At 42.2% G+C, this 115,343-nt stretch carries 105 protein-coding genes and 1 tRNA gene (1 of these 106 running past the window's edge); 58 read left to right on the forward strand and 48 right to left on the reverse strand.

Annotated features, from left to right (window positions below):
- The 3 genes from QWZ17_RS14545 to QWZ17_RS29665 all read left to right on the forward strand — a co-directional run.
- Window positions 1-797: ComEC/Rec2 family competence protein (locus QWZ17_RS14545; RefSeq protein ID WP_290305975.1), on the forward strand; the 797-nt coding region annotated here is incomplete at its 5' end.
- Window positions 794-1,837: a hypothetical protein gene (locus QWZ17_RS14550; RefSeq protein ID WP_290305976.1), complete on the forward strand. Its 1,044-nt coding sequence runs from the start codon at window positions 794-796 to the stop codon at window positions 1,835-1,837. The genes QWZ17_RS14545 and QWZ17_RS14550, both read left to right, overlap by 4 nt.
- Before the next feature lie 251 nt (window positions 1,838-2,088).
- Window positions 2,089-2,385, forward strand: a complete 297-nt coding sequence (locus QWZ17_RS29665; RefSeq protein WP_353959496.1) for an aminotransferase class I/II-fold pyridoxal phosphate-dependent enzyme — start codon at window positions 2,089-2,091, stop codon at window positions 2,383-2,385.
- 158 nt (window positions 2,386-2,543) lie between these two features.
- Here the strand turns inward: QWZ17_RS29665 and QWZ17_RS14555 are convergent, their stop codons facing one another.
- The 4 genes from QWZ17_RS14555 to QWZ17_RS14570 all read right to left on the reverse strand — a co-directional run bounded on the left by QWZ17_RS14555 (window position 2,544) and on the right by QWZ17_RS14570 (window position 7,646).
- Window positions 2,544-4,448: a DUF3606 domain-containing protein gene (locus QWZ17_RS14555; protein ID WP_290305977.1), complete on the reverse strand. Its 1,905-nt coding sequence runs from the start codon at window positions 4,446-4,448 to the stop codon at window positions 2,544-2,546.
- Between the two features lie 2 nt (window positions 4,449-4,450).
- Window positions 4,451-5,242 (reverse strand): caspase family protein, encoded by a 792-nt coding sequence (locus QWZ17_RS14560; RefSeq protein ID WP_290305979.1) that lies wholly within the window; start codon window positions 5,240-5,242, stop codon window positions 4,451-4,453.
- A 2-nt stretch (window positions 5,243-5,244) separates the two neighbouring features.
- Window positions 5,245-6,696 (reverse strand): lipase family protein, encoded by a 1,452-nt coding sequence (locus QWZ17_RS14565; protein ID WP_290305980.1) that lies wholly within the window; start codon window positions 6,694-6,696, stop codon window positions 5,245-5,247.
- Between the two features lie 299 nt (window positions 6,697-6,995).
- On the reverse strand, window positions 6,996-7,646 hold the full coding sequence (locus QWZ17_RS14570) for a hypothetical protein (protein ID WP_290305981.1): 651 nt from the start codon (window positions 7,644-7,646) through the stop codon (window positions 6,996-6,998).
- 264 nt (window positions 7,647-7,910) lie between these two features.
- Here QWZ17_RS14570 and QWZ17_RS14575 point away from each other — a divergent pair, with 264 nt between their 5' ends.
- The 6 genes from QWZ17_RS14575 to QWZ17_RS14600 all read left to right on the forward strand — a co-directional run bounded on the left by QWZ17_RS14575 (window position 7,911) and on the right by QWZ17_RS14600 (window position 11,367).
- Complete coding sequence (locus tag QWZ17_RS14575; RefSeq protein WP_290305982.1) at window positions 7,911-9,209, forward strand: hypothetical protein; 1,299 nt, start codon at window positions 7,911-7,913, stop codon at window positions 9,207-9,209.
- Window positions 9,206-9,928 (forward strand): hypothetical protein, encoded by a 723-nt coding sequence (locus QWZ17_RS14580; RefSeq protein ID WP_290305983.1) that lies wholly within the window; start codon window positions 9,206-9,208, stop codon window positions 9,926-9,928. Before QWZ17_RS14575 ends, QWZ17_RS14580 begins: the two co-directional genes overlap by 4 nt.
- 1 nt (window position 9,929) lies before the next feature.
- Window positions 9,930-10,184 carry a hypothetical protein gene (locus tag QWZ17_RS14585; RefSeq protein WP_290305984.1) on the forward strand — a complete coding sequence of 85 codons (255 nt, stop codon included), beginning with the start codon at window positions 9,930-9,932 and terminating at the stop codon, window positions 10,182-10,184.
- 1 nt (window position 10,185) lies between these two features.
- Entirely contained in the window at window positions 10,186-10,758 is a 573-nt protein-coding gene (locus QWZ17_RS14590) for a hypothetical protein (RefSeq protein ID WP_290305985.1), read from the forward strand.
- 137 nt (window positions 10,759-10,895) lie between these two features.
- Window positions 10,896-11,189, forward strand: coding sequence for a hypothetical protein (locus QWZ17_RS14595; RefSeq protein WP_290305986.1), 294 nt, complete (start codon window positions 10,896-10,898; stop codon window positions 11,187-11,189).
- Between the two features lie 55 nt (window positions 11,190-11,244).
- A complete protein-coding gene (locus tag QWZ17_RS14600; protein WP_290305987.1) occupies window positions 11,245-11,367 on the forward strand; it encodes a hypothetical protein in 123 nt (40 codons plus the stop codon).
- Window positions 11,368-11,396: 29 nt separating this feature from the next.
- Here the strand turns inward: QWZ17_RS14600 and QWZ17_RS14605 are convergent, their stop codons facing one another.
- Entirely contained in the window at window positions 11,397-11,942 is a 546-nt protein-coding gene (locus tag QWZ17_RS14605) for an ImmA/IrrE family metallo-endopeptidase (RefSeq protein ID WP_290305988.1), read from the reverse strand.
- On the reverse strand, window positions 11,939-12,310 hold the full coding sequence (locus QWZ17_RS14610) for a helix-turn-helix domain-containing protein (RefSeq protein ID WP_290305989.1): 372 nt from the start codon (window positions 12,308-12,310) through the stop codon (window positions 11,939-11,941). Before QWZ17_RS14610 ends, QWZ17_RS14605 begins: the two co-directional genes overlap by 4 nt.
- A 454-nt stretch (window positions 12,311-12,764) precedes the next feature.
- Here QWZ17_RS14610 and QWZ17_RS14615 point away from each other — a divergent pair, with 454 nt between their 5' ends.
- From QWZ17_RS14615 to QWZ17_RS14635, 5 genes are all read left to right on the forward strand, one after another.
- A complete protein-coding gene (locus QWZ17_RS14615) occupies window positions 12,765-13,907 on the forward strand; it encodes a multiubiquitin domain-containing protein (protein WP_290305990.1) in 1,143 nt (380 codons plus the stop codon).
- 4 nt (window positions 13,908-13,911) lie between these two features.
- Window positions 13,912-15,309 carry a HesA/MoeB/ThiF family protein gene (locus QWZ17_RS14620; protein WP_290305991.1) on the forward strand — a complete coding sequence of 466 codons (1,398 nt, stop codon included), beginning with the start codon at window positions 13,912-13,914 and terminating at the stop codon, window positions 15,307-15,309.
- A complete protein-coding gene (locus QWZ17_RS14625) occupies window positions 15,290-15,613 on the forward strand; it encodes a ubiquitination-like system serine protease family protein (protein WP_290305992.1) in 324 nt (107 codons plus the stop codon). The genes QWZ17_RS14620 and QWZ17_RS14625 overlap by 20 nt, the downstream gene beginning before the upstream one ends.
- Before the next feature lie 190 nt (window positions 15,614-15,803).
- Window positions 15,804-15,980 (forward strand): hypothetical protein, encoded by a 177-nt coding sequence (locus tag QWZ17_RS14630; protein WP_290305993.1) that lies wholly within the window; start codon window positions 15,804-15,806, stop codon window positions 15,978-15,980.
- An 8-nt stretch (window positions 15,981-15,988) separates the two neighbouring features.
- A complete protein-coding gene (locus tag QWZ17_RS14635; RefSeq protein ID WP_290305994.1) occupies window positions 15,989-17,530 on the forward strand; it encodes a hypothetical protein in 1,542 nt (513 codons plus the stop codon).
- Between the two features lie 37 nt (window positions 17,531-17,567).
- Here QWZ17_RS14635 and QWZ17_RS14640 read toward each other — a convergent pair whose 3' ends face one another.
- A complete protein-coding gene (locus QWZ17_RS14640; protein WP_290305995.1) occupies window positions 17,568-17,921 on the reverse strand; it encodes a winged helix-turn-helix transcriptional regulator in 354 nt (117 codons plus the stop codon).
- A gap of 90 nt (window positions 17,922-18,011) precedes the next feature.
- Here QWZ17_RS14640 and QWZ17_RS14645 point away from each other — a divergent pair, with 90 nt between their 5' ends.
- On the forward strand, window positions 18,012-18,980 hold the full coding sequence (locus QWZ17_RS14645) for an aldo/keto reductase (RefSeq protein WP_290305996.1): 969 nt from the start codon (window positions 18,012-18,014) through the stop codon (window positions 18,978-18,980).
- 74 nt (window positions 18,981-19,054) lie between these two features.
- Here QWZ17_RS14645 and QWZ17_RS14650 read toward each other — a convergent pair whose 3' ends face one another.
- Entirely contained in the window at window positions 19,055-20,197 is a 1,143-nt protein-coding gene (locus QWZ17_RS14650; protein ID WP_290305997.1) for a hypothetical protein, read from the reverse strand.
- A 119-nt stretch (window positions 20,198-20,316) separates the two neighbouring features.
- Here QWZ17_RS14650 and QWZ17_RS14655 point away from each other — a divergent pair, with 119 nt between their 5' ends.
- Window positions 20,317-22,185, forward strand: a complete 1,869-nt coding sequence (locus tag QWZ17_RS14655) for a DUF4365 domain-containing protein (RefSeq protein WP_290305998.1) — start codon at window positions 20,317-20,319, stop codon at window positions 22,183-22,185.
- A gap of 6 nt (window positions 22,186-22,191) precedes the next feature.
- Here the strand turns inward: QWZ17_RS14655 and QWZ17_RS14660 are convergent, their stop codons facing one another.
- Entirely contained in the window at window positions 22,192-23,688 is a 1,497-nt protein-coding gene (locus QWZ17_RS14660; RefSeq protein WP_290305999.1) for a caspase family protein, read from the reverse strand.
- Window positions 23,689-23,808: 120 nt separating this feature from the next.
- On the opposite strand from QWZ17_RS14660, the gene QWZ17_RS14665 reads away from it, so the two are divergent.
- A complete protein-coding gene (locus tag QWZ17_RS14665) occupies window positions 23,809-24,813 on the forward strand; it encodes an SMEK domain-containing protein (RefSeq protein ID WP_290306001.1) in 1,005 nt (334 codons plus the stop codon).
- Window positions 24,814-24,968: 155 nt separating this feature from the next.
- Here the strand turns inward: QWZ17_RS14665 and QWZ17_RS14670 are convergent, their stop codons facing one another.
- Window positions 24,969-25,430, reverse strand: coding sequence for a hypothetical protein (locus QWZ17_RS14670; protein ID WP_290306002.1), 462 nt, complete (start codon window positions 25,428-25,430; stop codon window positions 24,969-24,971).
- Window positions 25,431-26,024: 594 nt separating this feature from the next.
- Here QWZ17_RS14670 and QWZ17_RS14675 point away from each other — a divergent pair.
- The 3 genes from QWZ17_RS14675 (at window position 26,025) to QWZ17_RS14685 (ending at window position 28,572) form a co-directional block, all read left to right on the forward strand.
- Entirely contained in the window at window positions 26,025-26,849 is an 825-nt protein-coding gene (locus QWZ17_RS14675) for a hypothetical protein (protein WP_290306003.1), read from the forward strand.
- Window positions 26,846-27,610 (forward strand): methylamine utilization protein MauJ, encoded by a 765-nt coding sequence (locus QWZ17_RS14680; protein ID WP_290306004.1) that lies wholly within the window; start codon window positions 26,846-26,848, stop codon window positions 27,608-27,610. The genes QWZ17_RS14675 and QWZ17_RS14680 overlap by 4 nt, the downstream gene beginning before the upstream one ends.
- A 638-nt stretch (window positions 27,611-28,248) precedes the next feature.
- The gene (locus QWZ17_RS14685) at window positions 28,249-28,572 is read left to right on the forward strand and encodes a helix-turn-helix domain-containing protein (protein ID WP_290306005.1); all 324 of its coding nucleotides are present in this window, start codon (window positions 28,249-28,251) and stop codon (window positions 28,570-28,572) included.
- A 46-nt stretch (window positions 28,573-28,618) separates the two neighbouring features.
- Here QWZ17_RS14685 and QWZ17_RS14690 read toward each other — a convergent pair whose 3' ends face one another.
- The 5 genes from QWZ17_RS14690 to QWZ17_RS14710 all read right to left on the reverse strand — a co-directional run bounded on the left by QWZ17_RS14690 (window position 28,619) and on the right by QWZ17_RS14710 (window position 33,135).
- Window positions 28,619-29,725 carry a ComEA family DNA-binding protein gene (locus tag QWZ17_RS14690; protein WP_290306006.1) on the reverse strand — a complete coding sequence of 369 codons (1,107 nt, stop codon included), beginning with the start codon at window positions 29,723-29,725 and terminating at the stop codon, window positions 28,619-28,621.
- Complete coding sequence (locus tag QWZ17_RS14695) at window positions 29,703-31,757, reverse strand: ATP-binding protein (RefSeq protein WP_290306007.1); 2,055 nt, start codon at window positions 31,755-31,757, stop codon at window positions 29,703-29,705. The genes QWZ17_RS14690 and QWZ17_RS14695 overlap by 23 nt, the downstream gene beginning before the upstream one ends.
- Window positions 31,758-31,852: 95 nt before the next feature.
- Window positions 31,853-32,158, reverse strand: coding sequence for a hypothetical protein (locus QWZ17_RS14700; protein WP_290306008.1), 306 nt, complete (start codon window positions 32,156-32,158; stop codon window positions 31,853-31,855).
- Window positions 32,137-32,445 (reverse strand): DUF6597 domain-containing transcriptional factor, encoded by a 309-nt coding sequence (locus QWZ17_RS14705; protein WP_290306009.1) that lies wholly within the window; start codon window positions 32,443-32,445, stop codon window positions 32,137-32,139. The genes QWZ17_RS14700 and QWZ17_RS14705 overlap by 22 nt, the downstream gene beginning before the upstream one ends.
- Before the next feature lie 78 nt (window positions 32,446-32,523).
- Complete coding sequence (locus QWZ17_RS14710) at window positions 32,524-33,135, reverse strand: phosphatase PAP2 family protein (RefSeq protein WP_290306010.1); 612 nt, start codon at window positions 33,133-33,135, stop codon at window positions 32,524-32,526.
- A gap of 320 nt (window positions 33,136-33,455) precedes the next feature.
- Here QWZ17_RS14710 and QWZ17_RS14715 point away from each other — a divergent pair, with 320 nt between their 5' ends.
- Entirely contained in the window at window positions 33,456-34,667 is a 1,212-nt protein-coding gene (locus tag QWZ17_RS14715) for a BamA/TamA family outer membrane protein (protein ID WP_290306011.1), read from the forward strand.
- A gap of 22 nt (window positions 34,668-34,689) precedes the next feature.
- Here QWZ17_RS14715 and QWZ17_RS14720 read toward each other — a convergent pair whose 3' ends face one another.
- Complete coding sequence (locus QWZ17_RS14720; RefSeq protein ID WP_290306012.1) at window positions 34,690-38,982, reverse strand: hybrid sensor histidine kinase/response regulator; 4,293 nt, start codon at window positions 38,980-38,982, stop codon at window positions 34,690-34,692.
- Window positions 38,983-39,587: 605 nt separating this feature from the next.
- On the opposite strand from QWZ17_RS14720, the gene QWZ17_RS14725 reads away from it, so the two are divergent.
- Together QWZ17_RS14725 and QWZ17_RS14730 are read left to right on the forward strand one after the other, a co-directional pair.
- A complete protein-coding gene (locus tag QWZ17_RS14725; RefSeq protein ID WP_290306013.1) occupies window positions 39,588-41,525 on the forward strand; it encodes a M1 family metallopeptidase in 1,938 nt (645 codons plus the stop codon).
- 504 nt (window positions 41,526-42,029) lie between these two features.
- Window positions 42,030-46,259: a hybrid sensor histidine kinase/response regulator gene (locus QWZ17_RS14730; protein ID WP_290306014.1), complete on the forward strand. Its 4,230-nt coding sequence runs from the start codon at window positions 42,030-42,032 to the stop codon at window positions 46,257-46,259.
- A 236-nt stretch (window positions 46,260-46,495) separates the two neighbouring features.
- Here the strand turns inward: QWZ17_RS14730 and QWZ17_RS14735 are convergent, their stop codons facing one another.
- The 4 genes from QWZ17_RS14735 to QWZ17_RS14750 form a co-directional block, all read right to left on the reverse strand.
- Window positions 46,496-46,849 (reverse strand): TfoX/Sxy family protein, encoded by a 354-nt coding sequence (locus QWZ17_RS14735; protein ID WP_290306015.1) that lies wholly within the window; start codon window positions 46,847-46,849, stop codon window positions 46,496-46,498.
- A gap of 37 nt (window positions 46,850-46,886) precedes the next feature.
- Window positions 46,887-48,113 (reverse strand): RNA polymerase sigma factor, encoded by a 1,227-nt coding sequence (locus QWZ17_RS14740; protein ID WP_290306016.1) that lies wholly within the window; start codon window positions 48,111-48,113, stop codon window positions 46,887-46,889.
- Window positions 48,114-48,159: 46 nt separating this feature from the next.
- Window positions 48,160-48,504, reverse strand: coding sequence for a YciI family protein (locus QWZ17_RS14745; protein WP_290306017.1), 345 nt, complete (start codon window positions 48,502-48,504; stop codon window positions 48,160-48,162).
- Between the two features lie 85 nt (window positions 48,505-48,589).
- Entirely contained in the window at window positions 48,590-49,111 is a 522-nt protein-coding gene (locus QWZ17_RS14750) for a hypothetical protein (RefSeq protein ID WP_290306018.1), read from the reverse strand.
- A gap of 204 nt (window positions 49,112-49,315) precedes the next feature.
- Between QWZ17_RS14750 and QWZ17_RS14755 the strand changes: the two genes are divergently transcribed.
- The 5 genes from QWZ17_RS14755 (at window position 49,316) to QWZ17_RS14775 (ending at window position 52,607) form a co-directional block, all read left to right on the forward strand.
- Window positions 49,316-49,792, forward strand: a complete 477-nt coding sequence (locus QWZ17_RS14755) for an RNA polymerase sigma factor (RefSeq protein ID WP_290306019.1) — start codon at window positions 49,316-49,318, stop codon at window positions 49,790-49,792.
- Complete coding sequence (locus QWZ17_RS14760; RefSeq protein WP_290306020.1) at window positions 49,776-50,384, forward strand: hypothetical protein; 609 nt, start codon at window positions 49,776-49,778, stop codon at window positions 50,382-50,384. Before QWZ17_RS14755 ends, QWZ17_RS14760 begins: the two co-directional genes overlap by 17 nt.
- 57 nt (window positions 50,385-50,441) lie before the next feature.
- Entirely contained in the window at window positions 50,442-50,897 is a 456-nt protein-coding gene (locus QWZ17_RS14765) for a nuclear transport factor 2 family protein (protein ID WP_290306022.1), read from the forward strand.
- Window positions 50,898-50,925: 28 nt separating this feature from the next.
- Complete coding sequence (locus QWZ17_RS14770; RefSeq protein ID WP_290306023.1) at window positions 50,926-51,396, forward strand: OsmC family protein; 471 nt, start codon at window positions 50,926-50,928, stop codon at window positions 51,394-51,396.
- Between the two features lie 65 nt (window positions 51,397-51,461).
- Complete coding sequence (locus QWZ17_RS14775) at window positions 51,462-52,607, forward strand: Fic family protein (RefSeq protein ID WP_290306024.1); 1,146 nt, start codon at window positions 51,462-51,464, stop codon at window positions 52,605-52,607.
- A gap of 73 nt (window positions 52,608-52,680) precedes the next feature.
- Here QWZ17_RS14775 and QWZ17_RS14780 read toward each other — a convergent pair whose 3' ends face one another.
- The 6 genes from QWZ17_RS14780 to susR form a co-directional block, all read right to left on the reverse strand.
- The gene (locus tag QWZ17_RS14780; RefSeq protein ID WP_290306025.1) at window positions 52,681-54,084 is read right to left on the reverse strand and encodes an alpha-amylase family glycosyl hydrolase; all 1,404 of its coding nucleotides are present in this window, start codon (window positions 54,082-54,084) and stop codon (window positions 52,681-52,683) included.
- Window positions 54,085-54,097: 13 nt separating this feature from the next.
- A complete protein-coding gene (locus QWZ17_RS14785) occupies window positions 54,098-56,551 on the reverse strand; it encodes a glycoside hydrolase family 31 protein (RefSeq protein ID WP_290306026.1) in 2,454 nt (817 codons plus the stop codon).
- An 81-nt stretch (window positions 56,552-56,632) separates the two neighbouring features.
- Window positions 56,633-57,721, reverse strand: coding sequence for a SusE domain-containing protein (locus QWZ17_RS14790; RefSeq protein ID WP_290306027.1), 1,089 nt, complete (start codon window positions 57,719-57,721; stop codon window positions 56,633-56,635).
- 8 nt (window positions 57,722-57,729) lie between these two features.
- Window positions 57,730-59,217 (reverse strand): RagB/SusD family nutrient uptake outer membrane protein, encoded by a 1,488-nt coding sequence (locus QWZ17_RS14795; RefSeq protein WP_290306028.1) that lies wholly within the window; start codon window positions 59,215-59,217, stop codon window positions 57,730-57,732.
- 8 nt (window positions 59,218-59,225) lie between these two features.
- Complete coding sequence (locus tag QWZ17_RS14800) at window positions 59,226-62,186, reverse strand: SusC/RagA family TonB-linked outer membrane protein (RefSeq protein WP_290306029.1); 2,961 nt, start codon at window positions 62,184-62,186, stop codon at window positions 59,226-59,228.
- 526 nt (window positions 62,187-62,712) lie between these two features.
- Window positions 62,713-64,353, reverse strand: coding sequence for a SusR family glycan utilization regulator (gene susR / locus QWZ17_RS14805; RefSeq protein ID WP_290306030.1), 1,641 nt, complete (start codon window positions 64,351-64,353; stop codon window positions 62,713-62,715).
- 274 nt (window positions 64,354-64,627) lie between these two features.
- Here susR and QWZ17_RS14810 point away from each other — a divergent pair, with 274 nt between their 5' ends.
- From QWZ17_RS14810 to QWZ17_RS14820, 3 genes are all read left to right on the forward strand, one after another.
- Window positions 64,628-65,479 (forward strand): helix-turn-helix domain-containing protein, encoded by an 852-nt coding sequence (locus QWZ17_RS14810; RefSeq protein WP_290306031.1) that lies wholly within the window; start codon window positions 64,628-64,630, stop codon window positions 65,477-65,479.
- Between the two features lie 77 nt (window positions 65,480-65,556).
- The gene (locus QWZ17_RS14815) at window positions 65,557-66,267 is read left to right on the forward strand and encodes a siderophore-interacting protein (RefSeq protein ID WP_290306032.1); all 711 of its coding nucleotides are present in this window, start codon (window positions 65,557-65,559) and stop codon (window positions 66,265-66,267) included.
- An 87-nt stretch (window positions 66,268-66,354) separates the two neighbouring features.
- Entirely contained in the window at window positions 66,355-66,900 is a 546-nt protein-coding gene (locus tag QWZ17_RS14820) for a pyridoxamine 5'-phosphate oxidase family protein (RefSeq protein ID WP_290306033.1), read from the forward strand.
- 46 nt (window positions 66,901-66,946) lie between these two features.
- Here QWZ17_RS14820 and pdxR read toward each other — a convergent pair whose 3' ends face one another.
- Window positions 66,947-68,428 carry a MocR-like pyridoxine biosynthesis transcription factor PdxR gene (pdxR, locus tag QWZ17_RS14825; RefSeq protein WP_290306034.1) on the reverse strand — a complete coding sequence of 494 codons (1,482 nt, stop codon included), beginning with the start codon at window positions 68,426-68,428 and terminating at the stop codon, window positions 66,947-66,949.
- Between the two features lie 83 nt (window positions 68,429-68,511).
- Here pdxR and QWZ17_RS14830 point away from each other — a divergent pair, with 83 nt between their 5' ends.
- Window positions 68,512-68,958 carry a DoxX family protein gene (locus QWZ17_RS14830; RefSeq protein ID WP_290306035.1) on the forward strand — a complete coding sequence of 149 codons (447 nt, stop codon included), beginning with the start codon at window positions 68,512-68,514 and terminating at the stop codon, window positions 68,956-68,958.
- A gap of 7 nt (window positions 68,959-68,965) precedes the next feature.
- Window positions 68,966-69,964 (forward strand): EamA family transporter, encoded by a 999-nt coding sequence (locus QWZ17_RS14835; RefSeq protein WP_290306036.1) that lies wholly within the window; start codon window positions 68,966-68,968, stop codon window positions 69,962-69,964.
- 39 nt (window positions 69,965-70,003) lie between these two features.
- On the opposite strand, the gene QWZ17_RS14840 is transcribed toward QWZ17_RS14835, so the two are convergent.
- On the reverse strand, window positions 70,004-70,351 hold the full coding sequence (locus QWZ17_RS14840; RefSeq protein WP_290306037.1) for a hypothetical protein: 348 nt from the start codon (window positions 70,349-70,351) through the stop codon (window positions 70,004-70,006).
- A 186-nt stretch (window positions 70,352-70,537) separates the two neighbouring features.
- Between QWZ17_RS14840 and QWZ17_RS14845 the strand changes: the two genes are divergently transcribed.
- The 3 genes from QWZ17_RS14845 to QWZ17_RS14855 all read left to right on the forward strand — a co-directional run bounded on the left by QWZ17_RS14845 (window position 70,538) and on the right by QWZ17_RS14855 (window position 73,252).
- On the forward strand, window positions 70,538-70,957 hold the full coding sequence (locus QWZ17_RS14845) for a pentapeptide repeat-containing protein (protein ID WP_290306038.1): 420 nt from the start codon (window positions 70,538-70,540) through the stop codon (window positions 70,955-70,957).
- Window positions 70,958-71,046: 89 nt separating this feature from the next.
- Window positions 71,047-71,412 (forward strand): hypothetical protein, encoded by a 366-nt coding sequence (locus tag QWZ17_RS14850; RefSeq protein WP_290306039.1) that lies wholly within the window; start codon window positions 71,047-71,049, stop codon window positions 71,410-71,412.
- 379 nt (window positions 71,413-71,791) lie between these two features.
- Window positions 71,792-73,252: a glycoside hydrolase family 30 protein gene (locus QWZ17_RS14855; protein WP_290306040.1), complete on the forward strand. Its 1,461-nt coding sequence runs from the start codon at window positions 71,792-71,794 to the stop codon at window positions 73,250-73,252.
- A 326-nt stretch (window positions 73,253-73,578) separates the two neighbouring features.
- Here the strand turns inward: QWZ17_RS14855 and purU are convergent, their stop codons facing one another.
- The gene (gene purU / locus QWZ17_RS14860) at window positions 73,579-74,409 is read right to left on the reverse strand and encodes a formyltetrahydrofolate deformylase (RefSeq protein ID WP_290306041.1); all 831 of its coding nucleotides are present in this window, start codon (window positions 74,407-74,409) and stop codon (window positions 73,579-73,581) included.
- A gap of 119 nt (window positions 74,410-74,528) precedes the next feature.
- Here purU and QWZ17_RS14865 point away from each other — a divergent pair, with 119 nt between their 5' ends.
- The gene (locus tag QWZ17_RS14865) at window positions 74,529-74,945 is read left to right on the forward strand and encodes a hypothetical protein (protein WP_290306042.1); all 417 of its coding nucleotides are present in this window, start codon (window positions 74,529-74,531) and stop codon (window positions 74,943-74,945) included.
- A gap of 132 nt (window positions 74,946-75,077) precedes the next feature.
- Here QWZ17_RS14865 and QWZ17_RS14870 read toward each other — a convergent pair whose 3' ends face one another.
- Window positions 75,078-75,557 (reverse strand): cupin domain-containing protein, encoded by a 480-nt coding sequence (locus tag QWZ17_RS14870; RefSeq protein WP_290306043.1) that lies wholly within the window; start codon window positions 75,555-75,557, stop codon window positions 75,078-75,080.
- Window positions 75,558-75,565: 8 nt separating this feature from the next.
- Here QWZ17_RS14870 and QWZ17_RS14875 point away from each other — a divergent pair, with 8 nt between their 5' ends.
- Together QWZ17_RS14875 and QWZ17_RS14880 are read left to right on the forward strand one after the other, a co-directional pair.
- The gene (locus tag QWZ17_RS14875) at window positions 75,566-76,060 is read left to right on the forward strand and encodes a TspO/MBR family protein (RefSeq protein ID WP_290306044.1); all 495 of its coding nucleotides are present in this window, start codon (window positions 75,566-75,568) and stop codon (window positions 76,058-76,060) included.
- A gap of 51 nt (window positions 76,061-76,111) precedes the next feature.
- Window positions 76,112-76,645 (forward strand): hypothetical protein, encoded by a 534-nt coding sequence (locus QWZ17_RS14880; protein ID WP_290306046.1) that lies wholly within the window; start codon window positions 76,112-76,114, stop codon window positions 76,643-76,645.
- A 235-nt stretch (window positions 76,646-76,880) separates the two neighbouring features.
- Here QWZ17_RS14880 and tamL read toward each other — a convergent pair whose 3' ends face one another.
- On the reverse strand, window positions 76,881-79,244 hold the full coding sequence (tamL, locus tag QWZ17_RS14885; RefSeq protein WP_290306047.1) for a translocation and assembly module lipoprotein TamL: 2,364 nt from the start codon (window positions 79,242-79,244) through the stop codon (window positions 76,881-76,883).
- On the opposite strand from tamL, the gene QWZ17_RS14890 reads away from it, so the two are divergent.
- From QWZ17_RS14890 to QWZ17_RS14900, 3 genes are all read left to right on the forward strand, one after another.
- Window positions 79,235-79,984 (forward strand): TrmH family RNA methyltransferase, encoded by a 750-nt coding sequence (locus tag QWZ17_RS14890; RefSeq protein ID WP_290306048.1) that lies wholly within the window; start codon window positions 79,235-79,237, stop codon window positions 79,982-79,984. The genes tamL and QWZ17_RS14890 overlap by 10 nt on opposite strands.
- A gap of 51 nt (window positions 79,985-80,035) precedes the next feature.
- Window positions 80,036-80,106: transfer RNA gene (locus QWZ17_RS14895), tRNA-Cys, on the forward strand.
- 32 nt (window positions 80,107-80,138) lie between these two features.
- Entirely contained in the window at window positions 80,139-80,315 is a 177-nt protein-coding gene (locus QWZ17_RS14900; RefSeq protein ID WP_290306049.1) for a spore protein, read from the forward strand.
- A gap of 386 nt (window positions 80,316-80,701) precedes the next feature.
- On the opposite strand, the gene QWZ17_RS14905 is transcribed toward QWZ17_RS14900, so the two are convergent.
- A complete protein-coding gene (locus QWZ17_RS14905) occupies window positions 80,702-81,757 on the reverse strand; it encodes a quinone-dependent dihydroorotate dehydrogenase (RefSeq protein WP_290306050.1) in 1,056 nt (351 codons plus the stop codon).
- A gap of 174 nt (window positions 81,758-81,931) precedes the next feature.
- Between QWZ17_RS14905 and QWZ17_RS14910 the strand changes: the two genes are divergently transcribed.
- The 6 genes from QWZ17_RS14910 to galB all read left to right on the forward strand — a co-directional run bounded on the left by QWZ17_RS14910 (window position 81,932) and on the right by galB (window position 89,769).
- On the forward strand, window positions 81,932-82,747 hold the full coding sequence (locus QWZ17_RS14910; protein WP_290306051.1) for an SGNH/GDSL hydrolase family protein: 816 nt from the start codon (window positions 81,932-81,934) through the stop codon (window positions 82,745-82,747).
- 160 nt (window positions 82,748-82,907) lie between these two features.
- On the forward strand, window positions 82,908-84,830 hold the full coding sequence (gene abc-f, locus QWZ17_RS14915; RefSeq protein WP_290306052.1) for a ribosomal protection-like ABC-F family protein: 1,923 nt from the start codon (window positions 82,908-82,910) through the stop codon (window positions 84,828-84,830).
- Window positions 84,831-84,971: 141 nt separating this feature from the next.
- On the forward strand, window positions 84,972-85,400 hold the full coding sequence (locus QWZ17_RS14920) for a hypothetical protein (protein ID WP_290306053.1): 429 nt from the start codon (window positions 84,972-84,974) through the stop codon (window positions 85,398-85,400).
- A gap of 12 nt (window positions 85,401-85,412) precedes the next feature.
- Complete coding sequence (locus QWZ17_RS14925; RefSeq protein WP_290306054.1) at window positions 85,413-86,663, forward strand: type IX secretion system plug protein; 1,251 nt, start codon at window positions 85,413-85,415, stop codon at window positions 86,661-86,663.
- Window positions 86,664-86,733: 70 nt separating this feature from the next.
- Window positions 86,734-87,225: a hypothetical protein gene (locus QWZ17_RS14930; protein ID WP_290306055.1), complete on the forward strand. Its 492-nt coding sequence runs from the start codon at window positions 86,734-86,736 to the stop codon at window positions 87,223-87,225.
- Between the two features lie 108 nt (window positions 87,226-87,333).
- Window positions 87,334-89,769, forward strand: a complete 2,436-nt coding sequence (galB, locus tag QWZ17_RS14935; protein ID WP_290306056.1) for a beta-galactosidase GalB — start codon at window positions 87,334-87,336, stop codon at window positions 89,767-89,769.
- A 23-nt stretch (window positions 89,770-89,792) separates the two neighbouring features.
- On the opposite strand, the gene QWZ17_RS14940 is transcribed toward galB, so the two are convergent.
- Both QWZ17_RS14940 and QWZ17_RS14945 read right to left on the reverse strand, forming a co-directional pair.
- Complete coding sequence (locus QWZ17_RS14940) at window positions 89,793-90,365, reverse strand: Crp/Fnr family transcriptional regulator (RefSeq protein WP_290306057.1); 573 nt, start codon at window positions 90,363-90,365, stop codon at window positions 89,793-89,795.
- A 79-nt stretch (window positions 90,366-90,444) separates the two neighbouring features.
- Window positions 90,445-90,804 (reverse strand): nuclear transport factor 2 family protein, encoded by a 360-nt coding sequence (locus QWZ17_RS14945; RefSeq protein WP_290306058.1) that lies wholly within the window; start codon window positions 90,802-90,804, stop codon window positions 90,445-90,447.
- A 179-nt stretch (window positions 90,805-90,983) separates the two neighbouring features.
- Here QWZ17_RS14945 and QWZ17_RS14950 point away from each other — a divergent pair, with 179 nt between their 5' ends.
- Entirely contained in the window at window positions 90,984-91,526 is a 543-nt protein-coding gene (locus QWZ17_RS14950; protein WP_290306059.1) for a M15 family metallopeptidase, read from the forward strand.
- 160 nt (window positions 91,527-91,686) lie between these two features.
- Here QWZ17_RS14950 and QWZ17_RS14955 read toward each other — a convergent pair whose 3' ends face one another.
- Entirely contained in the window at window positions 91,687-92,259 is a 573-nt protein-coding gene (locus tag QWZ17_RS14955; protein ID WP_290306060.1) for a 5' nucleotidase, NT5C type, read from the reverse strand.
- Window positions 92,260-92,348: 89 nt separating this feature from the next.
- On the opposite strand from QWZ17_RS14955, the gene QWZ17_RS14960 reads away from it, so the two are divergent.
- The 4 genes from QWZ17_RS14960 to QWZ17_RS14975 all read left to right on the forward strand — a co-directional run bounded on the left by QWZ17_RS14960 (window position 92,349) and on the right by QWZ17_RS14975 (window position 95,987).
- Window positions 92,349-93,098, forward strand: coding sequence for a DeoR/GlpR family DNA-binding transcription regulator (locus QWZ17_RS14960; RefSeq protein WP_290306061.1), 750 nt, complete (start codon window positions 92,349-92,351; stop codon window positions 93,096-93,098).
- A 6-nt stretch (window positions 93,099-93,104) separates the two neighbouring features.
- Window positions 93,105-94,271, forward strand: a complete 1,167-nt coding sequence (locus tag QWZ17_RS14965) for an MFS transporter (protein WP_290306062.1) — start codon at window positions 93,105-93,107, stop codon at window positions 94,269-94,271.
- A 286-nt stretch (window positions 94,272-94,557) separates the two neighbouring features.
- Complete coding sequence (locus QWZ17_RS14970; RefSeq protein ID WP_290306063.1) at window positions 94,558-94,857, forward strand: ArsR/SmtB family transcription factor; 300 nt, start codon at window positions 94,558-94,560, stop codon at window positions 94,855-94,857.
- Window positions 94,858-94,883: 26 nt separating this feature from the next.
- Window positions 94,884-95,987: an NADH:flavin oxidoreductase gene (locus QWZ17_RS14975; protein WP_290306064.1), complete on the forward strand. Its 1,104-nt coding sequence runs from the start codon at window positions 94,884-94,886 to the stop codon at window positions 95,985-95,987.
- A gap of 66 nt (window positions 95,988-96,053) precedes the next feature.
- Here QWZ17_RS14975 and QWZ17_RS14980 read toward each other — a convergent pair whose 3' ends face one another.
- Window positions 96,054-96,605: a hypothetical protein gene (locus tag QWZ17_RS14980; RefSeq protein ID WP_290306065.1), complete on the reverse strand. Its 552-nt coding sequence runs from the start codon at window positions 96,603-96,605 to the stop codon at window positions 96,054-96,056.
- A 286-nt stretch (window positions 96,606-96,891) separates the two neighbouring features.
- Window positions 96,892-99,273 (reverse strand): ABC transporter permease, encoded by a 2,382-nt coding sequence (locus tag QWZ17_RS14985; protein WP_290306066.1) that lies wholly within the window; start codon window positions 99,271-99,273, stop codon window positions 96,892-96,894.
- Window positions 99,274-99,598: 325 nt separating this feature from the next.
- Between QWZ17_RS14985 and QWZ17_RS14990 the strand changes: the two genes are divergently transcribed.
- Together QWZ17_RS14990 and QWZ17_RS14995 are read left to right on the forward strand one after the other, a co-directional pair.
- On the forward strand, window positions 99,599-100,372 hold the full coding sequence (locus QWZ17_RS14990; RefSeq protein ID WP_290306067.1) for a putative periplasmic lipoprotein: 774 nt from the start codon (window positions 99,599-99,601) through the stop codon (window positions 100,370-100,372).
- A gap of 115 nt (window positions 100,373-100,487) precedes the next feature.
- Complete coding sequence (locus QWZ17_RS14995; protein ID WP_290306068.1) at window positions 100,488-101,267, forward strand: hypothetical protein; 780 nt, start codon at window positions 100,488-100,490, stop codon at window positions 101,265-101,267.
- Between the two features lie 91 nt (window positions 101,268-101,358).
- Here QWZ17_RS14995 and QWZ17_RS15000 read toward each other — a convergent pair whose 3' ends face one another.
- From QWZ17_RS15000 to QWZ17_RS15020, 5 genes are all read right to left on the reverse strand, one after another.
- Window positions 101,359-101,832 (reverse strand): SRPBCC family protein, encoded by a 474-nt coding sequence (locus tag QWZ17_RS15000; RefSeq protein ID WP_290306069.1) that lies wholly within the window; start codon window positions 101,830-101,832, stop codon window positions 101,359-101,361.
- 152 nt (window positions 101,833-101,984) lie between these two features.
- The gene (locus QWZ17_RS15005; RefSeq protein ID WP_290306070.1) at window positions 101,985-102,821 is read right to left on the reverse strand and encodes a sulfurtransferase; all 837 of its coding nucleotides are present in this window, start codon (window positions 102,819-102,821) and stop codon (window positions 101,985-101,987) included.
- Between the two features lie 60 nt (window positions 102,822-102,881).
- The gene (locus QWZ17_RS15010) at window positions 102,882-103,355 is read right to left on the reverse strand and encodes a ribonuclease H-like YkuK family protein (RefSeq protein WP_290306071.1); all 474 of its coding nucleotides are present in this window, start codon (window positions 103,353-103,355) and stop codon (window positions 102,882-102,884) included.
- Between the two features lie 463 nt (window positions 103,356-103,818).
- Window positions 103,819-104,553 carry a lysophospholipid acyltransferase family protein gene (locus tag QWZ17_RS15015; protein ID WP_290306072.1) on the reverse strand — a complete coding sequence of 245 codons (735 nt, stop codon included), beginning with the start codon at window positions 104,551-104,553 and terminating at the stop codon, window positions 103,819-103,821.
- A gap of 37 nt (window positions 104,554-104,590) precedes the next feature.
- The gene (locus tag QWZ17_RS15020) at window positions 104,591-105,151 is read right to left on the reverse strand and encodes an NUDIX domain-containing protein (protein ID WP_290306073.1); all 561 of its coding nucleotides are present in this window, start codon (window positions 105,149-105,151) and stop codon (window positions 104,591-104,593) included.
- Window positions 105,152-105,717: 566 nt separating this feature from the next.
- On the opposite strand from QWZ17_RS15020, the gene QWZ17_RS15025 reads away from it, so the two are divergent.
- Window positions 105,718-107,157, forward strand: coding sequence for a glycoside hydrolase family 125 protein (locus tag QWZ17_RS15025; protein ID WP_290306074.1), 1,440 nt, complete (start codon window positions 105,718-105,720; stop codon window positions 107,155-107,157).
- A 98-nt stretch (window positions 107,158-107,255) separates the two neighbouring features.
- Here the strand turns inward: QWZ17_RS15025 and QWZ17_RS15030 are convergent, their stop codons facing one another.
- From QWZ17_RS15030 to QWZ17_RS15045, 4 genes are all read right to left on the reverse strand, one after another.
- Window positions 107,256-107,627: a hypothetical protein gene (locus QWZ17_RS15030; protein WP_290306075.1), complete on the reverse strand. Its 372-nt coding sequence runs from the start codon at window positions 107,625-107,627 to the stop codon at window positions 107,256-107,258.
- Between the two features lie 290 nt (window positions 107,628-107,917).
- Window positions 107,918-108,682: a hypothetical protein gene (locus QWZ17_RS15035; RefSeq protein WP_290306076.1), complete on the reverse strand. Its 765-nt coding sequence runs from the start codon at window positions 108,680-108,682 to the stop codon at window positions 107,918-107,920.
- Window positions 108,679-109,095 carry an ABA4-like family protein gene (locus tag QWZ17_RS15040; protein WP_290306077.1) on the reverse strand — a complete coding sequence of 139 codons (417 nt, stop codon included), beginning with the start codon at window positions 109,093-109,095 and terminating at the stop codon, window positions 108,679-108,681. Before QWZ17_RS15040 ends, QWZ17_RS15035 begins: the two co-directional genes overlap by 4 nt.
- Window positions 109,096-109,216: 121 nt before the next feature.
- Window positions 109,217-109,801 (reverse strand): Crp/Fnr family transcriptional regulator, encoded by a 585-nt coding sequence (locus tag QWZ17_RS15045; protein WP_290306078.1) that lies wholly within the window; start codon window positions 109,799-109,801, stop codon window positions 109,217-109,219.
- A 378-nt stretch (window positions 109,802-110,179) separates the two neighbouring features.
- Between QWZ17_RS15045 and QWZ17_RS15050 the strand changes: the two genes are divergently transcribed.
- Window positions 110,180-111,355 (forward strand): hypothetical protein, encoded by a 1,176-nt coding sequence (locus QWZ17_RS15050; protein WP_290306079.1) that lies wholly within the window; start codon window positions 110,180-110,182, stop codon window positions 111,353-111,355.
- Between the two features lie 516 nt (window positions 111,356-111,871).
- Window positions 111,872-112,051, forward strand: coding sequence for a BF3379 family histone-like protein (locus tag QWZ17_RS15055; protein ID WP_091145245.1), 180 nt, complete (start codon window positions 111,872-111,874; stop codon window positions 112,049-112,051).
- An 84-nt stretch (window positions 112,052-112,135) separates the two neighbouring features.
- On the opposite strand, the gene dapA is transcribed toward QWZ17_RS15055, so the two are convergent.
- Window positions 112,136-113,014 carry a 4-hydroxy-tetrahydrodipicolinate synthase gene (gene dapA, locus QWZ17_RS15060; protein WP_290306080.1) on the reverse strand — a complete coding sequence of 293 codons (879 nt, stop codon included), beginning with the start codon at window positions 113,012-113,014 and terminating at the stop codon, window positions 112,136-112,138.
- Window positions 113,015-113,196: 182 nt separating this feature from the next.
- Window positions 113,197-115,343: the 3' portion of a DUF5686 and carboxypeptidase regulatory-like domain-containing protein gene (locus tag QWZ17_RS15065; protein WP_290306081.1), read on the reverse strand. The gene runs 304 nt beyond the window's last position; only the last 2,147 of its 2,451 coding nucleotides appear in the window; its start codon lies off the right edge, out of view; it ends in the stop codon at window positions 113,197-113,199.

Here is a 115,343-nt window from a genome sequence, read left to right on the forward strand (position 1 = left end):
CATTTGCTGCAACTCAAAAGTCAGCTAACCCAGTGGTCAATTTGGCCCGGAACAGGGTGGTCAACATCTCCATAATATACAATGATACAAAGGTTTTAAACAAGCTTATACGTAATTTCAAAAGATTGCGTATTTCGGGGCATATAGGATTTATAGATATTCTTGTGAAAGGGACCAGTGTCAGGATGGGGAACACAGCTTCGCTCAGTTGTTTAGCGCCAACTCATGATGAGATCGGAGAGTACCAGCGCCTTGTGAAACTGGAGCCTGATGAAAATGTAAAAGAAGCAAGCAAAGCAGCTAATTATCTTTCTACCATTTTCCGTCTTACTATTGGAACCTCAAACTTCCTTTTCACGTCAGATGCGGAGGTTTTTGCGTTCAAAACTTTAATGAGCCGTGGCGAGTATAATTTCAGTGAGGGTGATTATTTATTATGCCAGTTACCGCATCATGGTTCAGAAAATAATCATTTTCCGGACTTCTGGGCAAATGTCAGGTACACAAAAAAAGTATCTCATGCCGCGATTTCAGCCGGCCAGCACAAAAGTTATGAACATCCTTCATTTACGGTAGTTAAGCATTTTAATGATTTGGGCTACAGGGTAAACTGCACAAATATTGTAAACGGCATGGAGCAATTTACACGTGCATTGTCTGTACAAACTAAAAATAACAGAATACTGGATGGTATTAGCATTCTTGCACCAGAATACCGCAAAGCAAATGACCGGGTTTATCAGCTAAAAGATGATATACTTATCCTGCTTTCACAAAAACAAATAGAGCTGTTATGAAACCTGAAGTGATATTTTACAGCTGGCAGTCTGATCTCAATCCGGATTATAATAATTACTTCATTCGCGACTGTGCCAAAGCAGCGCTAAAAGCCCTTAAAAAAGAATTGAAGATCGAACTCAGCCTCGATAAGGACACACAGAAAACCCCCGGTTCACCAGACATCGTTGAGACTATCCTGAAGAAAATACAAATGGCCGATATTTTCATCTGTGACGTGACAATAATTAATAATACGCTGGTAAATAAACTTACGAAGGCCAGAAAAACACCTAACCCAAACGTACTTGTTGAATTGGGATACGCCATTAAAACTTTGGCATGGGAACGAATTATCTGTGTCGCGAACACTAATTATTGTTATGTGGATGATTTGCCATTTGACATTAGGAAAAACAGGATTTTAACATATAATTGTAAAGGAAAAGCAGACTTGGCAAAGGCGACAGAACTGCTTACCAATACCCTAAAACAGGCATTCCGGCAAATTATAGATAACTATGAAGCTATATTGCAAGAAGCTGAAAAGAATGACGTATTGCTCCACGATCGGGTGCTGTTCGAAAAATTCAATGCAATTGTGTCACAACAGTCATTGGAAGAAAGTCTTGAGTTCCTGGTTAATAATGTTCGCACCAATCGTTATTATTATAAGCTGTGGGATACGGTAAAACAGTTTGCCTCTTTACATGGGAATCGTTTCCTGAATCAGGAAATTCAGTCTTCAATGGATGTGTTGGCGGCGCTGGTACAGGAAACCAGTTTATATGTTGCCGGGAAACTCCATTCAATCGCCACACCAGGACAAAAATACGAGTCCGATTATAAAGATGCCGGTGAGGAAATAACGCCGGAAATTCAGTTTGATATCGACTATTCTCAGGCATTTGCGTATTCGCAGGAACCCCGAGACGGTGATTGGCCGGCATTTGATAAGAGGCGGCATGAAGTAATAATTAAATTTGGCGATTACGACCGAAAAATTGTTGCCGCATATAAAGATTTCCGGACCACAGTAAAAAAACATTTACTAATTTAAATACTACCTTATTTTCTATAGAGGAATGTCGTTCGCGGCGTTTTTACAGTATATTTTTCGGCACTTTAAATTTGAAGTTAGGCCACATCCACATAATGCAGGCACCTTTATTGTTTCGTCCCTTTCGTTAATCAATTTTCTAAAATTTCACTCAGGGCAGCAAGTGTTTTCTTCCATGTCTAAAGCCGCAACTGCCGGCTTAGTTAAAGCTTTGGATCTTATTTGACGAAGAGCCGCGCTGGAGATACCAGTTGGCTGAGAACGTAGACTATTTTAAAAAAGGATTAAGTGACCTGAAACTTGATATTTGTAACACGGAATCGCCAATTATCTCTGTAAAAATAGGCGACTCGCTACTGACCAGAGCTGCCGGCAGATTATTGTATGAAGCTGGTATTTATGCTAACACAATTGTATATCCTTGTGTTGCGCAAAAAAATGGAAGGATTAGGACGAGCCTTATGGCGACACATACCAAAGAACATTTGGACAAGGCTTTAAATGCGTTTGAATATGTAAATCAGAAATTGCATATTTCTCGGGTATAGGCCAGGAAAGAAAGGCAAAAAGGACTTGTACAGCGATCAGGATAATAAGGATTGATCTAAAGTTAGGTGCAGATTTTTACGACAAAATAGTTCAGAGCACTGATCATAAATAGAAGTGCCAGACCTACAGATAAGCACTTATATCAATTCTAAATGATCTATGATGTTTGATCTTTTAAATATCCTTCTACATTCAAGGATGATTGACCAACTACTTTTATAGCATTTACGATTTCATCAGCACTGACATTTAACCGGTCTGCCCAATAATCAACTTCATACTTCGCTTCGGGGTTGATCGATTTTAATTCTTCCTGAGCGTCGACTTTCGAAGTATCAATATGTAGTTCTTTGAATATCCTTAAAACAGTGTTTAGCGGAAGATTCAAACTTTCTGCAATGTCTTTCGGCTTCAGGTCTGAATTTTCCAGCAATGCAGAGGCAATATAACTGGATAATGGGCTACCGGTATCATCGTTAAGTGCAGCATTGAATAGTTGATATCGGCCTTCGTTTCCTCCAAAGAACTTAATGGGCTCATAATCCATCGAAGATATAAAGTGCCTATTCCGCTGACGGTCTAAAGAGCTCTTTAAAGCTCTCGGGTTAGTTGGTTCAAAGCTGGTATTAAATAATTTGTTGCTCTCCGAATCATTAAAATGAACCTCGACATCCAAGCCGTTTATGGACATTTTAATGGAGTTTGATGATTCAAGCAAGGTCCTTTTTTTAGAGGCCGCTGGTTTTTTACCAAAATTGGGAATTTGAATTGATGAAGGATCGAGTAATTCTGAAACCCAAAATGTCTGGAAAGGCTTATAAGTATTAAAGGGTGAATCGAAGCACTGATATTCAGCAATATGATCGTTAAGGCTATTTTCAGGAACCAACCATGGGTAAATTACCGCAGCTTCTTTGATCGAATCATAGGCAATTCGTAACATAGGCGTACCTTTTATGGTAGTTTGCCGATCCAATGCTACCGTTTTTTTAAAATGCTGGTAACTCAACAAATTTAAAGCCCAGATGTCCGGAGAAGTTTTGCTGTTTTTGATGATCTTGGTTTGCAGGTTTCTGACAATAATATCAAACAATCCATCATCTTCGGTTTCCTTGCTAAACAAATAGATGTAAGCGCCAAGTAAACCAAGCATGGGTGAATCAAACTTGTTATACGCGATCCTTTGAATCAATTGCTCATCGAGTGTAAAATCGCCGTTCTGAATTTTATTTAAGCAATAATCGATATATAAATGATTTTTGTCATTGGGGTCAAAGGCCCGTCTCTTTGATAAAAATATTCTTAATGTTCCAAATAATGGCTGTTCTGCCATGGTTAAAAATACCTGGGTATACCAATCATTATAAACCGAAACAGGAATTACACGAGCATCTGAACCTCCGTAATTTAAAAAATAAAGTCCGGGAGCTAAATAGCCACTAAAAGCAATGTAACCCGAATATGGACGAATATTATAACCTGTAGGATCGCCATCTCCTTTCCACCCCTCCGGAAATTGAGCGAGTATTTTCCCGGCTTCATTGGTCAGGCTGAAATTATTCCAGTTTGGTTTTTCCTTTGACGTTTCGGTAAAATAATCTGCATTTGGGAATCTGAGGAATATAAATAGCCCCGATGTCTTGTGCTTCAACCGGTTATTTTTGTAAGTTTCTAATTTACTGATCGCAACTGCTGGTTGTGTATAGTAGTCGAAGCTGGTACCATATGATAAATTCCCACCAATCGGCGCAGATGAATATAATTCGGGAGCATTGAGCTTTTCCCCGATTTCAAACTTACCTACACCAAATGATTTATCCTCGTACAATGCCACCTGGTTATCCGCTATCATGCCATTCAGGATCAAGCGTACAATGTATTCACCTTCGGGCAAAGAATAACTTCTCAGTTCTCCGGATTGCATTTCAAGCCCTTCAACAAGCTTCTTTCGCTTCGTGAAGATCTGGATCTCCAGTGCGAAAGCATAAGTGTCATCCAATATCAACCTTAAATTATGATTCTTTTGGGCTGATTCCTGGTCTGGGGTAATTAAAAGCACCATAATTAAAATATGATTGGGTTATACTTATTACCGGTGTGATGGGCATCCGGGGTTTGTGTCAATTTAAGCTCTTTAGCTCTAATGGGTACCCTGTATATAATGTAATCACGTAGGTCATCTCCCGATACCGGTCCGGCGTGATCATTCGCTGCCCCGTTCAATCCTTCGAGAAGTACTTCAGTAAAAATTCCACGAGGTTCAATATCATCGGTTTCATAAGCCTGATTATTAAATTGAGTGGCATGGCCAATAAAATAAACGACATCTGTATTTGGCCCGAGCTGCCCGTTAACCTGGCCAGCACCTTGGGGAGTAGTCAGCGCAATAGGATTTCTACAACAATCCAGCCATATAATAATCTGTTTGAATAAACCTTCGCTGATAAATTTTTCCCGGTAATCGATTGACGAGATTGTAGCATTACTTTTAAAGAGCTGTGACCAATCTGCCATGCACATACCATTTTCTGAAACTTTGGTTCCAAGCCCAATTCCGTGCCCTGCAAAATAGAAGTAAAATTTGCCACCCTCTATTTTATTGTCCACCATTTCTGTGATAATCTCTAAGATTGCTTTATCTATAGTATCCTTGATAGGCGTATAATCCTTTAATGGCTTATCCGGGACAGCAGAGGAGACAATAAATTTACAATCGTCCTTTTCAACCTCTCCCTTGGTAGTTAACCATTCATAAATAAGCTCCGCATCCTTAATGGCGCCCTTAAGTGTTCTTAATCCGCGCTTTGCGGGTGGGATGTAGTCATTTATACCGACGACAATTGCATAATTCTTCATATTTACGATGCCAATATATGCGTGATACTTTTTAGTGTTGCTACATCATCATCAAAATCACCATGTTTTTGTGCCGCAGTTTCCAACCCTACGGTAGTACCGTTATAAATCGAATAGGAAACCCTGTTTAAACCATTTAAATACAGGTAATCATGGCAGGGTTGTAATTGATTAATATTATAAGGAAGTTGGTATCGTATATGGCGTTCAAGTCCCAAGATATATGCATCTGAAGATTCACCCTCGTCCTCCAATGCGCCAGAAATAAGATAAAGTAACGAATGTGTGTATATGAAAGGAAGCATGATATCACGGCATTCGTATTCATCACTCATAGTAAATATTCGAATATCTTTAAAGTCATCTGAGCGGCTGAGAACTTCTGCCGCGAATAAATCAATACGACAGGCAGGGGCCATTAAAATGATATGATTGTACTTAAAAGCTTGGCGTAATCCTGAGGTATGTTTTAATAAATGACATATAACGATGGAGCCTGCACTATGTCCGATCAGATTAATCTCAGTGTCCTGAAACTTTTCTTTATATGCTGCCAGTTTATCCAGAAAATAACGGGCTGCGTATTGGTCCAAGCCCTGCCTGCCGGTATTATCTGACCACATATCGTTAGCCTTATCTTTCATCATTTTCCAAACCCAGGCACCTAATTCAGAAATGTACAACTCCCTTAATATTTCTTCCATGACCGTTGGATATAGATTATGGTCACGCTTATTAATAAATCGGGTTATTATACGATAGGCGATTTTGACAATATGGCTGAGGAGATTATAGGATGTTAAAATGCCGCGACTTTGTGCACTATCGTTATTTGAAACACTTAAACCACTTGTTTCTGCAAGCAATTCTAATTCCGGATCTTTGATAAGCTCGGAGGCCAACTCTTCATTTAATTGATTTTCTAAATCATATACCTGTGCTAAATACTCGATATTGACAGCAGTACGCGCTCCTGGATGATCTCCGATTTGGTTATATTCAGCAAATGGAACGGGCTTGGCAAGTTCTGATTCAATCTCCCCATCAGTGAGTCCTGGTCCGGCCGCCCCACGTCCGAGAACCGTATCAAACCCCAGCTTTTCTGTAACCTTTCTAAGCAAAAGTTTCAATAGCTTATGGAACAGCTTTGTTTCCGAGATTTTGGAAAGATTTGTACCTATGGTTTCAAATAATCCGGTTTCCCATACGAAACATACAGGCTGGCAATCTGCGCTTAAAATAGGTACGCTGATATTGCGTGCCGACGCCAATCCGGATGTTTCATTTACCAAGCCACCATGAAAGTATAGCGCGATTTTACGAATGTTCTCCCGTTCAAATCGTTCAAACATTTGATCAATATCTTCCGGAATGGTTTGGTAATTTCCAGATGGACGGAATGTGCCCTGCGGGCCAACATTTACGATGAAATCTTTATCTACGAGGTTCTGCATATAAGGTGTTGTAGGTGCAATAAAGTTATAAAACAGGTTTGATATAAATTAGCCTATTTTAATATTCATGTATAACCAATAATAAATTCACAAAGGAAAGGTAATGACCGCCTTTAGGTTGAATTGGAAAGTATTTTCAAACTAGGTATTGAACGATCCATCAAAATGCAGCACCTGCTATTTAATACTCATACACGTTTACTCGCCATGCAATTGATGAATTTTTTGGAATGTGGGTAAATAACACCAAACGATTATACCCGCAAAAGCCGATTCTTATCGAACTTAATTATACCCAACTACAGCAACTTCAGCTGATCGCCTGGTAGATTTTCCTCAAAGCTTTCATGTAGTGGCAATTCAGCCACCGTAACCGGCTCCTTAAATTTATAATTCATCAGGGTTAATAAAGTAACCAGGAAGGTGACCATGTGAATACCTATGGACAAAGCAAAAAGGTATTTAACAGCGTCAATCGAATGAAAGCGGAACCAGAGGAAACCGCCTAATCCTAAGTATATGGCTATAGCACCTTCCCCAAGTAAGTTGATAAAAAACAGCCCATTTTTATCGTTGCTTTCCTTCATTTCCTTCCCCGCGCCATAAATCACCCCGATATTTAATAACATGGTGGCCATTTCAATCAAGCCAAGTAGTAAGAATACAAAAATCTTTACAATCCAGGAGGCATCAATGCCAACAGCACAGAATAGGATCAGCATGCCCAAATTGATGCCAATCTGAAAATAAAATAGGGATTTAGTCAGAAAGAAACGATTATGTGCCTCTTTTGTAAAAAAGGCCAGGATAAACAACCCCAAAACACAGCCTGAACCGCAACCAACAGATATGGCGTATCCATTATCAGGAAAGAAATATTTACCGATGGTATAGCCGAGCATGCTGCCAAGGGTATTGGTAATAAAAGTTTCCCGGATCTTGCCTTTCATAACTGTTTAATTTTAAATATAAATTTAATGAAATGCCCTATTATTTATGAGGCAAAATGTATTTTCCATGTGGCTATTTCATATATAAATCAGGTGAACGCAAGTCGCAATTTCGTCCGCATGGTAAATGTCAGGCACCCATAAAGCTGCATACTAACAGGCATTTAAAAAATGTGACTAATACGCATATATTATAACCTATAATTAAGAAAAATAATATCAAAAATTGTTGACAATCAGTAGTTTATGATTATTTTTATAGTGATGAAAGGCACCGCCGCCATCACCTTAACTTATCACGAAATGAGAAAGCTGTTAATTGCGCTTTTTATATTCCAGTGCTCCCTTGCACTTGGTCAGTCTGTCCAGAAAGACGAATTTGATGCCGGTCCTTATGACCTGGTTTACTTCGGGCCAACCGTACAGACCATTGTGGTTGATCCTCAACTAAATTCGGCATTGGCCCCGCTGCCTTTCGACCGCTTTTTTTATCTCAGGGTTTACGTTAAGGCTTCCGAACCACCACTGTTGGGTGCTGGCTTCTTTGATGACGATAATATCCTGGTGAAACTATACGCCCAAAAAATCCCGACGCCAAATACTTCTCCGGATTACAAGGCGGGTTATACATTATACCAAATTACTGTAACACCGTTAGACCCGAAACGGGAGTATGATTTTTTTACGTTTACTGCAATCGGAAGCGATGAAATTACGAAGGTGGTAGATGCTTTAAATACACTTAGGAGTGATATGGCAAATGGTGATCCGGACACAAAAGCCAAGTTGCCTAATTACTATAGTAAAATGCTGGCGCTTAATGCAGCCCGAATTGCTGGTGACCCCTATAGCCTTAATGCGGATGCAGTCAGGATATATTATGAAGAAAAGGTAAAACCATTATTGGATGGGGTAAGTGATGCAGGTCAGATCAATCAAATTATGGTCAACGTCTTGCAGAAAGATATTTACGTAAATGCGCGGTTAAAAAAGAAAAGCGAACGTAAATCTAATCCTCCTTCTATGAAGGATGATACCGTTGCAAGTACAAAATACCCGTTGTTCCTGGCCTCACACGAATACTTTAATTCAGGATTTAAGCAATTCAGTGCGGACGCGCGCGCTTCATCCGTAATTACGGTAGATGCGGGATATGTTGGTTATGGCTTACAAAATAATTTCGTCGGCAGTACAACCTATATCGGCCTTGATTTTTACCTGCGGCCATTCGACCCGAATATTCCCTTTCGTTTCGTCCGGCACTATAATGGACTAAGCATATTGGATCGTACTTCGTTAACGCTTGGGATCACGCTCAATTCGGTTGCAAAAACCAATTACCGTGCTGATCTTTTCGGAACCAAGAACAACCTGATGGGCGGCATCGGTTTCCGTTTGAATAACTTATTTAAAGTAAATGCCGGTGGGCTAGTATATTATAAGTTAGATCCCAATTTTCTAACTGGTCAGAAACACCTTGCAGTGACGCCTTATGTAGGGATGTCCGTGGATATCCGGCTTGGAACCATATTCAGCAGCTTCGCTAAATTATTTTCATTATGAAACACAGGATCGCCTATTTTGCCGCTCTTTCCCTTTTACTATGGGGTTGTTATAAGGAATCGCAGCCAGCGGCTACGGATATCATCGTAAATCTGTACAGCAGTACGCTAACCTGGCCCGCCGACGGCGCTACACAGGTTCCGATTACCGCAGATCTTCCGGGTAAGACAACGGCCGGTAATTATAATTTGATTTTTACCACAACCAAGGGGTTGTTTTATGATAGTCAAAAAAGTACGACGACGATCACCAGCCAGCGGCCCGTTCCTGATTCTGCGTACCGTGCCGCCACCGCCTTGCTGGTGGCGCCGGCCGATACTGGCCAGGCTTTAGTTACGGTAAATGCCCAGGATATCGGCAGATCCATCAAGATCCATTTTGTACAGGCCTTACCCCAGACCGTAAAGATCAGTACGAGCAGCCAGTTTGTTACGAATGCCGTTAATTCGGAGGCGACTATTACCCTCGCATTGCAGCGGGTTCCTGGAATACCTACCGCCGGACAAAATGTACAGGTTACCGCGACTGATCAAAACGGTAACCCGATAGGGAACTTTCGGAACGGCGCTTTAAGCCCCAGCGATAAGAACGGCAATGCTACTTTCTATTTTTCAGCAAATCAGTCCACTTATCTTGGCGTGGTAAAGATCAAAGCGGCACTCGCCGCTAATACCAAACTTGCAGACAGCATTTTAGTAAACATTGTAAAAGGAAATTGATATGAGCAAATTACATTTTTCAAAAGAACATTCAGTGCGGCTATTTGATGATATAGCTCCCGTATTACTCAAACACGGACTTGCTAAGGAAGGCAAACCATGGTCGGTAAAAGCAGAGGGTGTAACCCTGGCATCAGATGGAGGAGGATGTGACGCACCCTGTTTTTGGGAGATCATACAAGACGAAGATGAGGACGGAAACCCGATTTTAAAACGGGTATGTACCTGTCCCGGCGATGAAAACAACGATCAGTAAAATGAAAAAGCTATTATTTATCCTACCTGTTTTTTTGGGGTTATTACAAGCTGGCAGAGCCGGTGCGCAGCAATTGCCTTTGCCGGATGTCAGCGGCTTTGTGTCTAAGCTTACCGTTAGTTGCAGTACAAAAAGCACTGCGCTGGAAACAGTTCTCGATACGCTAACGGCCCGCGGCTATGCCAACTCATCGGATGTAAAAACTGACGATAATGAGGTTATTTATGAAAATGCTGTAGATACGGTAAGAAAACAGGTTGTCAGCATAAAATCTGATGATCAGGGGAACGGTTCCTTTAAATATACCATTACCGCAAGCACGCACGACATTGCGGAATATAATGCCTGGCTGAATATCGTCCGGCATGATCCCTATTTCCTGGATCAATCGGACGCCTCTGTAAAGGATCAAAGATCTAACCGCGATTTTAAAAGTATTCCCGGCGCCAAAGAAAAACAGGAATATCTTTTTTCCTCTAAGGCTTCAACCAATGATAAAACCAAGAAAAGAGAATACCTGTTTATAGTCGTTTACTCCAGGGTTTATAAACCTGAACCACCAAAAGCCAAGTAAAGGCGGTAATTCTACAAAAAAGCTATACGCAATATTATTTTGGCATCCGGGCGGGCTATACGCTGTATCTGCTACGCAGGATGCCGCTCCTATCCCTGATGCTTTCCACCCGCTAATCCATTGCATTAAAAAAGGGGTTGTCCGCCGGACAACCCCTTTTTCGTTATTTACATTTATGCTGGCAAAAGCTGAAAAGTTTCCGGCAAAAGTACTCGGTTGGTGCAGCCAAAGCTGCTTCAGAGCCAAGACCGGAAACCGAGAATGAGGATACCCGATTAATGCAGGAACTCATCAGAAACGGGCATCGTTACACCGTGGCTGAAATTGGGACTATGCTGGATAAGGAACAAAAGGGAATGAAACGCCCCGGCATCCTGATCCTTCTGCAGGAATTGTATAAATCCCTCGTGACCGAGGGAATCGAACCATAATAGATAGACCTCTTATATGTCGATTTACAAGCCGTTTTATTTATTTTTTATCGCTATGGACGTACCAGTTAAGCCCATATTATGGATTTACCGAGAGGTTTTAGAGAACGAACACAATTATGTGATTGGTGAACACGAAGTAATTAACATATCAACCGGTGACTATTTGGGGCAGTAACATCTCATATTACCAACATCGATAGGGAATCAAAATTGAAATAATCCAGAGTTAAGTATCCTGTAATACATCGCCTGAGAGGAAACATCAAAGATTTTTGCCAGGTTCTTTATATCATCTTCACTACCTAAATCAAAATCAATCTTATCGATCTCTCTTTTTAGTAAAATATCCGGCATTAATATAAAAGCAGCAAATGTATTGGCTTCCTTTTCTAAAAGTTGGGTATCTTCAGTAATTCCCGATTGTTTACTCCGGAACATCGCATGAAATCCTTTGTCCATAAATACTGCAGACTTTTCCCGGTGGAGGCAGTAATGCCCATATTCATGGGCAATAGTAAACCGGCGTCTTACTCTTGATTCACTTTGATTATATCCGATAGTTCCTTCACCTTTTTCTATAACAAGAACTCCAGATATGTCATCATCGAATGCATATGGTGTTACTCTAACACCTGTTTTTTTGGCTATATCCTCAATTTTAACAGGCAGACTGGCTATGTTATAGCGACTGATAATCGCTTCAGTTTCCTTTTTAATCTCAATTATACGAGCACGATTTCGAAAACTCATTTGCCTTTTGAAATATCTGTTAAAAATTGATTCATCGAGTTTTTTACCCGGTCATTTAGATCTACGTTCGAGCTTGCAATTACTGAACTGTAATCCAAATCGATAACCTGGCTTTCCTGCGCCGGCAGCCTTTCAATATTAAGATCGAAAGGAACGAGATCTATATAATCAACCTTTAAAATATTAGCGATCCTGATAAGCTGAAAAATAGACGGCCGCTGTCTGCCTTTTTCCATATTAACAACAGATGCACGAGTTAAGTTTAGTAATTCCGCAAACATTTCTTGACCAATATTAGCACTCAACCGATAATTTCTTATCCGAGTACCTATCTCTTCATAGAACTGATCCTCTGTTTGATTAATCATAAGTGATTGATTTGTAAATCGCTATGCAAAGATGAGTATAATTTAGAAATAATCCAAATGATTTTGTAAAAATATACACAAGAAAAGTTTTGTTAAATTTTGCATTTAACATTTTTTGATTACCTTTACACCGTGTTGTAAAAGTACAGCGCATAAAAAAAGCCAAGAGCAAGGCTCCCAGCTTTATAATTTTTAGAGTAATCAACAGGATTTGTCATCCTTGCTAAAAACTTACTAATGTTTGTCGTGATTCAAAAGTAGGGATTTCTTTTCAGATTATCAAGCAAATAGGCAATTATCTCTATATAGGGAGCCTTCTTTTTGGTAAATTATTGATCATTAAATCTAAAAGCAGACAAATACCATATTTCAGCCTCCGAAAATGCCAGTAAACTGGTACGCCCAAATTTTGGGCATGGTTTTACAATTGTTTTTAAAATTTAATATCAATAACATGTCATTACAAAAAGAAGGGCACGAAAAGCCCCGCGTATTTATAGCTACAGTAGATAATATAGAAATCGCTGTACACAATCCTTTAATTACAGGCGCTCAATTACTGAGAGAAGCCGGTTTCGAACACATCCAATGTCATACTTTATATCAAAAACTAAAAGGTTGTGATTTTGAAAAGGTGGGCATGGAAGATGTGATCGATCTCGCTAATGAAGGCATCGAACATTTTATCACCAAGGGACCAGATGTTTTTAACTATGAAGTTAACGGGGAGCCGGAAACTACCGATAAAAAAGCGCTGACACCTATTCAGATTATGGAGCTAAAAGGTGTGCATCCATCTAATCATTACTTAATTCAGGTAATGAAAGACGGCAAGCACATCAACTATGCTTATTGCCCTGATGAACCGATTCAAATGGTTTGTACCGGAATGAAATTCATTACCGAAAAATGGCTGGATACGGTGGTGATCGAGGATTACGGCAAAAAATGTACTCCGGTACCGCCTGCCAGGACATATATTATCAAAATTGATAAAAACAATCATCCTTGGCATCATCCAACAATTACCAGGAATGAACTGATTAAACTGGAATCAGCAGTTGATCCGGCAACTGTAGAAGTTTACAAATTTCTAAACACCAGCCCAAAGCCGGTAAAAGTGGAAAATGGGATTGTTGACCTGACCGAAAAGTGCCTGGTTAGGTTCGTCATTCAACCGAAAGATCAGCAGGATGGCCGAACAAACCGCCGTGCTTTTATACTGCCTGAAGAAGATACCGAATTTTTAGATCAGCTTGGCCTCCCTTGGGAGGCCATTGCCGGTCCTCAGGGCATGTGGGTAATCATTTACGATTATCCTATCCCAGCAGGTTACAACGTACAAACGGCTGAGGTAGCTATGATGATAGCACCAAGTTATCCTGCTGTACAAATTGATATGGCCTGTTTCTATCCTCATCTTTCGAAGTTGTCTGGCACCGGTATACCAAACATTTTACAGCAGCCAGTTGATAATAAAACCTACCAGTGCTGGTCAAGGCACCGCAAAGGCGGAGAATGGAAACCGGGAGTTGATAATATCTCTACTCACTTGTGCTTAGTAGATAATTGGTTACTTAAAGATTTGGGGAGGTAAGCAGATGAACAAGGTAAGAATTGCAGGACATCATTATCACCAGCTTAAGCATCACCTTTTACCAGGTGATGGCTTAGAAGCTGTAGCAATTGCACTTTGCGGACGAAGTACCCACGAAAACAACCATACATTATTGGTACAGGAATTATTATTGGTTCCATATAATGTATGTTATGAGCGGAAAGGTGATTATGTACACTGGCCAACAGACGTAATTAATCCTTTTTTAGAAAAGGCGGCAAAGAAGAATTTAGCTATTATTAAGTTTCATTGTCATCCCGGGCCGGGTGTGTATGAGCAATTTTCTGATTTGGATAATGATTCCGATCATAAACTTTTCAAAAGTATACACGCTTGGGTAAATGATGACCTACCGCATGCCAGCTGTATCATGTTGCCTGACGGCCGGCTTTTCGGTAGGATATTTTCACATGATCTGTCCATTGAGCCTGTACACCAGGTCTTGGTGGCAGGTAGTGATATCCAGGTTTGGAATTATGGCCTGGAAAACCATTTGATGCTGGAAGATCTTCAAGTGCGAAATATGCAGGCCTTTGGCAAAAAGACAGTTAAGCTTATGAACCAGTTAAAGATCGGAGTTGTCGGTTGCTCGGGCACCGGAAGCCCGGTCATAGAGCAGTTAAAAAGGCTTGGGGCAGGCACGCTTGTATTTGTCGATCCGGATTTCACGGATACCGTTAATATAAACCGTATCATTTGCTCTACCCGGAAAGATGCTGAACAGCAAATTTTTAAGGTGGAGGTTATGAAAAGGGGGGTAGAGGAAGTAGGCATGGGTACTAAAGTGATCACATTTGCGAAACATATTTCTAACCGTGATGTGGTTAAAGAATTAGCTGATTGTGATCTTTTGATTAGTTGCGTAGATGGCTCTGAGGGCCGGCATATTCTTAATCTAATATCCTCCTATTATTTACTCCCTTTTATAGATATGGGTGTAAAATTAGATGCGGATGGGCATGGGGGCATTAATAATATCTTTGGTACGGTACATTTTGTGCAGCCTGGAGGATCAAGCCTGCTTAGCCGGGGACAGTATAATCTTGATAAGCTTGCGGCTGAGGGAATCAAGCGTACTAACGAAGAGGAATATGCGCGTAACCAATATCTTGCGAATGTTAATGAATCACACCCGGCTGTAATCAGCATAAATATGCAGGTTGCTGCAATCGCGGTCAATGAATTGCTGGCAAGGATACACCCTTATCGGAACATATCGAATGCTGATGTAGATATGGTGAAAGTGTTTTTTACGGACGCCACCTCATATCCCGAAGCGTTTGCTGATCCCTGTCCTTTCTTTAGTAAACTGACAGGAAAGGGAGATATTGAACCATTGTTGAATAATCCAGAGTTAAGTGATGTTTCGGCAGCTGCTTAATTGGATTATAAAGCTTTTCAGGAAAGAAGAGCTTTATAACTACCAGTATGTAGATGATGTACCCGACCAGCTAAGGTCGGGTACCGTTTACCTGGTTGGCAATGCCGGTTACTACTGGCAAACTGTAATGCTGTGCCCTTGCGGTTGTAGTAAGGTACTTTATATGAATCTAATGGATGATTATAATCCTTATTGGAAATATAAAATCGTCGGTAAAACTATCTCGTTAAGCCCATCAATCGACAGGACTGTTGGCTGTCGCAGCCATTTCTTTTTAACCTACGGTAAAATCGTTTGGTGCTGAGGCAAACCATCATTAAGGTTTAAATAACTTTCTTAACAATTATGGGATTATAAACAATCTGAAAAACAATTTTCAGATTGTTTGCTTTTATCATAACAGATAATTAGTTTTAGTAAGTATTTTAATTTAAACCTTATTTGTACCTTTGCAGTCCCAAAAATAGTTGATAATGACTATTTAAATTAATGTTATGGAAAAACTTCAAATATCACAATTTTTAGTACCAGGTGCTGAAATTAAAGCAGTAAAGCTTAGGCAATCTGCTGCCGTAAGACAGGCGATAGAAGAAACCATTCAACAACAGGCTGAAATACTTAAATTAAAAAACGTTGACCAGGAAACTCTTAAATTAGTTGTTCAATTATAATTTAAGTAGTGGATATTCTCGCCTATTCTGAGGAAAACTTAGCCTTAGCTCTTTCTAATAAATATACTTCGCCGGAATTAGTAAAAGTCAAAAAACACTTTAGCTATTTCAAAAAGTATTTAGGTAGCCCTGAGTTGGATGCCAAGACAATCTTAATTGAAGAAAATTACATCAGCCGTGATTATCTTCATGATTATGCGTCTTATTACGCTCTTTGCTTTGAAAAATATGAAAAAGTGTGCCGTCGGGTGCACTTTTTTGATATTGCCATAACCGAAAAAGATTTCGCCAAAACCTTATTACAGCCAAAAGAAGAAACTGAGGAGTTTTGGAAACATTATATTGGGTTTATCGTAATTAAACCTATCCCCTTGAAAATGATAGGCTATACTGTGCTGAAAACCTATTCCAACAGCCAGGAGCTAAATGACAGAAATTTTTGGGGGTTACGAAACTATATTATTCACCTGTACGGCAATAAGATCAAATTAAGATCGCTGGCATTCCAGGAACAAGACTCTGTTTTAGCAGCGTGTGCGACAACAGCGATCTGGTCAATGCTTAACAAGGCTGCTGCTGATTTTCACACCATTTTAAAGTCTCCAAGCCAGATTACCAGTGATGCCGACAAGGTGTCGCCTGACGGCAGCCGTTTGTTTCCCAATAAGGGATTAAGTATTTTACAAATATCACAAGCTATTCTTAATTCAGGCTTGGTATCTGAGATTAAGGAGGGGGATCTTAGGCCTCATAATTATCCTTATAAAGTAGCCAGCATTCATTACCTGAAAAAAATACTAAATGCTTATTCTTGCATCGGTATACCTATTATTTTGGTGGTAAGAGTGCCGAGCGGTGGCGATCATGGGCTTCATGCCATCACGGTATCTGGGTTTAAGACAAATACGCCGCAACCTATTCCCCCGCAAAAAACCATCAGCTATATGTCGGATAATATAGACCGTATATATGTACATGATGATCAATGGGGGCCTTTTGCCAGGGTTAATTTGTACAATGATTCAGATTTGGAGACTCCCTGGACTGAAAATGATTCAGCTAATCCAAAACGCCCTACCGTTGTTACCAATATAGTTGTCCCTGTTTATCCCAAAATAAGAATCTCTTATCAGGATTTGGAGGTGATTGTTGTTGGCTTAGATCGCATCCTGACATTTTTCTTTGATACACAAATTGTTGCTGACCTGGTTTGGGACATCAAAATAAATTATAGTGAAAACTATAAAGATGCGATTAAAAATTCTGCACTTGATGACGACGAAAAAGTTGGTATTTTAACAAAAAGTCTTCCTAAATACATATGGATCGCAAATTGTCACGTTGGCGTTCATAAGCTATTCTCTTTTACATTTGATGCCACAAATATCAATAATGCCATGATTGGGTTGAACGTTGTTTCCTTCCTGCCTGATTCAGTAAAAACTACCCTAATTCAATTTTTGAAGAAAAACAAGCAAACTTTGCAATTCTTGTTTGCACATATGGCCAGTGAACGATACTATGAATTTTTAATAGAAAAGTTGAAGTAAAATCGCCACTCAACTAAAGTATTAAAAAAGTCAAACATTAATCCTTTTTCTGGAATAAAGGTTCTAATACGCTGCGGTGAGATTCGCCCCATTGGGCGGTAACCTCTATCACAGGGATCAAGGTTAGCCCCAGCACTGTAAGATCGTACTCTACCTTTGAAGGACGTTGATCGAATATTGTTTTAGTAACGATACCAAGATTTGTGAGTTGCATCAATTGAGTATCCAACAATCGCCGAGAAGCTTTAGGCATTTTACTATGTAATTCTCCCGGTCTTTTTATACCATTATAGATACACCAAATTAGATTGATCTTCCATTTACCATTCATCACTTCCATAAAAAGGTGAAGTCCGCATTCAAGCTCTACAGGTAATTTCCTTTCGTACATTTACAAATATAGGTCATGCTATTGTATTATCTGATATGGCTTAATTTAGCCATACTTGATTCTATTTGCTTATTAGGTGAGCTTTGAGGTATGAAACATAAATTATTTGGAACACAGTCAGGCCTTCCCGCAAGTGAGCTTATATTGGGAGCTGCAAATTTTGGACAACGTCGGGGCTATGGGGCTGCCATTGAAGAAATACCTAAGATACTGACGACCTATGCGGATGCAGGAGGCAATTTTATTGATGTTGCAGATCAATATCAACTTGGTGAAGCAGAAGTGGCGATTGGAAAATTTATTAAAACACAAAGAGAGAATTACATTATTTGCACAAAGTACACACGCAGCAGTGAAACAAACCCGCCTCCCACTAATCTGGGTAACCACCGCAAAGCGATGCGTCAAGCAGTTGATGCCAGCCTGAAGCGGCTGAATACGGATTATATAGATATTTATATGCCCCATTTTGATGACGGGATCACACCAATTGAAGAAATTGCACGGGGACTTGAAGACCTAGTTAAAGCTGGCAAAATACTATACACTGGTTTGGCAAATTTTCCTGCATGGAAGGTAGCATCTTTTGCAGGCGCAATTCCTTTAACAGCCTTACAAATAGAATACAATCTTGTTCAACGTTCGGCGGAAAGAGAACTATTACCGATGGCTGCACATTTTGGATTGGGTACAATGTTGTATTCTCCGCTTGCTGGAGGATTATTAACAGGCAAATACCGAAAAGGTGCAACAGGGAGGCTTACACATTCATCTCCAGACGGCTTTAAGGAAGATGCTATAACTGAAAATATTTTAAACCAACTGGAATCAATTGCAGCTGAAGTTAATGCCACTCCGGGCCAAGTGGCATTAGCCTGGATTTTGACTAAAAATGATTTCCCTATAATTGGGGCACGTACACTCCTCCATTTAACGGACAGTTTAAGGGCGCTTGATATCCATTTAAGCAAAGATCAGGTTGAACGTTTAGAAAGTGTCAGTAACATCTCATTGGGTTATCCTTATGACCTTCTTAAAACAGTTCAAAAGAATTATTGAAATTTTAAATAGCGGGGCTCTTTTTTATAGGGTTTGATTATGATTAATGGGGTATTTATTCGACAGTTGTTGGATTAGGGTTCATAAATCATATTACTGCCAGCCGTAGAAACGATATGTTTATCTAACGGTATTACGTATGAATAATTATCTCCGCAACAAAACCTGACATCAGTGATTTTGAAGTAGCTTTTAAATCTTTCCTCAAACCCAATTGACAACTTTACATAGACTTTTTTGAGGTCATTAACCGTGTTAATAGGGACTGTAAAGTTTGCACGGTGCATTGTGATTCTATATATCTTCGCAATTGTTTGTTGGGTATAATTTATGTTAATACTTCTAAGGTAGGGCTTGCCATCTATCGGAAAGGGTTGACTGATATTGGAGGTATATGCTACGATAACTGGCTGGTGCATTAATTGCTTAATTAAATTCTTCAAAGAACCGAAATTACCTTTGTTTTTATTATAAAAGTTAAGATCAGCATTTTCAACATCTCCAAAATCATTATTTAACTGCCTATCATCTTCATTATTTGATGTAATTGACTTTTCTTGATCTCCAGGGGTTTTGCTTGATTCTCTAATGATATAATTGTTACTCATAAATTCATAAAAAGATGAACCTGTTACTATACTGTCTCTAGTCATTTGAGACTCCGCTGCTGCTAAAGACTTTGAGTGGACATTAATAAAGCCATTTCTATAAGTGGTATCAGTTTTTTGAAATAATGGATCATTAAACTTCGCCTCGTCCTTTTTATCATACTTCGACAAGACCATAAACTCTATTGCTACATTACCGATAGGTAGCCTTTGACTTCTAAGATCAGAAATAGTCGAAGAGGAGTATTTGAGCACCTCACCAATAGATTTTATTTGGGCATTGTTACGGATTAAAATTGAGTCGTCCTTAACGATTAACCCCTTTGATATTACTAATTGCTTTTTAAGTGAATCTGAAATGATTTGCGATAGCTTATAATTATTCCTTAGTTGCTCAACATATAACTCATTCTTTTTCTTTGCCTCCGCCTCGCTTTTTTGGGAATCAATATGTGATAACCATGAAAAAATCGATGAAACAATGGCGCTAATAATTGCTACTACAAAAACGATCTTACTATATTTTTTACGCCGGTCATTTCTGAATGAATATGCGGCAGTTGCGATAATCGCGAATGAGGTAATGAAAAGCTGAAAGAAAAAGCCCATCAATCATCAGGTTATAAGTTCTGTAATTTACAAAACGGATGGATGAAGAGCAATTAGTATTTACCATTTAAAAATGGGTAACTTTATTTATCTATATCTACTACAATTGAAATTATTAGATGAGTAAGTTTTCCATCGATGTCCCAGATAATCCTATAACTAATAGTAAGCCTGCACCTTACCCTACTTCCGCCAAGACGGAATTGGACGCCGTCTCTTTATTTAACTATTTATTAAATAAAACTCATATTAAGGGTGAAGCTAAGTCTTTAGATAAAAATCCTAACGGTGATGGCATTCTTGAATACACAAACGAGATGCAAATTCCATTGGGAAGGTTTGAGGTTCAGGTAAAGACATTACAGAAAAAAAATTATCAAAATCCAAAATATCAATGTGAGAAAACGTTTTTATCCCATTGCCATCACACAAATTTGCCTGTGATTTTAATTGTTGTCAATGTCAACGATAAAATGGCATATTGGCTTCACATTGATGCCAAGGTAATAAGAGATGCCGGCAGAAAAATTAAAAAAGAATCGCTGGCTATTACCTTACCCAAAGAGAATGTCATTACCAAAGATGAAATAGGATACCTGGCCAAATGGGAACAAATCATCTTGGATGATGCAGAAACAAAACGTGAAAATGCAGCGTTAAAAATTAGGCAGTCCGAAATGGAAGCGGAATTGGTAGGTATCAGGGAGAAATTAGGTCCGCAACTTACCCTTTCGACAAGTGAGATCCGTGTTTTTCAAAACTTTATTGATGAATTTAACCGCCTATTAGATTTCGAGTTTAAGGCAGTTAAGCGAGCTCACTATCCTGATTATTGGAAAATTGGTGTTGGTATAGTTCAAAAATCTAACGATTCAGTTGCATTCTTTTTGCTACCAATTCAATATGGCAGCAATGATTTGGTAATCAGGCAATTGAAAGAAAGCGATTCGGATATTCACAATTATTTTTTCGATGAGCATCGAGCCTTAATGTACCTGGATAGGACATTTGAAACCCTTGAACAAAATCCAGGCCCACAATCCTACAATTTATTAAAATCAGAAATATTAAGGGTCGTTAAAGATGAACGATTCCCTCTTCCAGACGCCTTTCTTGCAAACGAATTTGTCAGCTCCTTCGTATCAAATTTTAGTGTTTGGCTTGGTATTGACGAACAAAATTCCAAATTATCATTAGACGAACTTCGCATTTTGATTACTACAATTTTGCCTGTAGCCATAGAATCAAGTTTTTCCTATATAGCAGAATGGGTCACACATCAAGATCATTCCATAGACAGTTATAAGGAACGTCGGCCACATCCGATATTTCGAAAACGGATTGATGAAGCCCGCGAAAAGCTTCGATTGGGCTATAGGCCCAAAGTGCAAATTACCTTATCATCAAAAATATATCCAATTAACCTGCTGCTATATTATATCAACTTTTTAATCGCCCAGGGTAAAAATGAGATAGTTGAAGTTTACGTAGGCGGTCAAACCAGATTTCAAAATGTAAACCTTATGCCCTCAGGTTGGAACAGACCTGTTCTACATGAAAATTTAAAACGTTTTTTTACGAGTTTCCCGAGGTTATACCGGGATTATGTGCGTGTCGCTTTCCCTTTGCTTACCCAGGAACTGGAATTATTTGAAAATTGCCAGTTAATATTATTTGTCATTAGATCAACCGGTATCTCCAATCAACGGCCGCATCTTCAGTGTTATAGAATGGAACATGAGGATAAATCCCTGTTTTTAACGGATTTTTTGTTAGATACAGATCCTGAAAATCCGGTTACCGAGAATAATGGAGCTATCTCTTGGGAAAACCCTTATATAGATTTCAAAGGCACAACCTTTAAAGTTAAGTCCGTATCCGGAATGGCTGTCGAATTTATGTTTCAACCCTTGCCAACGTATGCCCTGATTCATAAATACCTTGAAGAGAAAATGTCAAAATATTTAAGATCAAAAATAGAACTTTAAACGAGTCTATAGTTTCCGGAGTTTAACACCCCATTGGAATTGCACCGGATCTTCATCAGTTAAGTGAATATTGGTATGCACCACCAGGCTTTTTGGCGGAATACCGAGTAACTCGGCAACTTTTAATTTAAAGCGGCTGAATGTCAAATCTTCCCGGTGGATAAACCTTGATTGATCTTTTTCACCATCTTTCATGATAATTTGGCCTTCAAAGGAAATAGATTTAACGATGTAAACTATTTCTATTCTTTCATCATCTTCTCTCCAACTGAGTTTGTATTCCATTTTCTCCAAAAATACATCGATGCTTTTTCCGGTTTCATCCGCAGTCGGTATAAAAAACAATTTGGGTTTAAACGGCATCAACTCATCGCGGATAAAGTCGAAGGATTTCGCAAATCGTTTATCGGCTTTTATGGCATCAACATAAGAAAGATAGATTAGTCCTTTTCTATCCTCTCTGAAAAGCCCGTTCTGATCGAAGTACATCTCGAAAACGATGCCTTCCAAAACAGGGTTTCCATTTTTCTTTTGGAAAGGTAATACCCGGCTTTCCAGGTTTTCGATAAACTTTATGGATTCAAACTCACCACCAACGGCAGCTTGCAAAATGTTTCGTCCAATAATAAACAATAGATCTGAATCTAGAGATGCTCCAGTCATTTGTTTGAATCGCCGCACTGCAGGTCCCTGGTCATAAAAATTATGGCTTTTGAGATCTTCGATTATGCTCGTGAGTTTTGAATCGCCCCCTCCATCGTATTGCGCATCGGCAACAGCAAATGTGGCATACTTACTTGAACTTGCTTGAATATAACTACCTGAGTTTAGAATGAAAGGAGCAGTTAGGGATGTGTGCTCCCAGGTGATCTGCTCTTCGTTTGTAAAAAGTGAAACAGAATTTCGAACGTTTTTGAAAAAGTCCTCGATGCTAATGCCCTGATTTACTACATGCGCGAGTAATGCCCGGGTATAAACTCCGTTTCTGTCAGTTTTCAGGCCGTCATCAGCTGTTTGACCTGGCGAGGTAGAGTAAGCAATGATAGTTCCTTTGGGTGCAAAAATTGGCGCCATTGCTTCGGTTGATAAACTACGCTTCTTACCGAGAATAGCCAGATCCTCGCGGCAACAATCAAGGATAATAATATTCATCGCGTTTTTGGCGTCTTCCATTGCATCAAGTACCACCCTTAAATTTAATGAACCCCTGATAATAGATTCTGCAGTGAATAACGTATCGGTGGCAGTAAGAAAGTTCTCTCCATTGTGTTGAAAACCATGCCCGGCATAAAAAAACAAACCAATGTCATAATTGTCAAGTTCTGCTCGAAACGAAGCAACCTCCGCATCCATTTCATCGATACCTGCATCAATTACGGGTTTTACAACGAAACCAATTTTACTTAGTGCATTGGAAAAATCGGTAGCGTCATTCGCCGCATTAAATAGCTTTTTACGTTTGGAGTAAGCTGCATTTCCGATGAGTAAAGCGAGTGCCCGCATATATCTGATAAGGTCTTATAATTAACAATGGTACCACTTTACAGTGATATTAATCAAAGCTAAATATTTCTTGGCTTATGATGTAAATTTGTAGATATTTCAATAAACCAATCTCAAGGAATGTTAACCAGAGGACATATCATAGGAAAGATCGTTGACGACATCGCAGGATTAAAATACCAGGTTCAGACACGTAATAAAGTAAATATTTATGAATTGAATACCTACGTGGAAAGTTTCTTCAGAGAAACCTTAAATACGGTCTATGGGTTAAGTTTGGTTAATCTAAATGCAGACCGAAGTAACAATCCTGGTCTTGATCTCGGCGATGCAGCAGCCCAAATCGCATTTCAAATAACAAGCACGACCACGACTGCAAAGGTTAATGAAACCCTTGATGTCTTATCGGCTGCACAGTTAACAACCTATCCAAAAATCAAAGTGTTTATGGTCGGTACCAAGCAAGGTAGTTATACAATTAACCCTAACCTTGTCACCAAGACCGGCTTTAATGAGAACCAGGATATAATTGATCTGGATGACCTTCTAAAGGATATCATGGTTTTACCTATCGAAGCTCTTGATGTGCTTTTTAAACAATTCCAGCGCGAGTTTCGGAAATTAAAAATGGAATTTGAGACGGTAGATACCGAGGGTAATTATGAATCTTCGCTATATAACCGGATTGAAAAACAGCCCAACCTACCGCCGAAGAATGCAAAAAAGCTAAAAGACTTTATTGGAGATGAAATTAAGATCAAACATATTTTAAAAAATTACCGGCTACTTGCGGAACTACCACGGTTTTCAAGGGAACTGATTGCGATAATTGGTGATTTTGGCAAATTTGAAAAATACGGCTACCTGCGTGAGGATTGGGGTATCCTCCCGCAAATTCTTGAACGCAAGTTAATGATGTCGCGAAAGGAATTAGAGGACGAGTTGTTGATCCTGATCGATGCTGGTTTAATCTATTTTGGAGAAAAAGACATTGAAGAAAAGCCGCACCCCGTGGTTGCCTTAAAAGGGGAAATCCTTAATGGCATAGTGAGCTGGGCCAATGAGGAAAAACACCCGCTTAAAACCTTACTTAATACCTTAAATTTTACAGTTCTCGATAAATGATTCATCCACTCCACGAAGAAATAAATCAGCATTTTATAAAGGTGTATAATGCGTTAACTGCTTCCCAGTAGGCTCATCCTCAGTTTTAACACGCACGGCAACCTGTATTGCTGACAACTTAGGTTTTAAAGTATCTTTTCAATACACTCCCCAGCTTATAGCTTTTTAATTACCAGATGCATCAACCCCGGATCACTCAACAACCTTTCCATCTCTGGCTGAATGATCTCTTGTACATCCTGCTTGATTTGTAAATAACTACGCTGTACTATCCCGCTGTTGATCTGCCGGACCATCGGCAGTTCCCGGTAACCATCAATTTCTTTTTTCAACGCTTCGTGGCCATTAATGATCTCGCAATGAAATGCTTTCAACTCGATCTTTTCATCTGGGTTATCGGCTACCATGCCCACAAACTCACCCGAGCTTAATGCTGAAATACGCGATGCGGGCACCGCGGCCTCCAGTTGTTTAGATCGGCTGATGGAGGTGTCTGTGCGGTTGATGGATAAACTTTCCTTGTCCTGCATCATCCGGCCGATCTTTTCTGAAACATATTTAGCCGTATCGCCGGATTGGGTAAAACACACCGGCAATATTGATAAAAGGTTTTTCATGCACAGGGTTTGTCAGGAGAAAAAATTCCGGATTGTCGTCCTTCAGCTCATTAAAGCTTAAGCTAATTTCACCAAAAATAATTTTTAACTGCTCATAGCTAAGCTGCTGTTGAAGCGGTTTTTTCTGCAGCCACTCGCGGATGAGGTACCGAATACGGAAATAATGAGCAGGAAAATCCTTAAAGAGTTACACAGAGCAGTTCTGCGGGCCATCTAAAGCTGAATAATAAAAATCTAAATATAATTAAGTCCCGCTATGCATTTTTACGGCGATATAATACGCGATCCAGCCTATCTTTTAAGTTTCATATTCGGCCTTTTTTTTGTGTTCTTAATGTACATTTGCAGCTTATGTTCTTTGCAATTTTATTTGTAAAGTTCATCGCTGCTCCGGTAGTGGTGAGCTTGCTTTCAGCTCAGCTGAAAGATTGGTTTAAAAAGAAGTAAGCTACGCGCTGCTTCGACCGAGATCAACTAAAAAAACGAGATCATTAGGCACTTTTACTTTCAGGTGCCGCATCCTTTTGCCGGGCAGCGATCGTTAAAAACCGCTGCCCGTTATTTTACCACTTAAACTAACCTTATTTTAATCAAATGACAACCCAGACAGAACGCCAATATTCAATAACAGAAGTCCTGGTTAAAACTACCTACCAGATCTCAGTACATAAAGAACCATCTTTTGACAGAATGCCTATTGGTTTTGGTGCGGGCTTCTTTTTGAATTATAAAAAGCACTTGTTCTTTATCACAGCCGACCACAATATTCATTTTGACGATCATGCGCTGAATGAGCGAACGGGTGTGGATAATCATGTCGGTATTTTAAATAATGTAAGCGATAAGGCAAACTTTTCTACGGTGATGTCACCTGTTGGTGGGTTTTATTTTATGGAAAGCTTTGATATTTCAAAAGAGGACTTGGATTTTCAGTTGTTTGATGTTGCGATCAGTTTGGTTGACCGCACGAAATTTGAGGCTCCATTTTTGACCGACGAAGAATTCCTGGACGCGGATGGTGTGCAATTGGTGGCCGCTAAAGCACACAAATTTGAGCTTTCTGAGGAACATATAGCACAACCGTCAACCGAAGATTGTTACTTTATTTATGGAAAGATCAAGCCGCAGTTAAAGGGGCTAATACTGCACAGGGAGAATACTTTTAAAGAAAATATTAGTTATGTGGCGTCCGCCGGGAGTTACTTATTATTGAATACTGCGGAAGAAATAACGGATTCAAAAGATTGGGAGGGTTTGAGCGGTTCGCCTGTGCTGAATCAGAACGGTCAATGCATCGGCGTATTGTGTTCGGTGAATGAAGGTTCCAAAGCCGTTTTTGTGAAGCCCTTTAGCAAGATCATGCCGCTATTAGACTTGATCATAGTGCAGGAGCAATTGGAAAGGGATAAAAAGCTATGAGAATCTATAGTGTAGAGTTATTGGTATCAGGGGCAGTCACAGTCCGTCGGGCAGTCGAGTTCAGGACGGATAAAGAGCTTGACCTTGGTAGTGTTTTTCAAAGCGATGTTTCCATCAAGCCGCACAAACAGGGATTTTTGATTTCATCAACTGTTCATACCGCCGATCAGGACCGGGCGCATAAAGTGGCATTGCTATTTATAGGGAAAATGCTGGACATCCTGGTTATGCGTGTCAATTCACCTTTAAATGTAAGCCTGAATGAGTACAGGCAGGTTACTGACAGAAATATAGTCAGGGCTGTTATTGACCGGGCAGAATTTACGTTCTGCTTTGAACTGGCCAGGAACCTGAACCTTCAGGAAAACAAATTACTGAGGGCTTTTAGCTGGTACCGTAAGGGCTTATATACGGACGATCCGTTTGACAAGTTTCTTGCGCTTTGGAACGCGATCAGCGTTATCGCTGATGGTTATTGTAATGATAATGAAAGAACCCGGTTAGGAGTAATTAACCGGATATGGGACTGCTTTATCACGTTATGGGGGCCATGTGCTGATTGGGAATACGTCGGTGGTAATGATCAATGGGTCAATGATAATAACGAAATCCGGAATAAGATTGCCCACGGCGGGGTGACAATAGACGCCAGGTATGTTGAAAACGTGATAAGTAACCTTCCCGCTGTCCAAAACGTGGCCTATAAACTTTTAACACAATGGGCTACCAGGTTAGGCAGGAATGTGTTTCAGCAAGTATAATAAAACCTACTTGAGATCTTTAAATTTTAACGTCCACTCCCTTCATCCCCGAGTATCGTGTAATCACAGGTGAGTTCTTCGTCAATCTCAATATCTCTCAATTATCGTCATGATCTCCCAGAGATCCGCGCCTTTTAGCAGTGGAGAACGTGAAATTTAACCTCGAAAAAACCAGTGGAGAATAAATAAAAAAACAACAAAAATCGAGAAAAAGTTGTTATTTTTATGAAAGAGTTTAAGAACCGCGATTCTGATATCTTAGATAAGGATTTCAATTACAATTTTCGACCAAAAACTCTGCCAAAACTCTGCCAAAATCACTTAAAAACTGCAAAATGAAAAATCAAAAACCGCTCTCAGAGCATCAAAAACGCAGTTTGAGTAATGCAATAACGGCTCTTGATAATCCGATATTCTCCACTTGATAATCAAGGCTTTACAAAACATTGTAAAGCCTTTTTTTATTTTGGGTATACTATGGGAATACCAAACATGCATTATAATAGCATTCATTGAGGTTCAAATCATTTGAAACTTTCCTATATCTGACCTCTTCTATCTGCATCCATTTAAAAATATTGTCCCATCGGATTATTAGGAACCAATAATGTTCAATATTTGATAAAAAATTCATCGATATGGCGACAAATGATTCTAAAAGGAATAGCGGACCGGTGTTTGCGAATCATCTAATGACTGTTCAAGATTTACTCAATTTTAAAACCGAGTTATTAGAGGAATTAAAAACTTTGATATCAAAATACACCAGTCAACCTATTAAAAGATGGTTAAAGTCCTTTGAGGTAAAAGAACTGCTACATATTTCAACCGGGACACTTCATAATCTTCGGACAAATGGAACTTTGCCTTTCAGTAAAATTGGAGGAGTTGTGTTTTATGACATCGAAGCAGTGGAAAAGGTTTTGGAAAATCACACAACTTTAAACAAAGGCGAAGGTTAAATATCTCAAATTCTTTTATTTAAGGCCTCTTAGGACATGTTTGTAATCATGGAATGATTTTGATGTTTCTGGCAATATCGCGTTTATACTTTACCAATGGATGATGATCAAATTCGCTTTCGAAAAGCTCCCGGCCAAAAACCTGTTTTTTTACTTCAGCAAAGGACATTCCTATTGCATCAGCCATTTCTTTTATCCGGGTATCCGGATAATCAACACTGAGTTTTATCAACCGTAAAGCTTCCTTTTTATGAAAGGCATACCGCCCCCGGATCTTCAACTGGCTGATGAAAGCTTCATGTGAGGCCTGGTTGTTACTGAAGTCCAGTTCAATCGCGTAATCATCCTGCTTTTTGATACTTTTATTTTTCTGGTGATACCACAATTTGAACGTAACGTCTTTGTGGAAGCTGTAGTGGGGTGAACTGGGACTGGAATAGGTGGCATCAGTGTCGTAAAGCTTGCCCTCCCCTTTGAATTTTGAATTGCAGGCATAACAGCTGGGAACAAAATTGAAAAGGCAAAGGCTAAGGTAGGGGAATGTTTTCTTTAAATAAAAATGATCAAGTGTAAAATGGTTGTGTGTACCGGATTCGTCAAAAGCGAGCAAATCTTTTTGAACACTTATGGGCATCTGGCTTTCCGAAATGGCTGTGAATGATTTTATCTTTCTTAGCTTGTAGATTTTCTGAGCGCGAGCAAGTTTGATGCCCGGGAACAGTTGCAAATTGGCCAGGCTTGCACGGTTTATAAAATCAAGTCCACCCTTAAAATCTCCGAGTTGACTAAAACTAAAAATGCTGTCAATATTACAATAATAGCATGATATCAGTTCGATGTCCTGTTGCGCCATAAAAAAGGCTGCAATTTGTGTTTGCATTTTCGTGTACTGGCTCAAGGGTGCCAGGTTATTTTTTCGCTGTTTGCTGATCAGGCTTTGTTTTTCGATTTCTGCATGGAGACTTGGCAACTCCTGAAATGGTGCCGTCAATAAGTATTCCCAGGTCAATGGATCTCCATTGGCCAGGGTAATCTTAGCAAGTGTGTTATTTAGCTTTGGCCGGGCGTCAAGCACACTTTTCACGGCTGCCGTATAATTGTCTTTAAAGGCCTTTAGACCTGCCTTAGTATTAGGATATGGAATCTGTATCATTCAGGTTCTGTAACTCTTGATTTAATTGTGCAATTTTAGCTTCGATGGTTGCGCGCCTGCTGGGCGGTGGGTTTTCTGACAGCAATAATTTTTGGTCCAAATAGTTAAGGTGATTTTCCAGGACACCCCTAACGAGATTTTCACCAGTTTGGCGGACAATAAAGTGAAATTTTTCCCGAACCTTACGATAATCTTCCGTGAAAGCAGGTAACTTCCCGGGCTCTGCCGTTCGCGTCTTTTCGTACCATCCGATAATTTCTTTGTACTGCACCCGGGCAAAATCACCGGTGGTTGCTTCCATAAAAAAGCTGGTGCTCAGCATTTGGTGGATGTTGCCGCCGAAAGTAAGGGAATCACTTTCAAAGACACGGCCGTCGGCAATACTGAGTACCTGGTTTGCTGGGATATCAGATAGGATAAACGGAGAATGGGTTAATAAGAGTATATTAATTCCTGTGATGTTCGGTATCACCAAATGATCGAGATATTCCAGGAGGTCATTAAGGAATTTACGCTGATATTCGGGATGAAAATAAAGTTCGATTTCATCCAGCACCACATTGATCCGTTCGTATTTTTTTTTCTCACTGGTTTCCGGAGTTTTGAATACAGAATTTACATTCAGGATATGATAAGCAATCGCTTGGATGGTGTGGATGTATTGCTGTTCACCGGAACTTAACCTGTCAAATCGGTCTCCGTTTCTCATTAGGAATCGTGGGGTGAAGGGCGCGATCGGGATCAGTTCAATTGGCTCAAGATCTGGATTTTCATTGGTGTAATCTTCCAACCTTTTAGCAAAAAGCTCTACCGGTATTTCAATCCATTTTTCATTATCGTATTTAATTCTAACATCATCAAGTCTAAGCGGATCGTATTTGTAAAAATGTAGGGCTTGCCGCAGTTTCAGTGTAATATGACTTTTATCTGTTTGCAGGTTTCCAATAAAATCCTTCAGGTTCTTTATGCCGGGGATATTCTCGGTGGTATAAGTGTTGTAATATTTTTGCCGGTATTCCGGATATTTAACAGCAATTCGGATCAGTTTTCTGATCACGTAATGCATGGTCAATGATTTCCAGTCTTCTGACTGCAATGTTCTTTCGGCTGCCTCATCGATAGCTTCTCCCAGTAAGGTAAGATAAACCAGCTCAAAGATCTCTTTCAATGTAAGTCCACTTTCCCTTGTCATATATTCAATGACATTTTCAATGGCGTGCCCCTCACAGCGCTGTAGTTTATCCCGGTCAATGATAAATCTTATCGTTTCAACAAATTTACCAGGCAAGATCTCTCCTTCGTTTGCTTTATTTAACATCAGATTGGACAACAACCTGATCTGTGCAAAGTGGAGTTCTCCATTAACAGTAATTGTTCCTTTTTCCCGATAGGGATTGATGACAACCGGGGTTTGGTATCCATCATTCTTATGAAATAATCGGTGTACCCACAATCCGATGACATCCTCATTCAACCCATAGAGAGAATAGTTGACGCCAATGGTGTAAAAGAATTCCGTAAGTGGAATTTTATCTCCGGCAAAAAGATCATAAAATATGATGTTTGCGGCGTTAGCTATCGGCTTTTTGAAATTACCACCAATGACGATACAACGAAAAGATGAGCCGCACTTATAGTAAACTTCCAACTGGAGGTCTTTTTCAATCCCCTCTAACTGGTCATGCTCCTGTTTTCCTTTGTTTTTTGTAAAGTCTATCTTTAGTAACCCGTTTTCCCGGGCGACGATGTAACAACACAGGAAAAATAGTTCCACGATCGTACTTTTACCGGAACCGTTTTTGCCAACGACTGCGGAAACATTGATGTGTGGCTTGATCTTTTTGGTAAATAAGCCGAAGTCTGTCGCTACTTCTTCGATAGTGATGATCTGACCATCGTCGTTTTTTTTATAACGATAATTAGCATACAGCGGATACAGTTCTCCGGGCTGCAGATTGTTACAGTACTTTCTGCTGCAGTCCTTACGTGGTCGAATAGCAAGAAGTTTAAAGTCGTTTGGGTATTCGGGCATGTGATGCTTAGGATATTTTAAAGAGCCAATCTAACACTCTTTTGCTTAATAAAGGAAAATTTCACAGGAGATACGATAAGTTAAAATGCAGCCTTTCAGACAACATTGATGATCTTTACAGTATATGATATCCCGTAACGGGTAGCAACACTGTTAATATTTTCAAAGAAATGGCCTTTATTGAGCTCTTGCATAATGCCGCCCACCAGTTTTAGTTTTTCCAACTTGCACTGGTAACGAGAAAGCCTGGCTAACAAAAAAACTTCAACCAGGTTGATCTTTTCGGCGAGGGCTTTAGCTTCCTGTAATTGGGGATGTAGCAATTTGGCTTCTACGACCGCTACGTCGCAAAAATCAAGCATCTGGTCGTTAAATGCTGCTACGGGGGCGTTAAAAAACAAGCCGCTGTGTGCGTAAAAAAGCGAACGCCAAGCATGGCGTGCTTGCCAAAAGAGGTAAAAGTAAGGGGTTGAATGGTTTGTCCCCATAGTTGTACATCGAGTGCATTTATAAAGCTGCCATTCACTGTTTTTTGCGGTGCGCCATCTCCAATGTTGAACATAATTTCGATGTAGCCGGTAGCAAAAACTTTGTCTTCGGTAATTATAGCGGTATCCGTTTCACATGTAAAATAACATTGAACATAGGGCCATAAAATGTCACTCGGGATAAATTCCTGGTACCGCATTTAATTTAACTATCAAACTAAGTTAAAAGAAAAAATGATAGCGCATACGGTTGTTTCATTCGCACGGAATGGATGTGTCTATGCTTTTACCCGCCTAAACGTACAGATGTAGTAGGCCAGCAATGCCATACTGCTGCCAATTAAAACCCCACCCAAAACATCTGATGGGTAATGCACCCCTAAGTACATCCTTGAAAAACCCACCGTAATGGCCCAGCAGTAAACAGGTATAATGAGTCGCTTTTTGGGATACACCAACGATAAAATGGCCGCCAACACAAAAGCATCGCAACTGTGGCCGGATGGGAAAGACCAGCCTCCTCCGGGCCCTAAATCACGAATTACCAGGTATACATCCTGCGGGCGTACCCGGTGTATGATATGTTTTAGTACAGTTGCCAGCAAGCCGGATAACGCTGCCGCTAAAGCAATTGCTCGTAGCTGTAGTTTGATAGCCTTAAACCGTTTTATAAACGATATTATTAAAGCCAGTGCAGCTACAACATAGGTAATGGTGCCGGCTATGTTAGTTATTGTTAAAAATAGCCAATCCATAGTTGGGTTGCGGTAGCTGTTGAGGGAGATTACGATTTGGCTATCGTAACTATAAAATACCGACGACAACAGCACCGCGGCTATTAAAACCACCAACAAAATGAGAATTAGTTTTCTGTATTTTATATCAGCCATCAGCATCCGTCGGGTAAAAGTTATACGCTGTTTGCAGCTAAAAATTAACTGCAAACGGCTATAATGGGGCAATAGTAACACTTTGTTTGCTAAAAAGGCGAACCGCTTCCTGTACGGGCATTGTTTTTTATGAGATTTAATACATTTTGGTGTTTTATTTAACAAGAGCTGATTTAATGCTACAACAAAATTAGCTCCCATGGGTTCTACCATAAGGAGGATAGTTAACATATAGCTAAAAAGAAGTTAACATTGTTCCCGAATTTTAATTCTTTAATCAATGCTTTACTAATCGGGCATTTTTAAAGCAGCTATTTTATATGTATAAATATATTGTTGTCGCGCTCTTTTTTATTCCTTCTGCTTTGTTCGCCCAAAGCGTAATCCCTCAAAAAGATGCCAAAGTTGATACCGTTGGTAAAACAGATTTGATAGATATTGCCAAAGGCATATTTCATGTTAAGCCGGGCGCGCCGCCGCCAGATAATAAAAAACGCATATACTTTTCTGTTTTACCGGTAAGTGGCGCCGCCCCCGGCGGTACCGGCAGGGCCTTGGTAACCAGTACCACGGCAGGCGTTTACCTGGGCCCCAAAAATACTACTAATCTATCCAGCGTATCATTTGCGCCGTACTGGAACTTTCATAGCCGTTTTGGTTTGCCTTTGCGTTCCAGCATCTGGCTGCCGGATAATACCTGGAATATCCAGGGCGATATCCGTTTCCTGGTGTACCCTCAATATACCTGGGGACTGGGCAGCAGCCACAACAGCAGCGAAAAAACATTGGTAGATTACCGGTACATCCGTTTTTATCAAAGCGCGCTTAAACGCATCACCCCTTACTTTTTTGCGGGTGTCGGCTATAACCTCGATTATCACTCTAATATTAAAAGCGACGATCCTAATGTGGATCTTAAACAATATACCGGTTATCAATACGGAACGGCTGGTAGTTCACTATCGTCGGGTATAAGTTTAAATGCTGTGTACGATACCCGTAATAATTCCATAAACCCTTTGCCGGGCGCCTATGCCAATTTTGTATACCGTGTAAACCCCGGTTTTTTGGGGAGTAATGATAGCTGGCATTCGGTTTATATTGATATGCGCAAGTACATCCCCTTAAACCCGGCCAACAAAAGCCAGCAAAATACTTTAGCTATTTGGACGTATTATTGGACGGTGCTAAATAGCAAGGCCCCTTACCTTGATTTGCCAAGCGTTGGTTGGGACCCTTATAACCGGTCGGGCAGGGGGATGGATCAAAACCGTTATCGTGGGCGTTCCTTGTTTTACCTGGAGGGTGAGTATAGGCGCGATATCACAGAAAATGGTTTGTTGGGTTTTGTGGTATTTGCCAATGCCAACACGGTGAGTGGCTCAGGAACCATCTTCACGTCATGGCATCCCGCTGCGGGTACCGGCCTTCGGATCAAATTCAACAAAGGATCAAATACCAATGTTGGTATCGATTACGGCTTTAGCAAGGGGTATAATTCCATCAGCGTGGGGCTTGGCGAGGCCTTTTAATCTAAGAGCCCCTGGCCTGGTTTTATTGTGATTGCGCAAGCGCTTTTATCTTACCCAATATATTTACCAGATCTTCTAACTTCATCGGTTTTGACAGGTAATCGTCCATGCCGGCCTGCATACAAATTTCCCGGTCTTCGGGCATGGCATTGGCGGTCATGGCGGCAATATAGGGTTGTTTGATATTTAGTTTACGAATATGCCCCGTGGCTTCCAATCCGTCCATCTCGGGCATCTGGATGTCCATCAGGATAATATCGTAGGTTTTTTCCGTTAACTTATCCAGCACTTCCTGTCCGTTAAGCACCATATCTATGTGCTTATAGCCTAATTTACTCAATACCCTTTCTATCAGTTTCTGATTAATGGTATTGTCTTCAGCAACAAGAATTTCTAAAGGATGTTCTGCAGCAAAATCGGCCGATAGGATACTTTTGCTCGGCGCTTCGGCACTAACGGTGCCCTGTTTATCAAATGCTTTTTCGATAGACTGGCACAAATGGTGCAGCTTAACTGGTTTTACCAGTATAGACGAAAACAGCCCCGGGAATTTGCTCCTGGTTTCGTCCCCAATAGAACTAAGCATTATAATAGGCGGCGTGTCATTTTTAACTTTTACCGCTCTTGCCAGGCCTACACCATCCATCTCCGGCATTTCCATATCGGTGATCAGTAGTTTTATACTGTTGTCGCCTTCCATAACGGCTAAAGCTTCTGCCCCCGATAGTGCGGTAACCGGATCAAGCTTCCAGTTCAGCAACTGCGTTTTAAGAATAGTTAAGTTAGTTTGATTATCATCAACAATTAAAACACGCAGGCCTTTTAAACTGGTAAGGTCGCAAATCAAGGAGCGTTTAATCGGGTTTTTGCTTCTGATGGTTTTTATTGAAAAGCTAAATACCGATCCTTCACCATAGGTACTGTCGGCACCTATTTCGCCCCCCATCAGGTGTACCAGTCTTTCGCAAATGGCAAGACCTAAACCGGTGCCGCCGTATTTACGGGTGGTTGATGAATCAACCTGCGAGAAAGCTTTGAAAAGTTTAGATAGTTTTTCTTTAGGAATGCCTATGCCTGTATCCCTGATGCTAAAACCAATTTCAACATCGTCATTTACCTTGTTGATAAGGTGTATCTTAATAAAGATTTCGCCTTGGGAGGTAAACTTAAGTCCGTTGCTAATCAAATTAATCAATACCTGGCGTAAACGTAAGCTATCGCCAATAATATGAGTAGGTACATCTTCGTCTAACTGGTATACCAAATCTATCTTTTGTTGGGCGGCCTTGCGGGCAAACAGGTCAAGCACTTCCTCAACAGACTGGCGCAGATCAAATTCCTCTCTCTCCAGGTCCATCTTGCCCGATTCAATTTTCGAGAAATCAAGAATGTCATTAATCACGCTCAGCAAGCTTTCGCCGCTGCTGATAATGGTATCCGTGTACTCGCGCTGCTCATAATCCAGGCGGGTTTCTGATAACAGAGAAGCCATGCCGATAACCCCGTTCATAGGTGTACGGATTTCGTGGCTCATAGTAGCCAGGAAAATGCTTTTGGCCTGGTTGGCTTTTTCGGCTTCTTCGCGGGCGAGGTGCTCCTGCTCTTTTTGTTTTACCAGCTCGTCATTAATAGCATGCAGATGTTCGGATTGTACCAGCAGCTCTTCAGATTGCGACATCAACTCTTCCGATTGTACACGCAACTCCTCGTTAGCTTCCTGTAACTCGTCCGATTTAAGGTTCAGCTCTTCATTTTTAAGCTCAATTTCGTGGGTACGCTCTTTTACCAGTCGTTCAAGTTCTGCTTTCTGTTTCTTTATTTTCCTTAACCTGTAAGTGTAAAAGCCGTAAATAATATTGACAATAGCAAGCAGTACCAATAACCTAAACCACCAGGTAACCCAAAACGGAGGGGTAATTACTATGGTTATAGACGCGCCCTTTTCATTCCATATGCCATCATTATTAGATGCTTTTACGTGGAAGGTGTAAGTGCCCGGGTCAAGATTGGTGTAGCTGGCCTTACGCTCAATACCTGCATGCATCCATTCTTTATCCAGCCCGTCTAACTTATAATCGTATTGGTTATTGCGGTTGATGATATAATTAAGCGCGACAAAATTGAAGGAGATGGATGATTGATTGTAATTAAGTACAATTTTTTTGGTAAAACTGATATCCTGCTTCAGGATAGAGTCGGCACCACCGGGAACGATGTTTTTGCTGAAAACCTGGAAATCGGTAATATGAACCGGGGGAATAAAGCTATTGATCTTAATTTCATCCGGATAAAAGCGATTAAAACCTCTTATACCACCAAAGTACATTTCGCCGTCGCGGGTTTTAAGGTAGGAATTGGCTTCAAACTCCATGCTTTGCAGGCCATCGTAAGTATTAAAGGCTTTGCATTTGCCGGTATTGGGATTAAGCTTCACCATACCGTTTGAGGTAGATATCCACAGGTTATGCCTGTTGCCTTCGGTAATGCCTTTTATAAAGTCAATATCCAAACCAACCTGGTGGGTGTACAGTTTAAAGGTATCATGCGCTTTATCAAACAGGTAAAGGCCTGCCATGCCTACCCATACACGGCCCTTGCTATCGGTAAATATTACCCTTGAGTCGGTTTGCTTTTTCTCGTGGTTAAAATAGTGCGAAAAGCTTTGCGTTTTTAAATTATAACGGTTTAAGCCGCCATCGTCGGTACCAAACCAAACGTTACCGTCATGGTCCTCGCCTATAGAAACCACGTTTTTACCGCTAAAGCTGGTTTTGCCATCAGGCGATTTGGTGACGTGTTTAAACTGGTGGGTTTTACTATCTAAAAGATTTAGTCCGCCAAAATAGGTAGCCACCCAAAAATTGCCCTGGCTGTCCAGCAGCATGCGCTGCAAAAAATCGGAACTTAAGGCATTGGGATTTGCCGCGTTGGCCCTAAACCGGGTAAAGGTGCCGGTATTGGGGTTCATGAGGTTTAAGCCGTTACCCCAGGTGCCAACCCATAAATTATCCGCCCCATCCTGGGCTATAGCCTGTATGGCATCGCCCGATAGGCTTGATGCATTATTGGGAATATTTTTATAATGCTGAAACGTGTTTTTTTCCCTGTCAAAAAGGTTTAACCCACCGCCGTCGGTACCAATCCATAAGCGGCCTTTACTATCTTCAAAAAAGGCTTTTACATCATTATAACTTAACCCGTTTGGATCAATACCTTGCCTGAGCAGTTTAAACTTGTCCGATTCGGCCGTGTACAGGTTAACGCCACCACGGTGCGTGCCTACCCATAAATCGCCCTCGGCATCCTCATAAATGGCAGATACGGTTAGGTTTGATAAGCTGCCGGCGTTATCCAACCTTGGGCGGTATTTAAAAAAGGAGTTTGTTTTAGGCTCAAAAAAGTTCATGCCCTCGTTGGTCATGCCTACCCATATATTACCTTTTTTATCCCCCAAAACATTAAGCACCATGTTGCCCGATAAGCTGCCGGGATCTTTATCATCATGTGCAAAAAGCTTGAATTTTTTAGTAGTCAAATCAACTACGCCCAAGCCTTCGCCATTAAGGCCCAGCCATAAGTTATTTTTATGGTCCTGCGCTATGCTTACAACATGGCTGTTGGGGTTTAAGCCCTTTATGGCATAGGGTTTAAAAGTAAGGGTGGTTGTATCTAAAATGCTTAAGCCTTTTTGCGTGCCTACCCAAAGGTTTTTATGCGTATCTAGGTAAAGGCAGTTAACCGAGTCGCAGTTAAGGCGATTATTCGTTTTAGCATTTTTGCTAAACTGTTTTACCTCATTAGTTTGGGTATTAACAAGGCTTATGCCGCTGCATACGGTTGCCACCCAAATGTGCATTTTATCATATGCGCAAATGGCTGTTATACCATCGGTAGATTGTGTTTTACCAGGGTTAAGATTAAACCTGGTAAAAGTATTGGTGAGCGGATTAAACTTGTTTAAGTTGTAAGTAGTACCCACCCAAAGCTGGTGACCGGCATCTTCAAAAATGCAATTGATAAAATTGTCGCTGATGCTGGCTTTATTGTTAGGATCGTTTTTGTAGATGATAGCCTTGATGCCATCGTACCGGTTTAAGCCGTCGCGGGTGCCCAACCACATAAAACCACGGCTATCCTGAAAAATGCAGGTGATGGTACTGTTTGATAGCCCTTGCTCATTGCTGATGTGCCTGAATTTAACATCAGAAATTTGCGCCCACGAAAATAATGGCAAACAGCATAACAGAAAGGCAAGCATCCCTCTGTAACTAAATTTAATACGGTAACGGTACGCCGTAAATAGAGTATCTGTCATTTAAATCGGGGTATCTGGCAAAATGCAATTATAAGTAAATTATAAAAGCATTTTATCTAAACAATAAGCTTAAATTACTGTGTTATACGGAATTTAGGCTTAAACAGATTTAGAGTAATATCAATTTTTGCAAAATATATTTTCCCTTTAAAAATCTTCGTACAACTCAACCGTTATTTTCATTTTCGGCAATAATTTTAATCAATAGCGCCTTTGTTTATTATTACGCAAACGTTTGATAAAAATTTGCAGGGCTATGTAGCGGGTGTTTTGTTTATTAATGTACGATTTACGCGAGTTATAAACGCTGATGACGACTTACCCCGGCTACGCTTCGCTGGCCGACCCTCTCTCCGGCTGCGCCGCATAGAGGGTAAAAGAAAAAAACAACAACAACAAAGAATTTCCCCCGCCCCTCTATGCGGCGCAGCCGGAGAGAGGGGCAGAACGAGCGCAGCGATGTTCGGGGTGAGTCGTCTACTACATGCCATTAAAATTAACAGCTGCTTTATAGTTATCCCCAATTAATCAAACGTTTGTGTAGCATCCAATTAAGCATTATCAATGCTAAATCAATAATTTCAGGGATTGATATTTCAATCGACATGAAAAAATACGCGCACTTATGGTTTATAGGGATTTTATTGTTCCCGTTTACGGCAATGGCCCAGCATACATCAACCTACGATCCTTTGCAGGTTTTTGACTATAGCTTTTTTAAGCAAAACGGTAATGATATCCGTAACGCCAATGGCGCGCCGGGCCCCAAATACTGGCAAAACCGGGCCGACTATGTTATTCATGCCTCGCTGATAGAAAAAGACACCACTATAACCGGCGATGTAAGCATTAATTACACCAATAACAGTACCGATACACTGAACTATTTATGGTTGCAGCTTGATCAGAATTTATTTAAATCTGATTCGCGAGGAGTGGCGGCTACGCCGGTTAAGGGCGATAGGTTCGATGCCAACGGCTTTGAAGGAGGCTATCAGATTGCCGCTGTAGCGGTAACCTACCAGGGCAAAACGTATACTATAAACCCTACCATTACTGATACCCGGATGCAACTGCGCCTGCCCTTTGTGGTTAAGCCGCATGGCGATGAAGTGGGCATCAAAATAAATTACTCATTTGCCATACCAGAGCATGGTGCTGATAGGATGGGCAGGCAACCCACAAAAAACGGCATCATTTACCAGCTGGCCCAATGGTTTCCCCGCATGTGTGTTTATGACGATGTAATGGGCTGGAACACTTTGCCCTACATGGGCACCGGCGAGTTTTATTGTGAATATGGCAACGTAGACTATTTTATAACCACCCCTGCCGACATGATTGTAGCCGCATCCGGCGATCTGCAAAACCCACGGGAAGTATTAACCACTACACAGATCAACAGGTTGGCAAGCACCGCGAAAACAGATAGCACGGTAAGCATCATTAAACAGCAGGAACTGCTTACGCCAGGCATTCGCCCAAAACAAAACGGCACCTTAACCTGGCATTATAAAATTCAGAATACAAGAGATGTGGCCTGGTCGGCATCAAGGGCATTTATCTGGGATGCTGCGAGGGTAAATTATCCATCGGGCAAAAAAGGTTTGGCTATGGCCGTTTATCCGGTTGAAAGCGTGGCGCCTAACAAATACAACCGTGCCGCCCAATACCTCAAGCACAGTATGGAGTTTTACTCCGATACTTATTTTGAATACCCATGGCATTCGGCAACAGTAGTGGCTGGCGTGGCTTTGGGTATGGAGTACCCGGGCATTGTGTTTTGTAGCTACAGCATTAAAGATGATGACCTGTTTAGAGATGTAACTCACGAAATGGGCCACAACTGGTTCCCGATGATTGTGGGAAGTAACGAGCGCCGCTTTGCCTGGATGGACGAAGGTTTTGATACCTTTATTAATGGCTACGCCTGGCTGCATTTTAACAACGGTGAATATGCCCCTAAAGGTAACCCGGCGCAAAGCATCGTGCCAGAAATGATTAAAAGCAAACACGCTTTAATGGTAGCACCCGAGGTAAACAACGAAGGCGGCATGGCATATTACAAAACCGCGCTGGCGCTTAACCTATTGCGCAATGTGGTTTTGGGTGCCGATAGGTTTGACTACGCTTTTAAAATTTACATTAAAAGATGGGCATACAAACATCCGCAGCCCGACGACTTTTTCCGTACCATGAACGATGCCGCTGGCGAAGATCTCACATGGTTTTGGAAAGAATGGTTTTACACCACCTGGACTTTAGACCAAGCCGTTACCGAAATTAAATACGATAAAAACGGTGCCTCATCAGGCGCGCTCGTTACCATCGAAAACCTAAAAGAAATGGTGATGCCTGTAACTGTAAAAATCATAGAACAAAACGGCCAAACCCAAGTCATAAAACTCCCCGTAGAGGTTTGGCAGCGCGGAGCCAAATGGACTTTTAAATGCAACACTACATCCAAAATAACCAGGGTGATATTAGACCCCGATAATTTATTGCCCGATGTGGATAGGGCGAACAATGCCCTCAAAGACTAAGCGCTTTTTTAATATTATATATACTTTATGGTGGCCTCCGGTAAAAACCGGGGGCTTTGTCGTTAATGGTGTATATATTATGGGTACACATACAAACATTGGCTTTGAACGCTGGCTAAGACTCACCCGGCGAGGCTGCGCCCGCCACCCTCTCTTCGGCAAGCCGGAAAGAGGGGTTTGAATAGTGAACATCTTGAATTGCTGAACATCAAACAAAAACCAAACCGCGTTCAAACCCCTCTATGCGGCGTAGCCGGAGAGAGGGTGCCGCTCGCCAAAGGCGGGCTGGCGGGTGAGTCTTCTACGCCAGGCTATCTACGTCATTTCCCAACTATCACAGGGCACCGCTTTATAGCTAAAAATTCAATCTCCCAGGCTTAATAAGTCAACCGTTAGTTTCAGATGAATATCAACTTTCAATAAAAGCCTGCGTATAAATAATATTAACTATATTGGTTGTACCTGAACTTTATGGGTATCTGTTGATCTCTATATCTGCAAACAATGAAGGGCTTTAAATTTTTCCTGATCGCTTTATTTACAGCCCTATCTGCACAGGTGTTTTCCCAGCACAGGCAGCTTCATTTTGAACACCTCGGTTCGGCAAACGGGCTGTCGGAAATTAATCCAAACTGTATTATCCAGGATAGCCGCGGTTTTATGTGGATAGGTACAGGCGATGGGCTCGACCGTTATGATGGATATCAATTTAAAGTTTATCGTAATGATCCTGCTGATGCAGGCAGCATCAACAATAATTATATTGGCGATATTATTGAAGATAAAGAGGGTAACCTTTGGATAGCCACATCGGGAGGTTTGAATAAGCTGGACCGTAAAACCGACCGTTTTACACACTACACCCACAATGCCGGTAACCCTAAAAGCATTGCCGATGATAACGTTAACAAAATTGTTTTCGCGGATGATCATCAAATATGGATTGCTTTAGCTACCCAGGGGCTCGACCTGTTTGATATTAAAACCGGCGAAGTTACCCACTTTAAAAATCAACCCGGAAATCCGCATAGTCTCAGCAGTAACCTGGTTAACTGCCTGCACAAAGACAGGCAGAACAACCTTTGGATAGGCACATTTGACCAGGGTGTTAACCTGTACCGACCACAAACCCACGATTTTGTAAGCTACAAGCACGATGACAAAAACGCGGCGTCATTAGCTGGTAACCGAATCAATGCTATTTTGCGGGACAGGGATAACCGCCTTTGGGTAGGCACTTTTGAACACGGGGTTGATTTGTTTGACGATAAAGCCCAAACCTTCCGTCATTTTGTTAATGATCCGCGTAATGATAATTCGCTGGTAAACAACACCGTTGAAAGTTTGGCCGAAGGTGTTAGCAAAAGCATTTGGATAGGTACCGAAAATGGCGGCTTAAGCATTTTTCATTACGCAACCGGGGAGTTTAGCAACCATGCGCATGATGATGTGGATAACAGCAGTTTAACCACAAATTCTGTTAATGAGATTACTAAAGATAATATGGGCAACATGTGGATGGGCCTGTTTGGCGGAGGCGTTAATTTTTTTAAAAGAAGTACTGCCAGTTTCGCGCACTTTAAACATACCTCATCCACCAATAGCCTCTCTAATGATTTTGTTTTGGCCTTATTGGAAGACAATGATCAGCACATTTGGATAGCTACCGACGGCGGCGGCTTAAATATGCTTGATCCCAAAACAGGTATTTACACCTCCTATAAACATAGGAAAGACGATAAAACCAGCCTATCCGGCAATTATGTTTTAGATATTAAGCCAGCCGGTGATCAAAGGCTTTGGGTAGCCACCTGGACAGAGGGCCTGAATTTAATGGATACCCAAACCGGTAAGTTCAAAAACTACAAGCATGATGCTGCAAAGCCCAACAGCCTTGGGGCCAACGATATTTACGCCCTTACGGTTGATAAGGATAAAAAACTATGGGTTGGCACTTTTGGCGGTGGTGTAAGTGTGTACCAGCCTGCAACCGATGATTTCTTTACCTATAAAAACAATCCGAACGACGTCACAAGCTTGAGCAGCGATGTTATCAACTCTGTTTTTTGCGATAAGGAAGGAAATATATGGGTAGGTACCAATGATGCCGGACTGAATTTGTTTGATAAAAAAACAAACTCGTTTACCCGTTTTAAAAAGGAGAAGGGCAAAAACAGCATCAGCAATAATACCGTGGTTGATATTTTTGAAGACCATACCGGCAAACTATGGCTGTGCACTTTTGGGGGATTGAATGTGTTTGATCCTAAAACCCGCCAATTTAAAACGTTTACCGCAGCCGATGGCATGCCAACCGCGTTTACCTATGCCACCCTTGAAGATAACAACCATCATATTTGGATAAGTACCAACAAAGGTTTGATGATGTATGATCCGGCGCGCAAAACCTTCAAAAATTATACCGAGGAGGATGGCTTGCAAGGCGATGTATTTAAACCGCACTCGGCTTTAAAAGACCAGGCGGGCAATCTTTATTTTGGTGGATTTAACGGATTTAACCGTTTTACCCCCGATTTGTTAAACCCGGTAACGCGTCAGCCGGCGCTGGTATTAACCGATTTTGAATTATTTAATAAGCCCGTACCCATTAGCAAGGGCGAAAATGACCCATCGCCCCTTAAACAGGAAATTTCAGAAACTAAATCCATAACCCTCGGCTACGATCAATCTATCATCTCGTTTGGTTTTGTATCCCTCAGCTTTGCATCGGCCAATAAACAGGAATATGCTTATCTACTTGAAAATTTTGATAAAGGCTGGAATTATGTAGGTGGTAAAAACACCGCGGTGTACACCAACGTGCCGCCGGGGCATTATGTTTTCAGGGTTAAATGTAAAGATAATTCGGGCAAATGGTCGGGAAAGCAATTGAGTCTGAAGCTTACTATTGTGCCACCATTTTGGGATACCTGGTGGTTTAAAATATTGGCCGCGCTTATTATTTGCGGCCTGGCCTGGGGCCTGTACAGGTACAGGCTTAACAGCATTATTAAACAAAAGGAAAAGCTGGAACGCGAGGTTAGCGAACGCACGTTTGAAGTATCGCAACAGGCAGAGGAGTTAAAATCACAATCAGAACACCTGCAGGCTTTGAATGAGGAATTGCAGGCACAATCGGAAGAATTGATAGACCAGCGCGAACAGGAATTGCAGGCCCGGCAGGAGGCCGACCGTGCCAACCAGGCCAAAAGCGTGTTTTTAGCTACCATGAGCCATGAAATACGCACGCCCATGAACGGCGTTATTGGCATGGCGTCCCTACTGATGGAAACCGAGCTGAATCAGGAACAAAAGGAATTTGCAGAAACTATTGTTACCAGCGGCGAAAACCTGGTAAACGTGATCAATGATATTTTGGATTTTTCTAAAATAGAATCGGGCAGTATGGACCTGGAGCATGAGGATTTTGACCTGCGGCAAAGTGTGGAGGAGGTAATGGACATCTTTTCAAAAAAGAGCGCCGAAAATAATATCGACCTGATTTACCAGATAGATTACGCCCTGCCCATTCAAATAGTGGGCGATAGCCTTAGGGTAAAACAGGTACTGATAAACCTGGTTAACAATGCTATTAAGTTTACCCACCGGGGCGAGGTTTTTGTAGATATTTTTTTACTGCATGATTTTGGCAACGATGAAATAGAAATAGGTTTTAATGTTAAAGATACCGGGATTGGAATTCCTGCGGATAGGATTACAAGTCTGTTCCAGGCCTTCTCGCAAGTTGATTCGTCAACAACCCGTAAATATGGTGGCACCGGTTTGGGCCTTATCATTAGCGAGCGCCTGGTTACCCTTATGGGCGGTAAAATTGGTGTTGAAAGCGTTTATGGACAAGGATCTGAATTTAAGTTTAGCATTAAGGTAAACAAAAGTAAAGTACCCTCAAAATATCATCTTTACCCGGCAAACCTGGCCGACGTTGAAGGCAAAAAAGTGTTATTGGTTGATGATAATGATACCAATTTGCTCATCCTCGAAAAGCAGTTGCAGCAATGGAAATTAGAGCCGGTGCTATCAACATCGGTGAAACAGGCGCTTGATATTTTAAAAAAGGATACCGGGATTGCCCTTGTGATCACAGATATGCACATGCCCGTAAACGATGGTGTGAGCCTTGCTAAAACGATATCTAAAAGTGCCACCCCGGTGCCTGTGATTATGCTGAGTTCCATTGGTGATGAAACCCGTAAAAAGCACCCAAAATTGTTTTCGTCTATATTAACTAAACCGGTTAAGCAAAACAATTTATGGAAAAGTATAAATGCGGCCTTAACCAATCAAAAAGAAGAACCGCCTGCAAAGGACGAGCAAAAATCTTTATTACAAGCAGGTTTTGCCTTACAACATCCCTTGCAAATATTAGTAGCCGAAGATAACCTGATTAACCAAAAACTGGTGCAGCGGGTATTAAATAAACTGGGGTACACTATCGACCTGGTGAACAACGGCTACGAGGTGCTGGAAAAAATAACAGAAAAGTATTACGATGTAGTGCTGATGGATATCCAGATGCCCGAACTGGACGGCCTGGAAACCACCAGGTTTATCCGCAACCAAAATACCAAACAACCCTATATAGCCGCCATGACCGCCAACGCCCTATCCGAAGACCGGGAAGCCTGCCTAAACGTTGGCATGAACGACTACATCTCCAAACCTATGCGTATAGATGAATTAATCGAGTTGCTGAAACGAGCAGGGGGGAAGTAGAATCAAGAGATTAGAGTCAAGAACCAAGAGTCAAGAACCAAGAGTCAAGAATCAAGACGGAAGAAAAATAAACGGGAAGTCATCCTGATTTATTCCAGGGCCCCACTTGCTGAGTTATCATCTGGTTGGCAACCTGTCCTGTGGGGTGCTGAAATAAAGCATGACGTTGTGGACCCAATGCAGCTACCTCTCACCCTTAACTTTTCGCCTTTTGGCGTTGCAGCTACCTTTCGCCTTTAACCTTTTCCCTTTCGCCTCTTACCGGATGCTTTGGCTATTTTGTTGAACGAGAGCGCCAGGGTTATCCAATGGTTAAACTTTTGTGCGGTGGTTAGATCATCGCTATCAACCCAAACAAAATCTTTCATTACGCGCGTTCCGTGAATCATTTGGCGGCAATCGCCGGTTTCCAGTTCAATGGTTGCCTGGTCCTGGCCTATGCGGCAAAGCAGGCCATTATCACGGATGCAGATGCTCATTTTTTCATTGACCATAAAGCACAACCCTTTAAACATTTGTACCTCATCAACCAGGGGCTGATCCATAAACGCTTCACGTACGCGGTTGGCTAAATGCTCATTGTATGCCATAAGTAAATGTTGATTAGCGTAAAATTAACAAATAGTTTTAGCACAATTGTTCAAGGTCTTTATTTATCCTGCTTTTTTCGGCAGCGGTTTTAGCCAGTTTGAGGGCTGTTTGCAGGTGATTTGCGGCTGTAGCTTTATCAATGCCGGTATACAAATGGCCCAATAAAACGTGGTATAAATGATTATCGTTAAGCTTCAACTTTTCGGCCTCAATAATGGCTTCTTGCGCACCGCGGGCTTTATACAGGGCAAAAGTGCGGTTAAGTGCCGCCGCCGGCGAGTAGGCAATTTGCAGCAGGCGGTTATAAAGCTGTAAAATGTTTTCCCATTTTTCGGTAGTGTCGTTTTTTACCGTGTGCCAATAGGCAATAGCCGCTTCCAGGTGATATTTATTGATGCCGCCCTTTGATGACAGGTTTAAATAATATTCGCCTTTGCGAATCAATTCCTGGTTCCAAAGACTGCTGTCCTGATCGTCATAGCGGATCATCTCGCCCTGCTCATCGGTACGGGCATCAAAACGGGAGGAGTGAAAACACATCAGCGCCATTAAGGCATTAGTTTCGGGCAGGTTGGTTGGCTCGTTCTCCAATAATAAAATGGTAAGTCGCATGGCTTCCAGGCAAAGTTCTTTACGTAAAACGCAATCCTGGCTGCTTGAATAATAGCCCTCGTTAAATAATAAATACAGTGTGGTTAAAACAGCCTGTAGTCTGCCACCTAATTGACTGATCGGCGGAAATTCAATTTTTACTTTCTCCTCGCGCAACTTATCCTTGGCCCTAAACAGGCGCTTATTAATAGTTGACTTGCTTGTTAAAAAAGCATCGGCGATTTCATCGATCCCAAAACCGCAAAGGATGCGTAACGATAGGCTGATCTGCGCTTCGGCAGGTATTACCGGCTGGCAAATGGCAAACATCAATTGTAACTGGCTATCTTTAATATGCTGGTCAGATAGATCAATGTCAAACTCCCTAACATCCTCATGAGATAGCTGAAGCGCGGGCGATATCTTTTCATCAAAAAGCTTATTACGCTTTAAATGATCTTTAGCACGATTTCTGGCCACGGTGTAAAGCCAGGCTATAGGGTTATCGGGTAGTCCCTTAAGTCCCCATGTTTCGGCGGCAGTTAAAAAGGTTTCGCTGGCAATATCTTCGGCAATTTCGGGATGCTCAAAACCGAAATGCTTGTACAGCACCGATACAATTTTCCGGTATTCGGTACGGAACAGGTGAGGAAGCAGTTCGGTGTTGTTCATGGTAGTAGAGAGTCATCCCGGCAATGCCGGGATGACCGGGTTAAAATTACATAGGCATTATCATGCGTACCTCAACGCTGCCGCCAACTTTAAGAATAGGGCAGCCTTTTGATAGCTCAACCGCTTCCTCCTGCGATTCGGCCCTGATGATAGAGTAGCCGCCAATTAATTCTTTAATTTCAACATATGGGCCATTGGTTACTATCTCATCCGGACTAACGGTAACACCATCGTTGTACAAGCGGTTGCCGTTGCTAACCAGCTTGTTTTGCGCGGCTATGCCACCCAGCCAGTCCATCCATAATTTCATGGAGTTTTGCATTTGCTCTGGCGATGGTTTTGGTGCGCCTTCCGGTTCGTTTTTTCTGAAAAGCAATAAAAATTCGTTCATGATCTTTTAAATTTAGTGATTAAAACCATATGACGATCCGGTTTTGAGGAATAGGACTATATCGCAAAAATAATTTAGCGTAAAATCAGGACGGCCGTTGTACAGCATAGGTTATATCGGAATTATTAGTAGAAAATGTAAATTCTATTTCATTTTCGTCAGATTTTTGAGTGTTCCAATGTTTCGTAGGGATGTTTTGTTTTAGCAGGTTTACCTCCAATGTATCAAAAGAAATATATACAAGGTCGCAATCAATGTTTCGTTCGTGATTCCATCTTTGCAAAAAGATTCCACCAAAATCAACAAGGAACCACTCTCCCCATATTTTACCGTCAAAATAGGGAATTGTGGGGGTGCTGTGCAGATGAATGTAGTCGCCGCTACCCCAGGGTAATGAACCGGCTATTTTTTGATGGATGGTGAAGGTTTGATTTTCAAAAAACACACTCCATTGGTTCTCTTTTTCAATCTGAAGTGCTTCAGCTTTTTTATTCTCCAATTTTTGTGCTTTACTGGTAGTTAGTTTTTGCCAGATGCTTAGTGGAACCACGAAAAGCATCACGACAATGCCAAATAATACAATAATGGGATATAACAATATAGCCATTATGTTAATCAATGGACTGTACCACCGATTTTCGACATTAGTATTGGGCACAATCTTAATAAATGATAACTTAAGTATATCTTTCATTTTACAAGCAAGTTACAATATTTAGGTGTCCCATTTTTATGATATTACATCAATTGAATATTAAAAAAAATCTGTAGCATTTTAAAAATCTGTGTATCTAACCACCAAATGCAAACAATGTCGTTCGAGGAAATTTACGATACATACTATAGCAAGATCTTCAGGGTGTGCATGGGCTACATGAACGATCATGACCGTGCCCGGGATGTTACGCAGGAAACTTTTATTACTGTGTGGCAAAAGCTGGCTACGTTTCGCAATGAATCGGCCATTGGTACCTGGATCTTCCGTATCGCATCAAATCATTGCCTGCGCCAGCTGGAAAAGGAAAACAAGATGCCTTTGGGTGAAATGCCGCCTGATTTGGAGGATAAACCACCACCCGATACCGAAAGCCAGGTGCAGCTATTGTACAAATGCATTGCCGAACTGCCCGAGATAGACCGTATCATCATCTCCCTGGAACTGGAAGATGTTAAACAGGCCGAGATCGCCCATATAACCGGCCTGTCGGAAAGTAACATCAGGGTTAAAGTTTATAGGATCAAAGAAAAACTTTCACAAAAATTTAAACGCTATGAGCCTCAATATTGATTTTAAGGAGCTTTGGCAACAACAGGAAGCTGCTGCCCGGCCCCATGTTAATGATGTTATTAAAAAAGCCCAGTCGGTAAAGCGTAAAACCCGCAATAAGTTGTTGTGGCTAAACGCGGTGTTAATTATTACCGTACTATTATATGTTTTTGTGCCGGGATTTACCATAAAAACCGGTATGCTTACTACTAAAATAGGGGCAGCGTTGGTTATATTGGGCATACTTTTCTTTTTGGTGGTAAGTGATAGGTTGCTGATAAGTTTGTTTAAAACCAGTCCCGAAAATGATACTTTTTCTTTTTTGACAGATTTGCTTGCCATCCGTAAGAAGCAGGATTTTATTCAAACCCGGGCTATGGACCTGTATTTTTTGTTATTATCAACCGGGATGTTTTTATACATGATAGAGTTTGTGCAAAAAATGGGATTTACCTTGGGGAGCGTTGCTTATGTGAGCCTGCTTGGCTGGCTGGCCTTTGTTTATTTTTATATAAGACCACGCAAAATAAAAAAGCAAAAAGCCGAGATGAACACTGCAATAGAAAGACTGCAATCGATTAATGACCAGCTAACCACAACAAAACAGATGTAGTAAGCCCGAAATGTGATTACTATTGAAACAAATTCAATAGCTTTACATCTAAATACCATGGAAGGCACAAAAGTTTTAGCAGCAGTAACCAATGTTTTTAAAGGCGCAGACACCCACGACTGGTGCCTGGTGCAAAGTGTGCTGGCCCCAAAAGTGATGCTCGATTACTCGTCAATGAATGGTTTAGGCCCTGTTGAACTATCGCCCAAAGAGGTAACTAATAACTGGGAAATGTTTTTACCCGGTTTCGACAAAACACATCACCAGCTTTCGGCTTTTAGGGTGCAGCTAAACGGTACCGTAGCCGATGTGCATTACAGCGCCGTAGCCGATCATTTTATTGACGACGATGTTTGGACGGTTACCGCGACTTACCACACCCGGCTGGTTAAGGAAGATGGCCTTTGGTTGGTTAATTACCACAAGATTAATTATGAAAACCAAACCGGTAATGTCAACCTGCCAAAACGCGCCCACGAAATTTTAGCCGAACGCAAAGCCAGCAGTATATAAGTTTTATTTTTTATGGCGATATTTGGCCATGAAAGACCATCATTATAAAGCCACCATTAATTGGACAGGCAACAAAGGCGAGGGTACAACAGATTACCGCGCTTATGAGCGCAGCCACACCATCCACATAGAAGGTAAACCAGATATTCCCGGCTCATCAGACCCAAGCTTTCGCGGAGATAAATCACGCTATAGTCCCGAAGATTTGTTACTGGCCTCGGTTTCGGCCTGTCATATGCTTTGGTACCTGCACTTATGTTCGGTAGCCGGTGTTATTGTAGTTAATTATGAAGATAAAGCCGAAGGCACAATGGTAGAAACCAGTGATGGCAGCGGTTATTTTACCCAGGTAACATTGAAACCACATATCACTCTCAAAGATGCTTCTATGCAAACCAAAGCCGATGAACTACATCATGAAGCCAACAAGTTTTGTTTTGTAGCTAACTCGGTTAAATTCCCTGTTTTGCATGAAGCGACTTACCAGGTGGCAGAATAGTTATTGATATGCGATGAATTGTTAATTTATTCGCCGCAAATTTGCGGCGAATAAATTAACTTGCGGTGAATAATAACTATATTTACCGCAAATATTTTGTTTTGTATATCCATCAACTTAAAAGCTGGCCAAATTTTACCTGGGACGCCGATGCCATATTGCCCGATCTGGGTAAAGTACGGCATCGGCAAGGGCTGATCCTTGGGCAAATGAACTCGCTTGGGTTCAGGCTTAAAGAGGATACCATATTAGAAACCTTAACGCTTGATGTTATTAAATCAAGCGAGATAGAGGGCGAAAAATTGAGCTCAGACCAGGTACGGTCATCTATAGCACGCCGGTTAGGGATTGATATAGCCGGGGCGGTTCCCGCGAGTCGTGATGTCGAAGGCGTGGTAGAAATGTTGCTTGACGCCACTCAACAATATAAACAACCTTTAACGGGTGAACGGTTATATGGCTGGCATTCGGCTTTGTTTCCTACGGGAAGAGCCGGCATGCATAAAATAACGGTTGGTGCCTGGCGAACGCCGGATGCCGGTGCAATGCAGGTTGTATCCGGCGCCATCGGGAAAGAGAAGGTCCATTTTGAGGCCCCTGACGCCGCACGCCTTGAAACGGAAATGAAGTTGTTTACAGATTGGTTTAATAATAATCATGATAACGACCCTGTAATAAAAGCGGCTATTGCTCATTTGTGGTTTGTAACCATACACCCATTTGATGATGGTAATGGCAGAATTGCCAGGGCTTTAACAGACTTGTTGCTCGCCAGGGCCGATGATACTTCGCAACGTTTTTATAGCATGTCGGCCCAAATTCTTAATGAAAAAGCGGCATATTATCATTTATTGGAAAGTACCCAAAAAGGCGGGCTTGATATTACTTCGTGGATCAATTGGTTTCTTGCTTGTTTAGACAGGGCCATGGATCATACCGAAGAGGTTTTATCCCGGATTTTTACGCGGAATAGTTTTTGGGAACAAAATCGTGATGTAGTTTTAAATAGCAGGCAGCATCAAATTATCAGCATTTTATTGGATGATTTTTATGGGAAGCTTACAACAAATAAATGGAGTAAAATGGCAAAATGTTCTGTTGATACAGCTTTAAGAGATATCCAGGACCTGGTGGATAAGGGGATATTAGCAAAAGGAGAAGGCGGAAGCCGTAACACGAGCTACGCCCTGCTACTCCCACAAAAAAATTGATCGTCGCATCGCGCGACGATCAAACCCAAAGGCGGAGACCAAGCCACCTTTTATTAAAAAGTAAACGAGAACGCTATTTTTTCAATATCAAATATTGATATGGCTGAAGTGTTAATTGTGTATTCAGCGTTACACTGGTATTAGTAAGGCCATCTGTCCAACTTGTGCTTTGCAGGCCTGCCGGTACCGAATAGGTAACAGCGCTGTTTTTAGCATTTACCAATACCACCACATCATCGCTGCCCGATTTTTTCTCAAAGGCAACCACATTGGCATCAGGGTACTGCGTTAACGTGCCGGTTTTTACAGCCTCATGCGCGGCACGGAAAGCCAGGATCTTTTTGTAAGCGGCTACCATATCCGGGTTGGCGGTATAATCAACATTTACGTTATTGAAAAAGTTAATGGAGTTGGGGTATCCAACTTCCTGGCTGCCATATATAAGCGGTACACCGCCCATATAACTGGCCAGTACAAAGGCTGCCAATGCACCCTGCTTGCCGTTGTACTCTGTAAGTGTACTTCCGTCTGATGACGCGTTATCGTGGTTAGTAATGTACCTTAATTTAATACCTGGCGATGGCAGGGAAGCGATCTCGGCGCTGTTGGTGCTGAACAATGCCGATGGCGCAGAGCCACCCGCAAACAGGCTTTTGAGTGTACCGTAGTAGCTAAAGGCATAACCCATCTGGAAACTGGCGCTAATTTCTGGTCCCTTGGTGCCCTCGGCTAAATAGATCAGCTTATGGGTTTTGATGGTGTTGAGGGTATCTAAAGCCTGTACCCAAAAATCATTAGGAATATTATCGGCAAAATCGCAACGGTAACCATCAATGTTGGCGGCATATATCCAGTATTTCATAGCCTTGATCATGGCGCTGCGCATGGTGGTATTGTTATAATTTAAAGCGGCAACATCAGTGTAGTTAGTCCCCGGCGGAATGATGATGTTCCCGGCAGCATCCTGCTGATACCATGATTTGTTCTGTATCCAGGCATTATCCCATGAAGTATGGTTAGCCACCCAATCTAAAATTACCGCCATCCCCAATGAGTGCGCTTTGGCAATATAGGCGCGCAAATCATCCAGTGTACCAAAATCGGCATTTACGCCGGTATAATCGCGCACGGCATAAGGCGATCCTGATGCTTTAAGTACGCCGATAGGGTAGGTAGGCATCAGCCAAACTACGTTAACACCCAAGGCTTTGATAGAATCTAAACGCGCGCTGGCCTTTACCAATGTAGTTGGCGAGTAGGTGCGCAGGTTTACCTCGTACATTACAATATCCTTGGTTGCGGGCACGCTGGCAAAGGGTGTTCCGTATTGTACCGGGTCGGTATTTACGGGTGTAGTTTTGGTGGTATCAACCGGGGTAGTGCCGGGGTTTGATTTGCCGCAGCCCAGTATCGAGCTTATCAACATGGTAAATAATATGATGCTGTTCATCCGGTTGTTTTTAATACTCGTATTCATGCGCACGTTTCCTTTAGTAATTTATTTGTATGTTATTTGTTGTATTGCTGATGGTTACAGTTTTAACCGGGCTCTTATCCGGCGCGTTAACACTGCCTTGCGGATCGGTATTGGCAGCGGCACCTAAAAAGGCTATCGCGTCGTCCTGTAGTTTTAAATTGTTGCCGGCAGTTTTGATTGAAGTAGTTTGCTCAAAGCCATGCAACACCAGCCTGATGTATTTAAAATTGGTTTTATAAGTTCCTTCGGCCTTATCAAAGCTGATGGTTTTCTTATCCGGGTCGAAGCTGATGGTACGCTTGTAAAAATCGCCTTTCTGGTAGCCAAAGCTTTTGCCATCATCTTCGTAATAAACAAAGTGGTTTGGCTTATCGCCTTTGTAAATATGCACAGCCAGGGTATCTGTAGGCAATTCGGCGGTTGATTGGGTTAGTGACTGCATCGGGATAATGCTGCCACCCTTTACATAAACCGGCAATTTATTTACCGATACCGGGATGGTAACCTCCTGCGCGCCTTTTTGCTCCGCGCCGGTATACAAATCATACCACTTGCCTTCGGGGAAGTAAACCTTGCCAAACGCGGCGGTGCTTTCAAAAGGGGCTACCATAAAACCATTCCCAAACTCGTACTGGTTTTGATAGGTGGCGTCCATCACTTTAGGATCGAAAGTATAATTGATGGCCAGCGACCGCATTACCGGCATGCCATTTTGGGTTGATTCATAAAACGACGAATACAGGTACGGCATCAACTGGTAACGCATGCTAATGTAGCTGCGTGCAATATCCAACACATCCTCGCCGAAAGCCCATGGCTCGGCGGCACGGCTGTTCAGGGCGGTATGGTTGCGGTAATAAGGTACAAATGCACCTAACTCTATCCAGCGGGTGTATAATGATGTGGTTGGATTGCCAGTGAAACCTCCGATATCCATCCCCGTAAATGATACGCCGCTTAGGCCAAGGCTGTTCATCAACCTAACACCCGCCAGCATATGATCTTCTTCGGCACGGTTATCACCGGTCCAAATGGCCGAGTACCGCTGCAAGCCTGCATAGCCCGATCTGCTCAAAATAAACGGGCGCTCTTTAAAATGCTCTAAAGCACCCTCATAACTTGAGCGTACCATTTCTAATCCGTAAACGTTATGTGCTTCTAAGTGCGTGGTCTTCCTTCCATCAAAATCAAACAAAACATTATCAGGCATTTTTTGGCCCCAGGTAGATATCTCATTCATATCGTTCCAAATGCCGCTCACGCCAGATTTGGCGAAGAAATCGACCTGACCGCGCCACCAGGCCCTGCCTTTTTCGCTGGTAAAATCGGTAAAATTACACCAGCCAGGCCATACCTGCCCGGTGTAAGGGGTGCCATCGGGGTATTTAATATAAACGTCTTTAGCAAGGCCGCTCTCGTAAGCAGGCGCGCCTTTTTCAACCTTAATGCCCGGGTCAACAATAACGGTGAGTTTTAAGCCAAGCTTGTTTAGTTCGGCACTCATCTTTGCCGGATCAGGGAAACGATTTTTGTTCCAGGTAAACAGCTGGTAACGGTCCATGTAGTGGATATCCAACGTGATACCATCAGCAGGGATGCGTTTCTCGCGCAGGGTATTGGCAATGCGCATTACCTCGGCTTCGGGGTAATAGCTGTACCTGTTTTGCTGGTAACCTAAAGCCCATTTTGGCGGCAAAGGCATGCGGCCTGTTAGCCAGGTATAAGAGGCAATAATATCGGCCAGTTTTTTATGATAGATGAAATAGTAATTCATTTCGCCGCCACGTGCGCCGAATGAGGAGAAACGGTTATTGCTGGCACCAAAGTTAAAATCGCTTTGGTAGCTGTTATCCATAAAAATACCATAGTTTAACCCGTGGTGAATACCCACGTAAAACGGAATGGTGGAGTACAAGGGGTCGGCGGCTATGTTATAGCCATACACATCAGAGTTCCAGTTGGTGTAGCCATTGCCCTTGCGGTCAAGATTACCTGTTTTTTCGCCAAGGCCTACAAAATGCTCATCGTCCTGCATTTTTTTGTAGGTAGTTACCGCGTCATTAACCCATGAAGTTGTTAAACCCTGCTCATCCTGGTTAATCACCTTCCCATCGATTGTAAAAAAAGATACGCTGAAAGGCTTCTTTTGAATTACCGCTTTAAGCGAATCGGTGGAGATATCAATTTCATTATCGGTTTGGGTTATCTGTGCTTTAACGGCCATCGGCTTACCAACAACGGCGTATGAAAAATCGGCATTGAGCGGCTTTTTATCCAAACGGATGCGAATGATGGACGGACTGTAAACGCTTATTTTTCCGTAGCTATTGGTAGTTTTAAAAGTGACGTCTTGCGAGCCAATAGTAACACTTTCAAAATTACCCGGCATAACTACTGGCGACTGCGCCATAACACGTGGCATGCTTAAAACACAGGCAAGTAAAAACGTGATCTTAATTGATTTCATGAATTAGGGATAGAACAGAATTGCTTCCTTTATAAATTGTATTAAATAAGGCAGTGCCAAAGCACTGCCTTATAGCTGTTTTTAGTTTTTGTGTAACTTAAAGGTGTAATTGTTAGGATCATGCAGATCTAACGTTATAGTATAATTACCATTTGACGGTACCGTTAAGTTACCCAACGATCCGTTGTAAGGGAAGGCGGGGTTATCGGCGTATTGAATTTTGCCGTTGGCATCAATACCAAAATCTATCGACCATTGGTTGTTTGCCCTAAACTTAAATGAACCACCCGACAGCATATCCGCGGTAACTGTCCAAACTTTTTTGGCCGGATCAAAGGCCATTTGGGTATCCTTGCTCCAGCCGCCCGGTGTGGCATCGCCAATAATGCCCCAGGTAACCAAGGTGTATGACCAGGTTAAGGTTGATGGATTAGCCACCAATTCGTAATAACCCGGGCCAGGTAATACCAAATCGCCTTTGGTACCATCGGTGGTTAGCAAGCCTGCACCGCCATCGCCATAGTTAATATGGTTCCAATCCGGCGCGCTGGTAAACTTAAAGTGATAAGTGCCGCCTGCCGGCTCATTAATGTAACCTTCGTACACGTTAGGAATAGATGCTGCAACGGTTGGCGCTGTTGGTGGCGACCAGCCCTGGTAATCGCCGGGTACATATAGTACCGGGTAATTATTGCTTGGCGGCAAAATGATTTTGTACGGGCTGATGGTAAGCGTTACCGCGTGCGAAAACGCGTCCCTATCCTGGTAAGCCCGTACCCTGAATACCATTTTAGCGGTATCATTAGCAGGCACGCCAATGGCCAGCGCAAGCGTGTTTAAATCGCTCCCTTTAAAGGTTTTGGTTAATACATCGTTACCAATTAATATAGATGTAGCGTTACCCCAGGCGGTTGCGCCCACGGTATCGGCAGGGATATCGGCCTGTAAAGTATAGGTTACGTGCGCTTTGTAAGGATATACCACAGCCGGCCATTTCAGGGTTATTACCGATGATGAATCGGTAGCAGGCGATAGTATAGCAGTGCTGGTTGAAGCTGAAATTGATGATTGGAAAGCAACCGGTTTCAACACAGTTAACTCAGCATTTTTGTGACAGGCAACAGCCATGCAGGCCGTTGCTATCAGTACTAAATTGAATACTTTTTTCATGTTGATCATTAATTAGGATAACCAGGATTCTGTTTAAGCGCCGGGTTGGCATTCAAAGCCGCGGTTGGGATAGGGAAAAGCAGCCTGTACGATGGTGCTGTTTGCACAAAACCATGCGGCAGCAGGAATTTGTTAAACCTGATCATATCCTGCCTGCGGTGACCTTCCATGTTCAGCTCAAAACCACGCTCGTCATAAACATTATCCAGCGTAGGCGCGCCTATATCAGTTAACCCTGCGCGTTCCCTTACCTGGTTTAGGAAAGGGGCAGCAGCTGCCGCGTTTCCTAAACGTACATTACACTCGGCCTGCATTAACAATACATCGGCATAACGGTAAACCGGGAAATCGTTTGATTCGCCGCTGCCATCAGATGGCTTTACCGGGAAAAATTTATCGTCCCTGATACCTTCATTAGGGCCAGCCCCCGGATCAATTAATGATGATACATCTTTGGTATAAGTAACACCTCCGGCCTGCGCGCCAATCAAAAATTGTTTTTTGCGGATATCGGCATTGTCAAACTTGTCATAATACTCAGATGGGATGATAGTACCATTCCAACCGGCGAAACCTATAAGGGCTGTACCGTTGGCGCTGTTTAGGCTACGGATGGTGTAAATATTACCACTGATAACGTTTTGAGTGATAAACAAAGCCCAGATGGTTTCATCATTAGGGCATACATCGCCAAATAAATCGTAGTAGGAGTTACCTAAGGCGCTGGCAGTATTAGCGCTTGCAGGGTGCAACGCAAAACCACCTGATGCTACTTTGTTACAAGCGGCAAGGGCTTCGGCCCAATGGGCTGTACCGGTATATATTTCGGCATTTAAATAAACCTTAGCCAATACCATGTACCCGGCCCATTTGTTAAACCTGCCGTAATAAGCGCCACCCCGGGTTTCAGATAACAGGTCAACGTTACCTTTTAACTCGCTCACAATAAAATTGTAAATGGTAGCACGTTTTTCCTGCGGAATTTTAGAGATATCCGTGTTATTGTCGGTATAAAAAGGTACATCACCAAAATCATCAATCAACAGATAGTACAACCAGGCACGCATCACTTTGGCTTCGGCAATTTTTGAAGGATCGGCTTTGGCGGCGGTAAGCTGCGCAATAGAAAGGTTAGCTGCGTAAATGGTTGAGTAAGCCCAGTTCCAGGTATTGTTAATGATACCCAGGCTTGGCAATTCGGTACGGGTGTATAGTTGGGCAAAATCAAGCTGCCAATCGCCGGTGTTGCGGTGTGGTATTACCTGCTCGTCAGAGGAGTAGCAGTTTAAATCGTACCAGCAGTTATCACGGCCGGCGTAGTTTGAACCCCAGCTCCCCGTAATTTTCGCGTACACACTTGCCAGCGCGACATCGGCACCGGCCGCTGTTGAATAAAACTGCGTGGCAGCGTATTTGTCGTACACGTTTTCGTTAACCTTGGTGCAGCTTGCAGCGCCAAGGGCAACAATTAACATACTTATAAATATTTTTTTCATGATCGCACTTATTTAAGAATAACATTTAAACCGATAGAGAAGGTTCTGGTACGTGGGTAAATACCATAGTCCTGGGCTATTGAGCTGCCACCGCTGGTATCCAACTCAGGGTCGATACCTTTATATTTGGTGATAAGCGCAAGGTTTTGACCTGTTACCGATACGCGTAAAGCGTTAATGTACTTTACATTTTTTAAGTTGATACGATACCCAAATGTTAGGTTTTCCCAGCGTAAGTAATTGCCACTCTCTAACCAAAGGTCAGATCCGTATTGTGACGACTGGATACCCAGCGGTACAGCGCTTTGCAGCACGTTTGATTTACCAAGGTTTTCTAATAAGCTCAAATCCTGGCGAAGACCATTATAGATCTTATTACCGCCCGATCCGCGCCAAACCATTGATGCATCAAAGTTTTTGTAGGTAAAGCTTGGGGTAAAGGCGTAGGTGTAGGTAGGTAAGCCCTGGCCTTCTTCGTAACGGTCTTCACTTTGTGAGCCTTGGTCAATAGTGCCATTGTTATCACGGTCCACCACGGTTTCAGCGCTGTTGGCATCTTTACCTTTGTGTTTCAGGATAAGAAAAGTGCCAATTGGTTTGCCCACAACAAGGTAAGCATTGCCGCCACCACCCCAGCCAATATAATTAGTAGGGATATCGTAACCTTCAATATTGCCACCCAATTTAAGCACCTTGTTTTTCATTAACGAACCGTTACCGGCCAGTATTAATGAAGTGTTGGCTGTTTTAATAACCGCGTAGCTTAAGCTAAGCTCCAGACCACGGGCTTGCAGGGTACCTACGTTGGCCAGTATATTGGTGGTTAAAAACGGACCTTCTAAAGGAACAGTGTAGTTAAATAACAGGTTGTCGGTATTGGCGGTATACACATCAACCGATCCGTTAAACCTATCGTTGAACGAGGCAAAATCTAAACCTAAGTTGGCTTGTTTGCGGGTTTCCCACCTTAAGTTAGGGTTTGAGTTTTGGTTAACAGCGTAGTTTGGAATAGTGGTACCTCCAAAAAATACCGAGCCAGCCTGCCCAACCAAAGCAATTGAGTTTTGCGGACCGATACCCTGCTGGTTACCGGTAATACCGTAGCCAACGCGCAGTTTTAAGCTGCTAAGGGCATGTTGGTTTTTCATGAAGCCTTCCTGGTCAATACGCCAGGCCAGTGATGCCGATGGGAAATTACCCCATTTGTTATTTACCCCAAACACGGTTGAACCATCGCGCCTGAAACTGGCGGTTAACAGGTAACGGTTGTTATAAGAGTAGTTTACACGACCTAAAAACGATACCAATCTCCTGTCGTTTTTGTACGATGAAATATCACCCTGTAAAACTTTAGAGATATCGCCTAACTGCAAAGCGTTGTACGTAGCAATATCATTGATAAAACCACGGCCTTGCGCGAAGCTGCCGTTATAGGTTTGCGCCTGCCACTCGTAAACGGCGGTCGCGTCTAAATGGCTTAAACCAAAATCGGCTTTGTAGCTTAGGTTAATGTCCATCAGCTTTTCGTCAACATGGTTGTTGCTGATGTTGGCAATGCCTTTATTGTCAATAGCTGTAGCAATGGTTGATGAAACCGGCGCGTAATAGCCCGTATTGGTATCGGTTTTTCTCCAGCTGCCAAACCATCCGGCCGAAAGACCTTTGTAGATATCAAGGTTGGCGGCTAAACTACCAAACAGGTTATTGGTGTTTGCATTGTTTTGAACTGTTTTGGCAACTGCGTAGGGGTTAATGTACTGAAACACGTTAGGGTCGCTGTAATAGCTGCCGTCGGAGTTATAAACAGGGTCGGTTGGCCTTGAAATATAAGTGTTGCTGATTAAGTTTGACGTAAACGCCGCGCGACCGATGCCAATAGGGCTGTACACATCATCGTTGATCCCGCTGTTCACGTTCATCGTCAGGGTTAACTTATCATCCAAAGCTTTTTGGGTAGCTGTAATGCGGCCAATATATTTTTTATAGCTTGAATTGATAACGATACCTGTTTGCGTAATGGCGCTTACCGATGCACGGTAGTTAAAACCGTTTGTGCCCGAACCAAAAGCAAGGGTATGATTCTGGGTTACACCGTTGCGGGTAAGCAGGTTAAACCAATCGGTATTTGAACCGTGATTGGCAGATACATCCACGCCTTGCGCTTCGGCTTGTTTGGTCCAGCCGGCTGCATTTAGCTCCTGTAATTTTTTAGCGATTACATCCAGTGAGGTGTTTTCAGTGTATTCTACATTGGCTTTGCCTGCCACGCCTTTTTTGGTGGTGATAATGATAACGCCCGGCGCGCCACGTGAACCGTAAATAGCGGTTGCAGATGCATCCTTCAAAATGTCGACAGAAGCGATCTCACTCGGCGGAACCTGGTTTAGCAGGTCCATATTGCCCTGGATACCGTCAACAACAACCAAAGGATCATTACCGCCTTGCAGCGACGTAATGCCACGGATACGCACAGTTGGTGCAACACCCGGCTCGCTGCCTGTTTGGCTAATGCTTACACCTGCTGCTTTGCCGGTTAATTGCTGTAAAGGGTTGGTAACAGGGCCGGGGTTTAAGTCTTTTGAACCTAAATTGGTTACCGCGCCGGTCAAATCCGACTTTTTAACCGATCCGTAACCTACCACAACTACTTCGGTTAGTGATTTTGAAGCCGGCACCAGCGAAATGCTATTGCTTTCACCTGTCTTGATCACGCGCTCCAGCATATCGTAACCCACAAAACTGACCTGTATGGTTACAGTTGGGGCGTTGCCGGTAAGGCTAAATGAGCCGCTTACATCAGTAACGGTTGATTGGTCTGTTCCCTTTACGTGGACAGTAGCACCCGGTAGGGGCTGGTTAAGCTCATCAACTACTTTGCCTTTGAATGTGTTTTTTTGAGCAAAAGCAATGGTAGCAAAAACTAAGAGTAGCACGGTCAAGCCGTACTTAAATAAGTAAACTTTTTTCATTTAAAATTGGTTTTAAAAATTGGTTTGTTTCGGAATACTTTGGTGGGTAATTCCAAATCAAAGAAAAGGAGGGAAAACAGGCTAGTCAATAGCCGGATGGGTCAATATAGAAAATATGGAGGAAATATGTTTTTCAATTAATTGATTATCAATTTTTTGTGCGAGTTGGTGAATAGGGTTAATATAGATTTAAAAAGAGGGTGGAAGTGGTGGTTTTAGCAGATGAGAGGCAAACTTTATTAAACAATGGTGTTAGCACGACGTAAACGACTCACCCGGTCTACGCTTCGCTGGACCTGCCCTCTCTCCGGCAAGCCGCAAAGAGGGCAAAAAAAACAAAGAAAATTTTTTCGCTCCCCTCTATGCGGCGCAGCCGGAGAGGGGGGAAGACGGGCGTAGCCTCGTCGGGGTGAGTCGTCCCTTGGTTAGTTTACGCCGGATCTCAAATCTCAAATCTCAAATCTCAAATCTCAAATCTCAAATCTCAAATCTCAAATCTCAAATCTCAAATCTCAAATCTCAAATCTCAAATCTCAAATCNCACCGCCTCTATCGCCATAATATGATCCTCAAACTCATCATTAGCTATGAATGACTTATTTTTAATCCGGTTTTTGTAGGAGTAAATGGTGTTTACCGAGTAGCCTAAAAGTTTGGCAATCCTGTCGTTATCATGTATGCCCATGCGGATGAGGGCGAAGATCCGGTGTTCGGTACTTAATAGCTGTCCATCAGCTATGGCTATCTTTTCGTCGTTATGGAACAGGGCTTCAAACTTTTCAATAAAATCGGGGAACAGGGAAAGGAAAACCTTATCGAAAGTATGGAACAACTGGTGGCGTTCGTTTTCAAGATTGAGGTTTTTGATGGCGGCCTGGGCATCTTCGTACCGCTTGCTGCTCAGTTTTTTATCTAAAGATTTCTGGAAGCTTTCTAATTTATCAATGTAAATGGAATTGATATTGAAGTAATAGCCTATGTATTCGTTTTTGATTTTGTTGGCGGTACTCAGGTTGCGGTTAAGCGCCTCTAAAGCAATGTTACTTTCCTGTAAGGATACGTTGGCTTCCTTGATCAAATTATCGGCAATGCGCAATTTTTTAAGCTGACGGAAGATGATCACCGCGAATGCCACTACAAACAACACCAATACAGTGATGATAGAGGAGTATATAAATAACGACCGCCGTTGCTGCTCCACCGTACTGATGCGCTGGGCCTCAATAATGGGCAAAATACTGCTGATGGTTACCTGCCGGTGGCGCGCGCCATAAAAGGTGGCATCGTCCATGGCTTGTTTAATGTAGATGAAGGCATTGTTGAGGTCGCCTTTTTTATACAGGAAATCGGCCAGTTTGTAAATGGCTACGGTTTCTTTGGTGGCCGATTGCAGATCGGCAATGGCCGCCTGTATGAGTAGTTCTATTGATTTATCCTGCAGGTCTTTACGCTCATAAAGGTAGCTGAGCGAGCAGGCACTTACCGCAAACTGGTTGGGGCTAAGGTTTTTAATTTGCAGCAACGAAGTGTAGTTTTTAACCCCATCCTCAAAATTGCCGTTCCGGAGGTATTTTAAACCGTTTAGGGCAAAATAATTGTAAGTACCCGGTGTGGCCAGGGATAAGGCCGAATCGATACATTGAACGCCTTTGGGATTATAAATGGCCGAATAATCAACATTACGGTCAAAATCCGAAAGGTCGAAATAGCTTCGGGCTTTCAGAAAATAATATTCTACTTTATCATTGGTGGAGAGTAGTTGCAGGTCGATGCTGTTCAAAGTTTCCAACGTTTCTTTGAACATGCCCGATGATATCAGCGTAAACCCCAGTTCCATTTTGGCAAATGCCATACGGGCAGGGTCATGCAGTTGAGCGGCGGTTTGCTGCAGAATTTTCGCGTAATTATAAGCCGAATCGTAGCTGAAGTTTTTGTACTCGTTATATAGCTGCTGATACAGATCGTACTTTTTGTTGATGTTACCTGCCTGGGCAACCTGTTTCTTTACAGCCTCAATGCGCGATAGTTTTTGCTGTACATAATTGTCCTTATCGGCTAAAACAGTATTAAGCTTATTCATCATCGAATCCGTAACCGGATTTTGGGCATAACCCCGGGCGGTAATCAGCAGGAATAAAAAAAATACAAGAAATAACCTTGGCCTCATTTAAGCATCTATGATAATTGGATCACCCCTAAAGATAGACAAACATATTAAATTATGCAGTAGGTAAGTGGTGTAGCGCGCTAAGGATTTTTGTATTATTTACGTTAGGTAAAATTAAACCATAGAGTTGTTTAATTTTGTTTTTCACGTAGAGACGCAATATTTTGCGTCTGCCGCTGTAAAAAGCCGTTTTATTGGGGAGTAATCTCAGAAACGTTGGATTTGAACGCGGAGACGCAAAATATTGCGTCTCTACATAAAAATGGAAACACCCATGAAAGATATCCCCGTACATCAACTAAAAGAACGTGCCACATCGGGCCTGGTGATCCACCGTTTTTTGGAGGGGGATATGCCCAAGCCCGATGAACCCATGGGCGCGCACCGCGATGATCATTACCTGTTTTTTTTGTTGGAAGGCGGTTCGGCCTCCATGATGAATGATTTCCAGGAGGTGAGTTTTGAAGGTTCGCAACTTTACTATATACTGCCCGGGCAGGTGCATCATCGTATCAAAAATTTTCATGCTTTTGGCTGGTTTATAGCTGTTGATACCATGCTGCTCTCGCCAGATTATCGCAATATTTTTGAAAATCAGCTCATTATGCAGCAGCCTTACCGGCTTACCGATGTACAATTTAATCAATGTAAAAGTTTACTGAACTTGCTGTACGAGAAATATTGCGAAGACGAAAGCAGGACATTTTATTTGCCGGTGGTTCATTCGTTGCTAAAATCATTTATAGGGATGGCCGCCTGTTGCTTTAGTCATACCGGTAATCCGCGTTTAATGACCTCGCGCCCGGCGCAATTGGCACAGCAATTTAAAAAGCTATTGGTTGAGCACGTGCGCGGGGTAAAAAGCCCGTCGGCCTATGCAAATATGCTCAATGTATCTGAAACTTACCTTAATGAAGCCGTGAAGAAAATAACTGGTATGTCTGTCAGTTACTGGATTCAGCAGGAATTACTCCTGGAGGCTAAAAGATTGTTGTACTACAGCCAGATGAACGTTAAGGAAATTGCCCACGCGCTGGGGTATGAAGATCATGCCTATTTTTCGCGCCTGTTTAAAAAAACGGAGGGGAGTACCCCGCTTTCATTTCGGAATGGTTACCGTAAATAGTCCAATCATTACCGTAACTATGCTATTGTAAAAGGTGCGTTTAGCACCTTTCTTTGTGTTAACAACATTAACACACCATGGAAACATCCACTATACATAAAATTAAAAGAACGGTTGATAAGCTGTTTGATTACAAGCTGCAAAGCGGCCTGGTGCTTGAGGTGAGGTGCTGGGAACCCTGTACTTTAATTGAGGTAGATTTGCACCTGCCCCAGCTTGATATGAGCCAATGGCAGGAAATTCCTTATATTAAATTTAAGGTTGATGGCCTTACCTTTCGCGATTACACCCCATCGGGTTGGGATGCCGAAACCAGCACCTGTACCATTTTTGTTGATGCCGCGCATAATGGTCCCGGCAGTACCTGGGCACGAATGCTGCAAAAAGGCGATACCGTAAGCTATTTAAAAACAGGTACCACTAATCAAAAGCCTACGCCAACATCGGCCATTGTAGCTTTGGGCGATGAAAGCAGCATGGGGCACTTTTTGGCCCTGCAAAAAATGGTACTGCCGCATACCCGTTTTTCTGGCAGTATTGTAATTGGTAACGATCATCACCGCCAACTATTTAACGAATATTTTTGGACCCCGTTGGAGCCCGTTGCCCGCAAAGATGTTTACGGGCATCAAAGTTTAATGGAGTGGGTAATCGGTCAGCGGTATACTTTAGAGAATACCGTGTTTTACCTGGCGGGTAATAACACCATGGTAGCGCAATTGCGTAAACTATTACGCGGGCAAGGCTATCCATCAGGGCAGATCAAAGTACAAGGCTTTTGGGATTAAGATTGCCCGATAGTCGGTTAACAATAACTTAACCTGCCATAGCGGCAAATATTTGTTAAATTTGATTAACAAGAAAATTTAACCGCTATGGCAAAGTTTTTTGATGATATTCAGCCGCAGCACCAGGTGTTTATTGAAAAGCAGAAAATGTTTTTTGTAGCATCGGCCCCGCTTGCTGCAAACGGCCATGTAAACCTATCGCCCAAGGGGATAGATAGTTTTAAAGTTTTAAGCCCTACAAAAGTTGCCTATATGGACCTTACCGGCAGCGGTAATGAAACCTCGGCCCATATTTTAGAAAACGGACGCATCACCATTATGTTTTGTGCCTTTGAAGGGCCTCCTAATATTATGCGTTTGTTCGGTAAAGGTTACACAGTATTGCCGGGCGATGAAGAATGGGAGCAACTTGCCCCGCATTTTCAAATCCTGCTGGCAACAAGGCAAATTATTGTAGCCGATATTTACCAGGTACAAACCGCATGCGGTTTCAGCGTACCTTACTACACTTATGAGGGAGAGCGCGATCAGGCTTATAAATGGGCAGCCAATAAAGGGCCCGACGGTTTAGAAGCCTATAAACAGGAAAAGAACCTGCAAAGCCTTGATGGCTTGCCAACAGCGCTTGCTTAGTGCTGTTTAGCCTCTGTATAAAAAAGATTTAAGCTGCTCTTTAACATTAAGAAAGCTTTTTAAATACCGCGCCCAAAATATCCACCGCTTCCCGTATTTCTTTGTTATTAAGTGATGCAAAACCCAACCGTACGTATTGATGAGCGGGATTGTTATCATAAAAATAATCTCGCCCATCATTAAGGGTTAGTCCCATAACTGCGGCTTTTTCAGAAACTTCTTGCGGACTAAAACCATCAGCATATTTTACCCAAACCGCAAAGCCACCATCCGGTATTTTAAAACTAAGGTATTGGCCCAGTTGCTCCCTTAATAAGGTGCAAAGCAAGTCGCGGCGCTCACGGTATAGTTTATTTGCCTTTTTCAGGTGCCGGCCAATGTCGCCGTTTTTTAAAAGGTTGGCTATGGCTTCTTCCAGCAGGTGTTCGCCCTGGCGGTCAATCATTTTACGCAGGCGGGTAGTTTGTATAATTAAATTTGCAGGGGCAACCATAAAACCAATGCGTATGCCCGGCGCAATGGTTTTGCAAAATGAGCCAACGTAAATTACACAGCCATCGTAATCGGCGCTGGCCAGCGGCAATATGGGGCTGCTGGCGTAATGAAAATCATAATCATAATCGTCCTCAATAATAGCAAACTTGTATTTGCGCGCTAATTCAAGCAACCGCATCCGCCGTTCGGCGCTTAATGTTACGGTAGTGGGCCGGTGGTGATGGGGAATCACATACACCAGTTTTACCTTTTTTTGCCGGCATATGGCCTCTACGGCATCCAGGCTAATGCCATGTTCGTCAACAGGTACCAATTGCATTTTGGCCCCGGTATGCTCAAAGGTTTCGTTGGCACCCGGGTAGCCGGGATCGGCAGCTATCACAACATCATTTTTACCCAGTAAAATCTGGGCACAAAGGTAAATAGCCATTTGCGAACCTTTGGTTATTAAAATATCATCGGCGTTTACCTGTAACCCGCGGGTTTCGCCCAGGAAACGGGCCAGTTGGGTACGCAAATTTACCGACCCTTGCTCCGGGCCGTAAGTAAGGTATTTTTGCGTAAAGTGATAGTTTGCAAACCGGCGGTATTCGCGCAGCATCAATTCAACAGGGGCAATCCGTATATCAGGGAAACCATCGTCAAATACCAATGTGCGTGGATTATCGGTAGCGAAAAGTTCGGGGTAGGGAACTTTCTGTGGCACCTCAAAAAAGGTTTTATTGGGATAGGCGTTTTTGTTTGGCGTTGTGCCGATGGCCCTTGGCGATACATCGGGTAGGTTTTTGGCTACAAAAATACCTTTACGCGCATAAACATCAACCCAGCTTTGCGCATACAACTCATCATAAGCGGCCACTACAGTTTTACGATGAATTTTTAACAATGCTGCCAACACCCTGCTGCCGGGCAGGGCAGTACCAGGTTTTAAAGTACCTTGCCTGATTAAACCAATTATACCATTGCAAATTTGGAGGTACACCGGTACCTGCGCCGTTTTATCTATCTGTATCAAGCCGCTTGTAAATAACATATCTGGACTATCTTGTTTGTGTTTGCTGGACTATAAAGATAGGCCAATGCCTGCGTATTTTTATAGCAGTAAATAAAATAGATATGCAACTTGTTAAAAATTATCCGTTCCCGTCAATCGCCTTAAGGCTTGCATTAGCAACCAGTTACCTGTGGGAAGTGGCAGATAGACTTGGCTTTTTTGGTGCCCATGGCCAGCCCCATGTAGGCTGGGGCGATTGGCAGCATTTTTTAGATTACGCCCGCCAGGTAATGGCGTTTTTGCCGGGCGGGGTTATACCAACCCTTGCTGTATTGGCTACCATTGGCGAGGCAGCTATCGGGCTGTTATTACTTGCCGGTTTATTTACCCGTATCGCTGCATCATTAAGCTGTTTGCTAAGTTTGGCGTTCGCGCTGTCGATGGCTATCGCGTTCGGCTTTGAATCGCCTGTTGGATATTCGGTTTTTACAGTGAGCGCGGCAAGCCTGCTGCTGGCTACCTTGCCCGAATATAAATGGAGTATCGATTCTTTAATCAGTAAAAATTAAAAGTATCATGACTACTATCAATCAAAAAAAAGCGCCCACCTTATGGGTAATCGTAGCTTTTGCAACTGTATATATTGTTTGGGGCTCTACCTATTTCTTTATCCAAATGGCTGTTCATGGCTTTCCGGCTATGCTGATGGGGGCTTTGCGTTACACTATGGCCGGGTTATTAATGCTGGGTTGGTGCGCCATTAAAGGCGATAGGATATGGGTTACCAAAGATGTGATCAAATCGGGTATCAGCGGCCTTATTATGTTGTTTGTGGCCACGGGCATCGTATTTTGGGTTGAGCAAACCCTGCCCAGTGCTATGGTGGCCATTACCGTATCAACAGGCCCCATCTGGTTTGTTGCTTTAGATAAGGTGAACTGGCGGGTGAACTTCAAAAGTAAATCTACCATTGGTGGGTTGGTAATGGGCTTTGCCGGGGTAATATTGCTGTTTGGCGAACAGGTAAACAAAGCTTTTATCGGTAATCCTTCGGCACCTTCAGTTTCAGCGATGCTATTATTGGTTTTAGGTCCGGTGGCTTGGTCGGCTGGTTCTTTATATTCAAAAAAGCATGCAACCACGGGACCCGCCCGGTTAAACAGCGCCTGGCAAATGATTATTGCAGGCATCGCTTTTATACCGGCGGGAATTGCACACCATGAGTTTAGCGGCTTTAGCTTAATGAATGTACCCGCCCATGCCTGGTGGGCTATTGTTTATCTTATCCTGTTTGGCTCTATAGCTGCTTTTAGTGCATATGTATGGCTATTGCAGGTAAAGCCGGCAACGCAGGTGAGCACGCACTCGTACGTAAACCCGGTGATCGCTGTTCTTTTGGGCGTACTGTTTGCTGCCGAGCACATCTCTTTATTGCAGGTTATTGGCCTGGTAGTGATATTGCTTAGCGTACTGCTTATTAACCTGGCTAAATACCGTAAAACTAATACGGTTCAAAAAGTGGTGCCAGTTACCTGCAACATAGTTAATGATAAGCAACTAATGGAAGCCTGTTGACAGTATAGATGAAAACGAGGATAGCCTGCAGACAATTAGCTATAGGTTATCCATCGATTTCCAAAGCGCGGGGTTATCCCTAATCAGGCTTAAATGTTCAATTACCTCTTCAACCTCTTTCATATCCAGCGAGTGGCCGCCGCCGGTATAGGAAAAAACATTAGCCGGTGTTTCAAACGCGATAAAGCCTAAATAATCCGGGTCTTTTATTTTATCAAGATGTAATGTGCTTTCCTTACTTAAAGCCTGCCTGGGGTTGCCCTTGGCCTGGTCAATAAATAAGCTGTAGGTATAACTAATAACAGGACGGCCGTTAAAATGGGCATCGGTATCTGGTATCGCCATGATATGCAGATCGTTGTTTAACGTAAAAAATATCGGTTTCATAAAGTAAGGTTATCAAACTTCAACACCGTAAACGTTAAATGGTTTCTTAATATTAACTTAAAACTGCTTTAATGTTTCAGCCTGATTGTTAATGCTTTGCTTGTCGCGATTGCCCCCTTTAAATGTCTGTAAAAGCCTTTTGATATCGCTATCACGATAACTAATTTAGATATAAAAATCAGCCATATGGAAACAGAAAACAATGCCGAAAAAATAAGCATCATCGAAACCACTAAAGTGATAGATGCCAAATATGCTCATTTAGATGGATCGACGTTTGTAATGCTCAAAATGAGTAAAACAACCTTTAACGATGTTGATTTAAGCAATCTTAAAATAGTAAACGCCAATTTAAGCGATCTGGAAATTGAAGGCGCGCAATTAGGCGGGGCCTACATTCATAACATAGGTATGCCACCTAAAGATCATCCTGCTTATGATGAAAAGGCAAAACAGCGTCCCTTACGTTTTGAGGACTGTGAATTAAGCGGGAGTACCATCACCAATTGCAATTTAAGCAACGTGTCCATCAGCGATTGTAACACTACCGGCATGACTATCAACGGCATTTTAGTTGAGGATTTGCTTAAAAAATATCAGCCGTAAAAATAATTGAAATAAATATGGTACTATGTATTGTATAGTACTGTGTTTTGTATTAGCTTTGTGATGAACTCAAATTAAAATCACTCATCATGAAAAAAATACACTATTTAATTGCCATGGCAGGGATAATGCTATTGGCAACCGCGTGTCGTTTTGGAGGCAGACACACCACCATTATTGAAAACCGCGATGGTAACACCGTAAAAATTGAATATCGCGGCCAGGTTTACTTTACCGAAGACGGTACAGCCATTAAATTCATCACCCCGCATGGCTCTGTAAAATACAGCCATAATGACGACGACCTGGTTGCCGAAAACGAAAATGGCCGTATTACTTATGAAATTAATGGCGGCGGTAAACAAACCCAGCTTGATGAAGGAGCCAAAGCCTTTTTAGCAAGCGCCGTAAAGGAAATGATCAGGAGAGGACATAATGCTGATGGGGGAAGATGATTTGGGAATTTGAAGATTTGAAGCGGTGGCCAATTTAAGCAATATTAAAGATTATGCTTATCGGGTCAATTTTCAAATCTTCAAATTCTCAAATCGTCAAATTGGAATTGTTTTCAGTGTACAAAATACACATTTGTGCTTTAGCGTATCAAAAGCTTTTTTAATTGTTGGTTTATCAATTGTAACTTATTGGTTATTAAAGATATTTGTAGATTTTTGATTGCTATTAAAGCGTATCATTTGATCAATAAACGGCTACAAATCAATTATTTATAGCTGTTGTTATTTGCTTTATTCAATTTAACTCTCTTAATTTGGATTCCCGGAATCGCTTTCCTGATTGGCGATTTGTAAACCGGTAAACCAATTAAGTTAAACCATGAATAAAAAAGCATTGTTTGCCTGTTTTTTAGCAGGTGGTTTATTGCAGTCGCCACTGGTTAAGGCCCAGGTAAAGGCTCCTTTTTCAACTCAAAATAAAAAAGTAAAAGTTATAGTATCAGATAACGAACCAGGCATGCGGTTTAAAAATACCGAAACCCTGAAGTTTGAAGATAGTCCTCAACCCGGCGAAACCGAAGTATCGGTATTTGTTGATCCGGCAAAAACATTCCAAACCATGTTAGGCGTAGGTGGCGCTTTAACGGATGCATCGGCCGAAACTTTTTACAAACTGCCAAAGGACAAGCAAAAAGAACTGCTAACGGCCTACTACGATAAGGATAAAGGAATTGGCTATACCATGGCCCGCACTAATATTCAAAGCTGCGATTTTTCGAGCGATAGCTATAGTTATATCAAGGAAGGCGATGCATCGCTGAAATCTTTTAACATTAGCCATGATAGAGCTTATCGTATCCCTTTCATCAAAGCTGCTATGGCTGCTGCCGGTGGCAAACTTACCTTGTTTGCATCGCCATGGAGCCCGCCCGCGTTTATGAAGGATAACAACAGTGTATTGCATGGTGGCAAACTGCTGCCAAAATACTACCAAAGCTGGGCCAATTTTTATGGTAAGTTTATAAGGGCTTATGAAAACGAAGGTATCCCGGTTTGGGGCTTATCGGTACAAAACGAGCCTATGGCTTCGCAAAGCTGGGAGTCATGTAAATACACTGCCGAAGAGCAACGCGATTTTGTAAAGAACTTTTTAGGTCCAACACTGGCTAAACAAGGCCTAAGCAGCAAAAAACTGATTGTTTGGGACCATAACCGCGATTTGTTATATCAGCAAGCCAGCACTATTTTAGAAGATCCCGCCGCTGCCAAATACGTTTGGGGCGTAGGTTTCCACTGGTATGAAACATGGACGGGTGCCGGCCAACAATTTGAAGCTTTAAGGCGTACGCACGAGGCTTTCCCTAATAAAAACCTAATTTTCACCGAAGGTTGTATTGAAAAGTTTGATTTTGCCAAGATCAATGATTGGTCCTTAGGCGAGCGCTATGGTTTATCAATGATCAACGATTTTAATGCCGGTACAGTAGCCTGGACAGATTGGAACATCCTGCTTGATGAAAAAGGCGGACCTAACCACGTAGGTAACTTTTGCTTTGCCCCGGTACACGCCGATTTACGCGATGGCAGCTTAATTTATACCAGCTCTTACTATTATTTAGGTCATTTTAGCAAATATATTCAGCCCGGAGCTAAACGTATTGCAGCGGTTGCCAGCAGAGATAAATTGCTAACGGTTGCCTACCTAAACCCCAATGGCAAATTAGCCGTAATAGTGATGAATAAAACCGACGAAAAAATTGAATACAGTTTATGGATAAAAGGGAAAGCTGCCAAAACAACCAGCTTGCCTCACTCTATAGCTACCCTTGTGGTAGAATAAAGATCTTTTTATAATCAACTAAATCTCAGATGTATGGTGGATCATTTATGGTCCACCATTATCATTTTTAGGGGATAGCACAGAAGAAGAGCATGGGCCTGTGCGATTCCTTCCTTGGGGAAGGAGGCAATGTCATTAAGTTAAGGATTTACTGTTGGTTTTAATATCGAACACTGAATGTCCAATATCGAATAATAAAGTAAAACCCTTCGGTGTTGGACATTCGAAATTCATTATTCGATATTATTGCTAATTCCGTTTTTCCTTAACTTAATGACATTGACCATTCCGTTGGGAGGGAATAGAAAAAGATATCTTTTGCAGATCTAACTAAAAATAACCGTCTTATTCTTCGATACGAATACCCTATCCTCAAACACCAGTTTAAGGGCCTGCGCCAATACCGATGTTTCAACCTCCTGGCCGGCTTTAACCATATCTGTTACCGTGAATGAGTGATTTACGGGCACAATTTGCTGGGTAATGATGGGGCCTTCATCCAACTCGTTTGATACAAAGTGGGCGGTAGCGCCTATGAGTTTAACACCACGTTCAAAAGCTTTGCGGTAGGGGTTGGCACCAATAAAGGCCGGCAAAAACGAATGGTGGATATTTACAATGCGCATGGGATATTTGGATACAAAAGATGGTGGCACAATGCGCATGTATTTGGCCAGTACCACATAATCCGGCGAGTATTTGGCTACCGCGGCATCAATTTGCTGTTCAAATTCTTCTTTGCTTACACCCTCATGCGGAATGTGATAAAAAGGCATATCAAAGCGCTCGCATACGTTTTGCAAAGTGGCATGGTTGCCAATTACGCATTGAACGGTTGCGCCAAGGGTTTTAAAAAAATTACGGATCAAGATATCGGCCAGGCAGTGGTATTCTTTAGTTACCAGTACTACAACCTTTTTTGCTGGATTGGGGTTTACAGCAACCATCGCGCCTTCGGGCAGTAGTCGTTTAAGTAGCTGCTCCAGCTTTGCATCTTCATGGTCATTGTCCTCAACCTGTACCCGCATAAAAAACAGGTTTTCGGTATGGTCCACATGCTCGCGCATGGATATAATGTTGAGCTGTTGCTTTGCCAGTATGGCCGCTATATAGGCAACGAGGCCTACCTGGTCTTTACATTGGATAACAATAATCATACGCTAATGATACAAAGAAAATTTATCCTTATTACGTACTAATTTAAAATTAAGTTTTTTTGTAAGGTGCTGTATCAAAGCATAAAATGACTGCGTAATGCTTTATATAACCTAAAATCATGCGATACTTTATACTGCTTTTTGTAGCGCTGGTACTTTGCAGCGTTAGTTCATGTAACAAAAATGGCTTGCCCGGGCCTTCGTCTACCCAAATAACCGGTAGCTGGCGCTGGGTAAAATCTGTTGGCGGCATTGGCGGCTTTACCCTTACGCCCAAAACCGAGGGTTTTAATCAAACTCTGGCGTTTGCATCCGATAGCACCTTTAAGTTATATAAAAATGATGCTGTACAGCTTTCGGGCAAGTTTTCTATAACCAGGAATTATAAATATACGCCTACACAGAATTTAGATCTGATCAAGATTAACAACCAAACCGCTATGGCGTTTATAATTCGTAACGATACCTTATATCAGAATGATATATTTATTGCCGATGGTTTTAGTACAGTGTATGTACGCGTAAAACCCGATTAAAAGTACCAAAAAGTCATCCCGTATGCCAGGCGGCATCAAACGCGGGTCCCACATGCAAGACTCATGATAGGCAGATGCCTTGCAAGTGGGAGGCTGGTTTGCCTTCGGGTAAATCAGCATGACTTTAATTCGTCACGCTTCGTCTGGTATAAAATTGATGGACTGAGCTTCATCAAACACCACATAAACCCTGCGCCAGGGCTGATCGTCAATTAATTTCCATTGATGGGCAGTGCCGGTGGTATCGGTAGCTATGAGTATTTCGCCGGGGCGTAAAATAAAGGTTTCGCCGGTACGGGTTTCAAATTCCAATGTGCCCGATAGGGTGATCACATACTGATCGGCCGGGGCATTGTGCCAGTCGTAAAAAGAATGCGGCGGCGATTCCTGGAACCTGATGCTGCTGGCCTGGTTAAATAAACCTTCGGCAACAGTGCCGGTTTGTACGTGGGAGTGGCCATCCTGGCCGGTATATAGTTTATAAGCTTTTATCATGTTGTTTTGCCTTGCAGGCATGGCTGCTAAGCTAAGGTATTTATGATTTTTAATGATAACCACAGCATAACGCAATTGTAAATATTTAGCAAACTTATTGGTGCTTTGATGGTTCAATCAACATCATGATCCCTGCCGTATCCAGAAAATTTCAGTTCTTTCCGTTTCTCATAAGTCTGTTGATAACGCTGGCCATTGGTTTTGTGGCCTCGGTAGTTACCCGGCCCGAGATTGCCGGCTGGTACAGTACTTTAAAAAAGCCTGTATTTAATCCGCCTCCACAGGTTTTTCCATTGGTATGGTCGGTTATTTATGTGATGATTGCTACCTCCGCTTACCTGGTTTGGAAACATCGCAGCCGCAAGCCCGCCTATATAATTGCCCGGTCTGTTTATATTACACAACTGGCGCTTAATTTTTCATGGTCGATAGTGTTTTTTGGCTTACATCAAATACTGCTGGCCTTAATTGTAATTGGTTTATTGTGGATCAGTATTCTTTTTAATATCAATTGGTTTAGCAAATACAACAAAGTTGCCGGCTATCTGCTTTGGCCTTATTTACTTTGGGTAACGTTTGCCGGGGTGCTTAACCTGGCTATTTATTTACTGAATAAGTAGTTTAAAAAACACTATTTTTATTGCGCACATTTATTGATTGTTCTACAAAAAATGAAAAAGCTACTCCTTATATTCTGCCTGCTTGCAACGGCACATAGTTTTGTTTTTGCCGATGCAATAGCCATTAATCATTTTGTAGTAAAAGAAAACCCCTTTGGTACCGACCAGGTAGCCATTGTAGCAACAGATTCGGCGGGCGTAACACAGGAAAATGTGAACGGTAACTTCACCTTTGTAATGAACGGTTTCGAAAATCAGCTCAAGTTTGAAAAAGGAGTAGCCTTTTATCGCCAAAAAATAAACCGGTCTACCTTTTTATATGCCAAGCACATGAACGAAACCGGCACTCACGCCAATCTGTACTATATTTATAAGCACGATAGTAAACTAAGCCCATGGCATATCAGTTGGGTGCTGTTGGTAGCCATCCCCTTGGTATTAGTGTTACTGGCTTACATGTTTAAGCGGTTTATCATTATCGCGGTAATTATCTTCCTTATATTCCTCTATTTTAACTACCACAACAACCTAAGTATCCCAACATTTTTTGAAAGTATCATTGATGGCTTGAAGAATATGCTATAGTAGGAGCAAGGATTATTGGACTTTTAGACTTTAGGACTATTAGATTTTAGGACTATTGGACTTTTAGACAAAGGAGTAAGGACTTTAGGATAAAAGAGCAAGGACTTTTGGATAAAAGATTATTAATTCAATAATTCAATAATTCAATAATTCAATAATTCAATAATTCAATAATTCAATAATTCAATAATTCAATAATTCAATAATTCAAATCACTACTTCGCTAATTCACCAATTAAAACGGTAGTCCTATGCCGAAATTCAGCTGGGCAAAGTTGTAGTTGTCGCCGGTGGTTTTTAGGTAATTGGTTTTGAAATCTCCGGTATGGAAAAGTTCGTTGCTGTGTTTAAACAGCACCCATTGGTCGGCACCATTAAATTGTGGATCTTTTAGCTTAAAGGCATAATCAAGTCTGAAAACGAAGAAGCTCAAATCAAACCTTAAACCTGTGCCTATACCTAAAGCTGTGGATTGGTATAGGTTGTTTAACCTGAACTCGCCGCCTGGGTTCTCGGCTTTTTTGCCTAATCGCCATATATTACCGGCATCCATAAAAACAGCTCCCTTCAATTTGGCCCCAAAAAAGTTATCTACCAGTTTGTAGCGGTACTCGGCATTGGCTACAATCTTTATCTCACCAAACTGATCTATGTACTTGTATTTGTTTCGTTGTACATCATCGGTGCCGTAATAGGTAGCCCTGTTAAACTGACCCGGACCAAGCGTGCGCGGTAACCAGGCGCGCATATCATTGGCGCCACCTGTATAAAAGTTCTTTTCAAATATCAGCGAGCTGCTGTTGCCATACGGCACACCTATGCCCGGGTTAATGCGGAATATAAATTGCCGCTCGCCGCCAAAAGAACGGTAAATACGCAAATCCATATCGGTTTTGGTGTATTGCGAAAACGTATACCCAAACAACGTACGTTGGCCCAGCGTATCCCTTTTAGTATTGAAGCTATTGCTAAGCAGGCTCAGGAAATTGCCGCCTATGTCAAGGCTTCCCCTAAAATAAGTGAAGTTATCATAGGTGTTAAGTTCAATGGCATTATATTGAAAGGTGTACTGGCTACCTGTAGTAAACACGGTGCGGCCTATAAGGTAAACGTACGAGTACCGGTTATACTCGGGTTTAACCAGCGTATCCCTTGCTGCGGGGTCAATAGTACCTTTTGAAAACTCAATGTTGATGGGGGTAATGGTATGCTGTTTTCGGGTAGTTTCCCAAAAATCGTAAGATATTGAGTTTACAAAGCTTTGGCGCGTAACCAGCCCCTTTTGATAAAATAACGAGTAGTTGGTTGAAAAGGTGGTATGTGGCACACCAAATTTTCCCTGCAACGGGAAATCAAACGGCGATAATATGCGCGGGAAAGTCAAGTTTGCACCAACCCTAAACTCCTGGTTTTGGATACCGTTGCTATTGGTGGTATTTGAGCCGTTATCAAATAAAATACTCCAGTTAACTTTAAACTCCAAAATGGCTGCTTGTTTAAACAGGTTGCGGTTGGTAAAGGTATTACCTATGTTGTACCCATAACGCCCGTTAGCAAACAGAAACTCACCCTCTACCCGGTCCGAGTAATGTTTAAGGGGGATAATATCTATTTTGGTATTGAGGCGATGTGTGCTATCGGGCAGTTTTTCATAAATAGGGTTGGGCACATTTCTGAAAACATTTAACTCTGATAGGCGTGTGGTAGTAAGGGTTTGCATATCAATGTTATACAGTTTGCCCTTTTTTTGAAAGTTATAGTCTGTTACTACTCTCGGCACAAAACGGTGCGAAAAATCAACAAAACGGTATTGTGAATCAACTTTTAAAGTATCCTCCTTAGTCGCGGTTTTGCCGTTACTGGTAGAAATGGTAATTAGCGTATTGTTGATAGTGTAAACAGGATGCTCAGTTTTGCCTGGCGGATTATCGATGGTCATTTTAACATCAACAACGCTGCTGTTGAAGGTAGAATCGTAGTTGAAGTTTACATATTGCCGGTAAAAATCAAAATAGCCGTTGCGTTTCATGAGCAGGTAAATCTCATCACGGTCATGTGCAAGGCTATCCATATCAAAACGACCGCCCGGCTGTATGTGCGACATTTTGGTGCGGTTAGCCAGGTATATATCCCTTACCTTTTTATCGGGAATGCTATCTTCAAATTTGCGGATACGGAACAATGGACCTTCTTCGGCAGTAAAAACAAGCTCGGCCCGGCGTTTTTTGATGATTACGGTATCGGTGATCTTTGCTTTTACGTAGCCCTTGCTTTGAATAAACTTTTCCATCTGCCCGCGCGAATAATCAACCAGGCTGCTATCTAAAATAGCGGGTGCCTCGCCAATATTGCGTTTACCGTTGTTGCTAAACCAGTAATAAAATTGCAGATTGAGTTTATTGTTGGGCTGCTGATCTTTATCTACATAATTTAAGGCGGCTTCACTAAACTGATCGTCAATGCCTTTGATGGTAATTTTGCGAACCAAGGCCTGGTCTTTTCTAATTCCGCGGGTAACGCTACAGCCCGACCCGATAATGAGCAGTAAAATACTTAATATTGTAAAGCGGTAACCAGCAGGTTTAGTATATGCTTTCAAAATCACAAATCAGTTTATTAACGTCCTTACAACATAAAAAATTCAGGAGGGAGCATGGCCTGTTCCTGGTAGAAGGTTATAAATCGGTAATTGAATTTACAAACTCGGGCTACCAGGTTGATACAATTTACCATACCCCTGCAATTGTTCCAAAAATGCTGAATTTATCCCGGAATATAAACTTTCAGGAGATTTCGATGAAGGATATCGAAAAGATCAGCACCTTGAAAACGCCGCAGGAGGTAATTGGTTTGGTTAAAATGCCATTATGGCCCACTTTAAATTACGATAGCCTTAAACACCGGTTTTCATTAGTGTTGGATAATGTGCAAGACCCCGGCAATATGGGTACCATTATCCGCACGGCCGATTGGTTTGGCATTACTGATATTATTTGCAGTGAGGACACGGTTGACGTATATAACCCCAAGGTAGTGCAGGCCACTATGGGCTCATTGGCGCGGGTAAATGTACATTATACCAATCTTGAGCAGGTTTTACCACAAATAAAGCTACCTTTGTACGGAGCGATGCTTGATGGCCAAAATATGCATAATACTGCTTTTGGCAATGAAGGGCTGCTGGTAATGGGCAATGAAGGTAATGGCGTAAGCCCGGCAATTGAAAAGCTGATAAACACCAAAATAACCATCCCCAGGGCCGGAAAAGCCGAATCATTGAACGTGGCAATTGCCACCGCGATACTGTGTTCTGAAATAAAAAGAAATTCAATGAAATAATTGTTGGTATTGCAATAAATAAATTACTATTTTTGCAATCCTTAAAAATAGGGTCGGGTGGCCGAGTGGCTAGGCAGAGGTCTGCAAAACCTTTTACAGCGGTTCGAATCCGCTCCCGACCTCAAGGGTATTAAAAACATTAAAAAAAGAAATCATGGGCGTTACACGTTTAAAAAGAAAAGATAGAAGAAACAAAACTTTCTCTCGTTTAGAAGTTCAGTTTTTGAAACTGGCTACTAACATTGAGTACGGAAGCCGTTCTGCAGAGAAAAAAGGCAACCAAATTGAAAAAAACAACGCTGCTTTAGCTACAGCAGCAGCAGCTCTTTAATTCTGTCTATCTAAGCGCGCTGCGCTTTACAAGATCTTTAAAAATCCTGTTGGTTTAAGAAACCGGCAGGATTTTTTTTGTTTGGTCTGAATCAGAATTTACAGGATTTTAGAATTGACAGAATACAGGTTTGGTGCATATTTATTAGATATATTTAATTTTTAAGATTCTGTTTAAATTTGATGAGTATCGGTTAGGGTAGATAAAGCTTCATTGCCGTTGGTTTTAACCAACGGTAACAATGGGGAGAGTTAATAGGGCTTTAGCCCAAATCCGCTTGCACAATTGGGCTGAAGCCAAGACTTTTTTGTTTTTGTTACCGTTGGTTAAAACCAACGGTAATGATTTTATATGTTTTTAAAGAATTTCAATATCCTGAAAATTCTTTAATTCTGAAAATTCTGATTCAGAAGACTCTTATTTATCCTCCCAATTAACCCCGGTCCTTCATAAATAAAACCAGTATATAATTGCACCAAAGCCGCACCGGCATTCAATTTCTCTATCGCGTCTTCGGCTGAGTGGATACCACCAACACCAATAATCGGGAACGATCCGTTTGATTTTTTGTGGATGTAACTGATTACTTCGGTTGAGCGTTTGGTTAATGGTTTGCCGCTTAGGCCTCCCATTTCATTTTTTAAGCTATCTGGAGAGCTTAAATCCGCGCGGCTAATGGTGGTGTTGGTAGCAATAAGGCCCGCAATTTTGGTTTGCTGTACAATATCTACAATATCATCTAATTGCGAATCTGTTAAATCGGGGGCTATTTTAAGCAATATCGGTCTGCTGATGCCATTTTTAGAATTGCGCTGCTGTAAGGTATTCAGCAGGTTCATCAACGGCTCTTTTTCCTGCAACTCGCGCAGGCCGGGGGTGTTTGGCGAACTTACGTTTACTACAAAGTAATCTACTACATCAAATAACCGATCAAAGCATTTGATGTAATCGCTTACCGCGTCTTCATTTGCTGTTACTTTGTTTTTACCGATGTTACCGCCAATAATCAAATCTTTTTGAGCTCCTTTAGCATTTTTGCGGAAAGTTGCCAGGCGTTCGGCCGCTACATCAACACCAAAATTGTTAAAGCCCATACGGTTAATCAGCGCCGCATCCGCCGGCAGGCGAAACATTCTTAATTTATCGTTACCGGGTTGAGGGAGCGGAGTAACAGTGCCTATTTCCACAAAGCCAAAACCAAGATTAGCCATTTCGCCCATCAATTCTGCATTTTTATCAAACCCAGCCGCAAGGCCAACCGGATTTTTGAATTTAAGGCCGAATACCTCGCGTTCCAATCTTGGATTGTTTACATCCCATATAGCCCTGCTTAAAGCCGCGCCACCGGGAAAACGGTTAAAGCGTTTTAAGTTACGAGTTACAAAATAGTGTACTTTTTCGGGATCGAACTGGAACAGGATGGGTTTTAATAAAAAATACATGCCGCGAAGTTAGCAATTACGCAGGCTGTGTAAACCAATATTTTATGAAATTTAGTCCCGCATAATATTAATCAAACAAAAACCGATACAAAATTTAACAAAGTTTAAAAAAGCAACGTAAATCTGTAAATTCGAAAAGTCAGTTTTTGGCATCATAACCAATACAAACCAATAATGGAGCCTTATAGCTTTAGTCCGCTTAAACGAAAACTTATAGAGATGAAAAATAATATTACACCCAGCCGCCGTCATTTTTTAAAAACAGCGTCGGTGGGTACACTTGCCGCGGTGGGTTTACCCGCCATTGTAACATCGGCGTTGGCTGCCGAAAAACCATCAAAAAAAATAACTTTTAATGAAGGTGATATAATCCTTTTCCAAGGTGATTCCATAACCGACTGGGGACGCGATCATAGCAAAAACGATCCTAATAACACCAGTTCATTAGGCTCGGGTTATACCTTGATCACCGCATCGCAATTGCTGCTAAATCATGCCGATAAAAACCTTAAGATTTACAATAAAGGTGTTAGCGGGAATAAGGTGTACCAATTGGCCGAGCGTTGGGATACCGATTGCCTGGCTTTAAAACCCAATGTTTTAAGCATTCACATTGGTGTAAATGATTTTTGGCACACGTTAACCGGTGGCTACACCGGCACCATAGATACTTACATTGCAGATTACAAAAAACTGCTTGACAGAACCAAAGCTGCCCTGCCCGATATTAAACTGGTAATTTGCGAGCCATTTGCCCAAAAAGGTGTGAAAGCGGTTGATGATAAATGGTACCCAACGTTTGATTTATTCCGTAAAGCCGCCGCCGATATCGCCCAGCAATACGATGCTGTTTTTGTGCCCTACCAGGCCGCCTTCACCAAAGCCGAAAAAATTGCCCCCGCCCCATATTGGAACCTGGATGGTGTACACCCCAGCGTAGCCGGCGAAGCCCTCATGGCTCAAACCTGGCTGAAAGCGGTAGGAGCGTAGAGGGAATAAGGATTTTTGGAGCAAAGAGCAAAGACTTTTGGCGTAAAGGATAAGAGTGTTTGAGCTAATAATGGGCAGCGAGAAAAAAAGTCCTTACTCCTTTGTCCAAAAATCCTTACTCTAAAAGTCTTTGCTCCAAAAACCGTATCTTTGCGCGCAAATGATTGCTATAAATAACCTTACGTTTGAGATTGGTGCGCGGGCCCTTTACGATGAAGCCAACTGGCATATAAAACCCGGTGAAAAAATTGGTTTAATAGGTGCCAATGGAACCGGTAAAACTACCCTCCTTAAAATTATTGTAGGCGACTATAAGCCTACATCGGGCACCATATCAATGGCTAAGGATCTTACCATGGGTTACCTTAACCAGGATTTGCTGTCATACTCATCTGATAAAAATATTGTGCATGTGGCTATGGAGGCTTTTGAGCGCCAGAATCAACTGCACGATGAGATTGAAGTTTTACTTAAAAAACTGGAAACCGATTACTCCGAAGAGCTTTTAAACAAACTGAGCGATAAGCAGCACGAGTTTGAACTGCTTGACGGTTATAACATTGAATACAAAGCACACGAAATTTTAGCCGGTTTAGGTTTTAGCGAAGCTGAATGTCAGCGTAAGCTAAGCACCTTTTCGGGTGGGTGGCGTATGCGCGTTATGTTGGCCAAAATTCTGTTACAGGCACCCGATATTCTGCTACTGGATGAGCCTACCAACCACCTTGACTTGCCTTCAATTCAATGGCTGGAAGATTATTTGAAAGCCTTTAACGGCGCTATTATCATTGTATCGCACGACAGGTGGTTTTTAGATAAAGTTATTAACCGTACGGTGGAATCGCGCAAAGGCAAGCTTACTGTTTACGCTGGTAACTATTCGTTCTATTTAGAAGAAAAGGCATTACGTGCCGAAATTCAGCGTGGCGAGTTTAAAAACCAGCAATCAAAAATAAAACAGGAAGAGCGTTTAATTGAACGTTTCCGCGCTAAGGCATCCAAAGCAAAAATGGCGCAATCGCGTATCAAGATGCTTGATAAAATGGAGCGTATTGATGATGTGGATGACGATAACCCGGAGGTTAACTTCAGCTTCAGGTTTAGCAAGCAATCTGGCAGGCATGTAACCACGTTGGAGCATATCACCAAAAAATATCCAACCATTGATATTTTAAATGATGCCGAAGCAATTATTGAAAAAGGGGATAAAATCGCGCTGATAGGGGCCAACGGTAAAGGTAAATCTACCTTGCTGCGTATTGTGGCAGGCGCCGATAAAGAGTTTGGAGGCACGGCGGTAACAGGCCATAACGTTACCCAAACGTTTTTTGCACAGCACCAGTTAGAGAGCCTCCACCTGGAAAACCAGATATTGCAGGAACTACAAGCATTCGCCCCAAAACATACGGATACAGAGTTGCGCTCGATATTGGGTTCGTTTTTGTTTACTGGCGATGATGTGTTTAAAAAGATCAAAGTACTATCGGGTGGCGAAAAATCGCGCGTGGCGCTGGCAAAGGCCCTTACCGCCGATGCTAACTTTTTAGTACTGGATGAGCCTACCAACCACCTGGATATGGCATCGGTTAACATATTGATACAGGCATTGCAACAGTATGAAGGTACTGTTATTGTGGTATCTCACGATAGGTATTTCCTGGATAATGTAGCCAATAAGATTTGGTTTATTGAAGATCAAAAAATTAAACAATACCCGGGCACTTACGCCGAGTATGATGAGTGGAATGCTAAACGCAAGTTAGAGCCAAAAGCCGCGGCACCTGCCCCTCAACCAAAAAAAGAAGAGAAAAAGCCCGAGCCGGTTAAACAGCAGCAAGGCGAAAACAAACATCAACAGTTAAAAAAATTAAACCAGGATTTGGCTAAAATGGAAGAGCAGATTGCTGCTCTTGAAAAAACAGTAAAAGAACTGGAAACCAAACTGGCCGATACACAGATATACAACGATAGCCAAAAACTAAAGGAAACCAACGCGAGCTATAGCCAAAAGCAAGCTGAGCTAAAACAGATCCAACAAAAATGGGAAGCTTTGGCGGAGCAAATTTTGGAACTGGAAGCGTAAGCGTAAGCCCCACCCAACCCTCCCCTAAAGGGAGAGGGCTTTGAAAATATTATTAATGAAAGCCGCTGTTACATTAGCGGCTTTTTTGTTTTACATGGTTTTATATACTTTTATAATTTATACCTTTAAATGTATAACCATATGATAGATTCTTACCGTAAACTTACCATAGGTATTTTAATATCAAGCTTATGCATTTTAATTGGTGCTGGGCACGGTGTTGCGCCTATGGCTTTATTTGAGGTGATGATTCCGTTTCATCATAACTACCCTTTTTCGTTTGCTTTACAGCGAGATTATGAACTCAATTTGGGCGCTTCGGCAATATATTTATTTATAGGGCAAATCCTGTTGTTTTTTGCCACTTTTAAACGGGCGCTGATTATTCGCTTACTTGCGTTGTTTATTTTATGGATAGGTTTCTTTTATCTTGTTCATGGTGTAATTGACGGGGATGGATTGGCAATGTTCAGCTTTTGTACCGGGATTCCTTTTTTGTGGATGTCGGTACAGCTATTTGTTTACGATGTGAAGCAGTATTTATATAAGCCAGTTGAAGAAGAGGAGTAAAAATTGAAATTAATGAGAAAGCTTGTTTACCTGTTGTTTTTTGTCGCATTTTCATTTAAGTGTTTAGCCCAGGATGCTTACGATAATAACGTATACAACACCGCTATAAAAAGCGTTGAATTTAACAGTACCGGCAAAAATGTATTCCCGGTTATCAAGCTTGGTAGCGACGATAAAGTGCTGCTGGCTTTTGACGACCTAAGGGGCGGTAGCCGGAACTATTACTATACCATTGAACATTGCGACTCGAAATGGAATTCGTCAAACTTATCGCCGACAGAATACCTTAAAAGTTTCCAGGACGATAGGCTTTATAACTACACTTACTCAACAGGCACCTTTCAAAAATATACCCATTACGAGCAGCAGATTCCTAACGATAACATCGCTCCCAAAATATCGGGTAATTATATCCTGAAGGTTTATGAAGATGGAGATCAATCTAAGCTAATCCTTACCCGTCGTTTATATGTATTGGGTTCAAAGGTATCTATCGCGGCTACAATTGGCGCGTCGCCCAACACGCAAACCAGGCAAACCAATCAAAAGCTAAATTTTACGGTTGATTATGGCAGCCTGCGAGTACAAAATCCATCATTTGAAATCCGCACGGTGATAATGCAAAATGCGCGTACGGCAACAGCTACTTTAAATACGCAGCCTACCAATATCCGTGGTTCGTCGCTGATATTTAATGATGTGGCAATTAATGATTTTCCGGGTCGTAATGAGTTTAGGTTATTTGATTTGCGCACGTTGAAACTCAATTCGCAGCGTGTAGCCAAAATTTATAAAGACACCGGCAATGTTGTGGTTTTATTGAGCGACCCTATGCGTGATAATCCCAACTATGTGCAGTATTATGATAATAACGGCAAATTTTACATCCTGAACCAGGATGGTCGCGACCCCAGAAACGATGCCGATTACGCCCATGTATATTTTAACCTGGCCCCAAACAGACTGGGGACCGATGGCGCTGTTTACATAGTTGGACAGTTTAATGATTATAAACTTGATGAACACAGCAGGCTTATCCGCGATGAAACCGGTCGCTACTACACCAACCTGCTCCTTAAACAAGGCGTTTACGACTATGAGTACGTTTGGGTGGATAGCAACGGCAAAGCCGATGATGTACCCATAGAAGGTAACCATTTTGAAACCGAGAACGATTACCAGCTATTGGTTTACTATCGCCCTCCAACAGCTCGTTGGGACGAATTGGTAGGGTTTAGTATGGTAAATACGGTGACGAAGTAAGTAGCATATGCCGGCTTAATATTTGTGCCATCCGAAATAGCTATATTTTAACATCATCATATAAATAACTATGCGTTTTAAGTTTTTAATTGTTGCCTTAACGGCTGTTATCGCAATAGGTTGTAAAAAGGGAACTAACTCTACCACTGCTACAATTGAGGTTAACGTAAAGCCAACCAGCGGCACTAACCTCAGTGGTTTAGATGTACAACTTTTATCTGACCAGAAAAGAATGAACGGGAATAATGAAGCCGAGGCACAGAGTAATTTTGTAGGGAAAATTGATTTCAATGTTGCTGTGGGTAAAACTTATTACTTATATCATTACAATTCAGATGGTAAGGTGCTTACCGATGCAAATGCTACCTATATAGTAACCGGTAAATTTACCAGCCAGTTTCAAATTAATAGTTCGCCGGCGCAAACACCAGCCGCAAAAATTGGCGATGATATCCACCAGGATATTAATGGTGATGGGGTAGTTGATAAATATGATATGGTTATTAAAGTAATGGCCACCAACGTAGGTGCAACAACAAGTGTAGATTTTGTTATAAATTAAGCCGGTTTAACACGATAACCCTCTTTTAGCTTTTTTCTCCCATTCTTTCTTATCTCACATTTATTTATAATTTAGTGTCGTAAATACAATTAATCCTAAGATTCATTTATGTATGCTATAAAATCAATTGCAAGGGTTGCCAAATTAAGCAGCCTGTTGCTTGCTACTGCACTTTTTTGTACCAAAAGCTTTGCCCAGCAGGGCAGGCAGATCCAGGACTTTGACAAAGGCTGGCGCTTTAATTTAGGCGATGTGGCGACGGGCGAAACGTCGGAAACCAATGATTCCCAATGGCGCAGTCTTAACCTGCCGCATGACTGGAGCATTGAAGGTAAATTCAGTAAAGACAACCCGGCCAGTCCCGAAGGCGGCGCGCTGCCCGGCGGCATAGGCTGGTATCGCAAAACATTTACCGTACCTGCCGGCTCAAAAGATAAACAAACCTATATTGAATTTGATGGTGTGTATCAAAAAAGTACGGTATGGATTAATGGGCATTTGTTAGGTTACAGGCCAAACGGCTACATCTCTTTCAGGTATGATCTTACCCCTTACCTTAAATATGGTAGTACAAATTTGGTAGCTGTTAAAGTTGATAATTCGGTACAGCCAAACTCACGCTGGTATTCGGGATCTGGTATTTACCGTAATGTTCGATTGGTAACAACAGCCAAAACCGCTATAGACCAGTGGGGTACTTATGTAACTACGCCCCAGGTAACAGATGCTTCGGCAACTGTTGATCTGAAAGTTAAGATCAAAAATAACGCTACCGGCAACAACGCTTTAAGCATCAAAACATCAATTTATGATGCCGCTGGTAAAGTTGTTGCAAATGGAGGATCGTTGCCATCAAAAGAGCAGTTAAATGATACTTCATTTACAGTGGCCAGCAGTTTTACTGTTAAGTCGCCCAAACTATGGTCGGTAGATAATCCTTACCTGTATAAGATAGTAACAGAGGTTTTAGATGGTAAAGCTATTATTGACAATTATACCACAACGTTGGGTATCCGCTATTTCAACTTCGATGCCGATAAAGGTTTCAGCTTGAATGGCAAGCCGATGAAGATTTTAGGCGTGTGTGATCACCATGATCTGGGCAGCCTTGGGGCGGCTGTAAATGTTCGTGCTTTGGAGCGCCAATTGCAAATGTTGAAGGATATGGGCTGTAACGGCATCCGTACTTCACATAATCCACCAGCGCCGGAGTTGCTTGACCTGTGCGATAAAATGGGCTTTATTGTAATGGACGAAGCATTTGATTGCTGGGAGTGGAAAAAAGCTACTTACGATTATCATTTGTTTTTCAAAGAATGGCACAAACGCGATCTGGAAGATCAATTGCTGCGCGATCGTAACCACCCCAGTATCATGATATGGAGTATCGGTAACGAAATTCCGCAACAGGCTGATACAAGCGCTTTAAGGATAGCACCGGAGCTGGCCGCTATTGTTCATAGCCTTGATAAAACCAGGCCTATTACAACGGCTAACGACAGGCCGGATACAAGTAACAAGATTGTGAAATCGGGTGCTATCGACCTGATTGGTTATAACTATCACCAATATGATTATGCTAAATTCCATGACAGGTATCCGGGTAAAAAGTTTATCGCTACCGAAACTACTTCGGGCTTAGAAACCCGTGGTTATTATGAGATGCCATCAGATAGCATTAGGGTATGGCCTGAGAGTTATGATAAACCTTTTGTTCGTGAAGGCAACAACGTATCGGCTTATGACAACACCAGGCCACCATGGGGTTCAACCCACGAAATGACCTGGAAAGTGATGAAGAAATATGATTTCCTATCGGGCATGTTCATCTGGACCGGCTTCGACTACCTGGGCGAGCCTACTCCTTACAGCTGGCCATCGCGTAGTTCATACTTCGGCATTATCGATTTAGCGGGTTTCCCTAAAGATGTTTATTACATGTACCAAAGCGAGTGGACTGACAAGCCAGTGCTGCACATTTTTCCGCACTGGAACTGGACACCCGGTAAAATGGTTGATATTTGGGCCTACTACAACAACGCCGACGAGGTTGAACTTTTCCTGAACGGCAAATCATTAGGTGTTAAAAAGAAAACGGGCGACGACCTGCACATCATGTGGCGCGTGAAATATGAGCCAGGTAACCTTAAAGCGATATCCCGTAAAAACGGCAAAGTGGTATTAACCCGCGAGGTTAAAACCGCTGGCGAGCCTGCAAAAATCCAACTGATTGCTGATAGGAAGGCGATCAAGGCCGATGGTAAAGACCTTTCTTTTATCACGGTGAAAATATTGGATAAAGATGGTAACGTAGTACCTGATGCCGATAACCTGGTTGATTTTAAAGTTAATGGCGAAGCCTTTATAGCCAGTGTTGATAACGGCGACCCGGTAAGTCATGAACCATTCAAAGTGAATTACCGCAAAGCTTTTCACGGTTTGGCATTGGCAATAGTGCAGGCTAATGAGAAGGCCGGTAACATTACCTTTACGGCAACATCAAAAGGTTTACAAACCTCAACATTGGTTTTAACCAGTAAATAATAAAATAACAGGGGGGGAGGGTTTTAGGATTTCTTCCCCCTTATCATACTTAAAAATACCGGGGTAATACCCAAATAAGAAGCGATTTGTTTCTGCGCTATGCGCTGCTCCAGTTTAGGATATTGTTTTTGAAATTGTAAGTAACGCTCTTCGGCTGTTTTGGATAGATTAGAGGTTATGCGGCGCTGGTATAAGTTAAAGCCGTTTTGAGTAAGGATGCGAAAGAAGCGTTCAAACTTAGGCACATCTACATACAATTGCTCAAGCATGCTGTAACTAAGGTAAAAAACATCAGTATCCTCCAATGTGCCGATGGCATAAAACGCCGGCGATTGTCCAGAAAAACTGGAAATATCAACGGCCCACCAATTCTCCGGGCAAAATGAAATGTTGTGCTCTTCGCCGTTACTATCCGTATTAAAAATGCGCAGGCATCCTTTGTTCACAAAGTAAATATTTCTACAAATATCACCGGAATGTAGTAGTACCGTATTCTTTTTCACTGCCTTATGCTGAAGAAGGCTTTTCACGTGCGCTGTTTCGGCGGCGTTAAGTGAAATATGCATGGCGAAATTGGCCAGGATAACATCAAACATTTTTTTGATTTTTTATAAAGATAAAAAATGCGCCGGCAAACTTTCGCGGCGCATTTCTTGCAATATTTTGCAGCGTTTGTTACAAAGGCGGAAAAAAGCTTACAAGGCGGGCTATTTTACCCTCGGCATCAAACTCAATATAATCTGTACCGCCTTTGGTTTCCTTACCGGGGATATCAACCGTCCAAGTATAAAGTGCAACATTATGATGATGATCTGGCAGGGTATGTACATGAAAAATACGCCCTGGTGCTATTTCATGCGAGCCAACACATAATGCAGCAATACCATCTACGCCAAGCACATTTTCATAATTCGGATCGGTATAGGTAGCATTGGCAGCCCAGCATTGTGCAAAGGCTGCTTTAATATCAGCCTCGCCTTTTACGTTCCATGAGGCCACGTATTGTTTAATGGTTTTTTCTGGTGATGTTTTCATTATATCGTTTTTTAGTATGATACAAAGGAACAAAGCCAGCGCCTCAATAAAATTAAAGTAGTTTAATAAATGGGAATAGTTTGACTGGAGTGGGCGACTCTACCTAAATATCTTTTAAACAATATGTTGCAATTTTAAAGTCTGTACTTTATCTTTAAGCAACCTAAAACCATATCACGATGAACACACCTCATGGCTACGACGAAATTATTAAGGCGTTCGGTAATCCAACTGATCCTGCCCATCCAACCAAGGTAAATCCAGCCTGGGAGCAGGCCAATATAAAATTGATTAAACCGCCTGCCGGCTGGCAGTTGTATTATCAGGATGATGCCGGTTTGGTAAAAATCTCCGGTATCAGGATACATGTACTGCTGGCAGATTCCTTTACTGCTGTACTTACAGAAATTTGGGAGCATGCTAAAGCGCAGCTCCCGGCCAATGCAACAACAGCTCAAATTCAGCAATGGCTGCACGCTAAACGGGTAGACCAAACAGGAGGAGGTTACAACTACAGGCCCAATACATCAAATCCTAAAGTGCTTTCTATGCATTGCTGGGGTATAGCAATAGACTGGGACCCTGATCATAATCCCAGGGGAACCGCCGCAACTACACTGGAGCCCTGGTGGTACCAGATTTGGGCAAATCATGGGTGGAGTAATGGCCAGCATTTCCACACGCCAGATCCAATGCATGTTCAATTTGCAACAGGGGCATAAATTTTTTACCTCCACTCCTGTCCGGGTATCTTCAATTTCGGACAGCTGTGGGGTGCTCCACTCCAAAGTCATGCTGATTTATTTCAGCATCCCACATGCCAAGTGTACATCATTCAGGCTACCTGTCCTGTGGGTTCCTGAAACAGGTTCCAGGACGATTTCAATTTTTTTTTCCTATCTTGATTCTTGACTCTATTTCGTTTCCCGACTCTCTTTCGCCCTCCATCAATTCCAATACCTCGGCCCAGTTGTTTACCCTTTGGTGGTGATGCAGGTTTACGTTATGGAAAGCATCAAACATTACCGCTTTGCCGTGGCAATAATCCAGGTTTTTGCAGTGGTCGTCAATCAGGAAATCGGTTTTGATGATGCTTTTATCGCCACAAAAAACAATGTGCCGCCAGTCTATAAAGGGAAAGTGCTCTGCCAGCCACTCATATTTTTCGGGTAACGACAGCGGAAACTCCATGGCGGCCGATACAATATACACTTCAAAATCTTCCATTAGTGATTTTACCGCGTCTACAGCACCTTCCATTAGTGGCAACGTGCGGAAAAAGCCGGGTTTGTTCACCATTTTATGCCCAATGCCATTAAAGGCGTCATGCTCGCTCATGCCTGCAATATCCTGCCGGGTAAGCCTGATACCGGTTTCCTGCTCATAATAGGTAAAAAAGTGAGGTTCGGTATCGGCCATCACCCCGTCCATGTCAATTGCTATCGTCTTTTTCATCTTTTTGCAATAATTTTCTACAAAGGAAAGTATTTATTGCAATATTTTGCAAGTTTTTATTTTAATTTGCAATAAATTGCAGTGAAGCTATGATCAAAGACGAACGCTTAGAACAAATTTTAGAACAGGTTTCAAGGGCACGCAGTGTATCTCTTACGGATCTCAGTGCATCGCTCAATGTATCTGAAGATACCATTCGCAGGGATATCAAAATCCTTTCAGAAAAAGGCCTCTTAAAAGCAGTGCGCGGTGGGGCTGTGGCGCATTCGCCCATTCCTCATCACTTTAGGGCGAGGGAGAAGCACGATATGGCGCGAAAAAGGATAGTGGCATCAAAGGCATTACAATTCATTAAAGAGGGGCAGGTGATATTTTTAGATGGCGGTACGTCTATCCAGGCATTGGCCGAGTTAATTCCTGCCGATATGAAGCTTACGGTGGTTACCCATAGTTTCCCGGTGGTAAGTGTTTTAGAAGATCACCCTACAGCCGAGGTAATATTTGCAGGAGGCCGGCTTTGCAAAACCGCATTTACCACAATTGGGTACGAAACTATCCAAACGTTTAAAAACTTCAGGGCCGATTTGTGTTTGATGAGCGTTTGCAGTATACACCCAACCATGGGGTTAACTACCGTAAACCACGAAGAGGCACAATTAAAACGTACCATGATGGAAATGGCCGGGCAAACCATAGCGCTATCAACCATGGATAAACTAAACACTGCCGAATCCTTTTACATTGGCCCGGTTACGGATGTAGATATTATTGTTACCGATACCGAACCTACCGACGAAAGGCTGAACGTTTACAAAGAAGCCGGAATCACTATATTTTAACTTACATTGAAAAAGAACTTAATACCACTTACCCTTGGCGGCTTAGGCATTGGCACTACCGAATTTGTGATGATGGGACTGCTGCCCGATATTGCCAAAGATTTTAACGTTAGCATTCCTGTTGCCGGGCATTTGATTTCGGCCTACGCCCTTGGGGTTGTTATTGGTGCACCGCTATTGGTTGCCATAAGCAGTAGCTATCCTCCTAAAAAAATATTAATCGCCTTAATGGTGATGTTCACTGCTTTCAACGCGTTTTCGGCCTTTGCACCAGATGATAACGCGCTGTTTATTGCACGGTTATTATCCGGATTACCACATGGGGCCTTCTTCGGAGTAGGATCGGTGGTTGCAAGCAGACTGGCCGAGAAAGGGAAACAAGCGCAGGCTATATCCGTAATGTTTGCTGGCTTAACCATTGCTAATTTGCTGAGCGTGCCGCTTGGCACCTACATTGGGCATCATTATTCCTGGCGGTACACTTTTGCGTTAATAGCTTTTATCGGTTTAATGGCTTTGCTGTTTATCCAGCTTTGGTTGCCTGCATTGCCGGTAAGTCGGCAGGGTGATATAAAATCTGAAATGGGTTTCTTTAAAACCCGCGAAGCCTGGTTAATCCTGTTAACTACAGCCATTGGCACTGGGGGATTGTTTTGCTGGATCAGCTATATAGCGCCGCTAATGACAGATGTTGGTCACTTTTCAAAAAACAGCGTGCCGCTCATACTCATTGTAGCCGGCCTGGGCATGGTGATAGGCAATATACTCGGCGGTAAACTGGCCGACTGGGTAGCTCCCGTAAAAGCATGCTTAATACTATTGATTAGCATGGCTGTGGCCTTGGTTACCATCTATTTTGTATCGGGCAACCAGGTACTTTCCATCATCATGACGTTTATAACGGGCGCCTTATCTATGGCCATTGGCTCGCCCATCCAAATTCTGATGATCCGCACGGCCAAAGGAGCAGAGATGCTTGGCGCCGCAGCCACGCAAGCGGCATTTAATACCGGCAACGCCCTGGGCGCCTTACTTGGCGGTTTGCCCATTGCCGTGGGCTATGGCTTTACCTCGCCCGAGCTGGTAGGCGTCGCTATGGCTATTACGGGAGCCCTGTTTGCCGTGGCACTGCTTAAAAGGCAGGCGGTGAAAAGGGAATTGCAGGTGGCGTAACTCAAGAGAACGTAAGCGGGAATAATATCGAATAATAAATTTCGAATGTCCAATATCGAATGTTTTACTTCATTATTCGATATTCGTTGTTCGATATTAAATCAATCATCACCTTAATTGCATTGGAGAATCCGAAAGGGAATCGAATAAAAACACGACCAGCCTATTCAGGAATTACAATATATCTTAGATATCTCACCACACCAACCCGCTCGTTTTTATCTCCTTAATGTCATCTCTTAATTGCTAATTGGAATATCGGGAAAAGTCGATATATCTTTGTGGCATGGATCAGTTAGAGATATTCAAGGCCTTATCAAACAAAACCCGGTTGCAGATATTGCAATGGCTTAAAGAGCCGGAATTGAGTTTTCCCGACCAAAAACCTTATGGCTATGATAATGGCATTTGCGTTGGCCAAATTCAGGCTAAGGCGGGGCTTACACAATCTACCGTATCAGAGTATCTGTCAATTATGCAGCGTGCCGGGTTGGTTACGGTTACCCGGGTAGGGCAATGGACTTACTACAAGCGCAATGAAGAAGCGTTTATGGCCTTGAGCAAACTGGTTGAATCGGAATTATAACAAGCATTTACAAAATAAAACATATCATGAGCGTTAACGACACTTTATTCAGGCCCTTTAGCCTGAAATCATTAAATATCAAAAACCGGATTGTAATGGCGCCGATGACGCGCTCTTTCTCGCCAAATGGAACACCAACCGCCGATGTTGCCGCTTATTATCGCAAACGTGCCGCTGGCGAAGTTGGTTTGATCCTTTCTGAAGGTACTGTTATTGACAGAATATCATCATCAAACGATGCCAACGTGCCGCATTTTTATGGCACCGAAGCTTTGGCAGGCTGGCAAAATGTGATCAATGGCGTTCATGCCGAAGGTGGCGCTATGGGTCCGCAGATTTGGCATATGGGCATTATGGATAACCACCATTCGGGTTGGATGCCATCGCAGCCGTTTGAAGGTCCGTCGGGTTTAAATAGGCCGGGCAATAATAATGGTAACACCATGACGGATGCCGATATTGCAGATACCATCGCGGCATTTGGCAAAGCGGCGGCCGATGCTAAACGTTTAGGATTTGATTGTGTGGAAATTCACGGAGCGCACGGTTACCTGATAGACCAGTTTTTTTGGAACGAAACCAACCAGCGTACCGATATTTATGGCGGTAAAACCCTTGCCGAACGCAGCCGTTTCGCAGTTGAGGTGATCAGGGAAGTAAGGAAACAGGTTGGTGACGATTTTGCCATCATCATCCGCCTATCGCAATGGAAACCGGCTGATTATAACAACTTGCTGGCTAAAACCCCGCAGGAGTTGGAAGCTTGGTTAAACCCCATGGCCGATGCCGGTGTAGATATTTTCCATTGTTCGCAACGCCGTTTCTGGGAAACAGATTACGAAGGATCGGACCTTAATTTTGCCGGCTGGGCAAAAAAAGTAACCGGTAAAGCTACCATTAGCGTAGGTTCGGTTGGTTTAGATGGCGAATTTACAGCAGCCTTCCGTGGCGCAAGCTCAAACCCAAGCTCGTTAGATGAGTTACTGCGCCGCATGGATCGTGGCGATTTTGACCTGGTAGCCGTTGGTCGCCCACTATTGGCCGATCCTGCCTGGGCGCAAAAGATCCGCGATAACCGCACCGATGAGCTTAAAGGATTTAGCAAAGAAGCTTTGACACAACTGGTGTAAAAGCTGTTTATCCCTTCTTTTCAGGAGTTCTGCAAAGAATACCTGAAAAGAAGCATCATGGTGCTATTATTTGCTTACTTTTTTATTAATTGTTGATACCATAACTCCATTTTTATACTGCTCAAGCTTTGTTGTATCGCCCTGGGGACTTAAATATACCCAAACACTATCTTTTCTGAATAATGAGTCGTTTACTGAGGTGTAATCCTCCCTGTTGAGCTTGAAGAATTTATGAATTGCCATTTTATGATTGACGGTATAAAACCATTCTTCATCCTTTATTGTAACGCCGTTACGTGGTTTATAACCGGATGACCCTTCATAAGTATCGGTGTAATTTAATACAAAAGATAAGCTGCTTAACGGGATAGGGGTACAAAAAAGCAGTAGAAGAATTGTCCACTTTAATATCGGACGCTTAAATATTAACCTCCGTTTCTTTAGCGCAAGAATAGTGGCGGAAATTAAACAGGTAATCCATAGAAGCGGCATTTCAAAAACGCTGAATACCAAAGGCGCACCAGAACCGGCCGGAACACTTATAGAATATAGATATAAAACAACTGTAAGTAAATTAGCTGTAATCGCAGTCATTAAAAGGTTCTTTAAATTCTTCATCGAATGTAATTTAGGTCGGCCTAAATGAGTTTTAATGGCGGGATGTCATTTTTCAAAGTTAAGGGTAACCCGTATTCTTTTAACTCATAAAGCTACCTGCCGTTAATTGGTGAAACGCCAATGATAGCGCGGTCAAACGCCCGCTGCCGCTGCGCCTTGTGGTTTCCATTTTGGCGCAAATCTTTGTTTTGAGGGATGCATCGCTCAACGCTCTCTGCAAGATATCGTAAGGGAATTGGCACAATTTGCCTGACGTATTTAGTAACAAGTCTGCCGCTATTGCCCCTCACTCCGCCTTCAAATTCTTAACCGGATTTGCCACAGCCGCCTTTATAGATTGAAAACTGATAGTTACCAAGGCTATAACTATAGCCGCGAGTCCTGATGATATAAATGCCCAAACCGGTATGTTGATACGGTAGGCGAAACTTTGCAGCCAGTTGTGCATTAACAACCACGATACAGGCGATGCTATGAGTAGCGCTATTACAATCAGCTTCACAAAATCTGCCGATAACAATAGCGTAATATTAGTCACCGATGCGCCTAAGACCTTTCGCACACTAATTTCCTTTTTACGCTGGGCTATATTATAAGCAGATAAGCCCAGCAAGCCAAGGCATGATATCACGATAGCCACTATCGCGAAGCATATAAACAATTGGCCAAACCGCTCCTGCGCTATGTATTGCTGGTTGTATGCTTCGTCGGCAAAAAAGTATACCAGCGGTACATTGGGTAAAATATTTTTCCAGGTGGCTTCCAGTTGCTGTACGGTGCCGCGCACATCGGCCGACGTGATATCGATAGTAATGTTGGTTAAATGGCTCGAATCGACCCGTACGGTTAAGGGTTGCACGGTTTCTAAAAAGGAGTGATTATGAAAATCTTTGATCACACCTATAATTTCGCCGGTGTGGTTAAGCTGTTTAAAGTGTTTGCCAATAGCATCTTCGGGCTTTTTAAAGCCGAGGCTTTTTAACATCGCTTCGTTAATGAGCATGGTTTTCATAGAATCGAGCGCGGTATTTTTTTGAAAATTACGACCGGCAATCAAATCGATATGGTATTGTTTTAAAAAGACATCGTCCATAAAATACACGTCGGTTTTCATGGTTTGATTTTCGCCTTTACCATTTTCAATAATTGAATTGTATTGATTATTAGGCGTACCGGGGATAGACGATGAAAGACTAACCATACTAACACCCGGAATAGCCATCAATTGCTGCTTTATTCCGTCGGTATGCTGGTTGATGCTTTTGCTGAATTGGTAATCAATCACCAGTTTATGATCTTTTTGAAAACCCAGCTGTTGATTTTGCATAAAGTTTAACTGCATGTAAACGATGGTGGTAGCCAGGATTAAAAATATCGAAATTGAAAACTGCGCCACCACTAATGATCGTCGCAGAACAAGGCCGGTACCCGATGAACCGGTTTTACCTTTAAGGCTACTGATTGGTTTAAAGCCCGATAAAAACAAAGCCGGGTAGGCACCCGATAAAATGCCAACCACAACAGCAAGCGCTAACAGCCATAGTACATGCTGCACATGATGAAAAATACCATCGACTATTATAGTGCCTGTGAGTTGATTAAATAATGGCAATAACAAGGAAGCAAACAGCAGGGCGATGATGAAAGACACGAGGCAAAGCACAACAGCATCCATAAAAAACTGCAGCATCAGCTGATACTTTGACGCACCGAGCACCTTACGTACGCCAATCTCTTTTGCCCTTTGCAAGGAAAAAGCGGTTGTTAGATTAATAAAATTGAAGCATGCGATAAACAACACCAATACCGCTATAACAGAAATGATATACACGTTGGTAATACTGCCGCTGGCCGATGTTCCGGTACGGTGCCCGCGTGGCTTGCCATATAAATACACGCTTTTTAATGGCTCCAGGAATAGCTTATGTTTAAAGGATGTTTCGTCGTAATTGTCTTTTACAAAGGCGGGTAGTTTTGCTTGTAGTTTTGCCATAGATTGGCCGGGTTGCAGTAAAATGTAGGTGTAAAACCCGTAACGAACCCAGTCATGGCTCCAATCGTCATCAACCAGGGTTGATATTGAAAATATATAATCAACACGCATGTGTGCGTTGTACGGGATATCCTTCATAATGCCGGTTACGGTGGCCTTGGTATTACCGTTTATCATCATGGTTTGGCCCATGGCATCGGCATTGCCAAAGTATTTTTTCGCGGCGGTTTCAGAAAGCACCACATCGCATGGGGCGTTAAACAGGTGTTTGATATCGCCCCGCAGCAGCGGCCATGAAAATATTTTAAAGGCGGATGAATCGGCATAAGCAACTTCCTCCTTCATGGCGTTGTTGGGGTTGCTCTGTAGTATCATATCATCCATAAAAACACGGGCTACGTCCTTTATTTCGGGAAAGGCGGCCTTCATTGCCGGGCCAACTGGGGCAGCCGTACTTTCATAACTCATGCCCGATGGTGTTTTAACATCGGTTACCAGGCGGTAAATGTCGTCGGCTTTTTGGTTATAGGTATCGTGGTTCAGTTCAAAATGAACGTACAGCAGCGCGAAAAAGCAAACACAAATGCCCGTAGCCAGGCCAATAATATTGATGAACGAGAAAAACTTATTCTTCCATAAATATCTCAGGGTGGTTTTAAAATAGTTTTTGATCATGGCCGGTAGTGCTTAGGTAAATGTGTTTATTAATAATCTCTAAAATAGGTTTATAGGCTGATATTTGGAGATATTAATAAATATTTATGCTGTTTGTCGAGAATATTTAGGCTAACGAAATTTTGTAGTGAACATAGTTCTGTAAGCAGGTGTCTCGCTGCATTTTTTTTCTGCGTTGATTCCCGACTCTTAATTCTTGATTCTATTTTAAAAAAGTTGTAACATTGGGTAATACATCAGCATCTAAATCAAAAAACAAATACCCAAAGGCCGGTCGGCATAAACCAACAACGCTTATATACCGGCAAATAATCAGACAACCATCATGAAAAAAATAGTCATTGCGCTTACAGGTTTAGTGTTCAGTCTTTCGGCATGCAGCCAAAACCCGCCCCAGCAAAATAATGTAACAATAGAAAACAATACCACAGCCGGCTTTGATGTAAATAAGCTTGCCCAGTTTGTTAAAAACAGTACCGATCCGCAAACGCTCGAAAAAGCCATCAACAACCCGGCGAACCAAATCAACAACCTCGATTTGGATAAGGATGGCAATATAGATTACCTTAAAGTACAGGAGGCCGATAACAATAAGCTAAACGTAATTGATGATGTAAGCAATTCGCAATCGGTAACGGTGGCCAGTATTAACGTGCAGCCAACCGGTAATAACAATACCGCTAACCTGGATATCCAGGGCGACCCAACTTATGTGGGTTACAATAATTATTACCACTCATCATTCGGCTTAACCGACTTTTTGATTATGAGTTACTTTTTGCGCCCGCATCCTTATTATGTGCCTATGTATCACTACGGGTATTATCCACATTATTACACACGTACGCGTACCTATACTACTTTCAGAACAACCACCTCGCCGGCTATGTCATCGCGGGTTAGCAACAGGAGCAGCCTGAGCCACCCGGTAACATCGCAAAGATCATTCAGCAGCCGTAACACCAGTAACAGGGTACGCAGCGGCGGCTTTGGCAGCAGCAGTTCGTCAAGCAGCAGATCAAGCTTTGGCAGCGGCAGAAGCTCAGGCAGCAGGTCGAGCTTTGGTCGTAGCCGTGGTGGTTTTGGCCGCAGGCGATAAGCATGAGTTAACCCTATTAATTTAATATTTTAAATCAGATAAAAGCACATACTCCGTTTAAGTCTCCTGCTAATCGGCGGGGATATTTACATGGGGTTAATACTTCATTACATTTATGGCTATCCAGTTAAGAAAAAATACAGTTTTATCAAACGATAATATAAAAACGTTTAGAGCAATAGTTGTTTTAAACGAAATGATTAACGGCGACCGCCAGTTTAGCAGCAATGCTTATGGCGATGATGCCGCATTACAGCCTTTATTTGCCGAGTTAACAGCCAATGGTTATATCATTAGTTCGGGAGGGGTATATAAGGTTAGTTCCAAAGGTCGTGGAGTATTTGATACGTTTATGAAACGTTATACCGAGTATTTGAAGGTTTATGACGTTTTTTCATTTGTTGATTTAGAGAAAGGCGAGTTTGCCTTTAGCAGCTATTTTGACTTTGATACCGATGACGACTGGTTCAACTTTACCGACAACGAGCGTTTTGACGACCTGCGCATAGCCGTGGCTATGTTCAAAAACATCGACCCTGCCGAAATCGTTTTCATGTCGTTCATTAACGAAAACAGGTTTGATACCACCGCGGCGGGCTGGCAAAATGGCCTGATGGGCGACGATGCCTGGGCCGAGATTGAGGAGATTTGCAACACCGCCATTAAGCCCGACGAAGTTGGCAAAGATGCCATGGTAGATATCATAAACCAGGGATCGGAGCTGATGATAAAGCTGATGGAGGAAGAGCAAAATCAAAACAATAATAACGGCGGCTATAACGGTGGCACCACCACCACCACCGTTGTTGAAGAAGAAACCATAGAATACTACGAACCTTACTACGATCCGTATTATATATCGCCAATATGGCTGCTGCCGTTGTTTATCTGGTAGTTAGCGGGCCGCTATAAGTCATTCGTAAATAATAACAGCTTTCAGACTTACGAAGTTTTTTAAAACTTCGTAAGTCTTTCAAAACCGAGGGTCATTTTCCATACACCCCAAACAGCGTCTCAATAGCTTTTTCCCTAAAAGCGAAGATCTTTTTAACTTCTTTACCTACAAACACTTTATTAGTAATTGTTCCGATGAGGCCGTAGGGGATGGCGTAGTTGAGGATATCATTCATTTGCACACCTCCTTTAATCTCTTTAAAATGGTGCTGGTGATGCCACAGGGCGTAGGGGCCAAAACGTTGCTCATCTACAAAGTATTGCTGATCGGCAACGTGGGTAATTTCGGTCATCCAGTTCATTTTGATGCCCAATAAGGGGAATATTTTGTAGGTAATGATCATACCCGGATACATTTTGGTATCGGCGGTATAATCGGATGTTACCACAAAGCTCATATCTGGCGGCGTAATTTTAGCCAGATTCAGGGGTGACGAAAAAAAATCCCAGGCCTCATCCAATGAGATTGGGATTTTTTGTTCTGTTTTTAAAACGTATGTTTTCAAAATAGATTCTTTAGAATTAGTAACAACTGGCAGGTCCTATTGTTTAATCGCGTAGCTTTTCAAACATCCCCAATCGTTAGTCCTTTGTCTTTTATCCAAAAATCCTTTGTCCAAAAAGTCCAAAAGTCTCATAGTCTAAAAAGTCCAAAAAACTATCTTTCGCTGGTTCCAATAGGCAGCCCTCTGCGGCTCCATTCGCTCCACGAGCCTACGTACATTTTGGCGCCGCTAATGCCGGCATACTCCATGCCCAGCAAAGTATGGCAGGCCGTTACGCCCGATCCGCAATGAACAACAATATCCTCGGCTGCAACCGGTCCAACGGCATCATCGTAAGCTTTGCGCAGGGTATCGGCATCTAAATATTTGCCATCGGCACCTAAGTTGGTTACATAAGGCAGGTTAAACGCGCCGGGAATATGGCCGGCAATCAAATCAAGCGGTTCGGTGATGCCTAAGTAGCGCGGTGTTTCGCGCACGTCAATTACAATGCGGTTAGGGTCATGGGCGGCTATGGCTACCTCTTTAATGGTCACTGTGCCTGTAAAGCCCGTAGGGACAGGATATGCTGCAACCGGGGTTGGGGTATATTCTTCGGTACTTAGTTCAATACCGGCATCTTTTGCGGCCTGTAAGCCACCATTAAGCACCTGTACATTTTGATGACCAACGGCCTTAAGCATCCACCAAAAACGGGCACCGCCAAAAGCGGCCGACTTATCATCATAAACAACAACATGGCTATCGGGCGTAATGCCTAATTTGCCCAACAGGGCGGCAAAATCATTAATATCGGGCAGGGGATGGCGACCGCCTTGAGAGGCATCGGTAACGGGGGCGGCAAGGTCGCGGTCAAGGTCAACATAGGCCGCGTTTTTAAGGTGGCCGGCCAAATAGCGGTCGTGCGTGTCTTTCCCGGCGCGGGCGTCGATAAGTATAGTATTCGGGCCGGCCAAAGCCGGGTCGTTAATTTCAATTAATGGCGACATAGCAACATTTGGTTTTTTATAAAACCAAATATAGAAACAGCCCTTTTAGTTTTGCGTTTTTTAATGCACTATTTTATTGGCGCAATATGAACTTGCAAAAGCTTCGGGTTTAGCCTTAAACACAAAGCCCATGCTCAGGATGTAACCCATAGCTTCGTGCAGGGCCGCGTTTGACTTAAACATAGGGTTGGTGTTAATATCGGCATGTACTTCCAGTTCCACATCATACAGGTCAAGCAAATCGCAAAGTTTGTAAGCAATGTCAATAGATTTTTGAACTTCGCTCAGCATCCTTTCTTTGATACTCATTTTCTGAGCGGTGCGCTCCTGGTGAATGAACATAAAAGCGCCGCGCTTTTCGCGCAAAAACACAATAACGGTGGCAAAATCGGTAACGCTCCCCTTCACCTGCGAATCTGTACCGATACATACTTTTAGCTTGTTACCAAGGGCGGCTTCGCGTTCAATTGCCTTTTCAACCTCTTCCATGATGGGCGTTTGGATCACCTCGCCACTGAATTTTCTCCAGATCATAAAAATTGATTTAAGTTAATTTTTAATGACCCGTTTTATGGGTCTATAAAAATAAGCGATTCGCTTTCATATTAACGTTAATATGTTGTCATTTATTTGTTAACATTTATCTGATTATCAACAGGATGGTAATTTTAGATGTGCAGGTGTGCGGATTTCAGATGTGCAGATGGGAGAAGATATGCAGGTGTGCGGATTTCAGATGTGCAGATGGGAGAAGATATGCAGATGTGCAAATTTCAGATGTGCAGATAGATTTGCACGAACCAGAATTTTTCAGATTAAGGGATTACATGACTAAAAAAACAGAGATACGGCAAGGGAGTCAAGTCCAAAAATTCTGATGAATCCGCTTAATCTCGGTTTTAAGAAAAAAAATGACTGATAGAAATCCAGAAATACCTTCATCTGCACATTTATAATTTGCACATTTGAAATCTGCATATCTGCACATCTGAAAAATCTACTGCGCCAGTTTCGCTCTGATTAAATTCTCCACCTCCAGTACCAACTCGTCGACCGGGCGGCCTGCGGGTTCTATAGGGGTAAGTACCTCCCAGTACATGGCAGTGAAGGTGTTAAGAGGAAAGTTACCGTATTGTATCATTTTCCAGGAGTCTTTGATGGCAATGGGTACCAGTAAAGCTTCAGGGCATTTTTTTAATAGCATAGATATGCCGGCGTGGTGAAATGTTCTTACTGTTCCATCGGTTGAGCGGGTTCCTTCCGGGAAAATCACCGTCGACCAGCGGTTTTCTTTCATCCGGATACCCAGTTTGGATAGTTCGGTCATTGACTGGCGCGAGTCTTTCCTGTCGATATTAGCACCACCACCATGTTTCAGGTTATAGGATATAGATGGTATACCTTTGGTCAGTTCAATTTTTGAGATAAACTTGGCGTGGTACTTACGCAGGTACCAAATGAGTGGTGGAATGTCCAGCAAGCCCTGGTGGTTGGCCAAAAAGATAATTGGCCGGCCTAAAGGTAAATCCTGTTTGTTGGTAAACGTTACCGAATTACCCAAAAGGTACACGGTGCTTACCAGGCAAAGGTTAAGTATATCAACCGCGCGTTTGTGCGCGGCGTATCCAAAAAAGCGAAAGCACACCCATTGTATAGGCTGAAATATAACCAATACCAGCAAGAAGGCCCCGGTTGCTATAGGAGTGAGTAAATACCCAAAAAACTTTTTCATCGACAGCCAAATTTAGGTATTTTTTGGAAACCTGTATTTATAAACGGTTTTCGGCAAGTAATAATTTCACTTTAAGCACCGCCGCTACCGTCATCGAATCGGTGATTTCTCCATCACAAACCATTTGATATACCTGCGCGAATGGTACTTTTTTAACGATGAGTTGTTCAGTATCTTCGGGTTCAGCCTCGTGCTGGGTTAGGCCGCGGGCTACATAAATTACGCCCCATTCATCGCTTACCGAATTGCTGAGGTGCAGTTGTTGAATTTCTGTCCATTGCCCGGCCTTAAGGCCGGTTTCTTCCAATAACTCGCGTTTGGCGGAGTCTAATGGATCAACGCCTATCTGACCGCCTCCCTCGGGCATTTCCCAGCTGTATTGGTTAATGGTGAAACGATATTGTCCTACCAGGTAAGTGTTCAGCTCATCATCTAAAGGCAGTACACCTATTGCCAGGTTTTTAAAATGTACCTTACCATAAATGCCCGGGTTACCAGATGGATTGATCACCTGGTATTCGGTTACATTGATCCAGGGGTTATCGTAAATGGCTTTTTCGGCAGTTATTTTCCAGGGGTTTTCTTCGGGATGATGCATACCGGAAAAATAGGACTTTTGGACTTGCGGACAAAGGACTTTTTGGACAAAAGAGGAAAGACTATTAGACCTGCGGACTGGCGGACTTTGAGATAAAGGATTTTTGGAGTAAAGATCAAAGACATAGCCAGGTAAGGGGAGAAGTAAAATAGCGCCGCACTCCCAGCGGGCGCTATTTCATAATTAACTATTAACTGAAAGTATCTTCTTAAGCAATGAAGAAACATTAAAGAACGACAAGAGTGATTTTAATCTGCAAAAACAGATCTCCCTACCGGGAATCATAGTAGTTATTTATTCATGCGTTTTTAATTAATCATTTATTTACAATGCTAAAGTAAGGGCAGGCAAAGCAGCCTGGCAACAAGTATCGATGAATGTTGCGTTTATATCGATAAGTAACTACCTAAAGCAATTCAAGCGAGTTCTTTGCTTCCTTTGTCTTACTACCTGATACTTACTACTTGATACTCTAAAAGGTATTAGATAAATAAAATAGCACAATTTTTCTTTTGGATAATCAAAGGCTTTTATATTTTTACAATATACCAATTCAATTTACCTATATGATTACCAGACGACGTTTTATCAAGATCAATGGTGTTGCTGCTACCGCGAGCCTTGGTTTGGGCGCCTTACCAAAATGGGTTAGCGCGGCCACTATGCCTGCATTTGAAAGTCATCGCCCAAAACCGGCCGACCGTAAATTTACCAGCAAGGCTGTTGAGGCCACCATACAAAAGGTTAAAGCGGATATTAAAGACCCGGAAATTGCCTGGCTTTTTGAAAACTGCTACCCCAATACTTTAGATACTACCGTTAACTATTCTGAAAAGGATGGCAAGCCCGATACCTTCGTAATCACCGGCGATATTTTTGCCATGTGGATGCGCGATTCATCGGCGCAGGTTTGGCCGTACCTGCCGCTTATTAAAAATGATCCGGAGCTTAAAAAAATGATTCAGGGTGTGCTGCGCCGCCAGGCTAAATGTGTATTGATTGATCCTTACGCAAACGCCTTTAACGAAGGCCCAACCGGCAGCGAATGGGATAGCGATGTTACCGATATGAAGCCCGAACTACACGAACGTAAATGGGAAATCGATTCGCTTTGCTACCCGGTGCGTTTGGCTTATAACTATTGGAAAACAAGCGGCGATACCAGCTTTTTTGACGCCGAGTGGCAAAAGGCAGGTAAAACCATATTAGATACCTTTAAAGTACAACAACGCAAAAACGGTAAAGGGCCATACCACTTTCAGCGTAAAACAGAAACCGCCAGCGATACCGCGCCAAACCGTGGCTATGGCAACCCGGTAAAACCTGTAGGCTTAATCTGCTCTATCTTCCGTCCGTCGGATGATGCTACGATTTATCCCTTCCTCATCCCGTCAAACTATTTCGCGGTTACCAGCTTAAGGCAAATGGCCGAAATGTTTAGCGTGATAGGTAAAGATGCCGCTACTGCCGCTGAGTGTAAAGCTCTTGCCGCCGAAGTTGATGCCGCTTTGAAAAAATACGCCGTGGTAAATCACCCTAAATACGGTAAAATAATTCCTTTTGAAGTTGATGGCTACGGTAACTATTTATTAATGGACGATAGTAATGTACCAAGCCTGCTGGCCCTGCCTTACCTCGATTCATTACCGGTTACCGATCCTTTGTATCAAAACACCCGCAGGTTTGTTTTAAGCTTAGATAATCCTTACTTCTTTAAAGGTAAAGTTGCCGAAGGAATTGGTGGTCCGCACGTGGGGATTGATTTTATATGGCCAATGGCTATTACCATGCGCGCGCTTACCTCAACAGATAAACTGGAAATTACCCGTTGCCTGCACATGCTTAAAAACACCCACGCGGGCACCGGCTTTATGCACGAAGGCTTCCATAAGGATAATGCCAATAACTTTACCCGTAAATGGTTTGCCTGGGCCAATACCTTGTTTGGCGAACTGATTGTAAAAACACACGCGCATCATCCGGAATTGCTGCAGAAGATTTTTTAAAAAATATAATTGCGAAACCAATAATGCCCGTAATTCAAAATTATGGGCATTATTTTTATGCTCGAAGAGGTGTGCTAATTAATAGGAGGCAAATCCAATTAAAATTTTATCTTACCTATTGTATATCCATAACTTGATTCGATGGTTAAAACAGCTTCTTCCCCTGTTGCATACTCATAGCAATATTTAGTTTCAATATATATATCTTTGCCATCTACTTTATAAATGTCTTTCCCTTTCTTCGTTACATTAACGATATATTTTCCCGTTTGTAACTTCAGTGGAAAAAGCACGACATCGGCATCTTTTAAACCATCATCAGTAATTATTTTTGCATCATTGAGATTCTTTCCTTGATAAAGTGCCGCTACATCATATTCAGGCCCCATTTTATGGTTAAATGAGGAAAGTATTGATAAAAGGAATAATAAGCCTATTCCAACTAAGGTTTTTATTTTATTATTTTTCATTAAGTGTTAAGTCTAAGATTATTGTAATTTATTTAAGTAAATGAATTCCGTTTTAGCCTACTTATTGAGATAACAATAACCTACGCGCGCTCTTTGCATCAACAAAGTATCATTATTATGATTAAGATATCGAACTCTAATAGAATCTTTTTGTCGAATAAGGCATAGGCTTAGGATCAAATATAATTATTAGATAGGGTATTACAGACACATTTATAATTTTTGAAGATGAACATAATAATGAAAAAAGGTTATTCACAAATATGACATTTAAAGCATTCTACAAGTTTTTAAAACAACGGCCTGCCCAGCATGGCGTTGTAAAACAATAAGGATACCAATACAAAGTACAGGCCGGCAAACACAATTGCCGGCTTTGCTTTTTTAGTGTTGGTTAACACCACAAACAAAGGCACAATTTGCAAGGCGTGTAAGCCCATGAAATGCGCTATGCGTAAATCGCCCGCAATACGGCTCCAGTTAAAGAGGGGCAAGCCGGGGCCACCATCGGCAGCGCCAACGGTGTGCGCCAGCCTGGAAGCCATTATGCCGCCTTCAAAAGCAAATATGCAGGCCATGATGATCCCGAGCCGGATGCTCCATAATAAAGCCGGACTTATCTGTACAGCCCTTACCTTAAAAAACATATACCCCACATAAATGGCGAAAACCGTTTGTGATACAATCACCAACCCCATCACGCTAAATAAAATAGCGTTATACAGGCCCGTTACATTGTAGTGCGATAATTGCCCCCTGGCGGCCTGGCTGGCAATGGCCAGCATTTCAAACGTCATGGCAGATACGCTGAAGTTGGCAAAACGTTTTTTTAGCCTGTCAAAGGGGAGGTATTGTAAAATTAACGGCCAGGTTAGGCAGTAAATGGCTATAGAAATGGCAAATTTGATGGGCTTTACCCATAGGTTAATACCCATTAGCTGCCTGTGATCAAACTGTGCTATAATCAGCATTAATACAAATAATGCCAGGTGCCCTAACCCGCAATAATAAAAAGTAGGACTCAGGTTTTTAATTCGGTTAAATAACATTTTCATTTGCTTGTTTTTGTTTTTTGGATGATTTGGTAAAGTAGGAAGCCACAAGGGCCAAACATGAACGTAAGCGCCAGGCAGGGGATAACCAGCCAATGTGAAACCGCTTTTGTTTGTGCCGATTTGATAATGGAGAAGCCCATCATCAAATCGAAAGCGAGGTAATGTACCCAGCCGGCCAGTAACAGGTTATCATTACTGAAAAGCGCGCGTACCTGCCCGATGGAATTAAAACCACCACCTGGTATGTTAAAAAAGCCGGCAATATAAATGCAATAGATAACCGATAGCAATAAGGGTACAGCGGCGTAGTCAATTAGCCATCTGGTAACTTTCCAATTAGGGAGGGCGATAAGCATTAGCCATTGCAAGGCCGCGATGGAACTGACGGCCGAAAAAACCTGGTTGGGATTCATATCATTTTTAATTTAAGTTGATACCATGAGCACCAAAAAGTGCACAGCACAAAACTGGGGCAAATGCCTTTGCCTAAAAATGATATAAGGTTAAAAACGGAAGTGGATTTGTTAACCTAAGTTAACTTTTGGTGTTGTTAGATAGCTTAGCCCGGATGCGGCTTAGGCTTTGCGGCTGAATGCCCAGGTAAGAGGCTATTAAATGTTGGGGCAGCCTTTCAAAAAGGTGCGACCGGTTACTCAGTAGTTCCATGTACCGGTCTTCGGCCGATTGGGTTAACAGGTTGCGGTTGCTTCTGGCGGTGCTGATAAAAAGGTTTTCGGCTATGATACGGCCAAATCTTTCAAAGCGCTGGCTGTATTGGTACAAGCCCTGCATATCGGCATAGCTTAGGGTAAACAGTTCGGTATCTTCAATAGCTTCAATAAAATCATGCGATGGGGCTTGCAGTAAAAAACTTTCGTAATCACCAATCCATTCGCCTTCAAAGGCAAAGCCTAAGGTTTGGTCGCCTTTTTCGCCGCGGGAAAAATAACGCAGGCAGCCCTTTTGTACAATAACCATTCCTTTACAAACCTGGCCTTCTTTTAAATAAAAGCTAAACTTTTTTAACGTTACCGGTTTAAGCCTTTGCATAAATGTAAAAAGCTCTTCGTCGGTAAAGTCAACCAGTTTACGTAAGGATTGGGTTATAATTTCGTACATCAATTATGAAACTTTTGCCGGTAATTTTGCCTTAAAAGCTATTATACCAAATATAAACCAATATTTGAAAAGAGGCAGCAGGCTAAAGGGGCGGGCCAGGAAAATTGCCCATAACAAGGCCGCATTTATTTGCACAATCATTACTTTAAACATACATACTTCCATAATACCGTAAAATCCACCAGGTAATCAATTAAAACAGCTTTTATGTAGGTGTAATTTACCTCTTATCTGTGCTTTTAAACCGGTTAATAAAAGATAAAAAAGGCAATTAAAAAACCCTTCTTTCAACCTGTACCAGGTTATGCCGCTGCCATACCTTAGCAATGCAGACGGATCACAAGCAAAAACAATTATAAACCTTAAAATCAAAACAAAATGGAAACCGAATTAACTCATGAAGAATTAACAGCAGAAGCCCTACAGGCCGAGGAGCTTATCGGCAAGTTTAAAAGCATGTCGTATCAGGACCTACTGACCGATATTTTCAGGCACGAGAAAGAGGTAAAAGGGATTGACTGGGCACATATGGTGGTAGATGAATCGCTAAGCCCTTTCCAGATTAGAGAAAAAGCAAATAAGCAGGCCAAAATCTACCTTCGGGAATTACAGGCCGAACTGAAGTTAACAGATGAGGAGCTGCCTGATTTTACGAGGCAGTTTTTAGAAAAAACCTATTCTGCTTCAGACGTTCAGGTGATGCCTGCCTGGGCAATAAGCCCGGAGGAAGCTAAGGAATGGAAAGAAGCATCGGGCGAAAAGCTCAAAGAAATGATCAGCTACAGGTTGAAAATTATGCAATCGTTAGAGTTAACCAGTTCACCTGCCGGATATGCGCAACTTATGTTAAGCATTGGCATATTAGCCTGGATGAAAAAAGCATATAATATTTATAGCGCCGCCCGTGCTGCCGGGCTTTTAAGACTTGCATCGGTAGTAAAAGCTATAAAAGGTGTTACACTACAGGCAACAAAAATGTTTGTAGCCACCATAATACTTGCTGTAATAACCGAGATTTTATTATACCTGATGGAAAAGGATGCTGTTGTTTACATGGTTTTAATTAACATGACAGACGACGACCTGAAGCTTAACGATCAATATTTAACACATGGCAAGCAAAAAGTTCAATTTGTAAACCCGGCTGAAGGAACCCATGAGGATAAGACGCTGATTAAACGGTCTGTAACAGATTTAGGCGGTGGCGAAGTAGACATCGCTTACTGGACAGGTTTATATGTGGCTCAGAAAAAAGATATGGCACTTTATGGTAGTCAGGGGGCTTTCAGATTTGCGGATTGTAACTCATATGCTAACGGTGCATACGTAGGCTGGGAAATTCCGCTTACCAATACATTTTTTTCCGGCGGCCCCAACAGGTGCCTGGTATCGGCAAACCATGAAGGCAACGTAGGTGATTTTAGTAACAAAACCGACAAACATGGTTCGTTGCTGAGCGAATCAAGCAATTCGGTAGCCAAGGTAGTAGGGAAAATGCACAGCAGAAAAGGCAGCGAGGGTTACATGAGCGTAATTTTTGAACCGCAACGATAAAAGCCGGTGTTAGCTTAAATTGGGCTTACATTCAATATTTCGTTTTGAAAATGTTGTAGCTATAATTCACCAGGCCCGCATGAATGGGTAATTAAAACGCGGCAGCAGCACTAAAAGTGCGCAGCCGCGTTTTTTAGCTATTTGTCAAATCGGTTTTATTGAATTGCAGGGCCTCCCTTCCTTAATTTAAAGCTTTACTATTTATTGGGGTATTGCAAATGCCATAATACTTGAAATTTATAAAAATACCACTGCTTTTTATATGAATTAATTATTTAATAGTTATTATTGTTTTGTATGGTAAAAAAACTGGGAAATAGTTACACATAAAAATCATATTTACTATTTTATAATCAATAATTCATACTATTCATAATAGCTCAAATCCTTAAAATGTGGAAAAAAACCACTTTAAAGGCACTATTTTTCGCTTTTAAAAGTTTTTAATTAAAAAAAAACATTATAGCTTAGCTTTAGTTAAAAACAATAAACCTCATTATTCAAAAGAATTAAAAAATGAAAAAATTCACCGAAGTAAAAGAGCTTATAGCTTCTTTGGAGGCAGACGCCGACAAATTCTACAACAAAGGAAACAGTGCAGCCGGAACCCGTGTTCGTAAAGGCATGCAAGATTTGAAAAACCTGGCGCAGGCTATCCGTTTGGAGGTTCAGGAATCAAAAAATAAAGAAAGCTAAGAGATTGTTTTTTTAACTATCTTACTAAATAAAAAACCCGGTTACCAATCATAACCGGGTTTTTTATTTAAAGATGATTTATGTTTAAGATAACCGTTTCGTTTCCTTAATAATCGCTTCGGCAGTTGCCGGGCTAACCTGCACTAAAGGCAACCTAACAGTATCGCCGCAAACACCTAATTGCTTTAAGGCTGTTTTTACGCCAGCCGGGCTGCCATCGGCAAACATAAGGCGGGTAAACTCTATCAAATCATAGTGTGCTTTGTGGGCACCTTTATAATCGTTATTTAAAAGCAAACGGATCATATCAGATAGCTGGCGGGGCAACGCGTTGCCAATAACTGATATTACACCAACAGCGCCCAAAGCCATCATTGGCAACGTAACCGGATCATCGCCCGATATAAACAAAAAGCCTTCGGGCTTATCGCGCATCAGGTGATTAAACAAATCAAAATTGCCCGATGCTTCTTTAATACCTATGATGTTTTTAAAATCCTTTGCTAAACGTACCGTAGTTTCGGCACTAACTGTGCTGCCGGTACGGCTTGGTACGTTATACAAAATGATAGGCAGCTGCGAATTTTGCGCAATAGCCTTATAGTGCTGATAAATGCCCTCCTGTGTTGGCTTGTTATAATGCGGGCTTGCCGACAAAATAGCATCGTAGCCGGCAGTATTGAATGATTTTATTTGCTCAACAACCTCATGAGTATTATTACCGCCAATGCCGGCAACCAAACCAACGCGCTTATTTACCACTTCGGCGGTAAAGGCCCAAACCTGCTTTCGTTCAGCCTCGCTCAATGTGGCGCTTTCGCCGGTTGTGCCTAATGATACCAGGTATTCCACCCCGCCATCAATCAAATGTTCAATCAGGTTTCTCAACCCATCGTAGTCAACTTGACCATCCGCCTGAAAAGGGGTCACCATGGCTACCCCTGTTCCGTAAAATATATTCATGAGTAAAATTAAAGGACGCTAATATAGCGGAATAGTATCAAGTAGTAAGTATCAAGTAGTAAGATTTTTCCTTCAGTACCAAGTAGTGAGTATCAAGTATCGAGATTTTTGAATAGCGCGCAAAAAAAACACTTCAACAAACCAATGCTTCGGTCTTGATACTTGATACTAACTACTTGATACTAAAGTGATATTCCCACCCTTACCGCGTTCCTTATATTGCTGCCGCTGTTGTAGGATACGCCGTACATTACCCTAACCGGGCCGCGTTGCAGGCCAAAGCCTAATTCGGTATAGTTTTTAAGCACGGGGGTGTACAGGTAATTTAGGTCGATGATCTCCTTCAGTTTTAAATCGCGGATGAAAGGGATTTTGTTGGTGATAAAGCCCGAGAAGTTATGCTCCAGGTGGCCTTCCAGGTATTTATCGGGCGTGCTGAAGTTGTAGTAATCTAATAGCAGGAACCTGTTGAATGTTGGTTTGTAAACCAATAATTGGTTGCCATCAAATTGTTTATAATCGGGGTAGTAAATCTTATTGGCATTTAAAAACTTGCCGGCACCGATAAAAAATGAGGTTTGACCATAAAAGCCCAGGTCGATATCTGATTTGGAAATATCGGCACTCAGCTGATCATAACTTACATCACTGCCCAATATGCCGCTGATTCCTTTGGTATAGCTAACGCCGATGGTAGGATATTTAGAGGGGAGATACCGCCTGCCAAACGGATAGGTTTCATACCGGTTGCTAAAATCATAGCTGGCGCGAAAACTTATTTTAAAAGATTGATTTTCTGGAAATAATGGCGAGTCCTGCGTTGGGGTTAAAGGGTTGTTTGAGGTAAACTGCCTGTCTGTTTTATGGAAAAAACTATAGTCGGTACTATTAGGCAGCCATTTGCGGTTGGCCCATTCGGCAATTACCCCGGCTTGCAAACCACCGTAAATTCTGCCCGAAAACGAGGCTGAAGCAAATTGTTTTTGATACAGCTTTTGATAATTCTCTCGCCTGAATAAAGTATAAACCGAGTTTACTATGCTTGATACAGGCTGCAGGCTGTTCAGGTCGGTAACGTCAGATCCTCCGTTAAAGGCCAACGTCATCCGGTTTACCGGGATGCTGATGCCGGCCACGCCATTCAGCAAATGATCGCTAAAGCCATATCGCACACGTGCATTTACAACCAGGAAACGGTCATTCACAGTATCAATCATTTTGCTGTAGCTTGCCCCGTAATTGATAGTGAGGCCTTCTACGGTATTATATAGCAAGGATGGTAAAATGCCGTTGTAATGAAAATATTCTTTTTTATAACGGTTGCGGGTATCAATGCCGGTAAGTAGCAGGTTGGTTAGCTTAAAGGTGTTATTAGCTTTATCCAATGAATCGAGGTATGGTTTTGATTCACGTTTCGCGGCCAGTTTTCCTTTTACCTCGTAGTCCTTTTTTTCTTCGTCGGTTAGTGGAATAGGCCGCTCATTTGCCCAGTAAACAGAGTCCTTATCGTGGCCCCGGGTAATGTTAATGCGTTCCTCAAAATCCTTTTTGTTAAGTACGGGGTTAAGATCATAATTTTTGTAAACGCTGATGAAATATCCGCCTAACTTAAAGCCCAGTAGTCCTCCGGTAAATTCAAATTTAATAGTAGCGGGCATCCACACTTTATTATCAACTGGGTAAAACTGCTGGTTTATTTTAAGGGTATCAACATAATTGATATTTGCCTTTTTGGTGATGTAAAGCTGCAGTGCGGATAGTCGCCAGCTATCATCCAAAATATAAATATATCCCTCAAAACAAGGGTCGTAGCTGCGTTTTGGGATAACCTGTATTTTGTTGATAGTTTCGCCGTTTTCAACGGTAACGCCTATTAATTTATAGTTGTAATAAAACAACGCATTTTCGGCAATAGGGGATACTAATGGCCTATTGCTCATCCGTTGCCAGTTTTCAAAGTTCTGGTAAAAGTTTACCTGCATATCGCTGGCGCGATTAAAGCTAAATGCCCGGTTATAGCCCGATACTTTTGATGATACCTGTACCTCGTGCACCAGGTCGGGTCGCATATAGCTGTACTTCGACTCTGATTCTGAAAGATAAACTATGCCGGTTCTGCTGGAATCAAGTCCGGCTTCGCTGGTAGCTTTTTGCACATCAAAACCCATGAATTTTTTGGGTGCGGCCAGGAGTTTTTGAAGCCCTTTGATGTAGATATCGCAGGAGTACGCGTTTACCTCGTTTAAGTAGGTTTTACGTTTTTTTATGGCTTTGCGAATAATGGCATAGGCAGGGTCTTCGCCACCGGCGTGTATGGTAATATCTTTAA

The organism is Mucilaginibacter flavus, from assembly GCF_030409315.1.
In the GTDB taxonomy this organism is placed as follows: Bacteria; Bacteroidota; Bacteroidia; order Sphingobacteriales; family Sphingobacteriaceae; genus Mucilaginibacter; species Mucilaginibacter flavus.

What these genes read in the sequence shown, in the direction of transcription:
- QWZ17_RS14550 (WP_290305976.1), top strand. Translation starts at nt 794, where the DNA reads ATGAAACCTGAAGTGATATTTTACAGCTGGCAGTCTGATCTCAATCCG.
- QWZ17_RS14555 (WP_290305977.1), bottom strand. Translation starts at nt 4,448, where the DNA reads ATGGTGCTTTTAATTACCCCAGACCAGGAATCAGCCCAAAAGAATCAT.
- QWZ17_RS14560 (WP_290305979.1), bottom strand. Translation starts at nt 5,242, where the DNA reads ATGAAGAATTATGCAATTGTCGTCGGTATAAATGACTACATCCCACCC.
- QWZ17_RS14565 (WP_290305980.1), bottom strand. Translation starts at nt 6,696, where the DNA reads ATGCAGAACCTCGTAGATAAAGATTTCATCGTAAATGTTGGCCCGCAG.
- QWZ17_RS14570 (WP_290305981.1), bottom strand. Translation starts at nt 7,646, where the DNA reads ATGAAAGGCAAGATCCGGGAAACTTTTATTACCAATACCCTTGGCAGC.
- QWZ17_RS14575 (WP_290305982.1), top strand. Translation starts at nt 7,911, where the DNA reads ATGAAAGGCACCGCCGCCATCACCTTAACTTATCACGAAATGAGAAAG.
- QWZ17_RS14580 (WP_290305983.1), top strand. Translation starts at nt 9,206, where the DNA reads ATGAAACACAGGATCGCCTATTTTGCCGCTCTTTCCCTTTTACTATGG.
- QWZ17_RS14585 (WP_290305984.1), top strand. Translation starts at nt 9,930, where the DNA reads ATGAGCAAATTACATTTTTCAAAAGAACATTCAGTGCGGCTATTTGAT.
- QWZ17_RS14590 (WP_290305985.1), top strand. Translation starts at nt 10,186, where the DNA reads ATGAAAAAGCTATTATTTATCCTACCTGTTTTTTTGGGGTTATTACAA.
- QWZ17_RS14600 (WP_290305987.1), top strand. Translation starts at nt 11,245, where the DNA reads ATGGACGTACCAGTTAAGCCCATATTATGGATTTACCGAGAGGTTTTA.
- QWZ17_RS14605 (WP_290305988.1), bottom strand. Translation starts at nt 11,942, where the DNA reads ATGAGTTTTCGAAATCGTGCTCGTATAATTGAGATTAAAAAGGAAACT.
- QWZ17_RS14610 (WP_290305989.1), bottom strand. Translation starts at nt 12,310, where the DNA reads ATGATTAATCAAACAGAGGATCAGTTCTATGAAGAGATAGGTACTCGG.
- QWZ17_RS14615 (WP_290305990.1), top strand. Translation starts at nt 12,765, where the DNA reads ATGTCATTACAAAAAGAAGGGCACGAAAAGCCCCGCGTATTTATAGCT.
- QWZ17_RS14620 (WP_290305991.1), top strand. Translation starts at nt 13,912, where the DNA reads ATGAACAAGGTAAGAATTGCAGGACATCATTATCACCAGCTTAAGCAT.
- QWZ17_RS14625 (WP_290305992.1), top strand. Translation starts at nt 15,290, where the DNA reads ATGTTTCGGCAGCTGCTTAATTGGATTATAAAGCTTTTCAGGAAAGAA.
- QWZ17_RS14630 (WP_290305993.1), top strand. Translation starts at nt 15,804, where the DNA reads ATGGAAAAACTTCAAATATCACAATTTTTAGTACCAGGTGCTGAAATT.
- QWZ17_RS14640 (WP_290305995.1), bottom strand. Translation starts at nt 17,921, where the DNA reads ATGTACGAAAGGAAATTACCTGTAGAGCTTGAATGCGGACTTCACCTT.
- QWZ17_RS14645 (WP_290305996.1), top strand. Translation starts at nt 18,012, where the DNA reads ATGAAACATAAATTATTTGGAACACAGTCAGGCCTTCCCGCAAGTGAG.
- QWZ17_RS14650 (WP_290305997.1), bottom strand. Translation starts at nt 20,197, where the DNA reads ATGGGCTTTTTCTTTCAGCTTTTCATTACCTCATTCGCGATTATCGCA.
- QWZ17_RS14655 (WP_290305998.1), top strand. Translation starts at nt 20,317, where the DNA reads ATGAGTAAGTTTTCCATCGATGTCCCAGATAATCCTATAACTAATAGT.
- QWZ17_RS14660 (WP_290305999.1), bottom strand. Translation starts at nt 23,688, where the DNA reads ATGCGGGCACTCGCTTTACTCATCGGAAATGCAGCTTACTCCAAACGT.
- QWZ17_RS14665 (WP_290306001.1), top strand. Translation starts at nt 23,809, where the DNA reads ATGTTAACCAGAGGACATATCATAGGAAAGATCGTTGACGACATCGCA.
- QWZ17_RS14670 (WP_290306002.1), bottom strand. Translation starts at nt 25,430, where the DNA reads ATGAAAAACCTTTTATCAATATTGCCGGTGTGTTTTACCCAATCCGGC.
- QWZ17_RS14675 (WP_290306003.1), top strand. Translation starts at nt 26,025, where the DNA reads ATGACAACCCAGACAGAACGCCAATATTCAATAACAGAAGTCCTGGTT.
- QWZ17_RS14680 (WP_290306004.1), top strand. Translation starts at nt 26,846, where the DNA reads ATGAGAATCTATAGTGTAGAGTTATTGGTATCAGGGGCAGTCACAGTC.
- QWZ17_RS14685 (WP_290306005.1), top strand. Translation starts at nt 28,249, where the DNA reads ATGGCGACAAATGATTCTAAAAGGAATAGCGGACCGGTGTTTGCGAAT.
- QWZ17_RS14690 (WP_290306006.1), bottom strand. Translation starts at nt 29,725, where the DNA reads ATGATACAGATTCCATATCCTAATACTAAGGCAGGTCTAAAGGCCTTT.
- QWZ17_RS14695 (WP_290306007.1), bottom strand. Translation starts at nt 31,757, where the DNA reads ATGCCCGAATACCCAAACGACTTTAAACTTCTTGCTATTCGACCACGT.
- QWZ17_RS14705 (WP_290306009.1), bottom strand. Translation starts at nt 32,445, where the DNA reads ATGCGGTACCAGGAATTTATCCCGAGTGACATTTTATGGCCCTATGTT.
- QWZ17_RS14710 (WP_290306010.1), bottom strand. Translation starts at nt 33,135, where the DNA reads ATGGCTGATATAAAATACAGAAAACTAATTCTCATTTTGTTGGTGGTT.
- QWZ17_RS14715 (WP_290306011.1), top strand. Translation starts at nt 33,456, where the DNA reads ATGTATAAATATATTGTTGTCGCGCTCTTTTTTATTCCTTCTGCTTTG.
- QWZ17_RS14720 (WP_290306012.1), bottom strand. Translation starts at nt 38,982, where the DNA reads ATGACAGATACTCTATTTACGGCGTACCGTTACCGTATTAAATTTAGT.
- QWZ17_RS14725 (WP_290306013.1), top strand. Translation starts at nt 39,588, where the DNA reads ATGAAAAAATACGCGCACTTATGGTTTATAGGGATTTTATTGTTCCCG.
- QWZ17_RS14730 (WP_290306014.1), top strand. Translation starts at nt 42,030, where the DNA reads ATGAAGGGCTTTAAATTTTTCCTGATCGCTTTATTTACAGCCCTATCT.
- QWZ17_RS14735 (WP_290306015.1), bottom strand. Translation starts at nt 46,849, where the DNA reads ATGGCATACAATGAGCATTTAGCCAACCGCGTACGTGAAGCGTTTATG.
- QWZ17_RS14740 (WP_290306016.1), bottom strand. Translation starts at nt 48,113, where the DNA reads ATGAACAACACCGAACTGCTTCCTCACCTGTTCCGTACCGAATACCGG.
- QWZ17_RS14745 (WP_290306017.1), bottom strand. Translation starts at nt 48,504, where the DNA reads ATGAACGAATTTTTATTGCTTTTCAGAAAAAACGAACCGGAAGGCGCA.
- QWZ17_RS14750 (WP_290306018.1), bottom strand. Translation starts at nt 49,111, where the DNA reads ATGGCTATATTGTTATATCCCATTATTGTATTATTTGGCATTGTCGTG.
- QWZ17_RS14755 (WP_290306019.1), top strand. Translation starts at nt 49,316, where the DNA reads ATGTCGTTCGAGGAAATTTACGATACATACTATAGCAAGATCTTCAGG.
- QWZ17_RS14760 (WP_290306020.1), top strand. Translation starts at nt 49,776, where the DNA reads ATGAGCCTCAATATTGATTTTAAGGAGCTTTGGCAACAACAGGAAGCT.
- QWZ17_RS14765 (WP_290306022.1), top strand. Translation starts at nt 50,442, where the DNA reads ATGGAAGGCACAAAAGTTTTAGCAGCAGTAACCAATGTTTTTAAAGGC.
- QWZ17_RS14770 (WP_290306023.1), top strand. Translation starts at nt 50,926, where the DNA reads ATGAAAGACCATCATTATAAAGCCACCATTAATTGGACAGGCAACAAA.
- QWZ17_RS14780 (WP_290306025.1), bottom strand. Translation starts at nt 54,084, where the DNA reads ATGAATACGAGTATTAAAAACAACCGGATGAACAGCATCATATTATTT.
- QWZ17_RS14785 (WP_290306026.1), bottom strand. Translation starts at nt 56,551, where the DNA reads ATGAAATCAATTAAGATCACGTTTTTACTTGCCTGTGTTTTAAGCATG.
- QWZ17_RS14790 (WP_290306027.1), bottom strand. Translation starts at nt 57,721, where the DNA reads ATGAAAAAAGTATTCAATTTAGTACTGATAGCAACGGCCTGCATGGCT.
- QWZ17_RS14795 (WP_290306028.1), bottom strand. Translation starts at nt 59,217, where the DNA reads ATGAAAAAAATATTTATAAGTATGTTAATTGTTGCCCTTGGCGCTGCA.
- QWZ17_RS14800 (WP_290306029.1), bottom strand. Translation starts at nt 62,186, where the DNA reads ATGAAAAAAGTTTACTTATTTAAGTACGGCTTGACCGTGCTACTCTTA.
- QWZ17_RS14810 (WP_290306031.1), top strand. Translation starts at nt 64,628, where the DNA reads ATGAAAGATATCCCCGTACATCAACTAAAAGAACGTGCCACATCGGGC.
- QWZ17_RS14815 (WP_290306032.1), top strand. Translation starts at nt 65,557, where the DNA reads ATGGAAACATCCACTATACATAAAATTAAAAGAACGGTTGATAAGCTG.
- QWZ17_RS14820 (WP_290306033.1), top strand. Translation starts at nt 66,355, where the DNA reads ATGGCAAAGTTTTTTGATGATATTCAGCCGCAGCACCAGGTGTTTATT.
- pdxR (WP_290306034.1), bottom strand. Translation starts at nt 68,428, where the DNA reads ATGTTATTTACAAGCGGCTTGATACAGATAGATAAAACGGCGCAGGTA.
- QWZ17_RS14830 (WP_290306035.1), top strand. Translation starts at nt 68,512, where the DNA reads ATGCAACTTGTTAAAAATTATCCGTTCCCGTCAATCGCCTTAAGGCTT.
- QWZ17_RS14835 (WP_290306036.1), top strand. Translation starts at nt 68,966, where the DNA reads ATGACTACTATCAATCAAAAAAAAGCGCCCACCTTATGGGTAATCGTA.
- QWZ17_RS14840 (WP_290306037.1), bottom strand. Translation starts at nt 70,351, where the DNA reads ATGAAACCGATATTTTTTACGTTAAACAACGATCTGCATATCATGGCG.
- QWZ17_RS14845 (WP_290306038.1), top strand. Translation starts at nt 70,538, where the DNA reads ATGGAAACAGAAAACAATGCCGAAAAAATAAGCATCATCGAAACCACT.
- QWZ17_RS14850 (WP_290306039.1), top strand. Translation starts at nt 71,047, where the DNA reads ATGAAAAAAATACACTATTTAATTGCCATGGCAGGGATAATGCTATTG.
- QWZ17_RS14855 (WP_290306040.1), top strand. Translation starts at nt 71,792, where the DNA reads ATGAATAAAAAAGCATTGTTTGCCTGTTTTTTAGCAGGTGGTTTATTG.
- purU (WP_290306041.1), bottom strand. Translation starts at nt 74,409, where the DNA reads ATGATTATTGTTATCCAATGTAAAGACCAGGTAGGCCTCGTTGCCTAT.
- QWZ17_RS14865 (WP_290306042.1), top strand. Translation starts at nt 74,529, where the DNA reads ATGCGATACTTTATACTGCTTTTTGTAGCGCTGGTACTTTGCAGCGTT.
- QWZ17_RS14875 (WP_290306044.1), top strand. Translation starts at nt 75,566, where the DNA reads ATGATCCCTGCCGTATCCAGAAAATTTCAGTTCTTTCCGTTTCTCATA.
- QWZ17_RS14880 (WP_290306046.1), top strand. Translation starts at nt 76,112, where the DNA reads ATGAAAAAGCTACTCCTTATATTCTGCCTGCTTGCAACGGCACATAGT.
- QWZ17_RS14890 (WP_290306048.1), top strand. Translation starts at nt 79,235, where the DNA reads ATGCTTTCAAAATCACAAATCAGTTTATTAACGTCCTTACAACATAAA.
- QWZ17_RS14900 (WP_290306049.1), top strand. Translation starts at nt 80,139, where the DNA reads ATGGGCGTTACACGTTTAAAAAGAAAAGATAGAAGAAACAAAACTTTC.
- QWZ17_RS14905 (WP_290306050.1), bottom strand. Translation starts at nt 81,757, where the DNA reads ATGTATTTTTTATTAAAACCCATCCTGTTCCAGTTCGATCCCGAAAAA.
- QWZ17_RS14910 (WP_290306051.1), top strand. Translation starts at nt 81,932, where the DNA reads ATGGAGCCTTATAGCTTTAGTCCGCTTAAACGAAAACTTATAGAGATG.
- abc-f (WP_290306052.1), top strand. Translation starts at nt 82,908, where the DNA reads ATGATTGCTATAAATAACCTTACGTTTGAGATTGGTGCGCGGGCCCTT.
- QWZ17_RS14920 (WP_290306053.1), top strand. Translation starts at nt 84,972, where the DNA reads ATGATAGATTCTTACCGTAAACTTACCATAGGTATTTTAATATCAAGC.
- QWZ17_RS14925 (WP_290306054.1), top strand. Translation starts at nt 85,413, where the DNA reads ATGAGAAAGCTTGTTTACCTGTTGTTTTTTGTCGCATTTTCATTTAAG.
- QWZ17_RS14930 (WP_290306055.1), top strand. Translation starts at nt 86,734, where the DNA reads ATGCGTTTTAAGTTTTTAATTGTTGCCTTAACGGCTGTTATCGCAATA.
- galB (WP_290306056.1), top strand. Translation starts at nt 87,334, where the DNA reads ATGTATGCTATAAAATCAATTGCAAGGGTTGCCAAATTAAGCAGCCTG.
- QWZ17_RS14940 (WP_290306057.1), bottom strand. Translation starts at nt 90,365, where the DNA reads ATGTTTGATGTTATCCTGGCCAATTTCGCCATGCATATTTCACTTAAC.
- QWZ17_RS14945 (WP_290306058.1), bottom strand. Translation starts at nt 90,804, where the DNA reads ATGAAAACATCACCAGAAAAAACCATTAAACAATACGTGGCCTCATGG.
- QWZ17_RS14950 (WP_290306059.1), top strand. Translation starts at nt 90,984, where the DNA reads ATGAACACACCTCATGGCTACGACGAAATTATTAAGGCGTTCGGTAAT.
- QWZ17_RS14955 (WP_290306060.1), bottom strand. Translation starts at nt 92,259, where the DNA reads ATGAAAAAGACGATAGCAATTGACATGGACGGGGTGATGGCCGATACC.
- QWZ17_RS14960 (WP_290306061.1), top strand. Translation starts at nt 92,349, where the DNA reads ATGATCAAAGACGAACGCTTAGAACAAATTTTAGAACAGGTTTCAAGG.
- QWZ17_RS14970 (WP_290306063.1), top strand. Translation starts at nt 94,558, where the DNA reads ATGGATCAGTTAGAGATATTCAAGGCCTTATCAAACAAAACCCGGTTG.
- QWZ17_RS14975 (WP_290306064.1), top strand. Translation starts at nt 94,884, where the DNA reads ATGAGCGTTAACGACACTTTATTCAGGCCCTTTAGCCTGAAATCATTA.
- QWZ17_RS14980 (WP_290306065.1), bottom strand. Translation starts at nt 96,605, where the DNA reads ATGAAGAATTTAAAGAACCTTTTAATGACTGCGATTACAGCTAATTTA.
- QWZ17_RS14985 (WP_290306066.1), bottom strand. Translation starts at nt 99,273, where the DNA reads ATGATCAAAAACTATTTTAAAACCACCCTGAGATATTTATGGAAGAAT.
- QWZ17_RS14990 (WP_290306067.1), top strand. Translation starts at nt 99,599, where the DNA reads ATGAAAAAAATAGTCATTGCGCTTACAGGTTTAGTGTTCAGTCTTTCG.
- QWZ17_RS14995 (WP_290306068.1), top strand. Translation starts at nt 100,488, where the DNA reads ATGGCTATCCAGTTAAGAAAAAATACAGTTTTATCAAACGATAATATA.
- QWZ17_RS15005 (WP_290306070.1), bottom strand. Translation starts at nt 102,821, where the DNA reads ATGTCGCCATTAATTGAAATTAACGACCCGGCTTTGGCCGGCCCGAAT.
- QWZ17_RS15010 (WP_290306071.1), bottom strand. Translation starts at nt 103,355, where the DNA reads ATGATCTGGAGAAAATTCAGTGGCGAGGTGATCCAAACGCCCATCATG.
- QWZ17_RS15015 (WP_290306072.1), bottom strand. Translation starts at nt 104,553, where the DNA reads ATGAAAAAGTTTTTTGGGTATTTACTCACTCCTATAGCAACCGGGGCC.
- QWZ17_RS15020 (WP_290306073.1), bottom strand. Translation starts at nt 105,151, where the DNA reads ATGCATCATCCCGAAGAAAACCCCTGGAAAATAACTGCCGAAAAAGCC.
- QWZ17_RS15025 (WP_290306074.1), top strand. Translation starts at nt 105,718, where the DNA reads ATGATTACCAGACGACGTTTTATCAAGATCAATGGTGTTGCTGCTACC.
- QWZ17_RS15030 (WP_290306075.1), bottom strand. Translation starts at nt 107,627, where the DNA reads ATGAAAAATAATAAAATAAAAACCTTAGTTGGAATAGGCTTATTATTC.
- QWZ17_RS15035 (WP_290306076.1), bottom strand. Translation starts at nt 108,682, where the DNA reads ATGAAAATGTTATTTAACCGAATTAAAAACCTGAGTCCTACTTTTTAT.
- QWZ17_RS15040 (WP_290306077.1), bottom strand. Translation starts at nt 109,095, where the DNA reads ATGAATCCCAACCAGGTTTTTTCGGCCGTCAGTTCCATCGCGGCCTTG.
- QWZ17_RS15045 (WP_290306078.1), bottom strand. Translation starts at nt 109,801, where the DNA reads ATGTACGAAATTATAACCCAATCCTTACGTAAACTGGTTGACTTTACC.
- QWZ17_RS15050 (WP_290306079.1), top strand. Translation starts at nt 110,180, where the DNA reads ATGGAAACCGAATTAACTCATGAAGAATTAACAGCAGAAGCCCTACAG.
- QWZ17_RS15055 (WP_091145245.1), top strand. Translation starts at nt 111,872, where the DNA reads ATGAAAAAATTCACCGAAGTAAAAGAGCTTATAGCTTCTTTGGAGGCA.
- dapA (WP_290306080.1), bottom strand. Translation starts at nt 113,014, where the DNA reads ATGAATATATTTTACGGAACAGGGGTAGCCATGGTGACCCCTTTTCAG.